The sequence below is a fragment of the Micromonospora sp. RP3T genome, from assembly GCF_003027925.1.
Taxonomy (GTDB): domain Bacteria; phylum Actinomycetota; class Actinomycetes; order Mycobacteriales; family Micromonosporaceae; genus Micromonospora.
Map to the genome: position 1 here is coordinate 1 of NZ_PYPS01000030.1, position 94,823 is coordinate 94,823.

The window sequence follows — 94,823 nt, forward strand, 5'->3', positions numbered from 1 at the left end:
CTGCGCCCAGGTTGGCCTCGTCGCAACTGGCGTAGCGAATCGCCTGACGTCGGACGAACGAGCCGTCCCCGAGCAACGGCCTCGCCCGCATCCTCGACGGCATCCAGACCCTGCTCCACGCCCGCCGCCCACCGGTCGATCCTGAGGTTGACGGTCCGACACGCCGAGGGGCGACACCGCCAACCTCATGATCAACGCACCCGGGTCCGGCCGGGGACCGGGCAGGGGGAGAATCGGTGCATGCAGTCACAGCCACATCCGAACGTGCGGGCGGTGCAGCGGGCGCTCGACGACGCGGGAGCACGGGACGGGTCCGGCCGGGGCAGCGCCGTCCGGCTGCTGCCCGAGGCGGTGCACACCGCCGCCGCGGCGGCCGCGGCGCTCGGCGTCGAGGTCGGCGCCATCGCCAACTCGCTGGTCTTCGACGCGGACGGCAAGCCGCTGCTGGTGCTCACCTCCGGCGCGCACCGGGTGGACACCGCCGGGCTGGCCGCCACGCTGGGCGTGACCCACCTGCGCCGGGCCACCCCCGACTTCGTCAAGCGGCACACCGGGCAGGTGATCGGCGGGGTCGCCCCGGTCGGCCACCCCGGGCCGCTGCGCACAGTGGTCGACACCGCCCTCGCCGGCTACCCCGAGCTGTGGGCGGCCGGCGGCGTGCCGCAGGCGGTGTTCCCCACCACGTACGCGGAACTGCTGCGGATCACCGGCGGCGACCCGGCCGGGGTGGCGTGAACCCCGACCTGGTCACCCTGCACGTGTGGCGCGTCCCCCGACGGGCCGTGCCCGGGGCGCTGGCCCGGATGGCGACCCACCCGGCGCGGCTGCGCCGGCTGCCCGGCGTCCGCTTCGCCAAGCTGCTCGGCACCGGGACCGGCACCGGCTTCGGGCCGGGCGACGCCGACCTGACCCGGTGGGCCGCGCTGGTGGTCTGGGACTCCCCGGCCGACGCGACCCGCTTCGACACCTCCCCGGTCGCCCGTTCCTGGGCCCGGCTCGCCGACGCCGCCGTCCGGGTGGACCTGCGCCCGCTGACCAGCCGGGGCCGGTGGTCCGGCCGGGAGCCGTTCGGCGCCCCGGCCGGCGGGCGCGTCACCGGGCCGGTGCTGGCGCTGACCCGGGCCCGACTGCGGGCCCGTCGGGCAGCCACGTTCTGGCGGGCCATCCCGCCGGTCGCCGGTGAGCTGCACGCCGCGCCGGGGCTGCTCGCCCGGTTCGGCGTCGGCGAGGCGCCGCTGGGCTGGCAGGGCACGGTGAGCGTGTGGCGTGATCCGGCGGACCTCGTCGCGTTCGCGTACCGTTCCCCCGAGCACCGCGCCGCGATCACCCGTACCCCCACCGAGGGCTGGTACGCGGAGGAACTGTTCGCGCGGTTCGCGGTGGGCGACGTCCGCGGCGACCGTAGGGTGCTCGGCTGGGTCGCCGCCGAGGGCGACCCCGACTCCGCGAGAGGGAACGCATGAGGCTGGTGCGGTGGACGCCGGACGACCTGGTCCGGCGGCTGGACGACGTGGTCGCCGTCTACGGCGAGGCGATGGGCTACCGCGCCGACCTGCTGGAGGCCCGGCGCGGCTACATCGCCACCCACGTCCGCCGACCCGGGTTCCGGGCCGTCGCCAGCCTGACCACCGAGGGGCACCTGGCCGGCTTCGGGTACGGCTACCTCGGCGCCACCGGCCAGTGGTGGCACGACCAGGTGTACCGGGCGTTGAACGCGCAGGCCCGGCAACGCTGGCTGGCCCGCCCGTTCGAGGTGGTCGAGCTGCACGTCCGCCCGCCCGCGCAGGGGCACGGTGTGGGCGCCCGTCAGCTCCGCGCACTGCTCACCATGGCCGAGGGCGACACCACGCTGCTCTCCACCCCGGAGGCGGACGAGCAGGCGTCGCGGGCGTGGCGGCTCTACCGCCGGTTCGGCTTCGTCGACGTGCTGCGGCACTTCCACTTCCCCGGCGACGAGCGGCCGTTCGGCGTGCTCGGCCGGGACCTGCCGCTGCCCGCCCCCGAGCCGGGGACGACATGAGCCGCGCCCGACTGCCCTGGGCGCTGCTGGCCGTGCTGGTCCTCGCCCAGATCTGCTACCCGCTCACCGGCGGCACGACCCGCGCCGGGCTGACCGTGGCCACCGTGGTGCTCGGCTGGCTGCTCTCCGTCGGCCACGCGCTGCTCACCCGGGGCACCCGGGTCGCCGCCGCGCTGGTCGCGCTGGTCACCGGCGGCGGGTTCGCGGTCGAGGCGCTCGGCGTGGCCACCGGGTTCCCGTTCGGCAGCTACGACTACTCCGGCGAGCTGGGCCCGAAGCTGGCCGGCGTCCCGCTGATCATCCCGCTGGCCTGGACCTGGATGGCCTGGCCGGCGTGGCTCACCGCGGTCCGGCTCACCCAGGCGTTAAAAGGGGGCCCCTCCTCTACCGGAGGCGTTAACCGGGGGCCCCGCCTTGCGCGCATCGCGCTCGCGGCGGTGGGGCTCGCGGCGTGGGACCTGTTCCTCGATCCGCAGATGGTGGCCGAGGGCTACTGGACCTGGCTCGACGCCACCCCGGCGCTGCCCGGACTGCCCGGCATCCCGGTCAGCAACTATCTCGGCTGGCTGGGCTTCGCGGTGCTGCTGGCCGCCGCGCTGCCCCCGCTCGCCGGGCCGTCCGTGGACCGGGTGGACGGCCGGGACGGCCCGATGTTCGCGCTCTACCTCTGGACGTACGCCTCCAGCGTGCTGGCGCACGCGGTCTTCCTCCGGCTGCCGGCGTCCGCGCTGTGGGGCGCGGCCGGCATGGCGGTGGCCGCGGTGCCGCTGGCGGTGGTGCTGTGGCGGGCCCGACGCGACCGCGCCGCCGCCCCGGATCCCGCGCCCCGGGTCGACGCGCCGGCATGACCGCCGCGCTCGCGCTGGTGGTGGCGGTCGCCGCGCTCACCGGGCACACGCTCGTCAACGCCGTCGCCTGGCTGCGCCGCCCGACCGGCGGCCCGGCCGAGGTGACCGAGCCGGTGGCGGTGCTGCTGCCGCTGCGCGACGAGGCCGACCGGGTCACCCCGTGCCTGCGCGCGCTGCTCGCCCAGCGCGGCGTGCCCGGGCTGCGGATCGTGGTGCTCGACGACGGGTCCACCGACGGCACCGCCGACGTGGTCCGCGCGGTGGCCGGCGCCGACAGTCGGGTCACGCTGCTCACCGGCGTCGCGCCGCCGCCCGGCTGGCTGGGCAAACCGCACGCCTGCTGGCAGCTCGCCACCCGCGCCGACCCGGAGCCGACAGTGCTGGCGTTCGTCGACGCCGACGTGGTGCTCACCCCGTACGCGGTCGCGGCGGCGGTGACCGGGTTGCGCGCGGCCGACGCGACGCTGCTGTCGCCGTACCCCCGGATCGTGGTGCGGACGGCGGCCGACCGGCTGGTGCAGCCGTTGTTGCAGTGGTTGTGGCTGACGTTCCTGCCGCTGCGCGCGATGGAACGCTCGCGGCGGCCCTCGCTGGCCGCCGCCGGCGGGCAGTTCCTGGTCCTGGACCGGGCCGGCTACCTGCGGGCCGGCGGGCACGCGGCGGTGGCCGACAAGGTGCTGGAGGACATCGAGCTGGCCCGGGCGGTGAAGCGGTCCGGCGGCCGGATCGCGCTGGCCGACGGCTCCCGGCTCGCCACCTGCCGGATGTACGACGACTGGCCGCAGCTACGCGACGGCTACACCAAGTCGCTCTGGGCCTCGTTCGGGCATCCGGCCGGCGCGGCCGTCGTGCTGGCCCTGCTGCTCCTGCTCTACACCGCGCCACCGCTGCTGGTCGTGGCCGCGCTGGTGGCCGGCGCGCCGGCGGTGGCCGCTGTGGCGTTCGGCGCCTACCTGGCCGGCGTCGCGGGACGCGTGGTCAGCGCCCGGGCCACCGGCGGCCGGGCCTGGCCCGACGCGCTGGCGCACCCCGTGTCGGTCGTGGTCCTGGGTTGGCTGACCGTCCGGTCGTACCATCTGCGGAAGCGACGCCGGCTCACCTGGCGGGGTCGCCCGGTCACCTAGGAGGGCACCCCATGGCGCGCATCGTGGTCATCGGCGCCGGCGTGGGCGGGCTCGCCACCGCCGCCCGGCTCGCGGTCACCGGGCACGAGGTCACCGTCCTGGAACGGGCCGGCACGGTCGGCGGCAAGCTCGGCCGCTACACGCACCACACCCCGGAGGGAGCGTGGCGCTTCGACACCGGGCCGAGCCTGGTCACCCTGCCGCAGGTCTTCTCCGACCTGTTCGAGGCCACCGGCGCGAAGCTCGACGAGTACCTCGACCTGGTCCCGCTGGACCCGATCGTGCGGCACGTCTTCCCCGGCGGCGGTCCCGCGCTGGACTCGTGCGCCGACCCGGACGAGTTCGCCGCGCGGATCGGCGCCGTGTTCGGCGACCGGTCCGCCGCCGACTGGCGGCGGCTGTGGCGCCGGGCCGAGCGGGTCTGGGCGGCCTCGCACCGGGACATCCTGCGCCGCACCGTGGACTCGCCGCGCGACCTGGCCGCGCTGGCCTGGCGGCTGGGTGACCTCGCCGCCATCGGTCCCGGCCGCACGCTGCGCGGGTTGGGCCGCAGCTACCTGTCCGACCCTCGGCTGCGGATGCTGCTGGACCGGTACGCCACCTACACCGGCGCCGACCCGCGCCGCGCGCCGGCCGCGCTGGTCGCCGTGCCCTACGCCGAGCTGGCGTTCGGCGGCTGGTACCTGCGCGGCGGGCTGGGCACGCTCGCCGACGCGCTGCTGTCGCGCTGCCTGGACCTGGGCGTGCTGATCCGCACCGGCGCGGCGGTCACCGGCATCGACGCGGCCGGCGGCCGGGTGCACGGGGTACGCGTCGCCGGGTCGGCCGCGCCGGTCCCCGCCGACGTGGTGGTGGCCAACACCGACGCGCTCACCGTCTACCGGGACCTGCTGCCCGACCCGCGCCGGCTGGCCGCGCTCACCGACCGCAGCCTGGCCGGTTTCGTGCTGCTGCTCGGCGTGCGCGGCGACTCCGGGCTGGCCCACCACAACGTCTTCTTCCCGCGCGACTACGACGCCGAGTTCGACGCCGTGTTCGGGGCTCCCGGTCGCGGCGTACGGGCCCGCCCGGCGCCCGACCCGACCGTGTTCGTCACCGCCGCCGACGACCCGGCGGTCCGGCCGGACGGCCACGAGGCGTGGTTCGTGCTGGTCAACGCGCCCCGGCACGGCACCGCCCCGGACGCGGTGGACTGGCGGCGGCCAGGGCTGGCCGAGGCGTACGCGGACCGGATCCTGGACGTGCTGGCCGAGCGCGGCGTGGACGTCCGGGACCGGCTGGTGTTCTCGGAGATCCGCACCCCGGCCGACCTGGACGCGGCCACCGGCGCGCCGGGCGGGGCGATCTACGGCACCGCGGGCGGGTTGCTGCGCCCGGCCAACCGGGGCCCGGCCGCCGGCCTGTGGCTGGTCGGCGGCTCCACCCACCCCGGCGGCGGCCTGCCCATGGTGACCCTCTCCGCCGAGATAGTCGCCGACGCCATCGGCCCCGCGTGGTAAGGAGGGGGCCCCGCTTAACGTTTTCGGTAGAGGCGGGGCCCCCGCTTAACACCTCGGCGGGCGGTCAGCCGGCGTCAACGAGGGCGCGGCGGACCGCGGCGAGCAACTGCCCGAGCCCGAAGCCGGCGAGCAGCACCCACACCGTGGTGGCCATGGTGATGGTGCCGGCGGTCAGGTCGACGTCGATCAGCCCGGTGAGCCCGGCGACCAGCAGGCCGACCAGGGCCACGGAGACCCGGGTGGGCCGCTCCCCCACGGTGACCGCGCCGATCTCCCGCATCCCGGCCGAGACGGACCGGGCCCGCACGTACTCGTGCAGCCAGGACAGGCCGCCGGCCGCCGCCACCAACGCGCCGGGCGCACCGAGCAGCCAGAACGCGACCAGCCAGGCCACCTCGCCGAGCCGGTCGGCGACCGAGTCGTAGACGTAGCCCAGCCGGGTGGTGCGGCCGGTGGCCACCGCCACCGCGCCGTCGACACTGTCCGCCACGGCGGCCAGCAGCACGAACAACGCGCCCAGGAACGGCCCGTCGCCGGCCCGCCCCACCAACAGGGGTACGCATAAGCAGAGCAGCACCCCGAACACGGTCACCGCGGTCGGGCCGACGCGTAGCCGGCCCAGTACGAAGCCCACGTGATACGCGAAGCGCAGCCAGGCGCGCACCACCGGCGCGGCGCTACGGGGATCGAACCCACCGTGCAGCCGCGCCCACGCGGTCGCGTACTGGTCCCAGTTCAGCTGTGTGCCCACCACTGATCAACCGTAGAAGGGTGACCCGGGTGTCGTGTGTGGCGGGTGGTGGTCACACCCGCGCGTCGGCCCGCAGCCGCTGCCACACCTCGCGGGTCGCGGTGGACCGGTTGAGCGTGATGAAGTGGATCCCCGGCACGCCCTCGTCCAGCAGCTTCCCGCACATCTCCCCGGCCTGCTCGACGCCGAGCCGGTGGACCGCCTCGGGGTCGTCGGCCACCCGCTCGAACCGCTCGGCCAGCGCCGGCGGGAACGGCGCGCCGGAGAGCTGCACCGAACGCGCGATGGTGCCGATCTGGGTCACCGGCATCACCCCGGCGAGGATCGGGGTGTCGCAGCCGGCGGCGGCGACCCGGTCGCGCAGCCGCAGGTAGTCGTCGGCGTCGAAGAACATCTGGGTGACGGCGAACTCGGCGCCGGCCCGGCACTTGCGGACGAAGTGCGCGGTGTCGCTGTCCACGTCCGGCGAGCGCGGGTGCTTGTACGGGAAGGCGGCCACGCCGACGCTGAAGTCGCCGCTGTCGCGGACCAGGCGGACCAGGTCCTCGGCGTACCGGACGCCCTCGGGGTGCGCGATCCACTCGCCGCCCGGGTCGCCCGGCGGGTCGCCCCGCACGGCGAGCACGTTGCGCACCCCGACCGACGCCAGCCGACCGATCACGTGGCGCAGCTCGGCGGTCGAGTGGTTGACGGCGGTGAGGTGCGCCATCGGCAGCAGCGTGGTCTCGGTGGCGATCCGTTCGGTCACCGCGACCGTGGTGTCCCGGGTCGAGCCGCCGGCGCCGTAGGTGATCGAGACGAACGAGGGACGCAGCGACTCCAGCTCGCGGATCGCCTGCCAGAGCAGCTTCTCCCCGGCGTCGGTCTTCGGTGGGAAGAACTCGAACGAGAAGGTCGGTTGGCCGTCACGGATCAGCTCCCCGATGGCCGGCTGGGAATGGGGGAGGACCGAGGGTAGACCGAGCGCCACGGACCGACTGTAGCCGGACCGGGCCGCTGTGCCGAGAACCTTCCCAGTCCACGAACGGGTCGACACCGGAACGTCGCACCCCCGGAGTAGGAACGACGGCAGCGCGGTGGGCGGCCGGTGGCCGGCCCGGGGGTCCGCGCGGGGGTCGCCCAGACGGCGACGCGCCGGCGCGGCACGGCCGGGCGTCCGCGTCGCCACCGCGCCGTCGCCCCGGAGGTTCCGATGTCCCCGTCCCCGCCGTCCGGCCCCCGCCAGCTCGGGCCGCTCCTGGTCGAGTTGCGGGCCGCCCGCGGCTGGAGCCAGCAGCGGACCGCCGCCGAGCTGTGCGCCGCCGCCGGCGTGCTCACGCTCACCCGGCACGAGGTGTCCCGGTGGGAGCGCCAGCTCCGGCTCCCCGGCGACTTCTGGTCCGTCTGGCTGGCCCGGGTCCTCGGCGTCCCGAGCGAGCTGATCACCGAGGCCGTGGCCCACAGCCGCCGGCTCCGCCGCGGGCCGGCCCGGACCGGCAACCCGGCCGCCGATCCGCCGCCCGAACCCGCCGCTGCGACCGACACCGCCGGTCGGCCCGCGCGGGCGCGTGGCGGCACCCGGGCCGCCGGTCGCTCGGGTCGACACTCCGGTGCCCGTCGGGGTCGCCCGCGTCCACCCGCCCGTACCGGCCGACCCCCGCAGCCGGGCGAGCCCGGGTCGGGGCGGGCACGGGCCGTCCCGCGCCGGACGGCGCGCCGGGGCGGCGACGAGGCGTGTCCGGCGGGAACCGACTAGCGTCGTGGCGTGACCCACGCTGCTCCCGTCTCCCCCGTCGACCGCGCCGGCCTGCGCCAGCGGATCGACAAGGCGCTCACCGAATTCCTCGCCGGCCAGCGCGCCTGGCTGACCACCGTCGACGACGGTCTGCTGCCGGTTGCCGAGGCGATCGAGGCATTTGTGCTGGGTGGCGGGAAGCGGCTGCGCCCGGCGTTCGGCTACTGGGGTTTCCGGGGGGCCGGCGGGGTCGACTCCGACCACGTCGTCGCCACCCTGGCCGCGCTGGAGTTCGTCCAGGCCAGCGCACTGATCCACGACGACCTGATGGACCGGTCGGACACCCGGCGGGGCGAGCCTGCGATGCACCGGCGGTTCGCCGCCCGGCACCGCGCGGCAGGCTGGGGCGGCGATGCCGACTCCTTCGGTGACGCCGCCGCGATCCTGCTGGGCGACCTCTGCCTGGTCTGGTCCGACGAGTTGCTGCACTCCGCCGGCCTGCCCCCGGCGACGGTGGCGCGGGCCCGGCCGGTCTTCGACGAGATGCGCACCGAGGTGACCGTCGGGCAGTACCTGGACGTGCTGACCCAGGCCACCGGCGACACCTCGCTGGAGCGGGCCGGCAAGGTGGCCCGGTACAAGTCGGCGAAGTACACCGTCGAGCGTCCGCTGCTGCTGGGCGCCGCGCTGGCCAACGCCCCGGCCGAGGTGCACGCGGCCTATTCGGCGTACGGGTTGCCGTTGGGTGAGGCGTTCCAGCTCCGCGACGACGTGCTGGGGGTGTTCGGCGACCCGGAGCGCACCGGCAAGCCGGCCGGCGACGACCTGCGCGAGGGCAAGCGGACGTACCTGGTGGCGGCCGCGCTGGAGGCGCTCGACCCGGCCGGCCGGGAGCTGCTGCTGGGCGGGCTCGGCGAGCCGGGTCTGGACGCTGCCGGGGTGACCCGGCTCCGTGAGCTGATCACCACGAGTGGCGCGCTGGAGCGCACCGAGCGCCGGATCGCCGCGCTGACCGAGAGCGCGCTGGCCGCGCTGACCGCCGTCGACCTGGACACCGAGGCCCGCCAGGCCCTGGTCGACCTGGCCATCGCCGCCACCCGCCGCGCCGACTGACCCCGCCCCTCCCTCCCCCACCCCCACCCAAGATCCGCGCAGATTCACGGAAAGCGTGGCTGTCGAGCGCGGAATGGGCACGCTTTCCGTGAAACTGCGGGTGGGGGTCGGGGTTGGGTTGGGCGGGGGTGCGGGTCAGAAGGCGACGGCCTGGGCTCGGCGCTTGACCTCGCGGGCCAGGTCGCCGGAGAGGGCAGCGGCGGGTGTGCCGGGGAGGGACGGGTCCTCCCGGTAGAGCCAGCGCAGTGCCTCCTCGTCGTCGTACCCGGCGTCGGCGAGCAGGTTGAGCACGCCGGGCAGGTGCTTGAGCACGATGTGGTTGGCCACCAGGTCGGCCGGGATCCGGCGGACGCCGTCGCGGCGTACCGCCAGCAGCTCCCGGTCCCGGATCATCTGGTGCACCTTGCTGATCGGCAGGTCGAGGCGCTCGGCCACGTCCGGCAGCGTCAGCCAGCCGGCCGGGTCGGTCGGTCCGGGCAGGTCGGCACCGGTCTCGGCGGGTACGGAATCGGTCACCAGAACACCCTGCCACGTGCCCGTCGCACCCGGCGCACGGCACCCCCGGGCCGGCCCGTGGGGTGTGGCGGCCCACCCACGTCGTACCCCGGCGGTAGCATCCTGTTCAACCTTCACCCTCCCGACACATAGACTGCCTGCCGATGGACACACAGGTCGCCGACACGTTGCTGGGCTCGCTGATCGACGGGCGCTACCGCATTCGCGGTCGCGTGGCTCGTGGCGGCATGGCGACCGTGTACACCGCCACCGACGAGCGCCTGGAGCGCACCGTGGCGGTCAAGATCATTCACCCCACCCAGGCGCCGCAGGCGCGGGCCCGGATGGCCGGCTTCGTCGAGCGCTTCACCGACGAGGCGAAGACCATCGCCCGGCTCACCCACCCGAACGTGGTCGCGGTCTACGACCAGGGCATCCACGCCGGCCTGCCGTACCTGGTCATGGAGTACGTCCGTGGCCGCACGCTGCGCGACGTGCTCGCCGAGCGGCGGCGGCTCCGCCCGGACGAGGCGCTCGCCATCGCCGAGCAGATGCTCGCCGCGATCGCCGCCGCGCACCGGGCCGGTCTCGTGCACCGCGACGTCAAGCCGGAGAACGTCCTGGTCGCCGAGGCGCCCACCGGCGCCGGCGGCAACCTCGTCGACAGCGTGGTCAAGGTGGCGGACTTCGGGCTGGCGCGGGCCGTCGAGGCCAGCGCGGAGGAGGACAACGGCAACCAGCTCATGGCGACCGTGGCCTACGTGGCGCCGGAGCTGGTCACGCAGGGGCACGCCGATCCGCGCACCGACGTCTACTCGGCCGGCATCGTGCTGTTCGAGATGCTCACCGGCCGGGTGCCCTACGACGGCGACCGCCCGGTGGAGGTCGCCTGGCAGCACGTCGACCGGGACGTGCCGGCGCCGTCGACCCTGGTCCCGGCGCTGCCGCCGGTCCTCGACGCGCTCGTCGCCCGGGCCACCCGACGGGACCCGGCGGCCCGCCCGGCCGACGCCGGGGCGCTGCTGACCGAGGTGCGGTCCGCCCGCGAGGAGCTGGGCGACCCGCACGCGCACACCGCGGTGCTGCGACAGCTCAGCGACGACACGGCCGTGTTGAGCCAGCCGACCCAGGTGGTGGCCGCCGTCCGCCCGGCCGAGCGGCCGGCCTGGGCGCGGCTGCCGGAGGGGGGCGGCGCGCAGCAGCCGCACCGGCGGCGCGCCGACGAGCCGACGGGGCCGGGCGAACGGCTGGCCGCCCTGCGTACCCGGATCATGGGCTCGCCGCGCGGTCGGCTGGCGGTCGCCGCGGTGGTCGTGGTGCTCGGCCTGGTGGCCGCGGTCGGCGGCTGGTGGTTCGGGGTGGGCCGGTACACGGTCGCGCCGCAACTGGTGAGCATGACCAAGGCCGAGGCGGAGGCGCAGGCCCAGCGCGGCGGTTTCACGCTGCGCTACGCCGACGCCCGCTACGACGAGAAGGTGCCCAAGGACACCGTGCTCGGGCAGGCGCCCGGCTCGGCCGCCCGGATCGTCAAGGGTGGCACCATCACGCTGACGCTGTCCCTCGGCCCGGAGCGACTGCCGGTGCCGGACGTGGTGGGGAAGGACTTCGAACTCGCCCAGACCGAGCTGACCGACGCGAAGCTGGCACCGGCCAAGGGCGCTTCCCGCTACGACGACGCGTTGCCGGCCGGGGTGGTGCTGGCCACCGACCCCAAGGTGGGCACCGTGGTCAAGCCCGGGTCGAAGGTGACGCTGATCCTCAGCAGGGGCCGCGCCCCGGTGACCGTGCCCAACCTGGTCGGCAAGAACATCAACGAGGCCCGGGGCATCCTCGGGAAGCTCGGGCTGACGGCGGAGGAGAACTACAAGGACTCCGACAAGCCGAAGGACGAGATCCTCGGCCAGAGTCCGGCCGACGGGACCGGCGTGGAGAAGGGCGCGAAGGTCAAGCTGGAGATCAGCAAGGGTCCGCCCCAGGTGGCCGTCCCCCGCGTCATCGACATGCCCTGCCAGCAGGCCAAGCAGACGCTGGAGAGCCAGGGCTTCCCGGTCAACGTCCAGCTCAACCCGAACGGCATCGCCCGGCTGCAGAACCCGGCCGAGAACACGCCGGTGCCACCGGGCACCACGGTCACGGTGACCTGCCTGTGAGCCCGGCGGAGGCGGCCGGTGGGCGCCGGCGGGTGGGCTCGCACACGCCGACCTCGGGTGGACTGGCGCGGGCGGCTCTGCCGTACGCCGAGGCCGCCGCGTCCGAGGTGGTGCAGGTCTACGTCTCCAACTCGCGGGGCTGGGCGCTGCCGGCGGGCGACCCGGCGCAGGACGCGTTGTTCCGCGACGGCTGCGGCGAGCGCGGCCTGCCGGTGTTCATCCACGCCTCGCTGCTGGTCAACCTCGGCTCCCCCACCCCGGCGACGGTCACCCGGTCGGCCGAGACGCTGGCCCACGCGCTGCGCCGAGGGCGGGCCATCGGTGCCGAGGGCGTGGTGTTCCACGCCGGCAGCTCGGTCGACGCCGGGCACGCGGAGGCGGCGCTGCGGCAGGTCCGGGAGTCGCTGCTCCCGCTGTTGGACGAGACCGCGGCCGTCGGCGGGCCGATGCTGCTGGTCGAGCCGAGCGCCGGGGGCGGCCGGTCGTTGGCCTCCCGGGTCGAGCACCTCGGCCCCTACCTGGACGCGGTCGGCCGGCATCCGATGCTCGGGGTCTGCTTCGACACCTGTCACGCCTGGGCCGCCGGGCACGACCTGGCCGCCGAGGGCGGCATGACCGCCACGCTGGACACGCTGGTCGCCACCGTGGGCGCCGACCGGCTGCGGCTGGTGCACGCCAACGACTCGAAGGACCTGTGCGGCTCCACCCGGGACCGGCACGAGAACATCGGCAAGGGCAGCATCGGCGAGCCGGCGTTCGCCGAACTGATGCGCCATCCGGCGACCGCCGGTGTGCCGGTGCTGGTGGAGACGCCCACGGAGAAGCACGTCGGCCACGCCGCCGACATCGCCACCCTCAGGCGCCTGCACCCCTGACCGGGAACGGAGGACACCCGCCGCCGGCCAGGCGCGGCCGACGACGGTCGGGCGCGGGACGACCGGTCAGGCGCGGGACGACCGTCAGGCGCGCAGGGCGGCGGTCAGGATCTCGGCGGCGCGGTCGACCTGGGCGTCGGTGACGTCCAGGTGGGTGACCAGCCGGGCGGTCCGCGGGCCGAGCACCGAGATCAACAAACCCTCCGCCCGGGCGGCGGCCGCGAGGGCGTGCGCGTCGAGCGGATGCTTGGTGAGGTCCAGCGGGACGATGTTGGTCCGCACCCCGGCCGCGAGCACGCCGTGCGGGGCGACCGCCTCGGCCAGCCGGGCGGCCCGGGCGTGGTCGTCGGCGAGTCGCTCGACGTGGTGCGCCAGCGCGTACCGGCCGGCGGCAGCGAGGACGCCGACCTGCCGCATGCCGCCGCCCATCCGCTTGCGCAGGAACCGGGCCCGGGCGATCTTCTCGGCGCTGCCCACCACCAGCGAGCCGACCGGCGCGCCCAGCCCCTTGGAGAGGCACACCGACAGCGTGTCGAACAGCGCGCCGTACTCGGCCAGCGGCACACCGTCGGCCACGTGCGCGTGCCAGATCCGGGCGCCGTCGCAGTGCAGCCCCACCCCGTGCTCGTCGGCGACCTCGCGCATCCGGCGGAGCGTCGACAGCGGGATCACCCCGCCGCCGCCCCGGTTGTGGGTCTGCTCGACCGCGATCGCCCGGGTCGGCACCGCGAAGTAGCCGTCCGGCCGGATCATCCCGACGACCACGTCGGGGTCCATCTCCGCGCCGACCGCCGGCCAGGTCCGGGTGGAGATTCCGGCGTACGCGGCGGCGGCACCGACCTCGTAGGTGACCACGTGCGCGTCGGCGTCGCAGAGCAACTCGTCACCGGGTGGGACGAGCAGCTGGAGCGCGAGCTGGTTGGCCATCGAGCCGCTCGGGGCGAACAGCGCCGCCTCGTGCCCGAACCGGGTGGCCACCTCGGCCTCGAGCGCGGTGACGGTCGGGTCCTCGCCGTAGACGTCGTCGCCCACCTCGGCGGTGGCCATCGCCTCCCGCATCGCCGGCGTCGGCCGGGTCACGGTGTCCGTCCGAAGATCGATCACACTATCCACGGTATTCCCTTCGGCTGCCGACTGCGGGGCTCGCAAGCTCACTCCTCGCGTCAGCCACGCAGCATCTCCGCCACCAGGAACGCCAACTCCAGCGACTGCTGGGTGTTCAGGCGCGGGTCGCAGGCGGTCTCGTACCGGTCGGGCAGGTCGAGGTCCTCGATGCCCTGGGCGCCGCCCAGGCACTCGGTGACGTCCTCACCGGTCAGCTCGACGTGCAGGCCGCCCGGGTGGGTCTCCAGACCGCGGTGCACCTCGAAGTAGCCGAGCACCTCGTCGACGATCCGGTCGAAGTGCCGGGTCTTGTAGCCGTTGGAGGACTCGTGCGTGTTGCCGTGCATCGGGTCGCACTGCCAGACCACCTTGGCGCCGGTGGCGGTGACCTTGGCGACGATCGGCGGCAGGGCGTCCCGGACCCGGTGGTTGCCCATCCGGCTGATCAGCGTGAGCCGGCCGGGAACATTGTCCGGGTTGAGCTTCTCGCACAGCTCGATCGCCTCGTCCGGCGTGGTGGTGGGGCCGAGTTTGACGCCGATCGGGTTGGCGATCCGGGAGATGAAGTCGATGTGCGCCCCGTCGATCTGCCGGGTCCGCTCGCCGATCCAGAGGAAGTGCCCGGACAGGCCGTACGCCCGGCGGTCGGAGATCCGGGTGAGGGCCCGGTCGTACTCCAGCGCGAGCGCCTCGTGGGAGCAGTAGAGCGTGACCGTGCGCAGGGCCTCCTCGTCGGTCATCCCGCAGGCCCGGATGAAGGCGATGGCGCGGTCGATCTCCCGGGCGATCGCCTCGTAGCGCTCACCGGCCGGGGACTGCCGCACGAAGTCCTTGTTCCAGTCGTGCACCGCGTGCAGGTCGGCCAGCCCGCCGGCCAGATAGGCCCGCATCATGTTCATCGCGGCGGCCGAGTTCGCGTACGCCCGGATCATGCGCTGCGGATCGGCGACCCGCGCCTCCGGCGTGGCCTCCAGCGAGTTGATCATGTCGCCGCGGTAGGCGGGCAGGCCGCGCGCGTCGGTGGGCAGCGACCGGGGCTTGGTGTACTGCCCGGCGACCCGGGCCACCTTGATCACCGGCAGCGACGCGCCGTAGGTGAGCACGATCGCCATCTGGAGCAGGGTGCGGGCGTTGGCCAGCAGGTGGCTCTCGGTGTTGTCGGCGAACGTCTCCGCGCAGTCGCCGCCCTGGAGCAGGAACGCCTTGCCCTCGCAGACCAGGGCCAGTCGCCGCCGCAGCTGGTCGACCTCGTAGGGCGCGACCACTGACGGCACCGTGTCGAGCACGGTGCAGACCTCGGCGACCTGCGCGGGATCGTTCCACGGCGGGGTCTGCGCGCGCGGCAGCTCCCGCCAGCGGTCGAGGCCGAGGGCCACGTCCTCGGCGGAGTCGGCGGTCGGGCGGCTGGTCTGCAGGCCAGGGCTGCCCACGGCGGGGTGACTCAACTGATGCCACTCATGGCGCATGAAGGAAAGCGTACGGCGACCGCCCGGGACGCTCCACGCCGAGGGGGACGGTTCCGGTGCGTGGGAGACCCACGCCGGCCGGCGCCTCGGGTCAGGGCGTGCCGGCCGGCTGGGCGGAGTTGCCGCCCGGGGCCTCGCCGGCGATGCACCAGTCCGCGCCGGTGCGGGTGACCGTGAACAGCAGCGCGCGGGTGGCCGTCTCGGATCCGGCGGCGACCGTGATCGAGGCGCTCACCTCCTGGCCATGCGGCCCGGTCCGGACGTCGGTGATGGTGGCCTGCGGAACCGTGAAATGGTCGGCGAAGTCGCCGTTGGGCCCGGTGGCGGCCGTGTCGAAGGTGGCCTGAAGCGGGGCGCAGAGCTGGCTGCGGCCGGCGGCGACGTCGCGGGCGGCCAGCGCGTCGAGGTACGCCTGCACCCGCTCCCGGCTCTTGGTGGCCGCCTCCTGCGCCGGCGCCTGCCGGGTCGCGGACGCGGAGTCGTCGGCGCTCCCGGCGCTCCTGTCGTCGCCGCAGGCGGTCAGCGCGACCGGCAGGAGCGCGAGCACGACGGCGACGGTCACCACCCTCCGGTGCTGCTGACCCATCCGTCCTCCCATCGGCGCCGGGGCACCGTGACGTGCCTGGCCGGCGAGTGTGTCACACCGACCGCGCCGGTCCTCGGCCTCCCCCATCCTCGCCGCGATCGCCCCGCGCGGCCAGGCGGCGCGCCCGCCGGCCGCGAGCCGGCCGGACGGTCACTAGTCTCGGGTGGCGCGGCGGCACCCGGACCGCGCTGCCCGGAGGTGACGAACCATCCTCACCGTGACATCCGTCGACACCGCGTGGCTGCCCCCCACCGAACGGTTCGACTTCTGGCAGGACCTCGTCGCGCGGCAGTCGACGACGGCCACGATCCGGAGCGCGTACACGGACGACTTCACCGCCTCGGCCCGCGTGCTCGATCTCGGCACGCTGCGCCTCGGCGTGTGGCGTTACCCGCCCCTGGAGCTGATCCGTTCCGCGCACATGATCGACAGCGGCGATCCGGAGCTGTACCACCTCGCCCTGCCGTTGTCCGGGCGTGGGGTGGTGACCCAGCAGCGTCGCGAGGCGCCGCTCGACCCGTCGGCGTTCACCGTCGTCGACACCGTCCGACCGCACGGCTCCCGGTTGCGGGCGGACGGCGCGACGCCGTCGGCGGCGGTGGAGACGTTGACCGTCCTGGTGCCGCACCGGGCGTTGCCGGTGGCCCCGCACCGGCTGGCGGAGCTGTTCGCCACCGGGATCCCGGCGCGCACCGGGATGGGCGCGCTGCTGGCCGCGTTCCTGCGGCGGATCGTCGCGCATCCGGAGCAGTACGCGACGGCCGACGTCCCGCACCTCGACCGGATCGCGCTGGACCTGATCGCCGGTGCCCTGGCCGCTCGGCTGGACGTCGCGCGGGAGTTGCCGGTCGACACCCGGGTCACCGGGCTCCGGGTGCGGGTGGCGGCGTTCGTCCGGTGGCACCTGACCGATCCGGGGCTCTCCCCGGCGGCCGTCGCGGCGGCGCACCACCTGTCGGTGCGGTCGCTGCACCGGCTCTTCGAGGGCACCGGCACGACGGTCGGTGGCCTGATCCGCGCCGGCCGGCTGGAACGGGCGGCCCGGGACCTGGCCGACCCGGCGCTGCGGCGGCTGACCGTCGCGCAGATCGGCGCCCGGTGCGGGTTCACGCACCCGGCGCACTTCAGCCGCGCGTTCCGGGCCGCCTACGGGTTGTCCCCGGGCGAGCACCGGCAACGGGCCGCCCGGGGTTGACCACGCGGGCGGGGAGGGGCTGGTGCGGCCCCTCCCCGCCGGGTGGGTGGTGCGTCGGCCCTCGGCTCAGCCGAGACCGCCCTTGATGGCGCCGATCAGCTCACCGTTGCTGGTGTCTCCGGAGAGCTCCCAGAAGAAGGCGCCACCGAGGCCCTGGGTGTTGGCGTAGCTCATCTTCCCGCCGATGGTGGCCGGGGTGTCGTAGCTCCACCAGTTGCTGCCGCACTTGGCGTACGCCGTGCCGCCGACCGTGGCCGTGGCCGGGCAGGTGTTCTTGAGGACCTTGTAGTCCTCGATGCCGGCCTCGTAGGTGCCCGGGGCCGCGCCGGTGGCGGTGCCACCGGGTGCGGTCTGGGTCACGCCGGTCCAGCCGCGTCCGTAGAAGCCGATGCCGAGCAGCAGCTTGTTGGCCGGCACGCCCTTGGACTTGAGCTTCTGGATGGCCGCGTCGGACCAGAAGCCCTGCTGCGGGATGCCGCTGTAGGAGTAGAGCGGGGAGTGCGGGGCGGTCGGCCCCTGCGCGTTGAACGCGCCGAAGTAGTCGTACGTCATCGGCATCAGCCAGTTGAGGTTGGTCGCCGCGCCGGCGTAGTCGGTCGCGTCGATCTTGCCGCCGTTGCTGCCGTCGGCGGTGATCGCCGCGGTGACCAGGAAGCTGGAGCCGAACTTGCTCCGCAGCGCCGAGACCACGTTCTTGAACGCGTTCGGGCCGCTGGCGTCGCACTGGAGGCCGCAGGCGTTCGGGTACTCCCAGTCGACGTCGATGCCGTCGAAGACGTCCGCCCAGCGCGGGTCCTTGACCAGCGAGTAGCAGGAGTCGGCGAACGCGGCCGGGTTCTGCGCGGCCTGGGTGAAGCCGGCCGACCAGGTCCAGCCGCCGAAGGACCAGAGCACCTTCAGGTTCGGGTACATCTTCTTCAGCTTGCGGAGCTGGTTGAAGCTGCCACGCAGCGGCTGGTCCCAGGTGTCGGCGACGCCGTCGACGCTGTCCGCCGCGGTGTACGCCTTGTCGTAGTCGGCGTAGCTGTCCCCGATGCTGCACCGTCCGCCGGTGGTGTTGCCGAAGGCGTACAGGATGTGGGTCAGCTTCGCGGCGGAGCCGCTGGTGTGGATGTTCTTGACGTGGTAGTTGCGGCCGTAGACGCCCCACTCGGCGAAGTAGCCGACCACCTTCTTGCCACCGGTCGGCGGCGTGGTGGTGGGGGGCGGCGTGGTCGGCGGCGCCGTGGTGGGCGGCGCGGTCGTCGTCGGCGGCTTGGTGGTCGGTGCGGTGGTGGTCGGCGGGGCGGTCGTCGGGGTGCCGCCACCGGCGCAGGAGCCGCCGTTGACGGTGCAGTTCAGCGGCCCCTTGTACGCCCCGGTGCCGTTGTAGCCCCAGTTGAAGCTGGCCCCGGGCGCGAGCGACCCGGCCCAGCTCTTGTTGACCGCGACGTAGTGGTCGCCGGTGCGGGTCACGTCGGCGTCCCACGAGCTGCTGATCGAGGTGCCGGAGGGCAGGTCGAACTCGATGCGCCAGCCGTTCACGCTGGCGCCGGTGCCGTTGGTGACGGTCACCCGCCCCTCGTGACCGGTCCCCCAGTCCTGCACCTTGGTGAACGTGGCGGTGACGCTGCCGGCGGCCGACGCGGTGGTCATGGGCACCGCGGCGACCGCGAGCGCGACCACGGCGCCGGTGGCCCAGAGGGCCCGGCGGAGCGATCTCTTCATACGGCGTCTCCCCAAACAGTTAGGAAACTTTCCAAATTGATTGCTGAGACGCTACTCACGCCGTCATCAGTTCGTCAAGATGCAGATGCGTCGATTTCACGGGTGGCGCGGGGCGAGGCCGACGACGGCCCGTAGCCTCGTCGCATGACCGTTTTCGACGTGCAGATCGATGCCCTCACCGGCGGCCCGGCCGACCTCGACCGCTACCGCGGCCGCGCCCTGCTGGTGGTCAACGTGGCCTCCCGCTGCGGCCTCACCCCGCAGTACGCGGGACTCCAAGCGCTCGCCGACGCGTACGCGCAGCGCGGGCTCACCGTGCTCGGGGTGCCGTGCAACCAGTTCGCCGGCCAGGAGCCGGGCGGCGCGGCGGAGATCGAGGAGTTCTGCCAGGTGAACTACGGCGTGACCTTCCCGCTCACGGAGAAGGTCGACGTCAACGGCGCGGGCCGGCACCCGCTCTACGCCGAGCTGGTGGCCACGCCGGACGCCGAGGGACACACCGGCGACGTGCGCTGGAACTTCGAGAAGTTCCTGGTCGCGCCGGACGGCGCGGTGGTCGCCCGGTTCGCCCCCCAGGTAACGCCCGACGACCCCGAACTGCGGGCGGCGATCGAGAAGGTGCTGCCGGCCTGAGCGCACGCCGCAGCGGCGTACCTCCCGCCGGAGGCACGCCGCTCGCGGTGCGCGCGGGTCAGCCGGCCGCGGACCGGAAGACCGGGTAGTAGCCGCCGGACTGCCCGGCGGCCGTCGGGTGGTACGAGATGGTCAGGTTCAGCACGTTCAACGCGTGCAGCCACTTGGTGCCGTAGCTGCACAGCTGGTGCCCGACGAAGATGGACCGGACGTCGGCGAACGTGAAGCCGGCGGAGGTGGCGGCCGTGCGGGTGATGTCGTCGAGCAGGTTGATGCCCTCGTTGATCTTCGCCCGGGAGGTGGCGGTGAGCCCGACGCAGACGGTGCCGAGCTGGTAGAAGACCGGGTAGCCGACCACCACGACGCGCGCCGAGGGGGCCCGGCTCTTGATGCCGTTGTAGACGTTGGCGAGCCGGCCGGGCATCTGGGTGCGGGCCACGTTCATGGCCGCGTTCACGGCCGACACGCACTGCGTCTCACCCTGGAGCACGCAGGTGCTCATGATGTTGGCGAAGCCGACGTCGTTGCCCCCGATCGTGACGCTGACCAGCGTGGTGGTCGAGGAGAGCGCGGAGAGCTGGCCGTTGATCACGTCCGCCGTGGTGGCGCCGGAGCAGGCGACCGAGCGGTACGAGGCCGGCCGGATGTTGGCGTTGTAGAGCGCCGGGTAGGCGTTGGTGCTGCGTAGGCAGTTGCCGCTCTCGGAGGTGTAGCTGTCGGCGCCGACCCCGGAGGCGTACGAGTCGCCGAGCGCGACGTACCGGTCGGACGGGGACGCCTGGGCGGGCGCGGCGGCCAGGGACAGCGAGACCCCGATCGAGGCGGCCAGGGACAGGGCGAGGGTGGCAAGACGGGATCTCCGCACGTCGCACTCCTGGGGGTGGGAAGTGGTGGTGAGAGATTGATATCAATGAGATCACTAAACAGGGAAGATCATCGATTCACTGTCCGTGCCCATAGAGACTTGTCGTTACAAATCGTTGCCGGCCCGAGAAATCAACCTGAAGGTTTCCGCCGGGCAAACAACCTACCTTCGCGGTCGGGAATGTGCGGGGGCGTCGACCGGGTTGGCACCGGACATGACAACTGTGGGACTGATCGGCAGCGGCAACATCGGCGGCACCGTGGCCCGGCTCGCGGTGGACGCGGGCCACCACGTGGTGCTCAGCAACTCGCGGGGCCCGGAGACGCTCCAGGACCTGGTGACCGAGCTGGGCCCCCGGGCCCGGGCAGCCACCCCCGAGGAGGCGGCGACCGCCGGCGACCTGGTGGTCGTCACGATCCCGCTGCGGGCCTACCGCCAGGTGCCGGCCGCACCGCTCGCCGGCAAGATCGTGATCGACACGAACAACTACTACCCGGAACGCGACGGCAGCGTCCCCGAGCTGGACGACGAGTCGACCACCACCAGCGAGCTGCTTCAGCGGCACCTGCCGGAGTCACGCGTGGTCAAGGCCTTCAACAACATCTACTTCGGACACCTGCGGGCGCTGGGTCGCCCGGCCGGCGCCGCCGACCGGACCGCCCTGCCGATCGCCGGCGACGACGAGGCCGCCAAGGCCACCGTCACCGCGTTCCTCGACTCGCTGGGCTACGACGCCGTCGACGTCGGGCCGCTCGCCGAGGGCTGGCGGTTCCAGCGGGACACCACCGCGTACGCCGGTCTCTACGCCACCGACGGCGACTGGGAGCGGCCGGCGCCGGCCGGCGCGCCGCGGTTGCGCGCCGCCCTCGCCGCCGCCCGCCGCTACGCCGACGGCTGACGCACGTCCGTCCGGCGGCCGGTCACACCCGGCCGCCGGGCGGCGCCGGGCCCGCCGGTGACCGGTTCAGACCGGCCCGCCGGTGACCGGTTCAGACCGGCCCGCCGGTGACCGGTTCAGACCGGCCCGCCGGTGACCGGGTCAGACCGGACGGCGGCCGGCGAAGCCGCACTCCACCCGGTGGTACCAGCGGACGTCGGTGTCCCCCTCCAGCCAGCACCAGAGCACCGCGCGGCCGTCGCGCTCGCCCGGGAAGTCCAGCAGCACCGGCGCGATGCCCTTGACCTCGATGTCGTGCTGGTGGAACTCGTCCACCACGGCGTGCAGCCGGGCCTCGATGGCCTTCACCTCGGCGAGCCCGCCGAGCGCGCTGGCGCCGTGGTCGGCCAGGTCGACCCGCAGCTCGGCGAGGTCGGCCCGCAGCCTGATCAGCTCGTCGACGCGGGGACGCAGGGTGGCCACCAGGTGTCGCGCCTGGGCGAGAGTGAACACCGGGCCAGTATGCGGCACATGCTCCGCCCCTGTCGCTGGAGCCTTCGTCGGCGATCGACGGGCCGGGAGCACCGGCGGGCAGGCGCCCGGCGAGTTGTCGAGCGGGGCCCCCGCTACCGGAAACGTTGAGCGAGGGCCCGGCCTCACACCTGGGCGGCGAGTTCGCGGGCGCGGTCGCGCGCCGCCTCCAGCGCCGCCAGCATGGCCGCGCGTACGCCGTGGTTCTCCAGCTCCCGGATCGCGGAGATGGTGGTGCCGGCCGGTGAGGTGACCGCCTCGCGCAGCTTCACCGGGTGTTCGCCGGAGTCACGCAGCATCATCGCGGAGCCGATCGCGGTCTGCACGATCAGCTCGTGCGCCACCTGACGCGGCAGGCCGAGCAGGATGCCGGCGTCGATCATGGCCTCGACGAGCAGGTAGAAGTAGGCGGGGCCGGAGCCGGAGAGCGCGGTCACCGCGTCCTGCTGCGACTCGGGCACCCGGATGGTGGAGCCGAGCGGGGAGAACATCTCCTCGGCCAGCGCCAGGTGCGCCGCGGTGGCGTGCGCGCCGGGCGAGATCGCGCTCATCGCCTGGTCGACGAGCGCCGGGGTGTTGGTCATCACCCGGACCACCGGGGTGCCCTCGGGCAGCCGCCGGTTGAAGAAGCTGGTGGGCAGGCCGGCGCAGAGCGAGATGACCAGCTTGCCGGCGGGGACCTTCGGGCCGATCTCGTCGAGCAGGGCGGCGGCGTCCTGCGGCTTGACCGAGACGGCCAGCACGTCGGCCTCGTCCACGGCGGTCGGGTTGTCCACCACCCGTACGCCGTAGCGCTCGGTCAGCTCCTGCGCGCGCGCCGGCCGGCGCGCGGTGGCGAGCAGCCGGTCCACCGGCCAGCCGGAGCGCAGCAGCCCGGAGAGCATCAACTCGCCGATCTTGCCCGCGCCGATCACCGCGACCGTGTTCCCGCCCACCGCGCCTCCTCGTCCGACTCCGACGACTGTTAAGCGGGGGCCCCTGCTATACGCCAGGCGTTAAGCGGGGGCCCCTCCTTGCACCTCAGCTGCCGAAGAAGACCTCGGCCTCCTCGTAGCGCTCCAGCGGCACGGTCTTCAGCTCCCGGGTGGCCTCGGCCAGCGGGACGCGGACGATGTCCGTGCTCTGCATCGCGACCATCTTGCCCCAGTCGCCCTCGTGCACCGCGTCGATGGCCTGGAGGCCGAGCCGGGTGGCGAGCACCCGGTCGAACGCGGTCGGGGTGCCGCCGCGCTGGATGTGGCCGAGCACCACGGTGCGGGCCTCCTTGCCGGTCTTCGCCTCCAACTGCTCGGCGAGCCACTGGCCGATGCCGCCGAGGCGGACGTGGCCGAAGGAGTCGAGCTCCTGGTTGTGCAGCACCATCTGGCCGTCCAGCGGCTGGGCGCCCTCGGCGACCACGACGATCGGGGCGTACTGGTGCTGGAAGCGCTTCTCGACGTAGCCGGCGACCTGCTCGACGTCGAACTGCCGCTCCGGCAGCAGGATCACGTTGGCGCCACCGGCGAGGCCGGCGTGCAGGGCGATCCAGCCGGCGTGCCGGCCCATCACCTCGACGACGAGCGTACGGTGGTGGCTCTCCGCGGTGGTGTGCAGCCGGTCGATCGCCTCCATGGCGATGTTGACCGCGGTGTCGAAGCCGAACGTGTAGTCGGTGGCGCCCAGGTCGTTGTCGATCGTCTTCGGCACGCCGACCACGTTGACGCCCAGCTCGTGCAGCTTGGTGGCGACGCCGAGGGTGTCCTCGCCGCCGATCGCGATCAGCGCGTCCACGCCCTGCGCGGCCAGGTTCTCCTTGATCCGCTCCACGCCGTTCTCGATCTTGAACGGGTTGGTGCGGGACGAGCCGAGGATGGTGCCGCCGCGCGGCAGGATGCCGCGCACCTCCGCGATGCCCAGCGGCTTGGTCAGCCCCTCGAGCGGGCCCTTCCAGCCGTCCCGGAAGCCCACGAACTCGTGACCGTAGGTGGCGACGCCCTTGCGGACCACCGCCCGAATCACCGCGTTGAGACCAGGGCAGTCGCCGCCGCCGGTGAGCACGCCGATACGCATGATCTGCTCATCCTCCTGAAGCATCAGGTGAAGCCCGGATTAAGCCCCAGGATATGTGTCGGATCAGACCATCGGCGCCATTGCCGGCCCGGGGCGGGCCGTCACTGCGAACTGTAGTCGGCGCACGTGTACGCCGGCACCGCGCCCCGGCCCGTCCCGCCGCCGGACCGACTACCGGTCAGTAGCCGACCTCGTGGTTCTCCCCCGCCTTCGGCGGCTTCCCGGTCACCGCCGCCTTGGCGAAACCGAGCAGGTTGACCACCGTGCTGCCGGGCGAGTCCCAGTACTCCGCCGAGCCGGCGTGCACCTTGATCAGGGTGATCCCCGGCGTCTGGAGGCCGTCCGGGAACCACGCCTTGAGCAGCGGGTTCCACAGCTCCTTCGCGCGGTCGGCGTCCCACTCCTCGGTGGCGGTGCCGGCCACCGACACCCAGGCGTTGTGCTTCTGGTCGGAGAAGCCGACGTTGACCTGCGGGTTCACCCGGATCTGCCGGATCTTGGCGGAGTCGGCGTACGCGAAGAACCACAGGTCGCCGTCGAAGTCGGCCTCCTGGAGGCCCATCGGCCGGCTGACCAGCCGCCCGTCGACGGCGCTGGTGGTGAGCAGGCAGATCCGGGCGTCCCGGATCAGCTCGGTGACCTTGCGCCGGGCGTCCGCAGCGCTGGCCGGTTCGTTGCTCATGGGGCACTCCTGTCTCGGATCGGCGTGATGCCGCCTCCGGTGCCCCGGGCAGAACGGGTCAAACCTGCTGTCCTGGCTGGGCATGCGCTCACGCCCCCCCAGCTGCGCTCGCTCCGGCGCCACGCTCAGCGCGTGGTCATCGTCCGCCAGCGGGCCAGGTTGTGCCGGGCGTCGACGAGCGCGTCGTGCCGGCCGGCCTCGGCCTCCGGCAGCCGCGGCCGGCCCCGGTCGTCCCAGAGCTGCCGCAGCTCCTTGGTGAACCGGGGGATCTCCCGGGGCAGCGCCGGCATGGCGCCCCAGAGCTGGGCCAGCACCACGTGGTCGTACGCGGCGTACCAGGCCCACAGCTCCAACTGCTCGCCCGGGCGGTCCCGCACCGGGGCCAGCAGGAACTCGTGCAGGTCGTCCCGGATCCGCTCCCGGGAACGCCAGGCCCGGTCGGCCGGCGAGGGGAGCTTGTCCAGCACGTTGCGCCGCACCCAGGGCACCGCCCGGGAGTCGTCGAACTCGGTGGAGACCGCGTAGAACTCGCGGCCGTACTCGTCGACGACGCCGATCGACACCAGGTCGACGGTGCGGCCGTCCTCGATGAATTCGCAGTCGTAGAAGTAGCGGTAGACCATCGGTCCCATCCTCGCCCATCGGCTCCGCCGGGCCGTCGCCGGGGCGTCCGCCGAGGTCGGCACGGACCGGCCACCCGGCCGGCCATGGTCACGGAAGTGTCTCCGGGGGTGTACAGCACGCTACCGGCGCGTCATGATCTGATGTGTACCGCCGTCGGGCGCCGAACCGGTTGAACTGCCTCGTACCGGGACTGACCGCTTCACCCGGTGTGCGAGCTGGTGACTTCTGACCGGGGAGGGGTTGAGCCGTGGAGTCTCGCCTGCCGGAGCCGGGTGACGCGCTCACGGGCGTGGAGATGTTCGCCGGGCTGGAGCCGGAGGTGCGGCAGCGGGTCATCGCCGCGGCCGTGCCGCGCACATACCGCAAGGGCCAGCTCCTCTTCGTCGAGAACGACCCGGGCGAGTCGCTGATCGTGCTGCGCCGCGGCGCGGTGGCGGTGTTCCGCACCGCGCCCACCGGCGAGCGCGCCGTACTGTCGGTGATCCGACCCCCGGACGTGCTCGGCGAGGTCTCCCTGCTGGACGCCTCGACCCGGTCGGCCTCGGCGGAGGCGATCGAGGACTGCGCCGCACTGGCGCTGTCCCGGCCCGCCTTCATGGAGCTGGTGCACTCCAACCCGCGCATCCTGGACGCGGTGATGCGCTCGCTCGGCCAGCTCATCCGCCGACTCACCGAGCAGAACGCCGACCACGTCTTCCTCGACCTGCCCGGCCGGGTGGCCAAGACGCTGGTCCGGCTGGCCGGCGAGAGCCAGGCCCCGATGATCACGATCGAGCTGAACCAGAGCCAGCTCGCCGAGATGGCCGGCGGCTCGCGGCAGAGCGTCAACCAGGCCATCGGCTCGTTCGCCAGCCGCGGCTGGCTGCGCACCGAGGGGCGCCGCATCGTGGTCACCGACGTGGCCGCGCTGCGCCGCCGCGCCGGCATGAGCGACCGCTAGCCCGACCAGGGCCGGCAGCCGGGCGACGAACGGGCCCGCCGGACGACGGCGGGGCCCGGCGGTCACCCCGCCGGACCCCACCCGATGGCACCGTCGTGCCGCGTCAGTCGTCCTTGGTGTCCGCCGGCGGCGCGCTCGGGCCCGGCCCGATCTTCGACGGGTCGGTCTTCTTCGGCGGCGTGGTCGTCGTGGTCGTGGTGGTCGTCGTGGTCTCGGTCGATCCGGTGCCCGTGGGCTGCTCCACCATGTCTTTCTCCTCCAGTTCGGCGAGTGTGACGGCGTCCACGTCGACCGTGTCGCCCGCGGCCCACACCGTCCCCCGTGGATCGGTCCATGAGGCGGAAAGCCGGACGTGCACGGCACTCTCCCTGTCGACGGGACTTCCTGCTAGGGGACACTAGACCCGGCCGAACAGCCGCGACGTCCCGCCGCCCGTCGGGTACCCGACTGGCCGACCACGCGGGACAATGGGGACCTCACGCGTACGGAGCCGGACATCGACCTCACCTGTGGACACTGCGCCCGGACCGCCGGGCCGGACGACCGCTTCTGCGGCGGGTGCGGCCGGCCGCTCGCGGCGGCCTGTCCGGGCTGCGGGCACGCCAACGACGTCGGCACCAACTTCTGCACCAGTTGCGGCCAGCCGCTGCGCGACCACGCGATCGCGGTGCAGGAGGACCGCCGGCAGGTGAGCGTGCTCTTCATCGACATCGTCGACTTCACCACCTACGCCGAGCGGGCCGACCCGGAACAGGCCCGCGGCCTGCAACAGGTCTACTTCGCCACGGTGCGCCGACTGGTGCACCAGTACGGCGGCGTGGTGGAGAAGTACATCGGCGACGCGGTGATGGCGCTGTTCGGGGCGCCGGTGGCGACCGACAACGACGCGCTGCGCTGCGTACGCGCCGGTCTGGAGCTGCAACGGAGTCTGGCCCGGCAGCCGGCCGGCCCGCACCCGCCGCTCGGTTTCCGGGTCGGCATCGCCACCGGCGAGGCCCTTGTCGACCTGGCCGCGGCGCGCGACGGCGGGCAGGCCTTCGTCACCGGCGACGTGGTCAACACCGCGAGCCGGTTGCAGGCGCTGGCCCCGACCGGCGGCGTGGTGGTCGACGAGAGCACCTGGTCCGCCACCCGACGCGAGATGGAGTACGCCGACCAGCCCCCGGTGACGTTGCGCGGCCGCTCGGCGGTGAGCCGGATCTGGCTGGCGGTACGGGCCCGGCCCCGGCGCGACGGGCAGGGCGCCGAGCTGACCCCGATGGTCGACCGGGACCACGAACGGGGGTTGCTGGTCAGCGCGCTGCACCGCACCGTCACCGAGCGCACCTCCCAACTGCTGACCGTGTTCGGCCCGGCCGGGGTGGGCAAGAGCCGGCTGCTGCGCGAGCTGGCCCGGCACGCGGCGAACCTGCCCGGCGCGCGGGTCACCTGGCTGACCGGCCAGTGCCCGCCGTTCGGCGAGAACGTCACCTACGCCGCGCTCGCCGACATCGTCCGCAGCTGGGCCGGGCTGACCGGCGCCGACGACCCGGCCGGCACCCGGGAGCGCCTGCGCGAGCGCCTGGGCCGGCTCGCCGACCCGCACGCGGTCCGGCTCGCCGAGGCGCTCGGCCCGCTCGTCGGCGTCTCCGGCGAACGGCTCACCTCGGCCGAGACCGAGGCGGCGTGGCGGCGCTTCCTGCTGGCGCTGGCCGCGACCGGCCCCACCGTGCTCGTCTTCGAGGACATGCACTGGGCGGACGAGGCGATGCTCTCCTTCGTCGAGCAGCTCGGCGCGGCGGCCCGCAACGTGCCGCTGCTGGTGGTCGCGACCGCCCGGCCGGAGCTGCGCGAGCGGCACCCGGCCTGGACCGGGACGATCAGCGGCGCGATGTCCATCTCGGTGCCGCCGATGCACGACGGGGACATCGACACGCTCTACTCGCTGCTGCTCGGCCAGGCCACGCTGCCCAGCGAGGCCCGCGCGCCGTTGATCGAGTTCGCCGACGGCAACCCGCTCTACGCCCAGGAGTACGCCCGGATGCTGCTCGACGGCGGGTTGGTCGAGCGCTCGGCCGGCGTCGGGCGGCTCGATCCGGCCGCGGGCGCCGGGATGCCGCGTACCGTCCAGGCGGTCATCGCCAACCGGCTGGACCTGCTCGACCCGGCGGACCGCGCGGTGCTCCAGGCCGCCTCGGTGGTCGGCGTGCAGTTCTGGGCGGCGCCGGTGGCGCTGGCCCTGGGCCGGCCGGCGGAGTGGGTGGAGCGGGCGCTGCACCGCCTCCAGCGCCGCGATCTGGTCTTCGAGCTGCCGGTCTCGACCATGCCCGGCCAGTCGGAGTACCGCTTCCGGCACGTGCTGGTCCGGGACGTCTGCTACCAGCGACTGCCCCGGGCGGAGCGGGTCGTCCGGCACCAACGCGCCGCCGACTGGCTGGCACAGCTCGCCGACGGTCGGCAGCACGACCTGGCCGAGGTGCTGGCCAACCACCGGTGGGCGGCGCACGAGATCGCCCGGACGGTGGGGCTGGACCAGGCGCCGTACGCCGTCGCCACCCGGTCCGCACTGCACCGGGCCGCCCGCCGGGCCTACGAGCTGCACGCGCTGGAGACCGCGGCCACGCTCGTCGCCCGCGCGCTCAGTGTCGAGTGCGGGCCGGACCCGGCGTTGGAGCTGTTCCAGGCCGAGCTGGCGTTCTACACCGACCGCGACGGTTTCCTGGTCGACGGCGGCGCGGAACTCCTCACCGGCCTGGCCGGGCGGCTGGCCGACGCCGGCGACCTGCCCGGCGCGGCGAAGGCGTGGCGGCTGCTGTCCACCGCGGCCTGGGCGCGCGCCGACCGGTCGGAGATGCGGCGCTGCCTGGACCGGGCGATCCGGCTGCACGCCGAGCTGCCGGACAGCGAGGACAAGGTCGGCGCGCTGCTGGAGCTGGCCCGGGCGCACATGCTCGACGCGGAGACCGAGCCGGCCTGCGCCGCCGCGCGCAGCGCCGCCGAGCTGGCCGAACGGCTGGAGCTGCGGGAGGCGCGGGCCAACGCCCGGATCACGTTGGCGGTGGTCCGCTACCAGGCCGGCGCCGAGGAGGCGTACGCCGAGCTGGCCGAGGTCACCGAGGAGTGCCGGGTGGAGCGGCTCACCAGCCGTCGCCGCGCGGTGCACAACCTGGCCTGGGCGTTGCAGGAGGAGGGGGACCTGGCCGGCTCGGCCCGCCTGGTCGACGAGCAGCGCTCGCTCGACCTCGCCGACGAGCACGGCCTGACGGTCAGCTTCAGCGACCAGTGGGCCCGCTCGTACTACCGCGGGGACTGGACCGCGGCGCTGCGGATGGCCGAGGGGTCCACGCGGCGGCCGACCGACGAGTGGGACCTGCACATCGTGGCGGTCTCCGGCTGGATCCGGGCGCTCGGCGACGACCCCGACGCCGGCGACGCCGCCCCGGACCTGGTGGACCAGGCACTGGTCGCGGCCCGGCGCAGCGGCTTCCACCGGGTGCTGCGGTCCACCGTGGCGCACGCCGCGCTCTGCCGGGCGGTGCAGGGTCGGCGGGACGAGGCGCTGGCGCTGCTCGCCGAGCTGGACGAGGACTGGCGGCGGACCCGGATGATCCCGTTCGCCGAGTGGGTGCCGGCGGTCGGTCACGTCGCCGGCCTGCTCGGCGGCGACGCGGCGGTGCTGGTGCGCGACCTGCTGGGCCGTGCCCCGCGCGCCACCCGCTGGGCGCGCGCGGCCGGGCGGTCCGCCGACGCGGCGCTGGCCCGACGCGACGGGGACGCCGCCCGGGCGGGCCGGCTGTTCACCAGCGCGGCGACGGACTACGCGGGGATGACCGACGTCACCGATCAGATGATCGCCTCCGCGCTGGCGGTGGGACCGCTGGCCGAGGCGGATCCGCCGGCCGCGGCGGCGACGCTGGCCCGGGTACGCGCGTTCGCGGACCGGCACGCCGCCGCCGGCCTGCTCCGGGTCGCCGGGGCGGGTTGAGCGTCAGGCGGGGACCGGCTGCCGGGGCGGCTTCTTCGCCTTCTGCGCGTACGTGTCGACGTACTCGCGACCGGACAGCTCCATCAACTCGTACATGATCTCGTCGGTGACCGCCCGCTCGACGAACCGGTCGCCGGCCAGGCCGGCGTAGCGGGAGAAGTCCAGCGGCGGGCCGAAGCGGATCCGGACCCGACCGAGGTTGGGCACGATCTGGCCGGTGGGTTGGATGGCGTCGGAGTTGAGCATGGCCATCGGGACCACCGGGGCGCCGCTGGCCAGCGCGAGCCGGGCCACCCCGGTCTTGCCCCGGTAGAGCCGGCCGTCCGGGGACCGGGTGCCCTCCGGGTAGATGCCGGCGATGCCCCCGGCGCGCAGCACCCGGAGCTGGGTGTCGAGGGCCGCGCGGGCGGCCTGTCCGCCGGAGCGGTCGACCGGGATGGTGCCGGAGCCGACGAAGAACATCTTGGTCAGCCACCCCTTGAGTCCCTTGCCGGTGAAGTATTCGGCTTTCGCGATGAAGGTGACTTTTCGCTTGACGATCAACGGTGTGAAGATCGAGTCGGAGAACGAGAGGTGGTTGCTGGCCAGGATCACCGGGCCGGTGGCCGGCACGTGCTCCAGCCCCTCGACCTGCGGGCGGAAGACCAACCGCAGCAACGGGCCGAGGATGATGTACTTCAGCAGCCAGTACAGCACCGGGGTCCTTCCGGGAGAGGTGGCGACACGCGGGATCGTGCGGGACGAGGGTACGAACCACGTACGCCGCGCCACAACGCACTCCCGGAACCGGCCTCCGACGTGTCAGGATTCAGGGCACGACGTCAGGCCGTGGCGAAGGGGGTGGCCGGTGTCAGGGGGCGGGGCCCGTCGAGGGCGGCGGGACAACGGGCTCGACGCGGCCGAGTACGCGGTCGCGGGCGACGTGGATCCGCGCGTCGGTGAGCACCTGCTCGACGTGCTGGCCGCCGGTGGCATCGCCGCCTACCTCCAGCCCTCCGCCGACCTCAACCCGGTGACCCGCACCACCACGGTGCCGGCCCGACCGGTCGACCGGCTCTACGTCGACCGGTCCCACCTCACCACCGCCCGGGACTACCTCACCCAGCTCGCCGACGAGGGGGCCGAGCCGGCCCGCGCCGACGAGCCCGACATCGAGGCCGAGTGGGCCAGGATCGTGGCGGGTTTCCACACCGCGCCGGCCGCCGGCAGCCACCCCTGGCCGGCCGCCGAGGATGTCGACGACCCGGCCGCGCCGGGCGGCGCCGCCGCCGGCCGCGCCGAGGAGCCGGCCGGGCCGACCGCCACGGACGTGCGCCGGCTGCCCTACGCCGCGGACGTGTCCGGCATCTCGCTGAGCCGCGGTCGGCACGACGAGCCGTCCCTGCTGGACGGGCTGGACACGTTCGGCGCCGACCTGCCGGACGACGCGGAGGAGGAGCACTACACCCCGCCTCCGCCGCCGCCGTTGCCGCGCTTCTCGAAGTACGCGGTGCTGGGCGTGCTCTGCATCGTGGTCGGGTTCCTGTTCTTCCTCTCGCCGACCGTGATGTCGCTCGTCGACCCGTCGGTGGTGACCGTGCTCGGCTTCACCGGCATCCTGGCCGGTTTCGTGATGCTGATCTGGCGGCTGCGCCCGGGCGACCGGGACGACCACGACCCGGACGACGGCGCGGTCGTCTGAGCCGCCGCGGCGGTTGCCCGGATCGCGGGACGCGGTACGCCCCGCGGTGATCCGGTAACAGGGGTGTAACTTACGGTCAGTAGGAATACCGCTGAACGTCACGTCCCGCACCGGCTGTCCGGTTTGCGCTTCTCCGGTGGCTGGTACCCCTGCTGAGCGGATTGCCCGAGATGCGACAGAGCCCCCTCGTGGTGGTGGCCAACCGCCTCCCCATCGACGACAGTGTGGCGCCGGACGGCGCCTTCGAGTGGCGCCGCAGCCCCGGCGGCCTGGTGAGCGCCCTGCACCCCCTGCTCCGGCACACGCCCGCGACCTGGGTGGGTTGGGCCGGCGGCACCGGCCCGGCACCCGCCCTGCCCGACGTGGACGGTGTCCGGATGCGCAGCGTCCCGCTGAACGCCGAGGACTTCCGCGACCACTACGAGGGTTTCGCCAACGCCACCCTCTGGCCGCTCTACCACGACGCGGTCGAGCAACCGGAGTACCACCGCCGCTGGTGGGAGGCGTACCAGCGGGTCAACCAGCGGTTCGCCGAGGCCGCCGCCGAGGTGGCCGAGCCGAGCGGGCTGGTCTGGGTGCAGGACTACCACCTGCAACTGGTGCCCGGGATGCTCCGCGCGCTCCGCCCGGATCTGCGGATCGGCTTCTTCCTGCACGTGCCGTTCCCACCGCCGGAGCTGTTCATGCAGCTCCCCCGCCGGGCCGAGCTGCTGCGCGGGATGCTCGGCGCCGACCTGATCGGCTTCCAGCGGGCCCAGGCCGCGCACAACTTCGCCCAGCTCGCCGCCAAGGTGCTCGGCCTGTCCGCGAGCGACCGGCGGATCGGCGTCGACGACCGGGTGGTGCGCATCGGCGCGTTCCCGGTCGCCATCGACACCGCCGAGATGTCCGCGCTCGCCGCCCGACCCGAGGTGGCCGAGCGGGCCCGTCGGCTCCGGCAGGATCTCGGCCAGCCGGAGAAGGTGATCCTCAGCGTCGACCGGATGGACTACACCAAGGGCATCGAACAGCGCCTCAAGGCGTACCGGGAACTGCTGGCCAGCGGCGACGTCAAGGTACGCGACACCGTGCTGGTGCAGGTGGCGGTGCCCAGCCGGGACCGGGTCGCGCAGTACCAGATCCTGCGCGACCGGGTGGAGCACCAGGTGGGGCGGATCAACGGCGAGTTCGGCCGGGTCGGCGAGCCGGCGATCCACTACCTCACCCAGCCCTTCGACCGGGCCGAGCTGGTGGCGCTCTACCGGGTCGCGGACGTGATGGCGGTGACGCCGCTGCGCGACGGGATGAACCTGGTGGCGAAGGAGTACGTGGCGGCCCGGGTCGACGGCACCGGCGCGCTGCTGCTCAGCGAGTTCGCCGGCGCGGCCGCCGAGCTGGAACAGGCGTACCTGGTGAACCCGCACGACCTCGACGGCCTGAAGCAGGGGCTGCTCGCCGCGCTGCGGGCCGGCCCGGAGGACGTCGCGACCCGGATGCGGGCGATGCGGGAACACCTGGCGCACAACGACATCCACGCCTGGGCGGCGTCCTACCTGAGCGCGCTGGAGGAGAGCGGGTCGCTTGTCGGCCGCCGGGCCACCCTGCGGTGACCCGGCGCCCGGCGCTCAGCCCGGGGTGGGCGCCGGGTCCTTGTCCAGCCAGTCCAGGATCGCGTCGATCGGCTCCCGCCAGCGGGCGTCGAGCATCAGGTCGTGACCCATGCCGGGGAAGAGCAGCGGGGCCGAGGCGTACCGGCGGGCCGCCCGGGTGAGGGCCGTCGCCGGCAGCACCCGGTCGTCGGGGCTGCCGAGCACCAGTACCGGCGGCCGGCCCACCGCCGGCTCCGGCTGCCGGCCGGTGAGCAGTTGCCACTGCGCGCGACGGCCGGCCCGGCCGAGCCGGGCCACGTGCCGGCGCGCGTCGGCGTCGGGCAGTTCCCGGCTGAACAGTTGCCGCCGGTTGAGCCGCAGCCCGCCGCCGAAGACCGCCGGCACCGTGCCGGCCGGGTTGCGCCGCAGCGCCGCGCCGAACGTTCCCCAGCCGCCGAGCACCGGCGCCACCAGCACCGCGGCCCGCGCCGGGTAGCGGGACATCGCATGCGCCACCACCCGGGCGCCGGCGCCGTGCCCCACCAGCACCGCCTGCCGCGGCAGGCTCGCCGCCACCTGCGTCACGTCATGGGTGTACGCGCGCAGCGTCGCGTCCGGCGCCGGCTCACTGTCGCCGTGCCCGCGCAGACTCAGCGCGTACGCCGGGAAGCCGCGATCGGCGGCGTGGCCCAGCCAGTGTTCGGCGAACGCCCACGCGCCGTGGCCGAAGCCGGGCACGAACAGCAGCGGCGACTTGGCCTCCTCCTGCTCGGGCAGCGCGGCCAGCACCTCGCGGCGTACCGGCCGCTCCGGCCGGGCCCACTCCCAGGCCCGGACCACCCGCACCCGCTCGCTGGTCATTTGTTCTCCTCCAGCTCGTGCAGGGCACGCTGCAACGCGCGCAGGTAGTCGGCGTGCCCGACCTCGAACCAGTGCCGGGTGCTGTCCTTGACCTTCGCCGAGTACCGCTCACCGAGGCCGGCGCGGACCCGGCGGTCGAACGCGGCGACCCGCTCCGGCCGGGCGATGCGCAGGGTGAGCAGCCGGGCGAAGAGCACGCTCTGCCAGTGCGAGATGGTGAAGATGCCGGAGTCCGGCTGCACCAGGCCGACCACGGCCAGCGTGGGGTGACCGGCGGTGAACGCGTTCAGCCACAGCCGGGGCCGGCCGGAACCGTCCTCGTCGCCGAGCACCCGGCCGTGCAGGAACTCGAAGCGCGGCAGGTACCCGGTGGCGAAGACGACCAGTTCCGGGTCGATCCGTCGGCCGTCGCCCAGCTCGACGGTGCGGTCGTGGAAGCGGGCCACGTCCGGCACCGGGGTGATCTCGCCGTGCCCGACGTAGTACACGAGTTGGCTGTTGGCGATCGGGTGCGTCTCGTACACCCGGTGGTCGGGCTTCGGCAGGCCGAACCGGGTCAGGTCGCCGACGGTCAGCCGCAGCGTCCAGTGGTACAGCCACTGCCGCACCCGCAGCGGCACCCGCAGCGCCAGCAACGTGTCGTTGACCTGGTCGGCCGGGCGGCCGAGGACGTACTTGGGGGCGTACCAGTAGCCGCGCCGGGTGGAGTGCCAGCAGTGTGACGCCTGCTGGGCCGCCTCGACCGCGATGTCACAGCCGGTGTTGCCGGCGCCGACCACCAGCACCCGCTTGCCGCGCAACTGGGCCGGGTCCTTGTAGGACGAGGCGTGCATGACCTCGCCGCGGAACTCCGCCAGCCCCTCGTACCGGGGCAGCTTGGGCGACCAGTTGTGGCCGTTGGCCAGCACCACGGCGGCGTAGCGGGAGGTGCGCTCCGGGCCGTAGCCGCCGGTGCTGCGGGTGGTCACGTCCCACCGGTCTCCCTCGACCGGCTCGACCCGGACCACCTCGGTGCCGAACCACACGTGCTGGCGTAGGTCGAAGTGGTCGGCGTAACGCTCGAAGTAGGACAGCAGCTGGCTGTGGTGCGGGTAGTCCGGCCAGTCGTCCGGCATCGGGAAGTCCGGGAACTGGGTGAACGGGCGGGACGAGATGAGGTGTGTGCTGCCGTAGACCGGGCTGCGGTCGTGCCGCCAGTTCCACGCCCCGCCGACGCCGGTCTCCCGCTCGTAGCAGTCCACGCCGAAGCCGGCCTCGCGGAGGTTCTTGACGGCGGTCAGCCCGCTGGCGCCGGCGCCGATGACGCAGACCGTGTCGCCCCGGTCGGAGACCGGGCGGTCGTCCCGGCTCGGGACGGCGGTGGGGTCCGGTTCGGGGCGGCCGAGGTCGGTGGAGGAGGACACCGGGAAATCTCCTTTGTGCGGCACGCGTGCCGGGTCGGTGCGAAATCCTGCCGAGAATGCCCGCCGTTGTCCAGCCGCCCGGAAGCTGGCACGGCTCACCCGGGCGGACCGCCTGACGCTGGGTGACCGCCCGCCTCTTCACGCACGGTGAGCGCCGCGCGACGCGACAGTCCTGCCGGTCCGACGCCTTTGCTCTGCAGCCACGGACGCAGCACGGCCGTGAGCTGGCCATGTGCCGAAGGGCCGCGACAATGAGCCGTGCCACGTCGATCACCATGGGTAGCCGCTGCTTATGCGGCTGCAGAGCAAAGGCGCCGACAGGTCGGCTGCCCCCGCCGCCGACACCTCACGTTCCGTCACGGTCGGGTCGCGACCACCGGCGCCCCCGCCCCGAGCCCGCTCCGAGGGCCGGATTTCGCCCCGGACCACCGGTCCGGCCGCCGCGCCGGTCAGCCGGCGGCGGGCAGCAGCAGGTCGACCAGGACCGGGAAGTGGTCGCTGGCCCGGCGGGTCCGCGGCGTGTCCACCACGTCGTAGTCGACCACGGTGATCCGCGGGTCGACGAAGAGCGCGTCGATGCGGCGCCGGGGATCGGCGCAGGAGAACGTGTGCCGGTCGGCCCGGTCGGCGGCGACCGCGGTGTCGGTCAGCCCCTCGGCCACGGTCCGCCAGGCCGGTCCGTCCGGCCCCTCGTTGAGGTCGGCGCCGGCCACCACCGGCAGCGGGGACGCGGCCAGCTCCCGCTTGAACGCCGCCGCCTGGGCCGGCCGCTCCACCGGGTCGGTGGACAGGTGCGAGCCGGCCAGCAGGAAGTCGACGCCGCCCACCCGGCACCGCGCGTACGCGGCCCCGCGCAGGTGCCGGCCCGGCGTCAGCGGGTAGCGCGTGCACCGGGCCTCGGTGACCCGTACCCGCAGGCTGGTCAGCAGCAGGTTGCCCAGCGACGGCAGGCCACCGGCGGCGACCACCAGGCCGAACGAGTCGGCCAGCGTGGCGCACTTCTGCCGCCACCGGAACCGCCGCGGCCCCTCCTGGACGATCACCACGTCCGGCGCGGCCTCGCGGACCACCTCGGCCAGCGCGGCGGTGTCGTCGCGCTGGCTGTGGACGTTGTAGGACAGCACCCGCAGCGGCACACCCGACACGTCAGATCCTCCGGGCCAGGTCGGCGGCGCCGATCACGCCGGCGGTGTTGCCCAGCTCGGCCGGGCGCACCTCGGCGACGGGCAGGCGGCTGCGCTGGGCCAGCGCGTCGGTGAACGACCGCCGGGTCGGGCCGAGCAGCAGGTCGCCGGCGTCGATCACGCCGCCGCCGACCACCAGCACCTGCGGGTCCAGGATCTGCGCCATGTCCGCGAGGCTGGTGCCGAGCCAGCGCCCGACCTGGGCGAACGCCTCGGTGGAGACCGGGTCGCCGTCCTTGGCCGCGGCGGTCACCATCGGACCGGTGATCGCCTCCGCCTCGCCGTCGGCCAGCTTCAGCAACGCGGTGGCCCGGTGCGGCTCCTGCCGGGCGGCGGCGCGGGCGAAGCGGACCAGCGCGCTGCCGCTGGCGTACTGCTCGATGCAGCCGAGCCGGCCGCAGCCGCACTGGTGGCCGTCCGGCACGGTGAGCATGTGCCCCAGCTCGGCGGCGATGCCGTGGGCGCCGCGGACCAGCTCGCCGCCGAGCACGATGCCGCCGCCGACGCCGGTGCCGATGGTGAACATGACCATCGAGTCGTCGGCGTCCCGGGCCGCGCCGTAGCGGAACTCCGCCCAGGCGGCCACGTTCCCGTCGTTCTCCACGATCACCGGCAGCCCGGTGGCGTTGCTGACGTACTCGCGCAGCGGCTCGTCCCGCCAGGCCAGATTGGGCGCGAAGAGCACGGTGGAGCGGGTGGCGTCGATCCAGCCGGCCGCGCCGATGCCGACCGCCTCGACGGTCCGGCCGGTGGTCAGCTCCGTGACCACCTCGATGATGACGTCCCGGGTCTTGGCCACGTCGTCGGCGGGGGTGTCCCGTCGCGTCTGCACGAGTACCGCGCCGGTGTCGTCCACGACACCGCCGGCCACCTTCGTGCCACCGACGTCGACTCCGATGGTCAGCGTCACCGCTGCCACTCCCCTCTGCTGTGCTGCCCCGGGCGCCGGCCGAACCGGCCGTGCGATCCGGGATGTCCGGTGGTCAGGCCCCGTCGCCTGGTGGGTCCGCGTCCGCGCCCGTCTCGTCGGGCGCCCGCGAGGCGGGCACCGTGGGACGGCCGGCCGGCGGCCGGCTCGCCGCCGGCCCCGCCGGCCCGGCGGCGTCGACGGGCGGCTGCGACGGCTCCGGCTCGGCGTGCCTGCCGCCACGCCGCGACCCCGAGCCGTCGGAAGCACCCGGATCGGCCGCGCCCTCCCCCCGGGTGGCGGCGGACCACACGTCCTGCTCGGGTGCCGGCTGAGAATCATGCCCGGTACGGGTCGCCTCGCGCCACACGTGATCTCCCGACCCGGTCGGCGCGGGGCTCCCGGAACCGGTCGACGCCGCCGGTGCCGGCGGGTCGGCCGGTGTCGCCGGACCGGCCGGTTCCGCCGGGGCGAACGCCCGCAGCAGGCTGGCCACACCGGCCGCCAGGTCACCGGCGCCGGTGGCGAGCCGCTCGGCGAATTCCGGACTCGGGTCCCGCAACGCCGCGATCCCCCGGCAGACCGGGCAGACGCAGCATTCCGGCGAGCCGGTGGCGAAACCGGTGCCGGTGCCGGTCGGGATGTGACCGAGGACACCGGAGAGGATCCCACCGAGCGGGCCGCGGCCCCCGGCGCCGGACGAGGCGGCGGCCATCCGCGCGGTGGCCAGCAGCGTGACGACGAGGCGCTCGGCCTCTTCCCGGGCCGAACCCGGATCAGTGGTGCCCATGGTTCGGCTCCTCCAGCGTGACGACCGGAACGGCGATCGGATCAGTTGGCCGCACCGGGTGCTTCTACCCGGCGCTTGAGCTGCTTCAACGCCGTATCCATGATCATTTTTTCGGCCTTGCGGCGGAACATGCCGAGCATGGCCACGGACAGTTCCACCTCCAGCGTGTAGGTCACCGTGGTCGTCCCGTCCGGGTTGCCGACCAGGTCGTACGACCCGCGCTGGGACCGCTGCATCGTCGACGGCGCGACCAGGTGCCACTCGATCCGGGAGATGTCCTCGGCGTACTCGTACGCCAGCACGTACTCGTCGGCCAGCACGCCCGCGTCCAGCGTGAACCGGACCTGACTGGCGTAGCCGTCCTCGTACTCCTCGATCACCTCGGCCCGGCGCACCGACTCGGTCCACTCCGGGTAACGGGGGAAGTCACAGATGACGGCCGCCACCTGCTCCGGTGACGCGCCGACGATGATCGACTGGGTGGAGGAGTCCGCCATGGGGGGAGGCTACCCGGCTCCCCACCGGGGCGGGCGGGTAGGTTTCGACAGAGCCGACCAGGCCGGCCCGGCGCCGGTGCGAGCACGAGGGAGTGCAGGTGCGCGAGTTCTCCGTCCCGCCGATCGTCACCGTCGGCGACGCGGCCAACCTGACCGACCCGGTCTGGGAAAACGCCGAGGTCGCCCCGGACACCGTGCAGTTCGTCCGGCCGGCCGGCGACGCGGGGCCGGTCGAGGTGACCTGCCGGCAGTTCCGCGACGAGGTGGTCGCGGTGGCCCGGGGCCTGATCGCGGCCGGCGTGTCCCCCGGCGACCGGGTCGGACTGATGAGCCGCACCCGCTACGAGTGGACCCTGCTCGACTACGCCATCTGGGCGGCCGGCGCGGTCACCGTGCCGATCTACGAGACCTCCAGCGCCGAGCAGGCCGCCTGGATCCTCGGTGACTCGGGCGCGGTGGCCGTGGTGGTGGAGAGCACCGCGCACGCGACGCTCGTCGCCGGCGTCCGGGACCGGCTGCCCGACCTGCGCGAGGTCTGGCAGATCGAGCTGGACGCGGTGCACGAGCTGGTCACCGCCGGCGCCTCGGTGGACCCGGCCGAGGTCGAGGTCCGCCGCTCGACGCTCACGGCCGACGACCTCGCCACGATCATCTACACCAGCGGCACCACCGGCCGGCCGAAAGGCTGCGTGCTGACCCACCGCAACATCTACGCCGACATCGCCAACGCGGTGCCGGTGTTGCCGAACCTGTTCCGCCAGGGCGCCTCCACCCTGCTCTTCCTGCCGCTGGCACACGCGTTCGCCCGGCTCATCCAGGTCGGCGTGGTGCAGGCCCGGGCCACCATGGCGCACTGCGCGGACACCAGCGACCTGGTCGGCGCGCTCCAGGAGTTCAAGCCGACGTTCGTGCTCTCCGTACCCCGGGTCTTCGAGAAGGTCTACAACGGCGCGCGGCAGAAGGCCGAGGCGGACGGCAAGGGCAAGATCTTCGACCGGGCGGAAAAGGTCGCCATCGCCTGGAGCGAGGCGCTGGAGACGCCGGGCGGGCCGGGCCTGGCGCTGCGCGCCCAGCACGCGCTCTTCGACCGGCTGGTCTACGGCAAGCTGCGGGCGGCGCTGGGCGGCCGGTGCCGCGACGCGATCTCCGGCGGCGCGCCGCTCGGCGCCCGGCTCGGGCACTTCTTCCGGGGCGTCGGGGTGACCGTCTGCGAGGGGTACGGCCTCACCGAGACGTCGCCGGCCGCCGCCGCGAACCTGCCCACCGGCACCCGGATCGGCACGGTCGGCCGGCCGCTGCCCGGCGTCACCGTCCGGATCGACGACGACGGTGAGATCCTGATCTCCGGCGACATCGTCTTCCAGGGGTACTGGCACAACGAGGCGGCCACCGCCGAGGCGCTCACCACCGACGGCTGGTTCCGCACCGGCGACCTGGGCCAGCTCGACGCGGACGGCTACCTCAGCATCACCGGCCGGAAGAAGGAGATCATCGTGACCGCCGGCGGCAAGAACGTCGCCCCGGCGGTGCTGGAGGACCAGGTCCGGGCGCACCCCTTGATCAGCCAGTGCGTGGTGGTCGGTGACCGGCAGCCGTTCATCGCGGCGCTTGTCACCATCGACGAGGAGGCGCTGCCGAAGTGGCTGGCCGGGCACGGGCGCCCGGAGACCACGAGCGCCGCCGAGCTGCGCGACGACGAGGCGCTGCGCGCCGAGGTGCAGGGCGCGGTCGACCAGGCCAACCAGTCCGTCTCCAAGGCCGAGGCGATCAAGGTGGTCCGGATCCTGCCCCGGGACTTCACCGAGGCGACCGGCGAGCTGACCCCCTCGCTGAAGGTCAAGCGGCAGGTCGTCCACAAGACGTACGCCACGGAGATCGCGGAGATCTACCGGCGCTGACTACGATCCGTCAGGTGCCCGCCTCCACATCCGGACAGCCGCAGACGCAGCTCCTCGCGGTCGCGGCCCGCGCGGTTCTCCTCGCGCTGGTCGCCGCCCTGACCCTGTTCGCCACCCGCGACGCCACCGAACTCTGGTGGATCGCCCTGCTCGGCGTCGCCGGGCTGCCCGCCGTCCTGGCGCCGCAGCACCGGCTGCTCACCCCGATCAGCCGCTTCGCCGAGGTGGTGGTGCTCGGGCTGGCCGCCAGTCAGGTCGCCGCCGGCGCCCACCTCACCGGCGTCACCGACGGGCTGGGCGCGTCGGCGGTGCTGCCGTACCTGGCCGTGCCGGTCACCGTGACCGCGCTGCGCCGCCGGTTCCGCGAGGGCGCCGCGCTGCTCGCGGTCACCGCGGCGACGCTGCTGGTCAGCGCCGCGTTCACCGAGGTCGGTGGCGAGCCGCAGCTCGGCCAGCTCGGTTACCTCGCGGTCTGCGCGCAGTGGCTGATCCTGGCCGGCCTCGGCCTCTACACCGCCGGCACGCTCCAGCGGGTGATGCGGGTCCGCGGCGAGGGCAAACCCCAGCCGTACGCCGAGGCCACCCGGCTGTTGACCCAGCTCCGGACGGTGGCCCGGCAGCTCCCCGGCGCCACCCTGGACCCGGGCGGCATCTCCGAGCACCTGCTGGAGGAGCTGCGGGTGGTGGCGAAGACCGACCGGGGCGCGGTGCTCTCCGCCAGCGGCGGCGGCCGGCTGGTGGTGCTCGCCCAGATCGGCGCGGACCGGGTCGACTGGGAGACCACGCTCGACGCCGACTCGGCCATCGCCGACGCCTGGGCCAGCCAGCAGCCGACCGTCTCGGCCCGTTCGCAGGCCCGGTCCCGGCACTCCGGTGAGGTGTCGGCGCTGATCGTGCCGCTGGTCGCCGGCGTACGCACGGTCGGCCTGGTGGTGATCGAGGCGGACACCGGCGCCGCGTACCCGCCGCCGGTGGTGTCCCGGGTGACCGCGCTGACCGGCCCGGCGGCGCTGCGGCTGGAGGCCGCGCTGCTCTTCGACGAGGTGCGCTCGCTGGCCACCAACGAGGAGCGGCAGCGGCTGGCCCGGGAGATCCACGACGGGGTCGCCCAGGAGCTGGTGATGGTCGGGTACGGCATCGACAACGCCCTGGCGTACGTCGACGAGGACCCGAAGGAGACCGCCGAGGCGCTGCGTACGCTGCGGCACGAGGTCACCCGGGTGATCCAGGAGCTGCGGTTGAGCCTGTTCGAGTTGCGCAGCGAGGTGGACCGGCACGGCGGGCTGGCCGCCGCCATCGCCGAGTACGCCCGCACCGTCGGCGCCTCCGGCGGGCTGCGGGTGAACCTGTCCCTGGACGAGTCCACCGCCCGGCTGCCGGCCGCCACCGAGGCCGAGTTGCTGCGCATCGCCCAGGAGGCGGTCACCAACGCGCGCAAGCACGCCGGCGCGTCGAACCTCTGGGTCACCTGTGAGGTGGATCCCCCGTACGCCCGGATCGAAGTGTCGGATGACGGTCACGGCATCGGTGACCAGCGGCCCGAGGGGCACTATGGTCTTGCGATCATGGCGGAGAGGGCGGAACGTATCCGAGGCCGGTTGGAGATCAGGCCGCGGCAACCCAGCGGCACAACCGTGGCGGTGGTACTCGGCTCGTCGCCCCGGCGCGATAAGGTGCGCGGCAGCGCCGCAGCAGCAGAAGGGGAGTAACCCGAGGATGACCACTAGCCCGACACCGGCCACCCGGACCAAGGTCCTCCTTGTCGACGATCACGACCTGATCCGCAAGGGTCTGCGGCACGCCTTCGAGCGGGACCGGCAGTTCGAGGTCGTGGGCGAGGCCGCCACGGCCGCGGAGGGCGTGCGCCAGGCCGGCGCGCTCCAGCCCGACGTGGTGATCATGGACCTGCGACTGCCCGACGGCAGCGGTCTGGAGGCCACCCGCGCGCTGCGCAAGTCCAGCGCCTCGATGGGCATCGTGGTGCTCACCATGTACGCCGGTGACGACCAGCTCTTCGGCGCGCTGGAGGCGGGGGCGAGCGCGTTCGTCCCGAAGACCGCCCCGGCCGACGAGGTGGTGGCCGCCGCCCGGCACGCCGCCTCCTCCCCCAGCGCGTTCACGGCGGCCGACCTGGCCGAGGCGATGAAGCGCCGGCTCGCCCCGTCCGGCCCGCAGCTCTCCCCGCGCGAGGGGCAGGTGCTGCGGCTGCTCGCCGACGGCATGAGCGTGGCCGGCATCGCCAAGCAGCTCTTCGTCAGCGAGTCGACCGCCAAGACCCACATCTCCAAGCTCTACGAGAAGCTGGGCGCGGCCAACCGGGCCCAGGCGCTGATGACGGCGCTGCGGCTGGGGCTGCTGGAGGCCCCCGACGCGCCGAAGTTCTGACGGCACCGCCGGAGAGGCCCCGTCCGCACGCCGGACGCGGGCCTCTCCGGCATTCCGGGCGCGGGTCGACCGCGTACGGTGAACGGCCGGACGCGGAACGACGGCGGTCTTTGCACCGCGACAGCGGCCGGGCAGAATACCCGGGTGATCCGCGCGGCGGTGACGCCGCGCGTCGCCGACACCCAAGGGGCAGGGACATGCAGCGGCCGGACTGGGCACCCGAGACGATCGACATCGAGCGCCCGAGCGTGGCCCGCATGTACGACTACTACCTGGGCGGTTCGCACAACTTCGCGGCCGACCGGGCCGCCGCGCGGGCGATGGTCGAGGCGGTGCCGGAGGCCCCGCTGATGGCCCAGGCCAACCGCGCCTTCCTCCGCCGGGCGGTGCACTACCTGGCCGAGACCGGGGTGCGGCAGTTCCTGGACATCGGCTCCGGCATCCCGACCGTGGGCAACGTGCACGAGATCGCCCAGGGCATCGACCCCGACTCCCGGGTGGTCTACGTCGACGTGGACCCGGTGGCGGTCGCGCACAGCCAGGAGATCCTGGCCGGCAACGAGCGGGCCGCCGTGGTCCGGGAGGACCTGCGCGACCCGGTGGCGATCCTGCGCCATCCGGACGTCACCCGGTTGATCGACTTCACCGAGCCGGTCGCGGTGATGATCGTGGCGGTGCTGCACTTCATCCCGGACTCCGACCGCCCGGAGGAGATCCTGCGGACGCTGCGCGCGGCGCTGGCGCCCGGCAGCCACCTGGTGCTCTCCCAGGCCAGCGACGACGGCCGGGACGGCACCGGCGAGCGGGCCGAGGCGGAACGGGTCTACCGGCGCACCGACAGCCAGCTCTTCATCCGCGGTCGGGCCGAGCTGACCGCGCTGTTCGCCGGGTTCGAGCTGGTCGACCCGGGCGTGGTGTGGGTGCCGCAGTGGCGACCGGACGCCCCCGACCAGGCGGAACACGCCGAACGGGCGGTCTTCATGGGCGGGGTCGGGCGGCTCGGTGCCTGACGACGTGGCCACCGTGACCGCCGCCGGCCGCTGCCGCCCCGGCGTCTTCGCCCGGGCCTGGGCCAAGGCGGTCTCCGGGACCAGCTACCTGCCGATGACCCAGGCGCAGCTGGAGGAGATGCTGCAACGGCTCACCGAGCGGCTCGCCCAGGCGATGCGCGCCGACCCGTTCGACCTGCGGATCGGCCAGCAGGTGGGCGCGGAGCTGGTGCAGTCGCACATCGCCTCCGCCGAGGGCCTGGGTCGCACCGTCGAGGTGATCCAGCTCCGGCTGGTCCGCGACCTCGACCTGGACGTCGACGACGTCGAGGACCGGATGTCCCGGCTGCTCGCCACCGTCGCCACCGGGTACGCCCGGGCGCTGCGCGACCGCACGCTGGACGAGCAGGAGTCCATCCGGCGGGCCGCCATGATGGCGCGCGCCCAGGCCGAACGGGCGCTGCGGGACAGCGAGGCCCGCTTCCGGCACCAGGCCACCCACGACCCGCTGACCGACCTGCCGAACCGCACGCTGTTCACCGAGCGGCTGACCGCCGCGATCGTCGCGCCCGGCCGGGGCGCGGACCGGATCGGGGTCTGCTTCCTCGACCTGGACCGGTTCAAGGTGGTCAACGACTCCCTCGGTCACCAGGTCGGCGACTCGCTGCTGGTGGCGGTGGCGCAGCGGCTGCGCCGGACGCTCGGCGAGCACCTGGTGGCCCGCCTGGGCGGCGACGAGTTCGTGATCCTGGTGGAGCGCACCGCCGGCACCGACGACGTGGTCAAGGTCGCCGAGGCGGCGCTGGAGGCGGTACGCGAGCCCGCGCTCGTCGACGGGCACGAGCTGACGGTGTCGGCGAGCATCGGCATCGTGGAGCGGCCGGTGGCCGGCACCTCGCCGATGGAGCTGATGCGCGCCGCGGACAGCACGCTGCACTGGGCCAAGGCCGCCGGCGGGGCCCGCTGGTCGTTGTTCGACGCCGACCGGAACCGCCGCGAGCTGGCCCGGTACGCGCTCTCCGCGGCGATCCCGGCCGCGCTGGACCGGGGCGAGTTCTACCTCGACTACCAGCCGCTGACGTCGCTGCGTGACGGCCGGGTGCTCGGCATGGAAGCGCTGGTGCGCTGGCGCCACCCGGAGCTGGGGGTGCTCCGGCCGGACAGCTTCATCCCGCTGGCCGAGGAGACCGGCCTGATCGTCCGGCTCGGCAGCTGGGTGCTGGCCGAGGCGTGCCGCGAGGCGGGCACCTGGTCTGCGGCGGGTGGCGACGCGCCGTTCGTCAGCGTCAACCTGGCCGTACGCCAGTTGCACCGGGCCGACCTGGTGCCCGAGGTGCGGGGCGTGCTCGGCCGCACCGGCCTGCCCCCGGAACGGCTGCAACTGGAGGTCACCGAGAGCACCATGATGAGCACCGTGGTCGAGCCGGTCCGGGCGCTGCGGGTGCTCGGCGATCTCGGCATCCGGGTGGCGATCGACGACTTCGGCACCGGGTACTGCAATCTCGCGTACCTGCGGGACCTGCCGGTGACCGAGTTGAAGGTGGCCGGCGAGTTCGTGACCGGGCTGCGCGCGCCGGCCGGCGACCCGGGCGGCCGTACCGACGAACGGATCCTCGCCTCGCTGGTCTCGCTGGCGCACGCCCTGGACCTCACGGTCACCGCCGAGGGGGTGGAGACGGCCGGCCAGGCGGACCGGTTGCGCGCCATCGGCTGCGACGCCGGTCAGGGCTGGCACTTCGGCCGCCCCGGCCCCGCGACCGCCCACGTGGTCCACGCCGGGGTGTGAGACGGGGGCCGATCGACGGCACAATGTGGACCGTGCATGGCGAACGGACCACCGGGTGACGGCCGGCACGGCTGCGGGCGCGTCAGGCGTCGGCGCGCTGGTACGCGGGTACCGGCTCCGGGCCGGTCTCACCCAGGCGGAGCTGTCGACCCGGGCCGGCGTGAGCGTACGCACGCTGCGTGACCTCGAACGCGGCCGGACCCGCCGGCCACACGCTCCCGCGCTCGACGGCCTGGCCGACGCCCTGCGTCTCTCCCCGGCGGAACGCGATGAGCTGCGGGCGGTGGTGGGCCGGGCGGCCGGGGCGGGCACCGGCGCGCTGCGGGTGGACGTGCTCGGGCCGTTGGACGTCCGCCGGGGCGACCGGCCGCTGCGGCTCGGCTCGGCGAACCAGCGGTGTCTGCTGGCGCTGCTCGCCCTGGGGGCTGGTCGGGTGGTCGGTCAACAGGAGATCGTCGACGTGCTCTGGGCGGACGACCCGCCACGGACGGCGGTCAACCTGGTCCACGTCTACGTGAGCCGCCTGCGGCGGGACCTCGCCGACGCCGCGCCCGGCAGGGCCGGGCCGCACCCCGGCGACCAGCTGCTGGCGCACGTCAACGGCGGGTACCGGCTCGACCTGTCGCCCGGCGAGTCGGACGTCGCCGCCTTCGACGCGTTCCTCGCGGACGCCGATCGCCTCGTCTCCCCCGACGGGTCGTCCGACGCCGATCCGGCTGCCGTGGCCGAGGCGGTCGGGGCGGCGCTGGGGTGTTGGCGGGGGCCGGTCCTGGCCGGGGCCGAGCCCCGGCTGACCGGGCACCCGTGGACGGTGGAGCTGGGCCGGCGACGGGTCGACGCGGCGGCGCGCTTCGCCGACCGGGCCGCCCGCGTCGGTCGCCACCGGGAGGCGGTGCTCGCGTTGGGGCGGGTCGTCGCGGACGAACCGCTGCACGAGGGGCTGCACGCCCGACTCATGCGGGCGTTGCTGGCCCAGGGCGAGCCGGCGGCCGCGCTCGACGTCTTCCGGGTGGTCCGGGCCCGGCTCGCCGAGGAACTCGGCCTCGATCCCGGCGACGCGTTGCGCTCCGCGTACGTGGCGGTGCTGCGCCGTCGGCCGGGGATCGCCGGGGCGGACGACGCCGTACCGGCCCCACCGTCCGGACCGACCGCTGCCGCCGGGTACGACACCGGGCCGTTGCGCCCCGCCCAGCTCCCACCGGACATGGTGCCGTTCGTCGGTCGCGCGGACCACCTCCACCGCCTGGACGAGCCGATCCGCGCCGAACGGGGCGACGCCGCTCCCGGCACCACCTTCGTGATCACCGGAATGGCCGGCATCGGGAAGACGGCCCTTGCCGTGCGCTGGGCACAGCGGGTCCGGGAGCGGTTTCCGGACGGTCAGCTCTTCGTCGACCTGCGCGGCTTCTCGGCGGAGACGGCGGCCCGCCCGATCGACGTCCTGGCCCGGTTCCTCCGGGCGTTGGGCGTGCCCGGCGACCGGGTGCCCCCGGAACAGGACGAGGCGACGGACATGTTCCGGAGTCTCACCGCCGAACGTGCGCTGCTGGTGGTGCTGGACAATGCGGCGGACGCGGCGCAGGTGCGTCCGCTGCTTCCCGGCGGGCCCCGGTGCGTCACTGTGGTCACCAGCCGCGGTCAGCTCTCCGGCCTGGTCGCCCGGCAGGGCGCGATCCGACTGGGCCTGGAGGTGCTCTCCCCCGCCGACGCGCACGCCCTGCTCGCGCGGCGGCTCGGCAACCGTCGCACGGACGCCGAACCGGAGGCGGTACGGAACCTCGTCGACGCCTGCGGCGCGCTGCCGCTGGCGTTGCAGATCGCCGCCGCCAACCTGCTGGACCGGGGCGACCGGCCGATCGCCGGGTACGTCGCGGAGATCATCTCGGCGAACCGGTTGTCCGCGCTGTCGCTCGCCGACGAGACGGAGTCGGCGCTGCCCGCCGCGTTCTTCCTGTCGTACCGGCGGTTGCCCGCCGACGCCCGTCGGCTCTTCCGGCTCCTCGGCGTGCTGCCGCTGCACGACGTCACGCCGGCCACGGCGGCGGCCCTGGTGGCCCGGCCGGAGGCGGAGACCGGGCGGCTCCTGGCGTTGCTCTGCCGCGCCCACCTGCTGCGGTGGGCGCCGCCCGACCGGTACGGCTGCCACGACCTGCTGCGGCTGTACGCGCGCGACCGGGCGCGGCGGGAGGACACCCCGGCGCAGCGGCGGGCGGCGGTGCAGCGGTGGTGCCGGCACCACCTGGCGCGGGTGCACGAAGCCGCGGACGTGCTCTATCCGACGATGCTCCGGCTGCCGGCCGACGCCGCGACGGACCCCGACGGAGGCGCGGCGGACAACGGCGCCGGCGCAGCGGGCACCGACGGAGGCGCGGCGGACGACGGCGGCGCGGACGACGGCGGCGCGGACGACGGCGGCGCGGCGGACGACGGCGCCGACGCGAGGACGGCCGGCGACAACACGGCGGACGTCGCCTTCCCCGACGAGGCGTCCGCCGCCGCCTGGCTGGACGCCGAGCGGGGCAACCTGATCGCGGTGATCACCCGGGCCGCCCGCCTGGGCCTGCGGAGCGTCGCCTGGCGGCTCGGTGACGCGCTGCGCGGGCACTTCACCCTGGGCGCCGACGACGTCGGTTGGCTCGCCGTGGGCAACGCCGCGCTCGCCGCCGCCACCGCCGACGGCGACCTTCGAGGTCAGGCCGCCGCCCACCTCAACCTCGCCGGCTGCCTGATCCGCCGGAACCTGACCTCGCCGGCGCGTCGGCACGCGCTCCGGATGCTCGGTCTCGCCGAGGAGTCGGGTTGGCTCGACGCCGCCGCCGCGGCGTTGGGCACCCTCGGCGAACTCGACCAGATGGACGGGCAGCCGGACGACGCGGTGGGCCACTACGAGCGGGCACTCGACCTGAACCGCCGCACCGGCCGACTGGCCGGGCAGGCGATCAACCTGAACAATCTCGGCCTGATCTGCCAGGACCTGGGCCGGCTGCACCGGGCGGTCGAGCTGTACGACGAGTCGCTCGCCCTGGAACGCCGGCTCGGCTCCCGCACCGGGGAGGCCATCTCGCTGCTCAACCTCGGCGACGTCCACCGGCTGCTCGGGCAGCTCGACACCGCGCTCAGCTGCCTGTCCAGGGCCGCACTGATCGCCCGGGAGACCGCCTTCCGGATGTGCGAGGCCGAGGCGTCGCGCACGCTGGCGCTGGTCTGGCGGGATCTCGGCGACGACGATCGGGCCCGCCGGCACGCGACTGAGGCGCTCGACCGGGCCCGGGAGATCGGGTACGCGACGAGCGAGGTCGACGCGCTCAACGTCCTCGGTGATCTCGCCCGCGCGGCCGGGGACCCCCGGGGTGCCCGGGAGCGGCACCTGATGGCGCTGCGTACCGCCCGGGACGTCCGCCACCGCCCGGGTGAGGTGCGCGCCATGGTCGGTCTGGCTCTGCTCAACGCCGCCGACGGTGAGCCGGAGGCGGCGAGACGGCTCGCGGAGCGGGCCACCGCCAGCAGCGGCGCCCTGCGGTGGCGGCTGCTGCACGCCGACGCGCTCGCCGGGCGGGCACGGGTGGAACGGCTGACCGGGGCCGCCGGTCGCGGAGCCGGCCCGGCCCGCCAGGCGCTGGCCATCTACCGGGAGGTCGGGCATCCGCGGGGCGAGACCGGGATGCGTCGGCTGCTCGCCGACGGGCCGACCTGATCCGGGCCGGCCGTGGGCGCGGGACGGGCCGGCGTACCGACCCGCCCCGCGCCTCGAGGAACTAGAAGCTGCTGCCGCAGATGGTCTGCGTGTTCGCGCCCGCCGTGTAGTCGACCACCTGGACGGTGATCGTCGCGCGCGGGCTGGTGTAGATGCTCGTCGCGTACGGGTTGTCGAACGAGGTGCGGAACCCGTTGTAGGAGTAGATGCCGTTGAAGTACACCCGGTACATGGCGGTGCCGCCGGAGGCGACGGTGGTGTAGAAGTTCGCGCCGTTGACGTTGGACCAGGTGCACGAGCCGGCGGCGGCGCTGGCCGGGCCGGCCGGGCCGACGATCACGCCGGCCATCGCCACTCCGGCGACCGCCACGGCGGCGGCCTTCTTCTTCACGCTCATGTCGTTTCCTTCCTCGATGCGGTGGAGGTGCCGCACCCACGTGGTCAGGCCACGTAGGTGGAGTCCACCAGGTAACGGATGGTGCAGCTGTCGTAGCCGGAGCTGAGATAGACGTCGGTCCAGTTGGTGACCGCGCCCGGTCCGCTCTTCAGCCAGACCGTGGCGTCGCCCGGGAAGGCGGGGATGACCCCGTTCCCGCCACCGGTGCCGGCGCCGCCGGTGAACCGGTATCCGTAGGAGGTGTAGCTGGCTCCCGAGACGTGGATGGTGAGCATCGCCTGCCCCGTGCCGTTGATCGGCTGGAGCTGCGTGGTGACGCTCATCGATCCACAACTGCGGATGTCGGCGCTGGCCGGGGCCGCCAGGGTGAACGGCACGGCCGCCGCTCCGAGCGCCACCGCGAGCAGCGGGGCGACCGCCCGCCGCCGTCCGGTCGGCGAACCACGGGTCTTGCGCATTCGGGCACCTTCCCTTCTTATCCATCGATGTAAATCGAGGTGCGGAGGGAACGTAACAACGGGCCGGACGCATCCCGCTGGCTCGACGCTGACCAGAAAACTGCCGGTCGCCACGGCGCGACGGGGCAGCTCATCGGCATGACGGAACGCGGCGGACCGGCGCGGCGGCAGCCCGGTCGACCGAACGGCGGCAGCGACGCGCTGGGTCAGCCGGCGAGCAGCGTGGCCATCCGCTCGGCCTGGGTCTCCCAGCGCCACTCCCGCTCGACCCAGGCCCGGCCGGCCGCGCCGAGCTGGCGGGCGAGGTCACGGTCGGCGAGCAGGGTCGCCACCCGGTCGGCGAGCTGGGCGACGTCCCGGCCCCGGACCACGTACCCGGTCTCCCCCTCGCGGACCGCGTCCGGCGCGCCCCCGGAGTCGCCCGCCACCACCGGCAGCCCGGTCGCGCTCGCCTCCAGGTAGACGATGCCGAGGCCCTCCACGTCCAAGCCACGGTTGCGGGTGCGGCAGGGCATCGCGTAGACGTCACCGGCGGCGTAGTGCGCGGGCAGGTCGGCGCTGGGCACCGAGCCGGTGAAGACCACGTCCCGCTCCACCCCGGCCTGCCGGGCCAGCTTCTCCAGGGCGGCCCGGTAGGGCCCGCCGCCGACCACCAGCAGCGCGGCGTCCGGCACCCGGCGGCGGATCTCCGGCAACGCCCGGATCAGCGCGTCCTGCCCCTTGCGCGGCACCAGTCGCGACACGCACACCACCACCGGCCGGTCGGCGAGGCCGAGCCGCGCCCGGACCGGCTCGCCGTCGACGCCGGGATGGTAGGTCTCCACGTCGACGCCGGGCGCGAGGCGGCGCAGCTCGGTCAGCCCGTCCAACGCCCGGGCCAGCCGCACCCTGGTGTACTCGCCGAGGTAGGTGGTCACGTCCACGCCCCGGCCGATGCGCCGCAGCGCCGACCGGGCGCCGGGCAACGCGGCCCACCCGACCTCGTGCCCGTGCGTCAGCGCCACCGCCCGGCGGATCCCGGCCCGGCGGCGCAGCCCCGACGCGAGCAACCCCAGCGGCGCCGCCGCGCCGAACCACACCGTGTCGCAGTCGTACGCCCGGGCCAGCCGGGCGGCCCGACGGGCGATCAGCGGCGTGGGCAGCAGCACCCGGGTGCGTTCCCGGACCACCTCGAACGGCTGGTCGGCGTCGAACTTCTCCGCGCCCCGCCAGCTCGACGCGTAGACCACCACCGAGCCGGGCGGCTGGCGCACCGCGAGGTTGTGCACGAAGGACTGGATGCCGCCGGGACGGGGCGGGAAGTCGTTGGTGATCAGCAACGTGCGGCTCATCGGCCGTGCTCCCTGGCGTAGGCGCGGGCAGCGGCCATCCGCTCCACGGTGGACGGGTGGGACGCCGACCACAGGTACTCCCAGCGCGGCGGGTCGGGGTCGGCCAGGTTCACCCCGGCCAGCCGGCGCTGCATCGCCTCGAACGTCGCCGGGTCGCCGGTGAGCGCCAGCGCGTGCGCGTCGGCCCGCGCCTCCACCCGTCGGGAGACCAGCGCCTGCACCGGGGTGGCCACCAGCCCGACCACCGTGACCAGCGCGACGAGCAGCGGGAACGCCCGCGGCTGGGCGATGGAGTCGACGCCGGCCAGCCGCAGCAGCGGGGTCCAGGAGCCGACCAGGTACAGCGCCACCACCGCGGCGGCGGCGCCGAGCGCGCCGATCAGCGTGCCGGTCCAGACGTCGCGGTCCTTGGCGTGCCCCAGCTCGTGGGCGACCACACTGGTCACCTCCGCCGGTTCCGCCTCGCGCAGCAGCGTGTCGTAGACCACCACCCGCCGGGTCGGCCCGAGCCCGGAGACGTAGGCGTTCACCGCCCGGGTTCGCCGGGACGCGTCGGCGACCAGCACGTCGCGGACCGGGACCCCGTCCCGGGCGGCCATGGTGGTCAGCTCGGTGCGCAGCGGGCCCGGTTCCATCGGGGTGAACCTGTTGAACACCGGTTCGACGAGCACCGGCAGCACGAACGACAGGATCACCACCAGGGCGGCGGCGCCGGCCGCGCCGTACACCCACCACCACCGGGGGGCGAGCCGGACCACCGAGTAGAAGGCGAGCAGGACGAGCGCGCCGATGACCGCGCTGACCGCGTACGACTTGAGCAGGTCGACCGCCCAGCCGCCCCAGCCCTGGGTGCTCAGCCCGTAGCGGACCAGCACGGTGCGTCGCCAGGCCGCGAACGGCAGGGTGAGCAGGTCGGCGAGGAACATGACGCCCAACCCGCCGAGCACGGCCTGGGCCACCCAGTGCCCCCCGAGGGGCCGGCCGGCCAGCTCGACCAGACGCCCGCCCAGCGGGGTGAGCCCGAGCAGCAGCGCCACCACCAGACCGACCACGAGCGCCGACCAGCCGGCCGGGCGCAACGCGCCGCTGAACGCCCGACCTCGGGCCACCTGCTCGACCGGGAGCGCCCGCAACGCGGCGAGCTGGTCGGTGCGGGGCGCCGGCGGCCGGCTCCACGGCACCAGCAGCGCCACGGTGACGACGAGCGCCACCGCCAGCCCGGCCAGGGTCAGCAGCGCCCAGCCGCGCGGGCTCACCGCCCCACCCCGCCGTCGCCACCCGTCCGCGTCATGCCGCTCCCCTCCACCGTGACCGCCCATCCTATTGCCCGGCCCGAACGATTCCGCTCCGGTGCCCGACCGACGACGGCTGCCGCCCCACCCGCCCGGCCGCACCCTCCGCCGGGCGGTCGGGCCGGCGCGCACCTGGCGTCTCGCCTCGCGTCAGCCTCCCGCGGACGACAGGAACCGGGCGGCCGGCCGCGGGCGGCGAACGGCGGGCGGCAGGCCCGGCGGACAGCGGGCAGTATTGGCCCGCGAGCGATATACCTGTCGGTCATATTTATGACAGACGGGTATATCGCTCACGACGCATCTGTCTGGCTGCCGCGACACGCCCGGGACGCACCGGGGTCCGGGTCACGCCCCGGCGGCAGGAGCCCGCGACATGTCGGCGGCCGACCGGGGCAGGGCCAGCGGGTCACGCCACCCGGCGGCGGGTGGCGCGGCGGGGTGCGGGTGCGGAGGCGGGGGTGGCCGCCGGTGGCAGCACCTCCACGTCGAAGCCGGCCCGGGCGAACACCTCGATCGCCCGGTGCTCGGCCGGGCCCAGGTCGGCCGCCGGGGATTCGGAGTCGAGCAGCGCGGTCACCAGGCACCCGGCGCAGCCGGCGCCGCGGATGCCGCAGCCGTCGCAGTCGATGAGCATGAACGCCTCCTGACGCGGTCGCCGGTGGCGGTCGGGGAAGGGATCACCACCGTCGGTCACCGCAAGGCTATGCGTCGGGTACGACAGAACCGGACAACGAGGCAGCACCCACCCCGAAAACGATCATCCAGTCACCACTCCGCCGAAGCGGCGCGAGCGGGTCAGGAGCGGGCGAGCCGGCGCAGCAACGAGTCGGCGCCCAGCGGGTACGCGCCGTGCCGGCGTACCCCGTCGGCGACCTCGCGGTCCGACGAGACCACCACCACCGGCCGGCCGGCCGGCTCGGCGCGGACCAGCCGCCGGATCAGCTCGTCCGCGGTCTCGCCCTTGCGGGAGAAGAGCACCCGCACCCCGCGCGGGGCCGGCGGCAGCCCGTGGATCCGCTCCGCGCCGTCGAAGACCACGGTGACCTCGTCCCCGGTCTGCGCAGCGATCCCGCCCAACCCGGTGATCAGCCGCTTGCGCTGCTGCTCCAGCGACATCTCCCCGAAGCCGCGCTTGGTGACGTTGTAGCCGTCCACCACCAGGTGCGCCCGGGGCAGCGCGAGGAGCTGGTCGAGCCGGGCCGGGTCGTCGGTGTCGCGGGCCCGGGTCGCCGGCCCGGCCTGGGCGGCGCCGGGCTGGTCGGCGAACGCGTCGGCGACGAAGTCCGCCGGCAGCGTGTCCACCGGGTCGAGCGCCAGCTCCCGGCGTAACCCGACCGCGGCCTGGCCGATCGTCTCCAGCAGCAGCCACAGCCGGGCGTCGTCGACGGAGCGGGCCTCCTTGGCGCTGGCCCGGGCCACCCCGGCGGCGGCCTCCGCCTCGGCCAGTCGGGCCCGGGCGCGGCGCAGCTCGGCGTCCGCGTCGGCCGCCGCGCGGGCCGCCCGGCCCCGTTCGGTGGCCAGCAGCTCGGTGGCCCGGCGCTCCCGGGTCTGGGTCTCCCGCAGGGTACGGGCCAACTGCCGGGCCTCCTCGCGGAGCTGACCCAGCTCCTCGCGGACCCGGGCCAGCTCGTCGCGGAGCTTCTCGGCCTCGACCCGGGCCACCGCCCGGTCGTGCTCGGCGCGGGTGGCCCGCTGCTCGGCCTCCCGGACCAACTCGGCCACGACCGCGCTGTCCGCCTCGGCGCGCACCGCCTCGCCGCTGGCCTCGATCAGCTCCCGCCAGCCCCGGGGCCGGGCCAGGTAGGCCAGCGCGGCCACCTCGACCGGGTCGGCGGCGGCCGGCGCGGTGCCCTCGACCACCGCCGCGCCGAGGTCACCGGCGTCGGCCAGCACCCGCGCGGTGACCCGCTGCCGGAACAGCGGGTCGGCGGTGAGCTGGGCGGCGATCGCCGGAGCGCCGAGCCGGGCGCGGCGGTTGGGAGCGAACTTGGCGACTCGGCGCAGCGGCACCGGCACCTCGTCGGCGGGCAGGCCGGGCAGGACCGCGGCGGTCAGCGTGACGATCCGCTGGCGGACCGGCTCGGGGAGGGTGGGCTCGGGCTCGGGCGGCGACGGGTCCTCACCGGGCTCGGGCGCGCCGACCACCGGCTCCTCCGCGGAGGAGCGGTCGTCGTGCGGCTCGGTGAGGGGCATGTGGCAAGTCTCCCACCCCGAACGGGCCCACCGCCCGGTGAGTGAGCCGATCTCTCATCGTACCCCCGTGGTATCGGCGGGGCCGGAGTGACGCGAGTGTCGGACCGTGCCGTTACCGTCCCGCTGGTGACGGGAACGGAGTACGTCCAGGAGTCGCTGGCCGGTCTGGACCGGGCGGCGGGCAGCGGCGTCGACCCCGCGCTGCCGCTCTACGCGACCACCTTCGTGGTGGTCGACCTGGAGACCACCGGCGGCGCGCCGGACGGCGGCGGGATCACCGAGATCGGCGCGGTGAAGGTCCGCGGCGGCGAGGAGCTGGGCGTGCTCGCCACGCTCGTCAACCCGGGCGTGCCGATCCCGCCGTTCATCACCGTGCTGACCGGGATCACCCAGGCGATGCTGGTGCCCGCCCCACCGATCGAGCAGGTGCTGCCGAGCTTCCTGGAGTTCCTCACCGACGCCGTGCTGGTCGCCCACAACGCCCCCTACGACGTGGGCTTCCTCAAGGCGGCCTGCGCGAAACACGGTTACCGCTGGCCCAACCCGCGGGTGCTGGACACCGCCGCGCTGGCCCGGCGGGTGCTCACCCGCGACGAGGTGCCCAACCGCAAGCTGGGCACGCTGGCCGGCTACTTCCGCACCGCCACCCAACCCACCCACCGGGCGCTCGACGACGCCAAGGCCACCGTCGACGTGCTGCACGGGCTGATCGGCCGCCTGGGCGGGCACCGGGTCGACACGATCGGCGAGGCGATCGAGTTCGCCCGGGCGGTCACCCCGACCCAGCGCCGCAAGCGGCACCTCGCCGAGGGGCTGCCGAAGGTGCCCGGCGTCTACATCTTCCGGGCCGCCGACGACCGGCCGCTCTACGTCGGCACGTCCGGCGACATCGCCACCCGGGTGCGCAGCTACTTCACCGCCGGCGAGAAACGGGCCCGGATCTCCGAGATGCTGGCCGCCGCCGAGCGGGTGGAGGCGGTCGAGTGCGCCCACTCGCTGGAGGCCGAGGTTCGCGAGCTGCGGCTGATCGCCGCGCACGCCCCGCCGTACAATCGCCGGTCGAAATACCCGGAGCGCCAGGTCTGGCTGAAGCTCACCGACGAGGCGTACCCCCGGTTGTCGGTCGTCCGGGACCTCGGCCCCACCGACACCGCCTACCTCGGCCCGTTCCGGTCCCGACAGGCCGCGGAGCTGGCCGCCGCCGGCTTCCACGACGCGGTGCCGCTGCGTCAGTGCACCCACCGGCTCTCCCGGCGCACCACCATGCCGGCCTGCGCGCTGGCCGAGCTGGGTCGCTGCCCGGCGCCCTGCGAGCACCGGATCACCCCGGAGGAGTACGAACACGCCGCCGCCACCCCGTTCCGCACCGCCACCCGCGACGATCCCGCCGTGGTGGTCGACGCCCTGCTCGCCCGGATCGAGGTGCTGTCCGCCGCCCAGCGCTACGAGGAGGCGGCGGTGGCGCGGGGCCGGCTGGTCGCGGTGCTGCGCGCGGCGGTCCGGATGCAGCGCCTGGCGGCGTTGACCGGCATCGCCGAGCTGGCCGCCGCCCGACCCGCCGCCCGGGGCGGCTGGGAGCTGGCGCTGGTCCGGCACGGGCGGCTCGCCGGGGCCGGCGTGTCGCCACCCGGTGTCCACCCACGACCGACCATCGCGGCGATCCGGGCCACCGCCGAGACGGTGCTGCCCGGGCACGGTCCGGTGCCGGCGGCCACCGCCGAGGAGACCGAGCGGATCCTGTCCTGGTTGGAACGGCCGGAGACGCGGCTGGTCGAGAGCACCGCCGGATGGGCCTCGCCGGTGGCCGGCGCGGGGCGCTTCCGCGACCTGCTGGCGAAGGCCGAGAACGGCGGATCCCACCAACTCTCGACCGAACGCTCATGACCAAGTGTCCGATCGGACGACGCCGACTCCCTTAGGCTGTTGAAGAAGTGCAGCACTGCCCGATTCGCGGGTCTGCTCCCGGTCACCGGCCCCGGTGATCGCGGGCCGGGTGAGGAGGTGTCCCAGGTGGACGTCGACGCCGGACACGGCGCCGCCCTGGGCGGCGCCCTTCCGAACCAGGGCGAGCTACCGCTCACCCGCCGGCTGCGTTCGCTGCTCACCTGGCCCACCGCCGACGGCGACCCGGTCACCGCGCTGGTCCGCGCCCATCGTGGCATCCACGCCAGCGCCGACGTCTCGGTGCTGCGCCGGGCGTACACGATCGCCGAGAACATGCACCGCGGTCAGTTCCGCAAGAGCGGCGAGCCCTACATCACCCACCCGTTCGCGGTGGCGCAGATCTGCGCCGACCTCGGCATGGACACCACCACGCTGGTCGCCGCGCTGCTGCACGACACGGTGGAGGACACCCGCTACACGCTCCAGGCGCTCCAGGAGGACTTCGGCGGCGAGGTGGCCCACCTGGTCGACGGCGTGACCAAGTTCGACAAGGCGTTCTACGGCAAGGCCGCCGAGGCGGAGACCGTCCGCAAGATGATCGTGGCGGCCGGCAAGGACGTCCGGGTGCTGGTCATCAAGTTGGCCGACCGGCTGCACAACATGCGGACGCTCGGCGTCCGCTCCGCCGCATCTCGGGAGCGGATCGCCCGCAAGACCCTCGACGTGCTGGTCCCGCTCTGCGACCGGCTGGGCATCCAGACGCTCAAACGCGAGCTGGACGACGTGGTGCTGTTGCACCTGCGGCCCGAGGAGCACGCGCGGATCGCCCGGTTCGTGCACGACCGGCCCGGCTGGGACACCTACCTCGCCGACGTGGTGGCCCGCACCCGGGCGGCGCTGCGCCGCAGCCGGGTGGACGCCGACGTCTCCCCCCGCCCGCGGCACCTGTACTCGATCTGGAAGGACACCGTCGCCGGCGGCCACGCCGCCCCGTACGACCTGCCCCGCATCGCCATCGTGGTGGACGGCCCGGCGACCGACTGCTACGCCGCGCTGGGCGCCGTGCACGGGCTCTGGCGACCGGTTCCGGGCCGCTTCAAGGACTTCATCGCCTCACCGAAGAACAACCTCTACCGGTCGCTGCACACCAGCGTCTGCGGCCCGCAGGACCGTACGGTCGAGGTGCTGATCCGCACCACCGAGATGCACCGCTCCGCGGAGTACGGCGTGGCCGCCCACTACCGCTTCCCGCGCGCCGCCGGCCGGGCCGCCGACCGGACGGACGAGCTGTCCTGGCTGCGCCGGGTGCTCGACTGGGAGCAGGACACCGTCGACCCGACCCAGTTCATGGCGTCGCTGCGCTGTGACCTGTCGGAGGCGCAGATCCAGGTGGTCGCCGACGGTCGGCAGCTGGTGCTGCCGGCCGGGGCCACCCCGGTCGACCTCGCGTACGAGCTGGGCACCGAACGCGGCGACCACTGCCTCGCCGCCCGGATCAACGGCCGACTGGCCCCGCTCTCCTCCGAGCTGGAGGAGGGCGACGTGGTGGAGATCTTCACCGAGAGCGACGCGGAGAGCGGCTTCGAGGCCGACGTCGCGCCTCGCGGTCCGCGCCGGGAGTGGCTGGGCTTCGTCAAGTCCCCGCACGCCCAGATGCAGATCAACAGGTGGTTCGCCGAGCACACCGAGCCGGGCATCTCGATCGCCGACAAGGTCCGGCTCGGCCGCGCCTCGATCGGCCTGGCGCTGCGCAAACACAACCGGGGCCTGGCCAGCGACCTGCCCCTGCTGCGGCTCTCCGAGGAGCTGGGCTACCCCGACCTGGAGACGCTGCTGGTTGCGGTCTTCGACCGCTCGGTCGAGCCGGACACGGTGGTCCAGCAACTCATCGACCTGGTCGACCACCGGCAGTAGGGTGAAGGGCCTTCGCCCCCGCCGACCCGCCGGCCACTAGCCTGAACGCATGATCCCCCGCGCGCGTGCCACCGGACGGGCCTTCGGCTACCGCCTCTTCTACCGGTTGCCGGTCCCGCTGCGGCGCCGGCTGGTCCGGCTGGCGGTGCCGAAGTACATCGTCGGTGCGGTCACGCTGGTCCGGGACGCGGAGGCCACCGGCGCGGGACGGATCCTGCTGCTGCGCCAACCCCCCGGCCACAGTTGGAGCCTCCCCGCCGGCCTGCTGCAACGCGGTGAGCCCCCGGTGGTCGGCGCCGCCCGGGAGCTGCACGAGGAGTCCGGCGTCCGGCTCTCCCCCGACCGGCTCCGGCCGGCGGTGCCGAACGCGGTGGTGCACGCCAAGGGCTGGGTGGACGTGGTCTTCGAGGTGACGGTGCCGGCGTCGAGCACCACGCTGAAGGTGGACGGGGCCGAGGTGTTGGAAGCCGCCTGGCACCCGCTCGACGATCTGCCCCGGCTCAGCCGCGCCACCGCCAACCTGCTGGCCCACTACGGCATCGGCCCACGCGCCGGCGAGGTCCCGCCGCCCGTGCCCCCGGCCGCATGAGCCCCGAACCGCGTGCCGGGGTCGAGGTGTGCGCGGTGGTGCTGGCGGCCGGCGCGGGCACCCGGTTGCGCCCGCTCACCGAGCGGGTGCCCAAGGCGCTCTGCCCGGTCGGCAACGTGCCGCTGCTCGACCGGGCCCTGGCCCGGCTGGCCGGCCTCGGCCTGATCGGCCCCGAGCGGGTCGCGGTGAACGCCTGCTACCTGGGCGACCAGGTGACCGCATGGGTCGGCGACCGGGCCCACCTCTCCGTCGAGCCGGGCGAACCGCTGGGCACCGCCGGCGGCGTCGGCCGGCTGCGCGACTGGATCGCCGGGCGGGGCGTGCTGGTCGCCAACGCCGACGCGTACCTGGCCGACCCGGCGGCGCCACCCGGCCCCGACGTGGCCGCGCTGTGTGACGGCTGGGACGGGCGGAGCGTACGCCTGCTCGGTCGGCCGGCGGACGAGCCGGCCGCCCCCGGCACCTTCGCCGGCCACCGTTTCGCCGGTCTGTCGCTGCTGCCCTGGCGCCTGGTCCGGGACCTGCCGGCCACGTTCGACGAGCTGGTCCGGGCGGTGTGGCGGCCGGCGGAGGCGGCCGGCGCGCTGACCGTGGTCCGCTACCCGGGAACGTTCTACGACACCGGCACACCGGCCGACTACCTGGCGGCCAACCTGCACGCCGCCGGTCCGGCCGGGCTGGTCGACCCGTCCGCGACGGTGGACGGGCCGGTCACCCGCTCGGTGGTCGGCGCCGGCGCGCGGGTCCACGGCGCGGTCGACCGGTCGGTGATCTGGCCGGGCGCGACTGTCGCCGCCGGGGAACGCCTCGACGGCGTGATCCGGGCCGGCGTCGACCTGACCGTCCCGGCCGCGCGGTGACCGGCGTGGGCTCTAGCATGGGGCTCGTCGCCGACGAACGGAGAAACGTCCCGTGATCACCGCGATCGTGCTGATCGACTGCGCCACCGACTCCATCCCCGAGGTGGCCGAGAACCTGGCCGCCCTGCCCGGCGTCAGCGAGGTCTACTCGGTGGCCGGGCACGTCGACCTGATCGCCATGGTCCGGGTCCGCGAGTTCGAGCAGATCGCCCAGGTCATCGCCGGGAGCATCTCCAAGGTGCCCGGCGTGCTCAACACCGAGTCGCACATCGCGTTCCGGGCCTACTCGCAGCACGACCTGGAGGAGGCGTTCGCGATCGGGCTGGCCAGCGCCGACTGAGACGCCGGTGACCGGCCCACCCCGGCGAGGGGCGGACCGGCCACCGTCGGTCGTGCGGTCTGGTCAGCTCTGCGCGGGCGCCGGGGTCTCCGTGGTGCCCGGTGCGGGCTCCTCGGTCCCGGTGCCGCCCGGCGCGGACGACTCGGTACCGCCCGGTGCCGGCGACGTGGTGCCGCCCGGGCTGGGCGTGCCGCTGGCGCTGGTCTGCGGCACCGGGACACCCAGCGTCTGGGCCAGCGCCACCAGCGCGTCGTAGTGCGCCTGCAGGACCGGCAGCGCGTCCTGGGCGAGCTGCACCACCGACTGCTCGGAGCCCTGCGAGATCTCCGTCTGGGTGGCCTGGATGGCCTGGACGTGGCCGGCGAGCTGGGCGGTCACCCACGCCTTGTCGAACTGGGCGCCGCTGAGCCCGTTCAGCTTGTCGAGGACCTTCTGCTGGTCGGCGGTCGGGTCGGCCGGAAGCTGCACGTTGAGCTGCTGCGCGGTCGACTTGACCGTCTGGTCCAGCTGGGTGTGGTCCGTGACGAACATCTTGCCCAGGTCCTTGACCTGCTGGTTCTGGCCCTTCTGCTGGGCCAGGTTACCGGCGGTGATCTCGAACAGGTTGACCTGGTGCACCGCCTGCAGATACTGGGTGTCCTGCGTCGACGGCTGCGCCGCGGCCTGTGCCGCGGCGGCGGGCGCCAGCCCCACGACCACCAGCGCGGCCAGCAGACCCAGGCGTTTGATTCCCCACATGCGTTCCTCCCCCATGAGACGTCGGACCGCACGGATACCCGGCTGACCGGGGTTATTCCTGCGATTCCACCCGTCCGGGGCGCACCGGACCGCCGACCGGGGCGGAAACGGACGTGGCGCCCGCCGGAGGGATCCGGCGGGCGCCACGGTCAGTCGTACCCGGAAGGGTCAGCGTCGGCTCTCGCCGCTGCCGACCTCCTCCCGCTCTGCTCGGGGCTCGACCGGCGGGTGACCCGGCGAGACCGGCGCCTCGGCCGGCTTCTCGATCGGGTAGAAGAAGCCCCGGATGGCGGGCCCGAGGGCACCGAGCCGGTTCATCTTCTTCGGCACCACCCAGCCGACGTAGTCCAGCGCCGGCGCGTGGCCGTCGTGCCCGTCCGCCGACGTGAGCGGCTGGTGGACCTCGACGAACCGGCCGTCGGGCAGCCGCTTGATGATGCCGGTCTCCACGCCGTGGGCCAGCACCTCCCGGTCGTGCTGCTGGAGACCCAGGCAGATCCGGTAGGTGACGTAGTAGGCCAGCGGCGGGATCACCAGCAGACCGACCCGGCCGGCCCACGTCATCGCGTTCAAACTGATGTGGAACTTGTCGGCGATCACGTCGTTGCCGCCGGAGAGCGTCAGCACGACGTAGAAGGCGACCGCCATCGCGCCCACCGCGGTCCGGGCCGGCACGTCCCGGGGCCGCTGGAGCAGGTTGTGGTGCTTGTAGTCCTTGAGGCGGCGGGCCTCCAGGAACGGGTACATCGTCGACAGGCCCACCAGGATGCCGGGGAGCACGACCGTCGGCCAGAACAGCGGCGGGATGACGTACCCGTCGCCGATCGGGATGCTGATCTCCCAACCCGGCATGAGTCGGGTCGAGCCGTCGAGGAACATGACGTACCAGTCGGGCTGGCTGGCCGCCGAGACCACCCACGCCTCGTACGGGCCGAAGTACCAGATCGGGTTGATCTGGAAGAGGCCACCCATCAGCGCGATCACGCCGAAGACGACCATGAAGAAGCCGCCCTGCTTGAGCGCGTAGCGCGGGAACATCCGCTCGCCGACCACGTTCTCGTTGGTCCGGCCGGGGCCGGGCCACTGGGTGTGCTTCTGCTTGAACACCAGGCCCAGGTGCACGCTGATCAGCGCCACCAGCAGGCCCGGGATGAGCAGCACGTGGGCGATGAAGAAGCGGCTGATGATGATCATGCCGGGGAACTCGCCGCCGAAGATCGACGAGCTGACCCAGGAACCGACCACCGGGATCGACAGGATGATGCCGGAGGCGATCCGCAGGCCGGTGCCGGAGAGGCCGTCGTCGGGCAGCGAGTAGCCGGTGAAGCCGGCCAGGAAGCCGACCCAGAACAGCAGCGAGCCGATGATCCAGTTGGTCTCACGCGGCTTGCGGAACGCGCCGGTGAAGAAGACCCGGAGCATGTGCACCACGATCGCGGCCATGAACAGCAGGGCCGCCCAGTGGTGCATCTGCCGCATGATCAGACCGCCCCGGACGTCGAACGAGATGTCCAGGCTGGAGGCGTACGCGGCCGACATCGGGGTGCCCCGCAGCGGCGCGTAGCTGCCGTCGTAGGTCACCTCGGTCATCGCCGGCTCGTAGAAGAAGGTCAGGAACACACCGGTCAGCAACAGCACCACGAACGAGAACAGCGCGATCTCGCCGAGCAGGAAGGACCAGTGGTCGGGGAAGACCTTGTTCAGCAGCTTGCGCAGCGGCGTGGCGACCTGGAAACGGTCGTCCACCGCCCCGGCGGTCTTGGCCGGCAGCGCGGCCGCATCGAACTTTCGGCGCTTCATGGCCGCTCCCAGAAGTCGGGACCGATGGTCTCGGTGTAGTCGGACCTCGCCACGAAGAAGCCTTCCTCGTCCACCTCGATCGGCAGCTGCGGCAGCGGCCGGTTCGCCGGGCCGAAGATCGGCTTGGCGTTGTCGGTGATGAGGAACTGGGACTGGTGGCAGGGGCAGAGCAGGCGGTTGGTCTGCTGCTCGTAGAGGCTGGCCGGGCAACCGGCGTGCGTGCAGATCTTGGAGAACGCGACGTAGTTGCCCCACATGAAGTCGCCGCGGCCCTTGCGCTCGTTGGCCGCGCGCGACTTCTGCGCGTCGTCCTCGCGCAGGTGGATCAGCAGGGTCGGGGAGTCGGCGTGCCGGTTGCTGACGCCGCCCTCGATGCCCGGGAACACGGTGAGCTGGCCGCCGACGCTGACGTCCGCCGGGCGGATCGGCCGGCCGTCCTCGCGGATCAGCCGGATCTTCTCACCGCCCTCGGCCGGCGCGAAGCCGGTGGTGAACATCTGGTTGTTCTTGTGCGGCTGCTCGATCAGACCACCGATCAGCGGCGCCGCGGCGACCGCGCCGACCGGCGCCAGGCCGGCCAGCAGCGAGATGCCGAGCAGCGGACGCCGCTTCACGCCCAGCTCGTCGGCCAGGTAGAGCATGGTCTCGCCGGTGATCTTGCGATCCTCCGGGTTGCCGCCCTGGTCGTGCCGGTCCTGGATCGAGACCTCCTTGGGCAGCAGCTTCTTGCCCCAGGTCAGGATGCCGAAGCCGACGCCGAGCAGGGCCAGGCCCAGGGTCAGGCCGAGCAGCGGCGTGTAGAGCTTGTCGCCGCCGCGACCGGCCTCCCACTGCCACGGCCACCAGATGTAGATCACCAGGAAGGCGGTGGCGGCGACGCCGGTCAGCAGGAACATCAGCGCGACCGTACGGGTCAGCCGGCGCTCCGCCTTGCTGCCCGGGACGACCTGCTCCTCGTAGTGGACGATCTCGATGTCGTCCCGCCGGGCGCCCTCCTGGACGATCTCGAACCGGGAGAGCCGGGGGTCGTTCACGTCGACCGGCTCCGGACCCTGCGGGGCCTGGTGCTCGGTGTGGGTGCTCATGCCGTCACCTCGCTACGCGTGGCACCGGTGGCCGGCACCAGGGCAATGATACAGATGTTCGTCTGGGTCACGACTTGCCCGCGATCCACAGGCTCGCGAAGACCAGCGCGACGATGCCGACCAGGAAGATCGCCAGACCCTCGGTCGACGGGCCGTACCGGCCCAGGTTGAAACCGCCCTGGTCCTGGTCGCTCTTCAGCGTCTCCTGGATGTAGGCGATGATGTCCGCCTTCTCCTGCGGAGTGATCTGGTTGTCGCCGAACACCGGCATGTTCTGCGGGCCGCTCAGCATGGCGGCGTAGATCTGCCGGTCGCTGGCCGGCTTGAGGCTCGGGGCGTACTTGCCGGAGGAGAGCGCCCCGCCGCCACCGCCGAACGCGTGGCACTGCGAGCAGTTGATCCGGAACAGCTCGCCACCGGTGGCCATGTTGGCGCCGTCGCGCAGGTTGCCCGAGGGCACCTGCGGGCCGCCGCCGAGCTCCTGGATGTACTGCCCGAGCTGGCGCACCTGCTCGTCGGTGAACTGCGGAGGCTTGCGCATGGCCTGCGCCTCCTGCCGGGCCATCGGCATGCGACCGCTGCCGACCTGGAACTCGACCGAGGCCGACCCGACGCCGATCAGGCTCGGGCCCCGACCCTCGACGCCCTGGGCGTTGCGACCGTGACAGGTCACGCAGCTCACATCGAACAGCGCCTTGCCCTCGTTACCGGCGGCGGTCAGCGGCGGGTTGTCCTGCGCCTGCACGCCCGGGGCGAAGACGGTGTAGGCGCCGCCGGCCAGCATCAGCGCGGCGGCCAGCCGGACCGCGGCACCCAGCCGGCGGCGGCCCCTGCTGCGCGCCACGGGCCGCCCGCGCAGCCGCGCGAGCAGACCGCGTCGGCGGTCGTTGTCAGAAGTCATGACCTGTGTCCTTAACCGGTTGGACCTTGTCTCAGGGGACGGAGCAGCGGCGCGGTTCGGAACGCGCCAAGATCACTGAAGCCAGTAGATCATGGCGTACAGCCCGATCCACACGACGTCGACGAAGTGCCAGTAGTAGGACACCACGATCGCCGAGGTCGCCTGGGCCGGGGTGAACCGACCCATGGTGGTGCGGACCATGAAGATGATGAAGGCGATCAGCCCGCCGGTCACGTGCAGACCGTGGAAGCCGGTGGTCAGGTAGAACATCGACCCGTAACCGTCTTCGTTGATCTTGACGCCCTCGTGCACCAGGGTCCGGTACTCGTTCGCCTGGCCGAGCACGAAGATCAGACCCATCACGAAGGTGATCGTGAACCACCGACGCAGGGCGTGGACGTCACCCTTCTCGGCCGCGAAGACACCGAGCTGGCAGGTCACCGAGGAGAGCACGAGGATCACCGTGAAGGTGGTCGCGTACGGGATGTTGAGGACCTCGGTGTGCTTCTCCCACTGCTCCGGCGCCGCCGCGCGGATCGAGAAGTACATCGCGAACAGCGCCGCGAAGAACATGAGTTCGCTGGAGAGCCACACGATCGTCCCGACGCTGACCATGTTCGGCCGCGTCAGGGAGTGGATCCGGCTCTTGTCAATGGCTGGGGCCGCAGTCACGCGGTCATTATTGCCCTTGACCGGGACCGACGATCAGCGGGGTGGCAAACCGGTGCCCGCAGTGGCCCGATCGTGGTCGTCCGCTTCGCCTGACCTACCCTGAAAAGCGTGCTGCACGTCGATCAGATCCTCGCCGTCACCTCGGCCGCCGCACCGGCGACCCTGGCGGCGGGGGGCGAGGCCGCCCCACCGCCGTTCACCGTGGCCCGGGTGCTCACCGAGACCCGGCTGGAGAGCTGGCTCACGCTGGGCCTGCTGCTCGCCGCCGGGCTCTACCTCTACGGGGTGCACCGGTTGCGGCTGCGCGGCGACCGGTGGCCGGTGCTGCGCACCGTCGCGTTCCTCGGCCCCGGGCTCGGCGGCATCGCCGTGGTCACGGTCAGCGGCCTCGGCGCGTACGACACCGCGCTGCTCTCGGTGCACATGGTGCAGCACATGGTGCTGTCGATGATCGCGCCGATCTTCCTGGCGCTGGGCGCCCCGGTGACGCTGGCGCTGCGCACGCTGCCGGTACGGCCCCGCAAGCGGCTGCTCGCGGTCGTGCACAGCCGGGTGGCCCGGGTCTACACCTTTCCGCTGGTGGCGTTCGCCATCTTCGTGGCGAACCCGTTCGTGCTCTACTTCACCAACCTCTACGAGTTCACGCTGCGCCACGAGTGGGCGCACGAGCTGGTGCACGCGCACTTCATCATGACCGGCTGCGTCTTCTTCTGGCCGCTGCTCGGCCTGGACCCGCTGCCCGGGCGCTGGCCGTACCCGGCCCGCGCGCTGCTCATGCTGCTCTCGGTGCCGTTCCACACCGTGCTCGGGCTCACCATCATGCAGAGCACCACGCTGCTCGGCGGCGACTGGTACCCGTCGCTGAACCTGGCCTGGTCCGACCCGCGCAACGACCAGGTGGTCGCCGGCGGCGTCCTCTGGGCCGGCGGCGAGTTCGTCAGCGTCACCATGCTGGCCGTGCTGGTGGTGCAGTGGGTCAAACAGTCGGAGCGTGAGGCCCGCAGGGTGGACCGCGAGCTGGACCGCCAGGAGGCCCGCCAGCGCGCCACCGAGGCGAACGCCGGGGCCGGGACCGGGCCCACCGGCGGAATGTGACGACCGCTACGATCAGCGGGCAGCTACGAGGTGGGAGCCACGTCACGATGAGCGATCGTCTTTGCACCGTCCTGCTCTACAGCGACGACCCGAAGGTCCGGGACCGGATGCGACTCGCCGTCGGCACCCGCCCGGCGCCCGGCATCGAGATCGAGTTCGTCGAGGCGTCCGACTACGCCGGCTGCGTCCGGCTGGTCGACGACTACGAGATCGACCTGCTCCTGCTGGACGGCGAGGCGAGCCCGGGCGGCGGCATCGGCATCGCCCGGCAGATCAAGGACGACCGGGACGACGCGCCGCCGACCTGCGTGGTGCTGGCCCGCGCCGCGGACCGCTGGCTCGCCGCGTACGCCGAGGTCGACGCCACGCTGACCCACCCGCTGGACCCGGTGATCGCCGGCAGCACCGTGGCGGAGCTGCTGCGCCGCACCCACGCCGCGGCCTGATCCACCCTGCGGCGCCACGGCGACGCGGCCGTGGCGCGCCCCCAACCGCTTCACTTCACGCCGCTCGGGAGGCCCGCCATGGGCGAACGGACCTGGCCGCTTCTGCTCAACGCGCTGCTGCGCGGCGAGGAGCTCTCCGCCGCCGACACCGCCTGGGCGATGGGCGAGATCATGGCCGGCTCGGCCACACCGGCGCAGATCGCCGGCTTCGCCGTGGCGCTGCGCACCAAGGGTGAGACCCCGGCCGAGCTGGGCGGCCTGGTCGAGACGATGCTGACCCGCGCCGTGCCGGTCGAGCTGCCCGAGGAGGTACGCGCCACCGCGCTCGACGTGGTGGGCACCGGCGGCGACCTCGCGCACACGGTCAACATCTCCACCATGGCGGCGCTGGTGGTCGCCGGCGCGGGCGTCCGGGTGGTCAAGCACGGCAACCGGGCCGCCTCCTCCTCCTGCGGCACCGCGGACGTGCTGGAGCAGCTCGGCGTGCCGCTCGACCTGGCGCCGGAGCAGGTGGCCCGCTGCGTCACCGAGGCCGGGATCGGCTTCTGCTTCGCCGCCCGTTTCCACCCCGGCATGCGGCACACCGGCCCGGTCCGGCGCGAGATCGGCGTGCCCACGGCGTTCAACTTCCTCGGCCCGCTGACCAATCCGGCCCGGCCCCGCGCGGGCGCGGTGGGCTGCTTCGACCGGCGGATGGCGCCGGTGATGGCCGCCGTCTTCGCGGCCCGCGGCGACTCGGCCGTCGTGCTGCGCGGCGAGGACGGGCTGGACGAGTTCAGCACCGCCGCGCCGACCCGGGTCTGGGTGGCGCAGCAGGGCACCGTCAGGGAGTCGGTGCTGGACGCGGCGGAGCTCGGGGTGCCCCGGGCCACCCTCGCCGACCTGCGGGGCGGAGACGCCGTCCACAACGCGGACGTGGTCCGGCGGCTGCTGGCCGGCGAGACCGGCCCGGTGCGCGACTCCGTGCTGGTGAACGCCGCCGTCGCGCTGGCCACCCAGGGCCCGCTCGACGGCGACCTGCACGAGGCGCTGCGGGCCAACCTGGACCGGGCCGCGGAGGCGGTCGACTCGGGCGCCGCCGCGAGCACGCTGGACCGCTGGCTGGAGGTCGCGCGCTCCGCCTGAGCCGTGGCTGTCGGACCCCCGTGCCAAACTACAGGGGAGTAATTTTCCGTTTTCAGTCGATAGCTCTGTCGGTCGGTGGCGTCCCGCCCCGGCCGGCACCGGAGCGAGAGGAGACGCCCGTGTCGGACCGCGAGCTCTACTGCGACATCTGTCAGGGCGTCGTGCTGTTCGAGACGCCGCACTGCGGCGACGGGCACGGCGCCGACTGCCCGGAGCTGGCCTGCACCGGCTGCGGCGCGGCGGTGCTGGTCGCCGCCGGCACGCTCCGCCCCGCGACGCGGTCCCGCCGGCGCGTGCCGCGCCCCGCCCACCGCCACGCCGCCTGACCTCACCCACGGCCGCCCCGCAGCGTGGAAAGCCGCAGGCCCGCGGCCCCGGAGGGGGCGCGGGCCTGCGGCGGAGCTGGTGCGGTCAGTGCTCGGCGGTGCGGCGGGTGCCCGAGTAGTACTCGAAGAGCAGCCCGCAGGCGGCGAAGACCACCGTCACCAGGCCCAGGCCCAGCAGCCAGAACTGCCAGAACACGAGCCCCAGGCCGGCGATCGCGGCGGCCAGCGCCAGGCCGAACGGCCAGTAGCTGCCCGGGCTGAAGAAGCCGATCTCACCGGCGCCGTCGGCGATCTCGCCGTCCGCCCGGTCCTCCGGGCGCAGGTCGATCCGCCGGGAGACGAACCAGAAGAAGCCACCGCACATCGCGCAGAGCAGGAAGGAGAGCAGGAGCGCCACGGTGCCGACCCACTCGACGTGACCGCCGCTGTCGCCGTACGTCCAGGCGCCGTAGAGCACGGTCGCGCCGAGGAGGAACGTGGCGATGGTGAGGAAGATCTTCCACTCGGTCTTCATGCCGAACCCCTCAGCTTCCCGCGCCGGCCGACGCGTCGGACGGGTTGAAGTTGGCGGTGTTGCGCCGCGTGTCGAACGGCTTGGTCTCGGTGGCGTACTCGGGCTCACCGATCGCCTTGAGCGCGTCCTGGGTCGAGTTGCCGGCCTTCTTGGCGGCCAGGAACTGGTCGAACTTCTCCGGCGAGACGACCCGCAGCTCGAAGTTCATGAACGCGTGGTAGCTACCGCAAAGCTCGGCGCAGCGGCCGACGAACGCGCCCTCCTGGTCGATGCTGGAGACCTCGAAGGTGTTGCGGACGTTGCCCGGCATGACGTCACGCTTGAACAGCAGCTCCGGCACCCAGAACGAGTGGATGACGTCACGGCTCTGCTCCTCGAACCGGATGGACCGGCCGCTCGGCAGCACCAGCACCGGGATGACCTCGCTGGTGCCCAGCGTCGAGGCGACCGTGTTCGCCTCCCGGCCCTGGCCGTCGCGGTAGTTGAACTGCCAGTTCCACTTGAACGCGACGACCTCGACGGTGACGTCGGGGTTCTTCGTCTCCTTGTTCACGTCGGTCTGCACGACCGCGGTGTAGTAGAAGAGCACGGAGACCACGAGGATCGGCGCGATGGTGTAGAGGAACTCCATCGGCAGGTTGTAGCGGGTCTGCACCGGCAGCTCGTTGCCGCGCTTGCGGTAGCGGACCACGCACCAGAAGATCAGGCCCCAGACGAAGACGCCGACCGCCAGCGCCGCGATGCAGGACGCGATCCACAGGTCGTACATCCGGTGCGACTCGGGCGTGATGCCACCCTGCGGCCAGCCGAAGCCGGCGAAGGTCTTGCCGACGTCACAGCCGGTGAGCGCAACCAGCAGCGCCGCTCCGCCGAGACCGAGCCCGGCGAGTCGACCAGCACCACGCCGCCGACGCCCACCGGCCCCCGGGGAAGCGCTGTGCCGTACGGCCGACGGCCGTACCTCCGAACTCCTTGCGACCACCTGGTCCTGCCTCCCTAGCGCGCCGCGGCGGTTGTTTTCCTGACACCGACGGCAAAGGCGTCACCGACGGTCGCAGATTACTCGACCATGGCGGGCCAGGCGGTCTTGGGGTCACTGTCCGCCCCCTTCGGGGAGATCGTGGGCGGACCCGGGCGATAGCGTGAAGGACCATGAGCGCCTCCCCCGTCTACCTGGACGCCGCCTCCGCCGTCCCGCTCCACCCGGTCGCGCGGCAGGCGCTGCTGGCCGCCCTGGACGACGGCTGGGCCGACCCGGCCCGGCTCTACGCGCCGGCCCGCCGGGCCCGCCAACTCCTCGACGCCGCCCGGGAGGCCGCCGCGCAGACGCTCGGCGTCCGCGCCGACGAACTCTCCTTCACCCCCAGCGGTACGGCCGCCGCGCACGCCGCCGTGCTGGGCGGACTGGCCGGTCGACGCCGGGCCGGTACGACGCTGGCGCACTCGGCGATCGAACACTCGGCGGTCCTGCACGCGGCCCAACGACACACCGCCGGCGGGGGCGGCGCGGTCTCCGTACCCGTGGACCGGCTCGGCCGGCTGGACCTGGACGCCTGGGCGACGGCGGTGACCGCCCCCGGTGTGGCGCTGGCCGCGCTGATCGGGGCCAGTCACGAGGTCGGCACCGTGCAGCCGGTGCCGGCCGCGGCCGAGGTGTGCGCCGGGGCGGGCGTCCCGCTGTACGTGGACGCGGCCCAACTGGTCGGGCGGGCGCCGCTGCCGGCGGGCTGGTCGGTGCTGACCGCCAGCGCGCACAAGTGGGGCGGGCCACCCGGCGTCGGGCTGCTGGTGGTGCGCAAGGGCACCCGGTGGGAGTCGCCGTACCCGGCCGACGAGCGGGAGTCGGGACGTACCCCGGGGGTGGTGAACCTGCCGGCGGTGGTGGCCGCGGCGGCGAGCCTGCGCGCGGCGGTGGCCGACGCGGCGGCCGAGGCGGCCCGGCTGGCGCCGCTGGTGGACCGGATCCGGGCCCGGGTGGCGGCGGAGGTGCCGGACGTGGAGGTGGTCGGCGACCCGGTGGACCGACTCCCCCACCTGGTGACGTTCTCCTGCCTGTACGTGGACGGCGAGGCGCTGCTGCACGCGCTGGACCGGCGCGGCTTCGCGGTCTCCTCCGGCTCGTCCTGCACCGCGTCCACGCTGCGCCCGTCGCACGTGCTGGAGGCGATGGGGGTGCTGTCGCACGGCAACGTGCGGGTGTCGCTGCACCGGGAGACCACCGAGGCGGACGTGGAGCGGTTCCTGGCCGAGCTGCCCGGCATCGTCGCCGACCTGCGCGCCGAGGCGGGGGTGACCGGCCTGTGAACCCCGCGAACGAGCCGGACGAGGTGCTCGACTGTCGGGGCCAGCGCTGCCCCCTGCCGGTGATCAACCTGGCCCGCCGGCTGCCCGACCTGCCGACCGGGTCGGTGGTCCGGGTGCTGGCCGACGACCCGGCGGCGGCCGTGGACATCCCGGCCTTCTGCCGGATGCGCGGCCACGAGTTCCTCGCCGCCCACCCCGACGCCGGCCCCGCCTACGACATCCGGGCGCAAGGAAGGGCCCCTTCTTAACGCCTGCGGTAGAGAAAGGGGCCCCGGTTAACGGGGATGCTCAGGTCAGGTAGGCGAGGATGCCGGGCAGGGGGTCGGCCGCCACGGCGGTGTCGACCACCAGGCGGGGACCGATCAGCGGCTCGTACTCGGCGCGGCGTACCAGCGTCTGCTCCCAGGTCGCGGGCGTCTGCCCGTCGGCCGGCCGGGCCTCGACCCGACGCCGGTGCTCCGCCTCGTCGCCGCAGTGCACCTCGATCACCCGCAGCGGGACGCCGGCCCGTTCGGCCAGGTCGTGCCAGAGGCCGCGGGCGGAGGCGACCGGGTTCACCGCGTCGATCACCACGCTCAGCCCGAGGCCGAGCTGCACCTCGGCGAGCCCGGCGACCGCGCCGTACGCGGCCATTCCGGGCACGTCGCCGACCAGTCCGTAGTGGCCCAGGGCCCGCTCGACCGGGTCGACCGGCAGGACCGGGGCGCGCAGCGCGGCGCCGACCCGGACGGCGAGCGTGCTCTTGCCCACGCCGGGCAGCCCGGCGAAGGCGACAAGCACCGGCCCTTCGCCCGAGCCGGGGCGGACCGCCGCCGGGCCCACCCCGCCGGTCGGGCCGGCCGGGCCGCTCACAGCAGGTGCGGCCGGACGTCCTCGGCGGCCGCGTCCCCGTACGACTCGGCGAGCCGCTTGACGAACAGGTCCCGTCGGACCTCGTACTCCTGGCCGCCGAAGTTCTCCAGCACCAGGGCGGCCAGCAGGCAGCCGACCTGGGCGGCGCGCTCCAGCCCGACGCCCCAGTCGAGCGCGGCGAAGAAACCGGCCCGGAAACCGTCGCCGACGCCGGTCGGGTCGACCGCCTGGATCTCCCGCGCGATCGGCACCCGGATGGTGCCGACCTCCCGGCCGGCGATCTCCACCCCGTGCTTGCCCAGCGTGGTGACCCGCACCTTGACCCGGTCCAGCAGCTGCTCGTCGGTCAGGCCGGCCTTGCTCTGGAGCAGCGACTTCTCGTACTCGTTTGTCATCAGGTACTCGGCGCCGTCGACCAGGCCGAGCACGTCCGCGCCGTCCATACGGGCGAGCTGCTGGGACGGGTCGGCGACGAACGCGTAGCCGCGGTCCCGGCACTCGGCGGAGTGCCGGATCATCGCGGCCGGGTCGTTGGCGCTGACCAGCACCAGGTCGAGCCCGCCGAGGCGCTGCGCCACCGGGGCCAGCTCGATGTTGCGGGCCTCGCTCATCGCGCCGGCGTAGAAGGACGCGATCTGGCACATGTCGGTGTCGGTGGTGCAGACGAAGCGGGCGGTGTGCGCCACGTCGCTGACGTGCACCGAGTCGCAGTCGACGCCGTGCCGCTCCAGCCAGGACCGGTAGTCGGCGAAGTCCGCCCCGACGGCGCCGAGCAGCACCGGCCGCAGCCCGAGCTGGGCCATGCCGAACGCGATGTTGGCCGCGGTGCCGCCGCGCCGGAGCACCAGCTCGTCGACGAGGAAGGAGAGCGAGACCTTGTCGAGCTGGTCCGCGATGAGCTGGTCGGCGAAGCGGCCGGGGAAGCTCATCAGGTGGTCGGTCGCGATCGAGCCGGTCACGGCGATCTTCATGTCAACCCTCGTGGTCGGGAGCACGGCGCGGTCAGACTACCGGGCGTTCCGGCGCTCCGGTCGATGTCGGTCGTGAACCGACCATTCACCGCACGTTCGCGTAGCAACGAAAACGGCGGAACCACCCCGGAAGGGATGGTTCCGCCGTTCGGCAGGTGTTTCGGCCCGTCGACTCAGCTGAACGAGTCGCCGCAGGCGCAGGAGCTGCCGGCGTTCGGGTTGTCGATGGTAAAGCCCTGGGCGTCGATCCGGTCGGCGAAGTCGATCGTGGCGCCGGTCAGGTACGGGGCGCTCATCCGGTCGACGACGACCTCGACACCGCCGAAGTCGGTGACGACGTCACCGTCGAGCGACCGCTCGTCGAAGAAGAGCTGGTACCGCAGGCCGGAGCAGCCACCCGGCTGCACGGCGACGCGGAGCCGCAGGTCGTCGCGGCCTTCCTGCTCGATCAGGGCCTTGACCTTCTGCGCCGCGACGTCGGTGAGGACGACGGTGCTGGGGGCCTCCTTGGCCTCGGTCGACTCGGTCTGCGCTGGCGTGGTCACGTGGAAGTCTCCCTGCGCGGTATGAGGTCCGGACGTACTGGCCAACGCCGCACGTCCGCCAGTATTCCCGGTGGTCCGCCTCCGATCGTACGCCGCTGTCGGCGTGATCACCCGGCAGCGTGACCAGCGGAACGCCTCAGCGGCTCCACTGGCCGGCCAGCCGGGCGCCGAGCGCGCGCAGCCCCTCGGCCGGCCGCTCCATCGCCGCCGCCACTCCCCCACGCTCCTCGCCGCCGAAGTGCTCGACCAGGCTGTGCGCCTCGGTCACGCCGGCCGCGGCGGCCTCTCGCCGCCCGGTGCTCACCCGTCCCGCCAGCACCAGGCACGGCACACCGCGGTCGCGGGCCGCCCCGGCCACGCCGGCGACCACCTTGCCGCGCAGCGACTGGTGGTCGAAGGAACCCTCGCCGGTGATCACCAGGTCGGCGGCGTCCAGCGCGGCGTCCAAGCCGACCGAGCGGGTGACCAGGCCGATGCCCGACTCGCGCCGGCCGCCGAGGGCCAGCACCGCCGCGCCGAGGCCACCGGCCGCGCCGCCGCCGGGCAGCGCGCCGAGGTCGGGCGGGCACCCGGGCAGCGTCTCGGTGAGCACGGCCGCCCAGCGCTCCAGCGCGGCGTCCAGCAGCAGCACGTCCGCCCGGCCGGCGCCCTTCTGCGGCCCGAAGACGCTGCTCGCGCCGTGCAGCCCGAGCAGCGGGTTGTCCACGTCGGTGGCGGCGACCAGCGTCGCGCCCCGCAACCGGGGTACGCCGTCGAGCGCGGCGACCCCGGCCAGCGCCGCCCCGCCGTACGGCAACGCCCGGCCGCCGGCGTCGAGCGCTGTGACGCCGAGCGGGACGAGCATCCCGGCGCCGCCGTCGTTGGTGGCCGAGCCGCCCAGCCCGAGCACCACGGTCCGCGCGCCCGCCTCGACCGCGGCGGCGACCAGCAGTCCCAGCCCGTACGACGTGGTGGCCTTCGGGTCCCGTTCGGCGGCGGACAGCAGGTGCAGGCCGCACGCCTGCGCGCTCTCCAGGTACGCCACGCCGTCGTCGGTGAGCAGGATCTCACCGGCGGCGGGACGGCCGAGCGGGTCGACGGTGGGCACCGGCAACCGCCGCCCGGGCAGCGCCCCGGCGAGCACCTCGACGAACCCGGGTCCGCCGTCGGCGAGCGGTCGGAGCAGCAGGTCGTCGTCTCCGGCGACGGTCCGCCAGCCCTCGGCCACCGCGGCGGCCACCTCCGGGGCCGACAGGGTGCCGGCGAACTTGTCCGGGCAGAGGAGCACGCGCATGCCGAGCAGTGTGGCAGGCCACATCCGGGGCGGCTGCGCGGCGGCCGGGCTGTGGGACCATGGGGACGTGACTTCGACCTGGGTTGAGCCCTCCAACACGGCCACTGCGCTGCTGCTCCTCGGCCGCGGCAGCGATCCCGCCACCGAGCGTGGCGTGGAGTGTCCGGGTGACCTCCCCGCGCCGAGCGATCCGGACCTGGTGGCCCGCGCGACCGCCGCGAAGGCGGCGCTCGGCACGAAGGTGTTCGTGCTGGGCCACCACTACCAGCGCGACGAGGTGATCCAGTTCGCCGACGTGACAGGCGACTCGTTCAAGCTGGCCCGGGAGGCGGCGGCCCGCCCGGACGCGGAGTACATCGTCTTCTGCGGCGTGCACTTCATGGCCGAGAGCGCGGACATCCTGACCTCGGAGGCGCAGAAGGTGATCCTGCCGGACCTCGCCGCCGGTTGCTCGATGGCCGACATGGCCGTGTTGTCGCAGGTCGAGTCCGCCTGGGACACGCTGACCGACCTGGGTGTGGCGGCGGACACCGTCCCGGTGACGTACATGAACTCCTCGGCCGACATCAAGGGTTTCGTCGGCCGGCACGGCGGCGTGGTCTGCACCTCGTCGAACGCCAAGCGGGCGCTGGACTGGGCGTTCGAGCAGGGCCGCAAGGTGCTGTTCCTGCCCGACCAGCACCTGGGCCGCAACACGGCGGTGCTGGAGATGGGCTTCTCGCTCGACGACTGCGTGCTCTACGACCCGCACAAGCCGGGCGGCGGGCTCACCGCGGAGCAGGTCCGCGACGCGAAGATGATCCTGTGGCGCGGGCACTGCTCGGTGCACGGCCGGTTCACCCTCGACAGCGTGCACGACGTACGGGCGCGGGTGCCCGGGGTGAACGTGCTGGTGCACCCGGAGTGCCGCCACGAGGTGGTCACCGCCGCCGACCTGGTGGGCTCCACCGAGTTCATCATCAAGGCCATCGAGGCGGCCCCGGCCGGCTCGTCGTGGGCGGTGGGCACCGAGCTGAACCTGGTCCGCCGGCTCGCGCTGGCCCACCCGGACAAGCAGATCATGTTCCTCGACCGGGCGGTCTGCTACTGCTCGACGATGAACCGGATCGACCTGCCGCACCTGGTCTGGGCGTTGGAGGAGCTGGTCGCCGGCCGCGTGGTCAACCAGATCACGGTGGACCCGGAGACCGCCGGCCACGCCCGCGCGGCGCTGGACCAGATGTTGGCGCTGCCCGGCGCCTGATCACCCTCGGTGAGATAGCTGGCACGGAAACGTACCGGACACCCCGGTTCGTGCCCCCGCTGGCGATGTGACCGATTCCATTCTCGTCACGGAGGGCTATGCTGCCGGGGCGACGACATACGCGTGCCGGTTTTCCCATGGCCGCGATCCGGGTAGCGATGACCAATCGCGAGCCCTCACCTACACGGCAACACCCAACGCGCTGGAGGTTGCGTTGACCGACGACGTCCTGGTCGTACACGGAGGCACTCCGCTCGAAGGGCGGATCCGCGTGCGCGGCGCGAAGAACCTCGTGTCCAAGGCGATGGTGGCCGCCCTGCTCGGCGACACACCGAGCCGGCTGTTCGACGTGCCGCGGATCCGTGACGTCGAGGTGGTCCGCGGGCTGCTCGGCCTGCACGGGGTGAAGGTGACCGACGGCGCCGAGGACGGCGAGCTGGTGTTCGACCCGTCCAACGTCGAGAGCGCCAGCACCGACCAGATCAACGTGCACGCCGGGTCCAGTCGGATCCCGATCCTGTTCTGCGGACCGCTGCTGCACCGGCTCGGCCACGCGTTCATCCCCGACCTGGGCGGCTGCCACATCGGCCCGCGCCCGATCGACTTCCACCTGCAGGCGCTGCGCGAGTTCGGCGCGACCGTCGACAAGACCCCCGAGGGTCTGCACCTGTCGGCGCCGAACGGGCTGCACGGCACCAAGTTCGCCCTGCCGTACCCGAGCGTCGGCGCCACCGAGCAGGTGCTGCTGACCGCGGTGATGGCCGAGGGCGTCACCGAGCTGCGCAACGCCGCCGTCGAGCCGGAGATCATCGACCTGATCTGCATCCTGCAGAAGATGGGCGCGATCATCAAGGTCCACACCGACCGGGTGATCGAGATCCAGGGCGTCAAGAAGCTGCACGGCTACACGCACCGGCCGATCCCCGACCGCATCGAGGCCGCGAGCTGGGCGGCGGCGGCGCTGGCCACCCGCGGCCACGTCGAGGTGCTCGGCGCGCAGCAGGCCGACATGATGACGTTCCTGAACATCTTCCGCTCCGTCGGCGGCGAGTACGAGGTCACCGACACCCGGCCGCCGAAGCTCGGCGACCCCGGCCAGGAGGGCGGCATCCGGTTCTGGCACCCGGGCGGCGAGCTGAACGCGGTGGCCCTGGAGACCGACGTGCACCCCGGCTTCATGACCGACTGGCAGCAGCCGCTGGTGGTCGCGCTCACCCAGGCCCGGGGCCTGTCGATCGTCCACGAGACGGTCTACGAGCAGCGGCTCGGCTACACCGAGGCGCTGAACACGATGGGCGCCAACATCCAGGTCTACCGGGACTGCCTCGGCGGCACCCCGTGCCGTTTCGGCCGGCGCAACTTCAAGCACTCGGCGGTGATCGCCGGCCCGAGCAAGCTGCACGCGGCCGACCTGGTCATTCCGGACCTGCGGGCCGGGTTCAGCCACCTCATCGCGGCGCTCGCCGCCGAGGGCACCTCCCGGGTGTACGGCGTCGACCTGATCAACCGGGGCTACGAGGACTTCGAGGCCAAGCTGGCTGACCTGGGCGCGCACGTCGAGCGTCCCTGATCCACCCGGTCACCGGCCCGGCGCACCGCGATGTGCGCCGGGCCGCACCGGTTGGCTACCCTTGCCGGCGTGCCGTCGCTGTTTCGCCGCAAGTCCGCCGACCCCGTCGAGGAGTCCGTCACCACGGTGACGACCGACGAGGAGTCCGCCGCCGCCCGCCCCCGGGGCTACACGCCCAGCAAGAAGGAGTTGGGGCGGACCACTCCGAAGCGTCCGGCCGCCGGTCGCCGGGCCGCCGCGCCGGTCCGTCCGCTGACCAAGGAGGAGGCCCGGGAGCAGCGCCGCACGGCGCGCGCCGAGGCCAGCGCCGAATTCCGCCGCGAGGGCGGTCCGCGGGACCGCGGGCCGGAGCGCCTGCTGGCCCGCAACGTGGTCGACTCCCGGCGTACGATCGGCACCTGGTTCTTCGGTGGCGCGCTGATCGTGCTGGTCGGCTCCAACCAGGCCATGCCGCCGGTCGTGCGGCTGGCGTCCAACCTGCTCTGGGGCGCGCTGGCGCTGGGCGTCCTGATCGACTCGGTGCTGATCTCCCGGAAGATCAAGAAGCTGGTCCGTGAGCGCTTCCCGAAGAGCACCGAGAAGCTGGGCTCGCTCTACTTCTACGCGATCATGCGGTCGATCACGTTCCGGAAGATGCGCGCCCCGGCCCCCCGGGTCAACATCGGCGACAAGGTCTGAGCAACACGTTAAGAGGGGCCCCCTGCTATACGCCAGGCGTTAAGAGGGGGCCCTTCCTTTCGCTCTGGTAGAGGCGGGCGACGACCTCCTCGATGTCCGGCTCCACGATCGAGATGTCGCGCAGCGTGGCCAGGCCGGCCAGCCCGGCCACCACCTCGGCGACGCTCGCCCGGTCCAGCGCGAACACCAGCCGCCGCCCGTCCGCCTCCACCCGCTGCACCGGCGCGCCCGGCAGCACCGGCGGCTCGGGCAGCGCGGTGTCCAGCTCGGCGACCACCATGCGGCGGGAGCCGTACCTGCGGTGCAGCTCCGCGATCGACCCGTCGTGCACCACCCGGCCGTGGTCGACGACCACGAGCCGCCGGCAGAGCCGCTCGATGTCGGCCAGGTCGTGCGTGGTGAGCACCAGCGTGGTGTCACCGGCCCGGCCCAGCTCGGCCAGGAAGCCCCGGACCGCCTGCTTGCTCACCACGTCCAGCCCGATGGTCGGCTCGTCCAGGAAGAGCACCTCCGGGCCGTGCAGCAGCGCCGCGGTCAGCTCGCCGCGCATCCGCTGCCCCAGGGAGAGCTGCCGGACCGGGGTGTCCAGGAACGCGTCCAGGTCGAGCAGGTCCCGGCAGCGGGCCAGCCGCGCCGCGTGCGCGCCGGCCGGCACCCGGTAGACGTGCCGCAGCAGGTCGAACGAGTCCCGCAGCGGCAGGTCCCACCAGAGCTGCGACCGCTGCCCGAACACCACCCCGATGCGCAGCGCCAGCCGGGTCCGGTCGGCCACCGGCCGCAGCCCGCAGACCCGGGCCCGGCCCGCCGACGGCATGAGCACACCGGTGAGCATCTTCAGCGTGGTCGACTTCCCGGCGCCGTTCGGGCCGATGTAGCCGAGCATCTCGCCGCGCTCCACCCGCAGGTCGACGCCGTCGACCGCGGTCACCGTCCGTTTCTCGCGGCGCAGCGTCCCGGTCCTCACCCGCACCGTGAACTCCTTGCGCAGCCCGTCCATCTCGATGACGTTCATGACCCCGTACTCCGGTAGTGACGGACCCCGACGCGCCAGGCCACGACCGCGACCGCCGCCGCGACCAGCGCGACGCCCGGCGACGCCCAGCCCACCCAGGCCGGCAGGCCCAGCGGGTCGGCCCGGCCGAGCAGCGCCAGCGCCGGGTGGTAACTGACGAATGCGAACCCCATCCCGTACGCGAACAGCGCGCGGAACCACCCGCCGTAGATGGTGACCGGGTACGAGGTGAAGTCGCGCCCGCCGTAGGTGACCGAGTTGGCCAGCTCGCCGGAGTCGACCCAGTAGAACGACACGGTGGCGGTGGTGACGAAGACCGAGGCGAAGAAGACCACCGCGGCCGGCGGGGCGACCACTGCCAGCGCGACCCGGCCCGGGGTCCAGTCGATCCCGGCCGAGGCGAGCGCGAACCCGAGCACCGCCAGGCCGAACACCGCGCGGGACACCTTACGCAACGGCAGGTCCATCAGCAGCAGTTGGGGCAGCGCGGCGAGCGGGCGGACCAGCACCGCGTCGAAGAGGCCGGTGCGCACGTACCGGGGCAGCCGTTCGACGTTGCCGACCAGCAGGTCGGCGGCGGCGAACCCGCACGACGACAGCCCGACCACGACAAGCGTCTCGCGCAGCGTGAAGCCGCCCAGCTCACGCGTCACCCCGAAGATCACCAGGACGGTGACCACGTCGAACACGGTCGCGCCCAGGTTGCCGACCAGGTCGACCACGAACGACGTGCGGTAGGCCGCCTGCGAACGCGCCTGCGCCCCGAGCAGCGCCCGGTACGCCCGCAGCGCCCCACCGCCGACCTCAGCCACCCTGGGCGCACCGCCGTGCTCAGCCACCCTGGGCGCACCGCTGTGCTCAGCCACCCTGCACCACCAGGCGGCGCTCGGCCCGGCGCTGCACCAGCCGGCAGAGCGCCAGCAGCAGCACCGCCCAGCCGAGTTGGACCCCGACCAGGCCGAGACCCGTCGACATCGGCTCCCGCTCGACAAGCACGTCCAGCGGCACCTGGAGGAGGCTCGGGAACGGGGTGGCGTAGCGCAGCGTCGCCTCCAGCCAGCCGGGCAGGAAGCCGAGCGGGAAGTAGAGCCCGGCGAGCACGCCCGAGCCCAGCGTCCACAGGATCATCGGGCCCCGGACGTCCTGCAACCAGTAGGCGGTGGCGTTGACCAGGTAGCGGCAGCCGAAACAGACCACGACCGCGAGCAGCGCGGAGAGCAGGAACAGCGGCACGGTGGCCCAGTGCCGGGGCAGGTACACCGCGAAGAAGAACGGGCCGACCACCAGCGGGGGCACCAGCCGGGCGAGCGCGGCGAACCCGGCCCGGCCCACGTCGACGGCGAGATAGTTGGTCACCGGGTGCACCGGTCGCAGCAGGTCGGCGGCCACCTCGCCGGAGCGGATCCGATCGGCCAGCTCGGTCCAGCCCCAGATCGCGATGACCGCCAGCAGCCCCTGCCCGGCCCAGACGAACGTGGCGAGCTGCGCCCGGTCGTAGCCTGCGACGGTGCCGGCCGCGTCGGTGGCGGCGAGGAAGATGTAGCAGCGCAGGAAGCCGAAAACGGTGTTGGTCACCACGCCGGCCACGGCCGCCTGCCGGTAGGTGGCGTGTCGCCGGAACCCGGCCGCCACTATCGCGCCGAATGTCCGAAACCATGGGGTAACGTGTCCGTCGGTGGGTGACGCCACAGTGGCGGTGACCGAGCCCACGCCGTTACCCTCCTTCCGCAGCCAAGACGTGCTGGCCGGGCGACTCTACCGGCGCGTCCGCCGCCCCAGCGCGACAATTTCCAACGAGGTGACACCGCCGTGAGCGAGCGACGCGAGCCGGTTCCGGGGCCGCGCCGCGCGAGCCGCGGAAGGGGCTGCCGATGAGTGGCTGGGGCAGCTGGCGTGAGCCGGCCGAACCGGCCTGGGCGCTGGAGCCCACCCACGAGTGGCAGCCACAGTTCCCCGGGCAGCGCTACCCGGGTGACATCGGCCTCGAACACCTGACGCCCCCGCCGCGTCGCCGGGCCGTGGTCGGACGCGCCGAGGTACGCCCGGTCAGCCCCGCTCCCGAGAACGCGCATCCGATCAGCCCGGCGCCGACGGACGCGTATCCGGCCGGCCCACGCGGGACGTACCCGGTCAGTCCGGCCGGGCCGCACGAGCCACGCGGGCAGCGGCCGGTCGGCGCGGCGGGCGAGTGGCACGGACGGCCGGACCGCCCCGGCGCGGACGGCCGACCGCCTCGACCGGCGGACCGGACCCCGCCCGGCCCGCCCCCGACACCCGAACGCTTCGACCAGCGCTGGACCCACCCCGGGGCGCAGTCGCACCGGTCGACCCCGCCGGCACCGGGCTGGATGCCGGAGCCGAGCGAGGCCCCGCAACCCGCCGCGAACTGGTCCGAGCGCCGCCGGCCGGCGGACGACCGCCGCACCCCGGTGGACGGTCGCGAAGCCGGACCCGACCGTCGCGAAGCCGGACCCGACCGTCGCTGGGGTCCGGCGGCCGACGCGGAGCGGAATGCCGTGCCCGGCCGGCCCACGGATCGCCACGGCCAGACCGGCCCCGTGCGCGAGCGCGGCACCGCGGCACGCGGCGAGCCGAGCCGTGACGGTTGGCGCGAACCGGGACCACCTCCGACGGACCGGCGCGAGCCGACCGGTGGCCGGTGGGCCGACGGCACGCCGCGCCGGGACGCCGCCGGCCCCACCGGGACCGACCGGTACGGCACCCCGCGTCCCACCGTCGACCAGCGGTGGGACGGCCAGCGCCCGCCGCTCGACCGGACCCACGCGCCGCAGGGCGAGTGGCCGGTGATCGAGCGGCGGTCGGGTACCGAGCCGGCCGCGTACCAGCCCGACGAGTGGTCCCGCCCACCCGCGGAGCGGCCGGCACCGGACGGGTACCCGGGCGGTCCGAGCGACGACCGCCGCCCCGACGGCCACCGTCCGGAGCAGGACGGCCCGGCCCGCCCTCGCCCCGAGTCCCGGGATGCCCGACCGCCCGCCGCGCGCCCCGACCACCGGCCTCGGCCGGCCCAGTGGCCGGTACGCCCCGACGAGCACCCACCGGTCCGTGCCGGTGACGCCCCGACGCGGCCGGTGCCGCCGAGCCGGTCCGACGAGCCACCACGGTCCGCTCCCCCGGCCCCCGGTCGCTACGACGAGATCCGTCGGCCGGCTGCCGAACAGGATCGCCGGGCCCCCACCGGACCGGCCCCCACCGGACCGGTTTCCGGCGTTACCGGGACCGGCGTTACCGGGACCGGCGTTACCGGGACCGGCGTTACCGGGACCGGCCGGCCGGCGGCGCCCGTGGCACGAGCGTCCGCGCCCGGGGTGGCGGCCGACGCGCCGGCCCCGACCGCTCCCGCTCGCTCCGCCCCAGCTGCTCCCGCCCGCCCCGCCCCGCCTGCCTACCCCGGCCCCGGCCCCGGCCCCGGCCCCGGCCCCGGCCCCGGCCCCGGCCCCGGCCCCGATCAGGATCGGCGGGAGCCCGCCGGGCACCGCCCACCGGCGCCCGAGACGGGTCCGGCGCCGCAGCCGAGGGACTCCGGTGCGGAGGCATGGTTCCGGCCGAGCAAGCCGGCGACGACCGGCGGGCGTGACGGCCAGCCCGGCGACACGGCCAGTGTCGAGGCACCGGCCGCGCCGTCCGTTTCCGCCGGGGCGACCTTGCCGACAGAACCTGACTCCGCCGCTTCCCCGACCGGCCACGCGCCGACGGACCGGCTTCAGGCTGCCGTACCGATCGACCAGGCCCGGACTGCCGCACCGGCGGATCAGGCCCCGGATGTCGTGCCGGCGGACGAGGACCCGGCTGCCGCGCAGGCCGGACCGGAGCGGCGGGTCGCTTCGATCGCGCCCACCGAACCGACGGGGGTGACCGGCGACCGCTATCGACCTGAGAGCGTGCCCGACTCGGCGGTCGTATCCGGGATCGGCACCACGCCTCGGACCACCGACGGAGCCGAGGACACCGGGCCCGCCTCCACCTCCGTCGACCATGTCGACCCGCCGGCCGAACCGGTCGCCGCCACGGCAACCGAGGTGACGCTTCCCGACGCGCACCCGTCGGCGTCCCCGGCGTCGATGCCTGCCGAATCCCCGACGCCGGCACCGCCCACTCCGTCCGCCGACCCTCCAACCCCCACGCCGACCGTCCCGGCCACCGGCTCCGTACCGTCCGCCGGCCGCGACCGGCCGACACCGGCCGAAGCGCCGACCGCGGACCACACCGTCATGCCCGGCCGGGTCGACGCGTTGACCGACGACCGGGACGCCCGCACGGCCACCCGTGGCGACGCGCTCATCGACGAGCGGGACGCCCGCACGACCAGCCATGATGCGGCGACCGGCACCGGGGCCGACGCCGCGCCGGTCGCGGTGACCGACGATGAGCCGCGTACGGGCACGGACACCGGTGAGACGCCGCACGCGGTGGCCGACGATGAGCCGGTCGCGCTGGTCGATGACCCGCCGCACCCGGGCACCGACGACGCGCCGGTCCCGGTGGCCGACGACGTGCCGCACGCGAGCCCGGGCACCGACCTCGGGTCAGACGCGGTGACCGACGAACCACCGCACGCCGACACCGGCGCCCCGCCACGCGCGATCGTCGCCGACGAACCGCGCGCCGAGACCGACGCCACGGCACACGCGGTCGCCCACGTCCAGCCGGAGACCGGGGCCGACGCCGTGGCGTATCCGGGTGCCATGCCACAGGTCACGGCTGTCGCGGGAATGGCCGTCCCGTCGGGAGCGACAGCGGACCCGACCACGCCGTCGTCGGGGACCGGGGGCAGCGGTGCGGACGGCGACGGACGCGGGCAGGTGGTGCCAGATGACTTGCCCGCTGACGCCGCCGTACCCGGCTCCGCGCGCGGCAGTGAGCCGGGAGACGTCGTCCGGCCGGCACCGGACCGCACTGTCACGGTGGCCGGCGAGGAACCGCCTGTCGGGGCGACCCGCGCTGAGGAAGAACCGCGTCACCCACCCGTCGACGAAGAAGATTCGGCCTCTCTGCTGCCGGCCGCCGTGGATTCCACCGGCACCACTCCAGCCGAAGAAAATACGGTCGGGGCGTCCGCGAGTCCCCACGACACCGCTCGGAGCGTCGCCGCGACCGACCCGGGGCCCACCGGCCCGACCCGGGTGGACGGCGCTACCACCGGCTCGCGTGCCACCGGCACGACCCTGGCCGACAGCCCGACGCCGACCGCCACGAGCCCCACCGGCACGACCCGAGCCGACGACACGACCAGCACCACCGGCAGCACCGGCACAGGCGGCGGAGGGCGGGACGCATCCGAGCCGACCGGTTCGGGGTCGACACGTGCCGACACCGAACCGGTACGGGTGAACGACGAGGCCGACGGACCGGCTGACGCGCGTACCCCGGAATCGGAATCGGGGCCGGCGGGCGACGCCCGGGCGGACGTGGCGGGAGACGAACCGGCGCCGGCGCGTCCGGTGGACCCGGAGCGGGCGCTGGCCGCGGTCGGCTGGCGGCTGCACCCGGAGACGCTGCGCGAGGAGGCGCCCGATCCGGCGGAGCTGCGGCGGATCCGGGACGGGCTCACCGGCAAGCTCGAGACCGCGCTGGACAACCGCAGCCGGGCCCGGCTGCTCAGCCTGCGTGCGGTGGCGTCCCGGGTCCTCGGCGACGCCGACGACGCGGTCGCCGACGCGCGGCTGGCCCTCACGTACGCGGAGGCCACCGGCGAGTTGCGGCGGACCGCGCTGGCCCGCGCCCGGTTGGCCGAGGTGCTGCGGTGGCGGGGCGAGTACGCGGAGGCCGACCGGCTCTTCGCCGAGGCGAACTCGACGGAACTGCCGGACCGGTTGCGTGCGCTGCTGCACGAGCACGCCGGTCGCTGCTGTTACGACCAGGGTCGGCTGACCGAGGCGTGCCTGCACTTCGAGCGGGCGTTGGACCTGCGCCGGGGCGAGGACGCGGCGCTGAACGCGCGGACCCTGGTCGCGCTGGACGCGGTCGCGGCGCGGGCGGCGCGCGACGGGTTCGGGCCGGCGCCGCGCGGGCGGGCGGAGGTGCTCGGCACGCCGCGGTACCCGGTGGCGACGTTCGACGACGAGCAGGAGCTCTGGGGGTACGCGGACGCCGACGGCGAGCTGGTGATCCGGCACCGGTACGCCGAGGTGCAACCGTTCCAGGAGGGACTGGCCTGGGTCCGGCGGCCGGAGGCATCCCGCTGGGCGTTGATCGACACGTCGGGGGCGGCGCTGATCGAGGCGAACAACGGCTACCGCTCGGTGGGCGCGTTCGCCGAGGGCCTGTCGTGGGTGAGCATGGACGGCAAGGGCCGGTGGATGGCCGTCGACCGGACGAACATCGTGCAGATCCCGCCCGGTTACGAGGAGGTCCGGCCGTTCCGCAACGGTCTGGCCGCGGTGCGGCAGAACGGCGGCTGGGGGGCGGTGGACCACGCCGGCGAGGTGGTGGTGCCGACCCGCTACCACGGGCTCGGCACACCGCTGGCCGACGGCCGGCACCTGGCCGGCTTCACCGAGGAAGGGCTGGCGGTGGTCGAGCTGGCCGGCCGGCGAGGGGTGGTGGACCGGAGCGGCCGGGTCCGGGTGGCGCCCGCGTACCCGATGCTGGTGATCCACCCGGTGGCGTTCCTGGTCGCCACCGAGGCGGGTCGCTGGGGCGCGCTGGACCGGCACGGCGAGCCGCTGATCGACCCGGTGCACCCGGGCCGGGCCGCGGTGGCCGCCGAGATCGACCGGCTGCTCGCCGACGCCAACCCGGTGCTCTGACCCGGGGAGCCACGACGGGTGCCCGCCGCCGGACGGAGTTAGGGTCGGAGCATGGAATTCCGACACCTGGGCCGCTCCGGCCTGATGGTCAGCGAGATCTCGTACGGCAACTGGATCACCCACGGCTCGCAGGTCGAGGAGGACGCGGCGGTCGCCTGCGTGCGGGCCGCCCTCGACGACGGCATCACCACGTTCGACACCGCCGACGTCTACGCCGGCACCCGCGCCGAGTCGGTGCTCGGCCGCGCGCTGGCCGGCGAGCGCCGCGAGGGGCTGGAGATCTTCACCAAGGTGTACTGGCCGACCGGGCCGGGCCGCAACGACCGTGGCCTGTCCCGCAAGCACATCATGGAGTCGATCGACGGCTCGCTGCGCCGCCTGCAGACCGACCACGTCGACCTCTACCAGGCCCACCGCTTCGACGTCAGCACCCCGCTGGAAGAGACGATGGAGGCGTTCGCCGACGTCGTGCACGCCGGCAAGGCGCACTACATCGGCGTCTCGGAATGGACGGCGGCGCAGCTGCGCGAGGCGCACGCGCTCGCCCGTGAGCTGCGCATCCCGCTGGTCTCCAGCCAACCGCAGTATTCGATGCTGTGGCGGGTCATCGAGGCCGAGGTGATCCCGGCCAGCGAGGAGCTGGGCATCGGCCAGGTCGTCTGGTCGCCGATGGCGCAGGGCGTGCTGTCCGGCAAGTACCTGCCCGGCCAGCCGCCGCCGGCCGGCTCCCGCGCCACCGACGAGAAGTCCGGCGCGAACTTCATCGCCCGGTGGATGTCCGACGAGGTGCTCACCCGGGTGCAGCAGCTCAAGCCGCTCGCCGAGCAGGCCGGGCTGACCATGCCGCAGCTCGCGGTCGCCTGGGTGCTGCAGAACCCGAACGTGTCCTCGGCCATCATCGGCGCGTCCCGACCCGAGCAGGTGCACGACAACGTGAAGGCGGCGGGCGTGAAGCTCGACGCCAGCCTGCTCAAGGCGATCGACGACATCGTCGAGCCGGTCGTCGAGCGGGACCCGGCGAAGACGGAGAGCCCGGCGCGGCGTCCGTGACGTCAGTCGTCCCCGGGCCGGCGTCGCCGTCGACCCGGGGACGGCCGCCGCACACCCCGCCGGGCCGGTCGCCCGTACGGGTGGGCCCGTCAGCCCTGCCAGAAGCGGATCAGGTAGAGCCCCAGCCGGTAGAGGTCCGGGGGGAGGCCGAGCGCGTCGCCCACCGCGAAGACCCCGCCGAAGAACGCGCCGCCGATCCGCGGGCTCCACAGCAACGCGAAGAGCAGGATGAATCCGTACGGCGCGAAGAGGTCGTACATCCGCCGGTAGGCGGGGCTGAGCCAGGGCTGGATCATGTTGCCGCCGTCCAGGCCCGGCACCGGCAGCAGGTTGAGCACGCTGGCCATGAGCTGGAGGAACGCGAGCAGCGCGACACCGGCCCAGAACTCCAGCGGCCCGCCCAGCGCCGGCCCCCACGTCACGGCCGCCACCAGCACCAGCGTGAACACCACGTTGGTGGCCGGCCCGGCAAGGCTGACCAGGGTGTGCCGCAGCCGCCCGGGGATGGCGTGCCGGTCCACCCAGACCGCGCCGCCGGGCAGGCCGATGCCGCCGAGCAGCAGCACGACCACCGGCAACACGATCGACAGCAGCGGGCTGGTGTACTTCAGCGGGTTGAGCGTCAGGTAGCCGCGGTGGGCGATGTCCCGGTCGCCGGCCCGGTACGCGACCACGGCGTGCGCGTACTCGTGCAGGCAGAGCGAGACCAGCCAGCCGGCGACCACGAAGAGGAACACGTCGAACCGGACGTTGCCGTACCGGTTCCAGGTCATCACCCCGCCGGCCGCGAAGAGCGCGACCAGGGCCAGGAAGATGGGGCTGGGCCGGAACGCCGCCCGGGGCACGCCGAGGATCAGCGGGTCGCCCGGGCGGTCGTAGCCCGTCATTCGGCCGGGGGTTGCAGGCTCATCCGGTAGTCCACCCGGTCGTCCTCGACCAGCACGACGGAGGTGACGCCGGATGTCGCGAGCTCCCGCCAGGTCTGGCCGATCCAGGACTCGGCGTCCGCCTGGCTCGGGAACGACTCGCCCGGCCCGTCGACCGGGTCGCCGTTCGCACCCTCGTACCGCCAGCTCCACGCCATGCCGCGTCTCCCCTCGCCGCCCGTCGCCCCGCAGGACCGGAAACCCCCGCAAGCCTAGTCGGCCCGTCCCGCCCCAGCCCGCACCGCTCCCGCGATCTTGCGGTCGCCGCCCCGACAGAACGGGGCATTTGCCGCGTCCCGCGGGCAGCAACCGCAAGATCGGCGCTGGGAGGGGGTGGGGCGGGACGGGGGCGGGAGAACTAAGGTACGGACATGTCCGTTGACGGGTGGCACACCCTCCTGGTGCTCGGCGGTATCCGCTCCGGCAAGTCCGAGTTCGCCGAGTCCCTGGTCGCCGACGCGCCCATGGTCCGCTACGTGGCCACCGCCCCCGCCGGGGATCCGGATGACACCGAGTGGGCGACCCGCCTCGCGGCGCACCGCGCCCGGCGGCCGGGAAGCTGGACCACCGAGGAGACCGCGACGGATCCGGGCCGGCTGGCCGAGGTGATCGCCGCCGCCGGTCCGAACGACACGCTGCTCGTGGACGACCTGGGCGGCTGGGTCACCGTGCTGCTCGACCCGGCCCACCAGCCGGCCGACGACACCGCCACCGTCGCCGAGCTGGCCGCCGCGGTGCGGGCGAGCGAGGCCCGGCTGGTGCTGGTCAGCCCGGAGGTGGGCCTGTCCCTGGTGCCCACCACGCCGTTGGGCCGGGCGTTCACCGACGCGTTGGGCGCCACCAACCGGGCGGTGGCCGACGCCTGCGACGCGGTCGCGCTCGTGGTGGCCGGGCAGACCGCCTGGCTCAAGCCGCCCGCCGCGTCGCTCCCGACCGTGCCGGCGCACCCACCGGCGGCCCACGCCCCCGCCGGGGCCCGTCCGGACGGGACCGCTGCCACCACGGGCGGCGCCGGGGCGGCAACCGACGCCGCCTCGGGCGGAGCCCACGCGGCCACCACGGGCGGCGTGCCGCCCGAGCCACGGCACGCGGCCGGCGGTCGGGGCGTCGACGACGTGGCGCTGCCCGAGGTGCTCACCCCGGCCGCGACGCCGCCACCGGCCGGCGCGCCGGCCGGCCCGGCCGGGGCCGGCGACTGGGCGGCACCCACCATGGCGCTGCCGATGATCGCCACCGGCCTGGTCATCCAGCCGGGCATGGAACTGCCGATGCCGGACGACTTCACCGGCCCGCAGGCGGTAGACCGGCTCGCCACGCTCGACGTTCCCGGCGCCGGTCTGGGCGTGCTGGAGCAGGTGGTCGGCTTCGCCGCCGCCACCCAGGGCAGCGCGAACCCGCGTCCCTGGGCCACCGTCCGGGTGCTGCTGCTGCACGGCGACCACGACGGCGGCGCGTCGGCCGGCGCGATGGCCGGCGAGTCGGCGCGGCGCGCCCGACAGGCGCGCGCCGGCCGGGGCCCGCTGGCCCGGCTGGCCGCCGAGAACGGCGCCAGCCTCCAGGTCGTCGAGACGCCCGCCTCGGCGCCGTTCGAGGACGGCCCGGCGCTCACCGGCGCGCAGGTCGAGGCCGCGCTGCGCTACGGGTGGCGGTTGGCCGAGCAGGCCGCCGACGCGGGCGTACAACTGCTGGTGCTGGCGGCGTGCGGGGCCGGCGCCGAGGCGGCTGCCGCGGCGGTGCTGGCGGCCACCGCCGGCGCGGAGCCACCGGCGGTGCTCGGTCGGGTGGTGAACGACCAGGGCGAGATCGACGACAACGCCTGGATGGTCCGCTGCGCGGCGGTCCGGGACGCGCTGCACCGCACCCGGCGCTCCCCTCGGGAGGCCAAGGACATCCTGGCGGAGCTGGGCGGCGGCGACATCGCGACGGCCACCGGCGTGCTGCTCGGGGCCACCGCCCGGCGCGTCCCGGTGCTGCTCGACGGGCCGGTCGGCACCGCCGCCGGCATGGTCAGCCGCGACCTGGCCGGGCAGGCCCGGCACTGGTGCCTGCTGCCCGACCACGGCGGCCGGCCCGGGGTGCGGCTCGCCGCCGACGTGCTCGGCCTGACTCCGCTGCTGGACCTGCGCCTCGACCTGGGCGAGGGGGCGACCGCGCTGGCCGCGCTGCCGCTGCTGCGCTCGGCGCTGACGCTCGCCGCCTCGCTGCCGGCGCACCCGTCGCTGGGCGGCGCCGACGCCGACGCGCCGGCCGGCCCGGCGGACGAGCCGGACTTCGCCGAGCCGGAGCCGGCCGGACCGGGTCCGACCACTGTCGGGTACGACCAGCCGGTCTCGCCCGGCCGACGTGCCGACTGAGCGCCGGCTCGCCGACGGCGTCCGGCTGGCGCTGACCACGTTCACCACCGCGCCGGTACGCGCCGGCCGGGTCGACCGGGCCACCGCCGGCACCGCGATGGCGCTGGCCCCGGCGGTCGGCGCGCTGCTCGGCGCGGTGCTCGGCGGAACGCTGCTGCTGGCCGGGGCGCTGGCCCCGCCGCTGGTCGCCGCCGGGTTGACGGTCGGGCTGGGCGCGCTGCTCACCCGGGGTCTGCACCTGGACGGGCTGGCCGACACCGTGGACGCGCTCGGGTCGTACCGGCGCGGGCCGGCCGCGCTGGCGATCATGAAGCAGCCGGACGTCGGCCCGTTCGGGGTGGTCGCGTTGGTGGTCGTCCTCCTGCTCCAGACCGCGGTGCTGGCGGAGCTGGTCGGGCGGGACGCGGTCGCGGCGCTCGCCGCGGTGGTCACGGCCACCGCGGCCGGACGGCTGACGGTCGGTCTGGCCTGCCGCCGTGGCGTGCCGGCGGCCCGGCCGGACGGGTTGGGCGCGCTGGTCGCCGGCACGGTGGGGTGGGGCGTCGTGGCGCTCGGCGCGGTCGCCGTGGCGCTGCTGGCCGTGCCGGCGGCGCCGGGCCGCCCGTGGCAGGGGCCGCTCGCCGTGCTCGGCGCGCTCGCCGTCGCGGCCGGGCTGCTCCGGCACCTGGTACGCCGTTTCGGCGGCATCACCGGCGACGTCCTCGGGGCCCTGGTGGAGGTCGTCACCACGCTGTCCTACCTGGGACTGGTGCTGACCGGCTGATCGTCGCCCGGTGGGCCGGGTAGCGTTCGGGTGAGTGCACCGGCGTGGTCGAGGGAGACGGCATGCTCATCACGGACGACTTCCTGCCCGTACCGGTGCCGGAGTCGCTCGACGCGACCTACCTGGTGCCGATCGACGGGCTGCCCCGGGTGAGCCCGAAGACCGCGGTGGAGGGGCTGACCGGCCGGCTGGCCGGGCCGGTGCACGGGCTGGCCAAGCAGATGCTGGACAGCCCGCTGATGAGCGTGGACACGCGGTCGATTAGCGAGTTCCCCGAGCTTCCGCCGGACCTGCTGGCCGCGTTCGGCGCCACCGACGAGCAGCTCGCCCGACTGGCCGCCGCCACCCACCTGGTGGTGGTGCAGGCGGAGTACCGGCCCGGTTGGCCGCCGGCGCACGAGTGGGCGGCCCGGGCGGTGGCCGCGGCCATCGCCGAGACGGTCGGCGGGGACGTGGTCGACGTGTTCGGCCTCCAGTTCCTCGACCCGGCGACGGCGCTGCGCTCGCTGCCGGACGAGCAGGGCCGGGTCCGGCTGGTCGACTGGGTGCTGGTGCCCTACTCGTCCGACGCCGACGGGCTCTGGTTCACCACCAAGGGGCTGCGCCGGTTCGGGCTGCTGGAGTTGCAGGCCCAGGGCGTGCCGGACCACCTCACCCGGGCCTGGGGCGCGGTGATGACCGGCGCGGCCCGGCGGCTGCTGCGGGACTGGACCGACGGGCTGGCCGGCGAGGAGGTGCCGGCGTTCGTGCAGCTCCCGGTGCTGGCCACGGTGACCGGGCACGACATCGCGGTCGCGTACGGCAATCCGGAGCAGCACGGCGCGACCGCGCCGGTGCTGCTGCGGCTGGAGCTGGACCCGGCCACCGACCCGGACGCCGACTCGTTCCTCAGCCTGAACCCGCCGCCGGGGCATCCCGGGCCACCGGGCCGCTACTTCGCCGCCGCCTGCGCGACGCTGTTCAACGGCATCCAGCCCGACGTCCGCTACACGCGCACGGACGACGCGATGAGCCGGGCGGTGGCGACCGCCCGGGCCGCGCTCGGCGACATCCGGGCCCGGTTCCTGGCCGGGGGGCTGCCGGCGGAGAGCCAGCTCGTGGTCAAGTACGGCCTGCCCGGCGACGACGGCCCGGAGTACGTCTGGGCCGGGGTGACCTCGTGGGACGCCCCGGAACGGATCGTCGGCGCGAGCGCCACCGACGCCACCACCGACCCGAGCGTGCGGATCGGCTCGCCGGTCGTGGTCGAGGCGTCCGACGTGGTCGACTGGGCCGTGCTGGACGGCACCGGCGTGTTGGAGGGCGGCTGGACCCAGGCCGTCCTCGACGCCGGCGAGCGCGGCGAGGGCTGACCCGGGCCGGTCCTCGCTCCGAGGGCCGGCCCGGCCCGGCGCGGCCTGGTCAGCACACCGAGCGCCGGCCCGGCCCGGCGCGGCCTGGTCAGCGCACCGAGGGCTGGACGAACGGCGGCCGGGTCAGGCTCATCCGGGCCCGCCGGCCACGGATGTCCACCGTCAGCTCCTCGCCGTCGGGCAGCTTCGGGTCGGTGTCGACGAGCGCGAGCGCGATGCCGTGCTTGAGCGTCGGGCTGAACGTGCCGCTGGTGACGGTGCCGACCCGGCGGTCCCCGGCGTAGACGGCCATGCCGGGCCGCGGGATGGCCCGGTCGACCGCAGCGAGCCCGCGCAGCGTACGGACCGGTCCGGCGGCCTTCTCGGCGCGCAGCACGTCCCGGCCCCAGAAGGCCGGCTTGTCCCAGCCCACCGCCCAACCGGAGCGGCCCTGCACCGGGTTGATCTCCGGGGACAGGTCCTGCCCGTGCAGCGGGTACCCCATCTCGGTGCGCAGCGTGTCCCGGGCGGCCAGCCCGCACGCCCGCACGTCGTCGCCCGCGGCGAACAGCGCGTCCCAGACGGCGACCGCGTGCTCGGCGGGCACGACCAGCTCGTAGCCCAGTTCACCGGTGTAGCCGGTGCGGCAGACGGTCAGCTCGACGCCGGCCGACGTGGCGGTGGAGAAGCTCATGTAGTCGTGGGCGGTGGGCAGCCCGAGCGCGTCGAGCAGCGCCGCCGAGCCCGGTCCCTGGACCGCGAGCACCGCGTACGCCTCGTGCTCGTCGGTGACTGTCACGTCGGCCGGTGCGGCGGCGCGCAGCCGGCGGGCCACCTCGGCGGTGTTCGCCGCGTTGGGCACCAGGAAGACGTGGTCGTCGGCGTGCAGGTAGGCGATGATGTCGTCCACCACGCCGCCGGTGGCGTCGTCGCAGCAGAGCGTGTACTGCGCCTGGCCGGGCGCGATCCGGCCGAGGTCGTTGCTGAGGCAGGCGTTGACGAAGTCGGCCGCGCCGGGCCCGGCGACCCGGACCTTGCCCAGGTGCGAGACGTCGAAGACGCCCACAGCGGTCCGCACGGCGGTGTGTTCCCTGAGCACGCCGCCGCCGGCGTACTCGAGCGGCATCTGCCAGCCGCCGAAGGGGGCGAACTTCGCGCCGAGCGCGGTGTGTCGCTCGTGCAGCGGGGAACGGCGCAGCCGGGTCTCGGCAGCGTCGGAGGTCACCTCGGTCATGGGTGGCAACTTACCGGCCGGGGCCCCTGTGGTTAGCATCGGCGGGATCCCGTCGGCACGCATCGGCGGGACAGCCACGCCTCCGGCGGGTAGGTTGCCGCCGGAGAGACCTTCATCGCCGGTACGCGACGACGCGGCCGGCCCGGCCCGCCCGGAGTAGCTTTCGTGACATCGCCCCGCACCACCCTGAGCCTGGTCGACACCGACCCCGCCGAACTTCCCGTCGACGCGATCGTGATCGGCGTGCACAGCCAGCCGAACGGACCGGGCGACGGCGCACCCGCCGGTGCCCTGTTGCTGGCCAGCGGCGCGGAGAGCATCGCCGCCGCGTTCGACGGAAAGCTGACCGAGACGCTGGCCCTGCTCGGCGCGACCGGTGGCCCCGGCGAGGTGATCAAGCTGGCCACGCTCGGCACGGTGACCGCCCCGGTGGTCGCCGCCGTCGGGCTGGGCCCGGAGCCCGCCGGCGCCGCGCCCGCCCCCGAGTCCCTGCGCCGGGCCGCCGGCGCGGCGGTCCGGGCGCTGGCCGGCG

At 74.2% G+C, this 94,823-nt stretch carries 87 protein-coding genes; 43 read left to right on the forward strand and 44 right to left on the reverse strand.

Features of this window, described 5'->3' with window-relative positions; translation table 11 throughout:
• Positions 1 to 240 precede the first annotated feature (240 nt).
• The 6 genes from C8054_RS22500 to C8054_RS22525 are packed head-to-tail and all read left to right on the forward strand — an operon-like array spanning position 241 to position 5,491.
• Entirely contained in the window at positions 241 to 735 is a 495-nt protein-coding gene (locus C8054_RS22500; RefSeq protein ID WP_107159847.1) for a YbaK/EbsC family protein, read from the forward strand.
• Entirely contained in the window at positions 732 to 1,463 is a 732-nt protein-coding gene (locus tag C8054_RS22505; protein WP_107159849.1) for a monooxygenase, read from the forward strand. The genes C8054_RS22500 and C8054_RS22505 overlap by 4 nt, the downstream gene beginning before the upstream one ends.
• Positions 1,460 to 2,020, forward strand: a complete 561-nt coding sequence (locus C8054_RS22510) for a GNAT family N-acetyltransferase (protein ID WP_107159851.1) — start codon at positions 1,460 to 1,462, stop codon at positions 2,018 to 2,020. The genes C8054_RS22505 and C8054_RS22510 overlap by 4 nt, the downstream gene beginning before the upstream one ends.
• Complete coding sequence (locus C8054_RS22515; protein ID WP_107159853.1) at positions 2,017 to 2,868, forward strand: carotenoid biosynthesis protein; 852 nt, start codon at positions 2,017 to 2,019, stop codon at positions 2,866 to 2,868. The genes C8054_RS22510 and C8054_RS22515 overlap by 4 nt, the downstream gene beginning before the upstream one ends.
• On the forward strand, positions 2,865 to 3,992 hold the full coding sequence (locus C8054_RS22520) for a glycosyltransferase family 2 protein (RefSeq protein ID WP_107159855.1): 1,128 nt from the start codon (positions 2,865 to 2,867) through the stop codon (positions 3,990 to 3,992). Before C8054_RS22515 ends, C8054_RS22520 begins: the two co-directional genes overlap by 4 nt.
• 11 nt (positions 3,993 to 4,003) lie before the next feature.
• Positions 4,004 to 5,491: an NAD(P)/FAD-dependent oxidoreductase gene (locus C8054_RS22525; protein WP_107159857.1), complete on the forward strand. Its 1,488-nt coding sequence runs from the start codon at positions 4,004 to 4,006 to the stop codon at positions 5,489 to 5,491.
• Positions 5,492 to 5,555: 64 nt separating this feature from the next.
• On the opposite strand, the gene C8054_RS22530 is transcribed toward C8054_RS22525, so the two are convergent.
• Together C8054_RS22530 and metF are read right to left on the reverse strand one after the other, a co-directional pair.
• Positions 5,556 to 6,245, reverse strand: a complete 690-nt coding sequence (locus tag C8054_RS22530) for a CDP-alcohol phosphatidyltransferase family protein (RefSeq protein WP_107159859.1) — start codon at positions 6,243 to 6,245, stop codon at positions 5,556 to 5,558.
• Between the two features lie 49 nt (positions 6,246 to 6,294).
• Positions 6,295 to 7,212 carry a methylenetetrahydrofolate reductase [NAD(P)H] gene (metF, locus tag C8054_RS22535; RefSeq protein ID WP_107159861.1) on the reverse strand — a complete coding sequence of 306 codons (918 nt, stop codon included), beginning with the start codon at positions 7,210 to 7,212 and terminating at the stop codon, positions 6,295 to 6,297.
• 222 nt (positions 7,213 to 7,434) lie between these two features.
• Between metF and C8054_RS32855 the strand changes: the two genes are divergently transcribed.
• Positions 7,435 to 7,977: a helix-turn-helix domain-containing protein gene (locus tag C8054_RS32855; RefSeq protein WP_233219984.1), complete on the forward strand. Its 543-nt coding sequence runs from the start codon at positions 7,435 to 7,437 to the stop codon at positions 7,975 to 7,977.
• Positions 7,978 to 7,986: 9 nt separating this feature from the next.
• A complete protein-coding gene (locus tag C8054_RS22545) occupies positions 7,987 to 9,069 on the forward strand; it encodes a polyprenyl synthetase family protein (RefSeq protein WP_107159863.1) in 1,083 nt (360 codons plus the stop codon).
• A 135-nt stretch (positions 9,070 to 9,204) separates the two neighbouring features.
• On the opposite strand, the gene C8054_RS22550 is transcribed toward C8054_RS22545, so the two are convergent.
• Complete coding sequence (locus C8054_RS22550; RefSeq protein ID WP_107159866.1) at positions 9,205 to 9,585, reverse strand: Rv2175c family DNA-binding protein; 381 nt, start codon at positions 9,583 to 9,585, stop codon at positions 9,205 to 9,207.
• Between the two features lie 143 nt (positions 9,586 to 9,728).
• Between C8054_RS22550 and pknB the strand changes: the two genes are divergently transcribed.
• Entirely contained in the window at positions 9,729 to 11,714 is a 1,986-nt protein-coding gene (gene pknB / locus C8054_RS22555; protein ID WP_107159868.1) for a Stk1 family PASTA domain-containing Ser/Thr kinase, read from the forward strand.
• Positions 11,711 to 12,589 (forward strand): deoxyribonuclease IV, encoded by an 879-nt coding sequence (locus tag C8054_RS22560; RefSeq protein ID WP_199199883.1) that lies wholly within the window; start codon positions 11,711 to 11,713, stop codon positions 12,587 to 12,589. Before pknB ends, C8054_RS22560 begins: the two co-directional genes overlap by 4 nt.
• 84 nt (positions 12,590 to 12,673) lie before the next feature.
• Here the strand turns inward: C8054_RS22560 and C8054_RS22565 are convergent, their stop codons facing one another.
• The 3 genes from C8054_RS22565 to C8054_RS22575 form a co-directional block, all read right to left on the reverse strand.
• Entirely contained in the window at positions 12,674 to 13,693 is a 1,020-nt protein-coding gene (locus C8054_RS22565) for a low specificity L-threonine aldolase (RefSeq protein WP_107159870.1), read from the reverse strand.
• A 59-nt stretch (positions 13,694 to 13,752) separates the two neighbouring features.
• Complete coding sequence (locus tag C8054_RS22570) at positions 13,753 to 15,159, reverse strand: class II 3-deoxy-7-phosphoheptulonate synthase (protein WP_107159872.1); 1,407 nt, start codon at positions 15,157 to 15,159, stop codon at positions 13,753 to 13,755.
• 91 nt (positions 15,160 to 15,250) lie between these two features.
• On the reverse strand, positions 15,251 to 15,745 hold the full coding sequence (locus C8054_RS22575) for a hypothetical protein (RefSeq protein ID WP_107159874.1): 495 nt from the start codon (positions 15,743 to 15,745) through the stop codon (positions 15,251 to 15,253).
• Positions 15,746 to 15,962: 217 nt separating this feature from the next.
• Here C8054_RS22575 and C8054_RS22580 point away from each other — a divergent pair, with 217 nt between their 5' ends.
• On the forward strand, positions 15,963 to 16,940 hold the full coding sequence (locus tag C8054_RS22580; RefSeq protein WP_107159876.1) for a helix-turn-helix domain-containing protein: 978 nt from the start codon (positions 15,963 to 15,965) through the stop codon (positions 16,938 to 16,940).
• Positions 16,941 to 17,006: 66 nt separating this feature from the next.
• On the opposite strand, the gene C8054_RS22585 is transcribed toward C8054_RS22580, so the two are convergent.
• Complete coding sequence (locus C8054_RS22585) at positions 17,007 to 18,647, reverse strand: glycosyl hydrolase family 18 protein (RefSeq protein ID WP_107159878.1); 1,641 nt, start codon at positions 18,645 to 18,647, stop codon at positions 17,007 to 17,009.
• A gap of 144 nt (positions 18,648 to 18,791) precedes the next feature.
• On the opposite strand from C8054_RS22585, the gene C8054_RS22590 reads away from it, so the two are divergent.
• Entirely contained in the window at positions 18,792 to 19,280 is a 489-nt protein-coding gene (locus C8054_RS22590; protein WP_107159880.1) for a glutathione peroxidase, read from the forward strand.
• Positions 19,281 to 19,338: 58 nt separating this feature from the next.
• Here C8054_RS22590 and C8054_RS22595 read toward each other — a convergent pair whose 3' ends face one another.
• Positions 19,339 to 20,145 (reverse strand): SGNH/GDSL hydrolase family protein, encoded by an 807-nt coding sequence (locus C8054_RS22595; protein WP_107159882.1) that lies wholly within the window; start codon positions 20,143 to 20,145, stop codon positions 19,339 to 19,341.
• A gap of 214 nt (positions 20,146 to 20,359) precedes the next feature.
• Between C8054_RS22595 and C8054_RS22600 the strand changes: the two genes are divergently transcribed.
• Complete coding sequence (locus C8054_RS22600) at positions 20,360 to 21,043, forward strand: NADPH-dependent F420 reductase (protein WP_107159884.1); 684 nt, start codon at positions 20,360 to 20,362, stop codon at positions 21,041 to 21,043.
• A 141-nt stretch (positions 21,044 to 21,184) separates the two neighbouring features.
• On the opposite strand, the gene C8054_RS22605 is transcribed toward C8054_RS22600, so the two are convergent.
• From C8054_RS22605 to C8054_RS22625, 5 genes are all read right to left on the reverse strand, one after another.
• Positions 21,185 to 21,535 (reverse strand): DUF2203 domain-containing protein, encoded by a 351-nt coding sequence (locus C8054_RS22605; protein WP_107159886.1) that lies wholly within the window; start codon positions 21,533 to 21,535, stop codon positions 21,185 to 21,187.
• 143 nt (positions 21,536 to 21,678) lie between these two features.
• Positions 21,679 to 22,488: a pyrroline-5-carboxylate reductase gene (proC, locus tag C8054_RS22610; protein ID WP_107159888.1), complete on the reverse strand. Its 810-nt coding sequence runs from the start codon at positions 22,486 to 22,488 to the stop codon at positions 21,679 to 21,681.
• Between the two features lie 85 nt (positions 22,489 to 22,573).
• On the reverse strand, positions 22,574 to 23,602 hold the full coding sequence (locus C8054_RS22615) for a 6-phosphofructokinase (RefSeq protein WP_107159890.1): 1,029 nt from the start codon (positions 23,600 to 23,602) through the stop codon (positions 22,574 to 22,576).
• 178 nt (positions 23,603 to 23,780) lie between these two features.
• Positions 23,781 to 24,284: a pyridoxamine 5'-phosphate oxidase family protein gene (locus C8054_RS22620; RefSeq protein WP_107159892.1), complete on the reverse strand. Its 504-nt coding sequence runs from the start codon at positions 24,282 to 24,284 to the stop codon at positions 23,781 to 23,783.
• A 125-nt stretch (positions 24,285 to 24,409) separates the two neighbouring features.
• Complete coding sequence (locus C8054_RS22625) at positions 24,410 to 24,907, reverse strand: polyadenylate-specific 3'-exoribonuclease AS (RefSeq protein WP_107159894.1); 498 nt, start codon at positions 24,905 to 24,907, stop codon at positions 24,410 to 24,412.
• Positions 24,908 to 25,155: 248 nt separating this feature from the next.
• On the opposite strand from C8054_RS22625, the gene C8054_RS22630 reads away from it, so the two are divergent.
• Positions 25,156 to 25,848, forward strand: coding sequence for a Crp/Fnr family transcriptional regulator (locus C8054_RS22630; RefSeq protein WP_091059444.1), 693 nt, complete (start codon positions 25,156 to 25,158; stop codon positions 25,846 to 25,848).
• Positions 25,849 to 25,951: 103 nt separating this feature from the next.
• Here C8054_RS22630 and C8054_RS22635 read toward each other — a convergent pair whose 3' ends face one another.
• Positions 25,952 to 26,134 (reverse strand): hypothetical protein, encoded by a 183-nt coding sequence (locus tag C8054_RS22635; RefSeq protein WP_233219987.1) that lies wholly within the window; start codon positions 26,132 to 26,134, stop codon positions 25,952 to 25,954.
• A 210-nt stretch (positions 26,135 to 26,344) separates the two neighbouring features.
• On the opposite strand from C8054_RS22635, the gene C8054_RS22640 reads away from it, so the two are divergent.
• On the forward strand, positions 26,345 to 29,812 hold the full coding sequence (locus tag C8054_RS22640; protein ID WP_107159898.1) for an adenylate/guanylate cyclase domain-containing protein: 3,468 nt from the start codon (positions 26,345 to 26,347) through the stop codon (positions 29,810 to 29,812).
• A gap of 3 nt (positions 29,813 to 29,815) precedes the next feature.
• On the opposite strand, the gene C8054_RS22645 is transcribed toward C8054_RS22640, so the two are convergent.
• The gene (locus tag C8054_RS22645) at positions 29,816 to 30,508 is read right to left on the reverse strand and encodes a 1-acyl-sn-glycerol-3-phosphate acyltransferase (RefSeq protein ID WP_107159901.1); all 693 of its coding nucleotides are present in this window, start codon (positions 30,506 to 30,508) and stop codon (positions 29,816 to 29,818) included.
• Positions 30,509 to 30,659: 151 nt separating this feature from the next.
• Between C8054_RS22645 and C8054_RS22650 the strand changes: the two genes are divergently transcribed.
• Together C8054_RS22650 and C8054_RS22655 are read left to right on the forward strand one after the other, a co-directional pair.
• A complete protein-coding gene (locus tag C8054_RS22650) occupies positions 30,660 to 31,493 on the forward strand; it encodes a DUF308 domain-containing protein (RefSeq protein WP_107159903.1) in 834 nt (277 codons plus the stop codon).
• A gap of 170 nt (positions 31,494 to 31,663) precedes the next feature.
• Positions 31,664 to 33,082: a trehalose-6-phosphate synthase gene (locus C8054_RS22655; protein ID WP_107159905.1), complete on the forward strand. Its 1,419-nt coding sequence runs from the start codon at positions 31,664 to 31,666 to the stop codon at positions 33,080 to 33,082.
• Positions 33,083 to 33,097: 15 nt separating this feature from the next.
• Here C8054_RS22655 and C8054_RS22660 read toward each other — a convergent pair whose 3' ends face one another.
• The 6 genes from C8054_RS22660 to C8054_RS22685 all read right to left on the reverse strand — a co-directional run bounded on the left by C8054_RS22660 (position 33,098) and on the right by C8054_RS22685 (position 38,703).
• Positions 33,098 to 33,922, reverse strand: coding sequence for an alpha/beta hydrolase (locus C8054_RS22660; protein WP_107159907.1), 825 nt, complete (start codon positions 33,920 to 33,922; stop codon positions 33,098 to 33,100).
• Entirely contained in the window at positions 33,919 to 35,325 is a 1,407-nt protein-coding gene (locus tag C8054_RS22665) for an NAD(P)/FAD-dependent oxidoreductase (RefSeq protein ID WP_107159909.1), read from the reverse strand. Before C8054_RS22665 ends, C8054_RS22660 begins: the two co-directional genes overlap by 4 nt.
• A 449-nt stretch (positions 35,326 to 35,774) precedes the next feature.
• Positions 35,775 to 36,470 carry an endonuclease/exonuclease/phosphatase family protein gene (locus C8054_RS22670; RefSeq protein WP_107159911.1) on the reverse strand — a complete coding sequence of 232 codons (696 nt, stop codon included), beginning with the start codon at positions 36,468 to 36,470 and terminating at the stop codon, positions 35,775 to 35,777.
• A gap of 1 nt (position 36,471) precedes the next feature.
• Complete coding sequence (locus C8054_RS22675; RefSeq protein ID WP_107159913.1) at positions 36,472 to 37,419, reverse strand: ROK family glucokinase; 948 nt, start codon at positions 37,417 to 37,419, stop codon at positions 36,472 to 36,474.
• Between the two features lie 73 nt (positions 37,420 to 37,492).
• The gene (locus tag C8054_RS22680) at positions 37,493 to 38,206 is read right to left on the reverse strand and encodes a hypothetical protein (protein WP_107159915.1); all 714 of its coding nucleotides are present in this window, start codon (positions 38,204 to 38,206) and stop codon (positions 37,493 to 37,495) included.
• A 41-nt stretch (positions 38,207 to 38,247) separates the two neighbouring features.
• Positions 38,248 to 38,703, reverse strand: a complete 456-nt coding sequence (locus C8054_RS22685; protein ID WP_107159917.1) for an SRPBCC family protein — start codon at positions 38,701 to 38,703, stop codon at positions 38,248 to 38,250.
• Between the two features lie 98 nt (positions 38,704 to 38,801).
• Between C8054_RS22685 and C8054_RS22690 the strand changes: the two genes are divergently transcribed.
• From C8054_RS22690 to C8054_RS22715, 6 genes are all read left to right on the forward strand, one after another.
• A complete protein-coding gene (locus C8054_RS22690) occupies positions 38,802 to 40,601 on the forward strand; it encodes a long-chain fatty acid--CoA ligase (RefSeq protein WP_107160004.1) in 1,800 nt (599 codons plus the stop codon).
• A gap of 14 nt (positions 40,602 to 40,615) precedes the next feature.
• Positions 40,616 to 42,310, forward strand: a complete 1,695-nt coding sequence (locus tag C8054_RS22695; RefSeq protein ID WP_107159920.1) for a GAF domain-containing sensor histidine kinase — start codon at positions 40,616 to 40,618, stop codon at positions 42,308 to 42,310.
• A 7-nt stretch (positions 42,311 to 42,317) separates the two neighbouring features.
• Positions 42,318 to 42,986, forward strand: coding sequence for a response regulator transcription factor (locus C8054_RS22700; RefSeq protein WP_007072219.1), 669 nt, complete (start codon positions 42,318 to 42,320; stop codon positions 42,984 to 42,986).
• A 197-nt stretch (positions 42,987 to 43,183) separates the two neighbouring features.
• Entirely contained in the window at positions 43,184 to 43,996 is an 813-nt protein-coding gene (locus C8054_RS22705) for an SAM-dependent methyltransferase (RefSeq protein ID WP_107159922.1), read from the forward strand.
• A 94-nt stretch (positions 43,997 to 44,090) separates the two neighbouring features.
• Positions 44,091 to 45,761 carry a bifunctional diguanylate cyclase/phosphodiesterase gene (locus tag C8054_RS22710; RefSeq protein ID WP_233220049.1) on the forward strand — a complete coding sequence of 557 codons (1,671 nt, stop codon included), beginning with the start codon at positions 44,091 to 44,093 and terminating at the stop codon, positions 45,759 to 45,761.
• 55 nt (positions 45,762 to 45,816) lie between these two features.
• On the forward strand, positions 45,817 to 49,455 hold the full coding sequence (locus C8054_RS22715) for a BTAD domain-containing putative transcriptional regulator (protein ID WP_158273881.1): 3,639 nt from the start codon (positions 45,817 to 45,819) through the stop codon (positions 49,453 to 49,455).
• A gap of 61 nt (positions 49,456 to 49,516) precedes the next feature.
• On the opposite strand, the gene C8054_RS22720 is transcribed toward C8054_RS22715, so the two are convergent.
• The 6 genes from C8054_RS22720 to C8054_RS22745 all read right to left on the reverse strand — a co-directional run bounded on the left by C8054_RS22720 (position 49,517) and on the right by C8054_RS22745 (position 55,126).
• Positions 49,517 to 49,852 carry a hypothetical protein gene (locus C8054_RS22720; protein WP_107159926.1) on the reverse strand — a complete coding sequence of 112 codons (336 nt, stop codon included), beginning with the start codon at positions 49,850 to 49,852 and terminating at the stop codon, positions 49,517 to 49,519.
• 44 nt (positions 49,853 to 49,896) lie between these two features.
• Positions 49,897 to 50,310, reverse strand: a complete 414-nt coding sequence (locus C8054_RS22725; RefSeq protein WP_107159928.1) for a hypothetical protein — start codon at positions 50,308 to 50,310, stop codon at positions 49,897 to 49,899.
• 206 nt (positions 50,311 to 50,516) lie between these two features.
• Entirely contained in the window at positions 50,517 to 51,641 is a 1,125-nt protein-coding gene (locus C8054_RS22730) for a glycosyltransferase family 4 protein (protein ID WP_107159930.1), read from the reverse strand.
• Positions 51,638 to 52,897: a M48 family metallopeptidase gene (locus C8054_RS22735; protein WP_107159932.1), complete on the reverse strand. Its 1,260-nt coding sequence runs from the start codon at positions 52,895 to 52,897 to the stop codon at positions 51,638 to 51,640. The genes C8054_RS22730 and C8054_RS22735 overlap by 4 nt, the downstream gene beginning before the upstream one ends.
• Positions 52,898 to 53,339: 442 nt before the next feature.
• A complete protein-coding gene (locus C8054_RS22740) occupies positions 53,340 to 53,567 on the reverse strand; it encodes a hypothetical protein (protein WP_107160008.1) in 228 nt (75 codons plus the stop codon).
• A gap of 161 nt (positions 53,568 to 53,728) precedes the next feature.
• Positions 53,729 to 55,126, reverse strand: coding sequence for an NYN domain-containing protein (locus C8054_RS22745; RefSeq protein ID WP_107159934.1), 1,398 nt, complete (start codon positions 55,124 to 55,126; stop codon positions 53,729 to 53,731).
• 126 nt (positions 55,127 to 55,252) lie between these two features.
• Between C8054_RS22745 and C8054_RS22750 the strand changes: the two genes are divergently transcribed.
• The 5 genes from C8054_RS22750 (at position 55,253) to C8054_RS22770 (ending at position 60,713) form a co-directional block, all read left to right on the forward strand.
• Positions 55,253 to 57,010 (forward strand): DEDD exonuclease domain-containing protein, encoded by a 1,758-nt coding sequence (locus tag C8054_RS22750; protein WP_107160010.1) that lies wholly within the window; start codon positions 55,253 to 55,255, stop codon positions 57,008 to 57,010.
• A gap of 126 nt (positions 57,011 to 57,136) precedes the next feature.
• On the forward strand, positions 57,137 to 58,924 hold the full coding sequence (locus C8054_RS22755) for a bifunctional (p)ppGpp synthetase/guanosine-3',5'-bis(diphosphate) 3'-pyrophosphohydrolase (protein WP_107159936.1): 1,788 nt from the start codon (positions 57,137 to 57,139) through the stop codon (positions 58,922 to 58,924).
• Between the two features lie 49 nt (positions 58,925 to 58,973).
• Positions 58,974 to 59,513: an NUDIX hydrolase gene (locus C8054_RS22760; RefSeq protein WP_107159938.1), complete on the forward strand. Its 540-nt coding sequence runs from the start codon at positions 58,974 to 58,976 to the stop codon at positions 59,511 to 59,513.
• Complete coding sequence (locus tag C8054_RS22765) at positions 59,510 to 60,373, forward strand: NTP transferase domain-containing protein (protein WP_107159940.1); 864 nt, start codon at positions 59,510 to 59,512, stop codon at positions 60,371 to 60,373. The genes C8054_RS22760 and C8054_RS22765 overlap by 4 nt, the downstream gene beginning before the upstream one ends.
• A 52-nt stretch (positions 60,374 to 60,425) precedes the next feature.
• Complete coding sequence (locus tag C8054_RS22770) at positions 60,426 to 60,713, forward strand: Lrp/AsnC family transcriptional regulator (protein ID WP_107159942.1); 288 nt, start codon at positions 60,426 to 60,428, stop codon at positions 60,711 to 60,713.
• A gap of 63 nt (positions 60,714 to 60,776) precedes the next feature.
• Here the strand turns inward: C8054_RS22770 and C8054_RS22775 are convergent, their stop codons facing one another.
• The 5 genes from C8054_RS22775 to C8054_RS22795 form a co-directional block, all read right to left on the reverse strand.
• Positions 60,777 to 61,451, reverse strand: coding sequence for a DUF4142 domain-containing protein (locus C8054_RS22775; RefSeq protein ID WP_107159944.1), 675 nt, complete (start codon positions 61,449 to 61,451; stop codon positions 60,777 to 60,779).
• Between the two features lie 168 nt (positions 61,452 to 61,619).
• The gene (locus C8054_RS22780; protein WP_107159946.1) at positions 61,620 to 63,251 is read right to left on the reverse strand and encodes a cytochrome b N-terminal domain-containing protein; all 1,632 of its coding nucleotides are present in this window, start codon (positions 63,249 to 63,251) and stop codon (positions 61,620 to 61,622) included.
• On the reverse strand, positions 63,248 to 64,336 hold the full coding sequence (locus C8054_RS22785; RefSeq protein ID WP_107159948.1) for a ubiquinol-cytochrome c reductase iron-sulfur subunit: 1,089 nt from the start codon (positions 64,334 to 64,336) through the stop codon (positions 63,248 to 63,250). Before C8054_RS22785 ends, C8054_RS22780 begins: the two co-directional genes overlap by 4 nt.
• Positions 64,337 to 64,403: 67 nt before the next feature.
• Entirely contained in the window at positions 64,404 to 65,237 is an 834-nt protein-coding gene (locus C8054_RS22790) for a c-type cytochrome (RefSeq protein ID WP_107159950.1), read from the reverse strand.
• A gap of 72 nt (positions 65,238 to 65,309) precedes the next feature.
• Positions 65,310 to 65,909, reverse strand: coding sequence for a heme-copper oxidase subunit III (locus C8054_RS22795; RefSeq protein WP_091059316.1), 600 nt, complete (start codon positions 65,907 to 65,909; stop codon positions 65,310 to 65,312).
• 126 nt (positions 65,910 to 66,035) lie between these two features.
• Here C8054_RS22795 and C8054_RS22800 point away from each other — a divergent pair, with 126 nt between their 5' ends.
• The 4 genes from C8054_RS22800 (at position 66,036) to C8054_RS22815 (ending at position 68,901) form a co-directional block, all read left to right on the forward strand.
• Positions 66,036 to 67,004 carry a cytochrome c oxidase assembly protein gene (locus C8054_RS22800; protein WP_233220051.1) on the forward strand — a complete coding sequence of 323 codons (969 nt, stop codon included), beginning with the start codon at positions 66,036 to 66,038 and terminating at the stop codon, positions 67,002 to 67,004.
• Between the two features lie 47 nt (positions 67,005 to 67,051).
• Positions 67,052 to 67,450 (forward strand): hypothetical protein, encoded by a 399-nt coding sequence (locus tag C8054_RS22805; protein ID WP_107159954.1) that lies wholly within the window; start codon positions 67,052 to 67,054, stop codon positions 67,448 to 67,450.
• Between the two features lie 78 nt (positions 67,451 to 67,528).
• Positions 67,529 to 68,575 carry an anthranilate phosphoribosyltransferase gene (trpD, locus tag C8054_RS22810; RefSeq protein ID WP_107159956.1) on the forward strand — a complete coding sequence of 349 codons (1,047 nt, stop codon included), beginning with the start codon at positions 67,529 to 67,531 and terminating at the stop codon, positions 68,573 to 68,575.
• Positions 68,576 to 68,694: 119 nt separating this feature from the next.
• Positions 68,695 to 68,901, forward strand: coding sequence for a hypothetical protein (locus C8054_RS22815; protein WP_107159958.1), 207 nt, complete (start codon positions 68,695 to 68,697; stop codon positions 68,899 to 68,901).
• A gap of 85 nt (positions 68,902 to 68,986) precedes the next feature.
• Here the strand turns inward: C8054_RS22815 and C8054_RS22820 are convergent, their stop codons facing one another.
• Entirely contained in the window at positions 68,987 to 69,415 is a 429-nt protein-coding gene (locus tag C8054_RS22820; protein WP_107159960.1) for a cytochrome c oxidase subunit 4, read from the reverse strand.
• A gap of 10 nt (positions 69,416 to 69,425) precedes the next feature.
• Positions 69,426 to 70,397: a cytochrome c oxidase subunit II gene (gene coxB / locus C8054_RS22825; protein WP_107159962.1), complete on the reverse strand. Its 972-nt coding sequence runs from the start codon at positions 70,395 to 70,397 to the stop codon at positions 69,426 to 69,428.
• 170 nt (positions 70,398 to 70,567) lie between these two features.
• Between coxB and C8054_RS22830 the strand changes: the two genes are divergently transcribed.
• Together C8054_RS22830 and C8054_RS22835 are read left to right on the forward strand one after the other, a co-directional pair.
• Positions 70,568 to 71,719: a cysteine desulfurase family protein gene (locus C8054_RS22830; protein ID WP_107159964.1), complete on the forward strand. Its 1,152-nt coding sequence runs from the start codon at positions 70,568 to 70,570 to the stop codon at positions 71,717 to 71,719.
• Positions 71,716 to 71,967 (forward strand): sulfurtransferase TusA family protein, encoded by a 252-nt coding sequence (locus C8054_RS22835; protein WP_107159966.1) that lies wholly within the window; start codon positions 71,716 to 71,718, stop codon positions 71,965 to 71,967. The genes C8054_RS22830 and C8054_RS22835 overlap by 4 nt, the downstream gene beginning before the upstream one ends.
• Before the next feature lie 40 nt (positions 71,968 to 72,007).
• Here the strand turns inward: C8054_RS22835 and C8054_RS22840 are convergent, their stop codons facing one another.
• From C8054_RS22840 to C8054_RS22855, 4 genes are all read right to left on the reverse strand, one after another.
• Positions 72,008 to 72,571, reverse strand: a complete 564-nt coding sequence (locus C8054_RS22840; RefSeq protein ID WP_107159968.1) for an ATP-binding protein — start codon at positions 72,569 to 72,571, stop codon at positions 72,008 to 72,010.
• A complete protein-coding gene (locus C8054_RS22845; protein ID WP_107159971.1) occupies positions 72,568 to 73,542 on the reverse strand; it encodes a carbohydrate kinase family protein in 975 nt (324 codons plus the stop codon). Before C8054_RS22845 ends, C8054_RS22840 begins: the two co-directional genes overlap by 4 nt.
• 173 nt (positions 73,543 to 73,715) lie before the next feature.
• Positions 73,716 to 74,087: an iron-sulfur cluster insertion protein ErpA gene (gene erpA, locus C8054_RS22850; protein ID WP_107159973.1), complete on the reverse strand. Its 372-nt coding sequence runs from the start codon at positions 74,085 to 74,087 to the stop codon at positions 73,716 to 73,718.
• Positions 74,088 to 74,223: 136 nt separating this feature from the next.
• Entirely contained in the window at positions 74,224 to 75,384 is a 1,161-nt protein-coding gene (locus C8054_RS22855) for a glycerate kinase (RefSeq protein WP_199199885.1), read from the reverse strand.
• Positions 75,385 to 75,427: 43 nt separating this feature from the next.
• Between C8054_RS22855 and nadA the strand changes: the two genes are divergently transcribed.
• The 3 genes from nadA (at position 75,428) to C8054_RS22870 (ending at position 78,851) form a co-directional block, all read left to right on the forward strand.
• Positions 75,428 to 76,603: a quinolinate synthase NadA gene (gene nadA / locus C8054_RS22860; RefSeq protein WP_107160012.1), complete on the forward strand. Its 1,176-nt coding sequence runs from the start codon at positions 75,428 to 75,430 to the stop codon at positions 76,601 to 76,603.
• A 214-nt stretch (positions 76,604 to 76,817) separates the two neighbouring features.
• Entirely contained in the window at positions 76,818 to 78,173 is a 1,356-nt protein-coding gene (gene murA / locus C8054_RS22865; protein ID WP_107159977.1) for a UDP-N-acetylglucosamine 1-carboxyvinyltransferase, read from the forward strand.
• 30 nt (positions 78,174 to 78,203) lie between these two features.
• On the forward strand, positions 78,204 to 78,851 hold the full coding sequence (locus tag C8054_RS22870) for a DUF3043 domain-containing protein (RefSeq protein WP_199199886.1): 648 nt from the start codon (positions 78,204 to 78,206) through the stop codon (positions 78,849 to 78,851).
• A 25-nt stretch (positions 78,852 to 78,876) separates the two neighbouring features.
• Here C8054_RS22870 and C8054_RS22875 read toward each other — a convergent pair whose 3' ends face one another.
• Genes C8054_RS22875 through C8054_RS22885 form a run of 3 tightly spaced genes read right to left on the reverse strand, consistent with a single transcriptional unit; the run spans position 78,877 to position 81,573 of the window.
• Positions 78,877 to 79,863, reverse strand: coding sequence for an ATP-binding cassette domain-containing protein (locus C8054_RS22875; protein WP_107159981.1), 987 nt, complete (start codon positions 79,861 to 79,863; stop codon positions 78,877 to 78,879).
• Positions 79,860 to 80,675: an ABC transporter permease gene (locus tag C8054_RS22880; RefSeq protein WP_107159983.1), complete on the reverse strand. Its 816-nt coding sequence runs from the start codon at positions 80,673 to 80,675 to the stop codon at positions 79,860 to 79,862. Before C8054_RS22880 ends, C8054_RS22875 begins: the two co-directional genes overlap by 4 nt.
• A gap of 46 nt (positions 80,676 to 80,721) precedes the next feature.
• A complete protein-coding gene (locus tag C8054_RS22885) occupies positions 80,722 to 81,573 on the reverse strand; it encodes an ABC-2 family transporter protein (protein ID WP_107159985.1) in 852 nt (283 codons plus the stop codon).
• Positions 81,574 to 81,734: 161 nt separating this feature from the next.
• Here C8054_RS22885 and C8054_RS32860 point away from each other — a divergent pair, with 161 nt between their 5' ends.
• Together C8054_RS32860 and C8054_RS22895 are read left to right on the forward strand one after the other, a co-directional pair.
• Entirely contained in the window at positions 81,735 to 86,633 is a 4,899-nt protein-coding gene (locus tag C8054_RS32860) for a WG repeat-containing protein (RefSeq protein WP_233220032.1), read from the forward strand.
• Between the two features lie 51 nt (positions 86,634 to 86,684).
• Positions 86,685 to 87,683, forward strand: a complete 999-nt coding sequence (locus C8054_RS22895; RefSeq protein WP_107159987.1) for an aldo/keto reductase family protein — start codon at positions 86,685 to 86,687, stop codon at positions 87,681 to 87,683.
• Positions 87,684 to 87,772: 89 nt separating this feature from the next.
• On the opposite strand, the gene C8054_RS22900 is transcribed toward C8054_RS22895, so the two are convergent.
• Both C8054_RS22900 and C8054_RS22905 read right to left on the reverse strand, forming a co-directional pair.
• A complete protein-coding gene (locus C8054_RS22900; RefSeq protein ID WP_107159989.1) occupies positions 87,773 to 88,570 on the reverse strand; it encodes a site-2 protease family protein in 798 nt (265 codons plus the stop codon).
• Entirely contained in the window at positions 88,567 to 88,767 is a 201-nt protein-coding gene (locus C8054_RS22905; RefSeq protein ID WP_107159991.1) for a hypothetical protein, read from the reverse strand. The genes C8054_RS22900 and C8054_RS22905 overlap by 4 nt, the downstream gene beginning before the upstream one ends.
• A gap of 213 nt (positions 88,768 to 88,980) precedes the next feature.
• Here C8054_RS22905 and C8054_RS22910 point away from each other — a divergent pair, with 213 nt between their 5' ends.
• From C8054_RS22910 to C8054_RS22920, 3 genes are all read left to right on the forward strand, one after another.
• Complete coding sequence (locus tag C8054_RS22910; RefSeq protein WP_107159993.1) at positions 88,981 to 90,963, forward strand: bifunctional adenosylcobinamide kinase/adenosylcobinamide-phosphate guanylyltransferase; 1,983 nt, start codon at positions 88,981 to 88,983, stop codon at positions 90,961 to 90,963.
• Positions 90,953 to 91,726, forward strand: a complete 774-nt coding sequence (locus C8054_RS22915) for an adenosylcobinamide-GDP ribazoletransferase (protein ID WP_107159996.1) — start codon at positions 90,953 to 90,955, stop codon at positions 91,724 to 91,726. The genes C8054_RS22910 and C8054_RS22915 overlap by 11 nt, the downstream gene beginning before the upstream one ends.
• 62 nt (positions 91,727 to 91,788) lie before the next feature.
• Entirely contained in the window at positions 91,789 to 93,078 is a 1,290-nt protein-coding gene (locus tag C8054_RS22920) for a DUF2314 domain-containing protein (RefSeq protein WP_107159998.1), read from the forward strand.
• Positions 93,079 to 93,166: 88 nt separating this feature from the next.
• Here the strand turns inward: C8054_RS22920 and gcvT are convergent, their stop codons facing one another.
• Positions 93,167 to 94,291 carry a glycine cleavage system aminomethyltransferase GcvT gene (gcvT, locus tag C8054_RS22925; protein WP_107160000.1) on the reverse strand — a complete coding sequence of 375 codons (1,125 nt, stop codon included), beginning with the start codon at positions 94,289 to 94,291 and terminating at the stop codon, positions 93,167 to 93,169.
• A 165-nt stretch (positions 94,292 to 94,456) separates the two neighbouring features.
• Here gcvT and C8054_RS22930 point away from each other — a divergent pair.
• Positions 94,457 to 94,823, forward strand: a 367-nt coding sequence (locus tag C8054_RS22930) for a M17 family peptidase N-terminal domain-containing protein (RefSeq protein WP_306766822.1), incomplete at its 3' end; no start/stop codon positions are given.

Coding starts and splice junctions, on each gene's coding strand:
- C8054_RS22820 (WP_107159960.1), bottom strand. CDS start 69,415: ATGAAGACCGAGTGGAAGATCTTCCTCACCATCGCCACGTTCCTCCTC.
- C8054_RS22870 (WP_199199886.1), top strand. CDS start 78,204: ATGTGCGCCGGGCCGCACCGGTTGGCTACCCTTGCCGGCGTGCCGTCG.
- C8054_RS22805 (WP_107159954.1), top strand. CDS start 67,052: ATGAGCGATCGTCTTTGCACCGTCCTGCTCTACAGCGACGACCCGAAG.
- C8054_RS22615 (WP_107159890.1), bottom strand. CDS start 23,602: ATGCGTATCGGCGTGCTCACCGGCGGCGGCGACTGCCCTGGTCTCAAC.
- C8054_RS22685 (WP_107159917.1), bottom strand. CDS start 38,703: ATGGCGGACTCCTCCACCCAGTCGATCATCGTCGGCGCGTCACCGGAG.
- C8054_RS22740 (WP_107160008.1), bottom strand. CDS start 53,567: ATGCTCATCGACTGCGACGGCTGCGGCATCCGCGGCGCCGGCTGCGCC.
- pknB (WP_107159868.1), top strand. CDS start 9,729: ATGGACACACAGGTCGCCGACACGTTGCTGGGCTCGCTGATCGACGGG.
- C8054_RS32860 (WP_233220032.1), top strand. CDS start 81,735: ATGAGTGGCTGGGGCAGCTGGCGTGAGCCGGCCGAACCGGCCTGGGCG.
- C8054_RS22575 (WP_107159874.1), bottom strand. CDS start 15,745: ATGGGTCAGCAGCACCGGAGGGTGGTGACCGTCGCCGTCGTGCTCGCG.
- C8054_RS22775 (WP_107159944.1), bottom strand. CDS start 61,451: ATGTGGGGAATCAAACGCCTGGGTCTGCTGGCCGCGCTGGTGGTCGTG.
- C8054_RS22625 (WP_107159894.1), bottom strand. CDS start 24,907: ATGGTCTACCGCTACTTCTACGACTGCGAATTCATCGAGGACGGCCGC.
- C8054_RS22760 (WP_107159938.1), top strand. CDS start 58,974: ATGATCCCCCGCGCGCGTGCCACCGGACGGGCCTTCGGCTACCGCCTC.
- C8054_RS22515 (WP_107159853.1), top strand. CDS start 2,017: ATGAGCCGCGCCCGACTGCCCTGGGCGCTGCTGGCCGTGCTGGTCCTC.
- C8054_RS22525 (WP_107159857.1), top strand. CDS start 4,004: ATGGCGCGCATCGTGGTCATCGGCGCCGGCGTGGGCGGGCTCGCCACC.
- gcvT (WP_107160000.1), bottom strand. CDS start 94,291: ATGACCGAGGTGACCTCCGACGCTGCCGAGACCCGGCTGCGCCGTTCC.
- C8054_RS22570 (WP_107159872.1), bottom strand. CDS start 15,159: ATGCGCCATGAGTGGCATCAGTTGAGTCACCCCGCCGTGGGCAGCCCT.
- C8054_RS22660 (WP_107159907.1), bottom strand. CDS start 33,922: ATGACCAGCGAGCGGGTGCGGGTGGTCCGGGCCTGGGAGTGGGCCCGG.
- C8054_RS22745 (WP_107159934.1), bottom strand. CDS start 55,126: ATGCCCCTCACCGAGCCGCACGACGACCGCTCCTCCGCGGAGGAGCCG.
- C8054_RS22590 (WP_107159880.1), top strand. CDS start 18,792: ATGACCGTTTTCGACGTGCAGATCGATGCCCTCACCGGCGGCCCGGCC.
- C8054_RS22655 (WP_107159905.1), top strand. CDS start 31,664: ATGCGACAGAGCCCCCTCGTGGTGGTGGCCAACCGCCTCCCCATCGAC.
- C8054_RS22585 (WP_107159878.1), bottom strand. CDS start 18,647: ATGAAGAGATCGCTCCGCCGGGCCCTCTGGGCCACCGGCGCCGTGGTC.
- C8054_RS22905 (WP_107159991.1), bottom strand. CDS start 88,767: ATGGCGTGGAGCTGGCGGTACGAGGGTGCGAACGGCGACCCGGTCGAC.
- C8054_RS22830 (WP_107159964.1), top strand. CDS start 70,568: ATGAGCGCCTCCCCCGTCTACCTGGACGCCGCCTCCGCCGTCCCGCTC.
- C8054_RS22730 (WP_107159930.1), bottom strand. CDS start 51,641: ATGAGCCGCACGTTGCTGATCACCAACGACTTCCCGCCCCGTCCCGGC.
- C8054_RS22780 (WP_107159946.1), bottom strand. CDS start 63,251: ATGAAGCGCCGAAAGTTCGATGCGGCCGCGCTGCCGGCCAAGACCGCC.
- C8054_RS22765 (WP_107159940.1), top strand. CDS start 59,510: ATGAGCCCCGAACCGCGTGCCGGGGTCGAGGTGTGCGCGGTGGTGCTG.
- C8054_RS22920 (WP_107159998.1), top strand. CDS start 91,789: ATGCTCATCACGGACGACTTCCTGCCCGTACCGGTGCCGGAGTCGCTC.
- C8054_RS22790 (WP_107159950.1), bottom strand. CDS start 65,237: ATGACTTCTGACAACGACCGCCGACGCGGTCTGCTCGCGCGGCTGCGC.
- C8054_RS22855 (WP_199199885.1), bottom strand. CDS start 75,384: ATGTGGCCTGCCACACTGCTCGGCATGCGCGTGCTCCTCTGCCCGGAC.
- C8054_RS22520 (WP_107159855.1), top strand. CDS start 2,865: ATGACCGCCGCGCTCGCGCTGGTGGTGGCGGTCGCCGCGCTCACCGGG.
- C8054_RS22900 (WP_107159989.1), bottom strand. CDS start 88,570: ATGACGGGCTACGACCGCCCGGGCGACCCGCTGATCCTCGGCGTGCCC.
- C8054_RS22710 (WP_233220049.1), top strand. CDS start 44,091: ATGACCCAGGCGCAGCTGGAGGAGATGCTGCAACGGCTCACCGAGCGG.
- C8054_RS22875 (WP_107159981.1), bottom strand. CDS start 79,863: ATGAACGTCATCGAGATGGACGGGCTGCGCAAGGAGTTCACGGTGCGG.
- C8054_RS22600 (WP_107159884.1), top strand. CDS start 20,360: ATGACAACTGTGGGACTGATCGGCAGCGGCAACATCGGCGGCACCGTG.
- C8054_RS22895 (WP_107159987.1), top strand. CDS start 86,685: ATGGAATTCCGACACCTGGGCCGCTCCGGCCTGATGGTCAGCGAGATC.
- C8054_RS22720 (WP_107159926.1), bottom strand. CDS start 49,852: ATGAGCGTGAAGAAGAAGGCCGCCGCCGTGGCGGTCGCCGGAGTGGCG.
- C8054_RS22510 (WP_107159851.1), top strand. CDS start 1,460: ATGAGGCTGGTGCGGTGGACGCCGGACGACCTGGTCCGGCGGCTGGAC.
- C8054_RS22785 (WP_107159948.1), bottom strand. CDS start 64,336: ATGAGCACCCACACCGAGCACCAGGCCCCGCAGGGTCCGGAGCCGGTC.
- C8054_RS22910 (WP_107159993.1), top strand. CDS start 88,981: ATGTCCGTTGACGGGTGGCACACCCTCCTGGTGCTCGGCGGTATCCGC.
- C8054_RS22500 (WP_107159847.1), top strand. CDS start 241: ATGCAGTCACAGCCACATCCGAACGTGCGGGCGGTGCAGCGGGCGCTC.
- C8054_RS32855 (WP_233219984.1), top strand. CDS start 7,435: ATGTCCCCGTCCCCGCCGTCCGGCCCCCGCCAGCTCGGGCCGCTCCTG.
- trpD (WP_107159956.1), top strand. CDS start 67,529: ATGGGCGAACGGACCTGGCCGCTTCTGCTCAACGCGCTGCTGCGCGGC.
- C8054_RS22705 (WP_107159922.1), top strand. CDS start 43,184: ATGCAGCGGCCGGACTGGGCACCCGAGACGATCGACATCGAGCGCCCG.
- C8054_RS22620 (WP_107159892.1), bottom strand. CDS start 24,284: ATGAGCAACGAACCGGCCAGCGCTGCGGACGCCCGGCGCAAGGTCACC.
- C8054_RS22725 (WP_107159928.1), bottom strand. CDS start 50,310: ATGCGCAAGACCCGTGGTTCGCCGACCGGACGGCGGCGGGCGGTCGCC.
- C8054_RS22700 (WP_007072219.1), top strand. CDS start 42,318: ATGACCACTAGCCCGACACCGGCCACCCGGACCAAGGTCCTCCTTGTC.
- C8054_RS22680 (WP_107159915.1), bottom strand. CDS start 38,206: ATGGGCACCACTGATCCGGGTTCGGCCCGGGAAGAGGCCGAGCGCCTC.
- C8054_RS22845 (WP_107159971.1), bottom strand. CDS start 73,542: ATGAAGATCGCCGTGACCGGCTCGATCGCGACCGACCACCTGATGAGC.